The organism is Actinomycetospora sp. CA-053990, assembly GCF_050948445.1.
Taxonomy (GTDB): domain Bacteria; phylum Actinomycetota; class Actinomycetes; order Mycobacteriales; family Pseudonocardiaceae; genus Actinomycetospora; species Actinomycetospora callitridis.
The window spans coordinates 2,630,006-2,739,714 of sequence record NZ_CP192043.1; the positions used below are offsets into that span (position 1 = coordinate 2,630,006).

Genomic DNA, 109,709 nt, shown 5'->3' on the forward strand with positions numbered 1-109,709 from the left:
CTTCGACGACGACGAGCGCGCGATCCTCGCCTACGCCGACGCCATGACCGCGCAGCCGCCGACGGTCACCGACGCCCAGGTCGCCGACCTCGACACCCGGCTCGGCCACGCGGGGCTCGTCGAGCTCACCTACCTGATCGCCGTGGAGAACCAGCGCGCCCGCATGAACCTCGCCCTCGGGCTGCACACCCAGGGCTTCGCGGCCTCCTGCGAGGTGCCGGCCACCTCGCCGGTCAGGGCGGTGTCTTCCGCGGGGCCTTCTCCGGGGTGAGCACCGCGTGCACGGCGAGGGCGCGGCCCCCGTCGACGGTCAGGGCGACGACGATCGGGGCCGGCTCGGCGGGCACGAGCAGGCCCGCCTCGCCGTTGACCAGCACCGGCCGGGCCCCGGCCAGCAGCTCCGGCCCGGCCTCGTGGACCAGCGCGACGAGCAGGCGCGCGACCTTGTCCGCGCCCACCACGATGCGCCGGGCGGCCTTGACGATCCCGCCGCCGTCGGTGCGCAGCGCGGCGTCCGGGTGCAGCACCGCGACCAGCGCCGGCACGTCGCCCGCGGCCAGGGCCGCGACCAGGGCGTCGAGCACGCGGCGCTGCTCGGGCTCCGGGACGGCGTCGGGCAGGTCGCCGGCGTCGGCCGCGGCGCCGACCGCCTTCCGGGCCCGCGAGGCGAGCTGGCGGGCGGTCGGCGTCGTGCAGCCGAGCACGTCGGCGACGTCGTCGAACCCCACGCCGGCGGTGTCGTGCAGGACGAAGGCGACGCGCTGGTCGGGGGAGAGGCGCTCGAGGACGAGCAGCGCCGCGATCCGCACGTCCTCGCGGGCCACGACGGCGTCGAGCACGTCGTCGGGCCCCGTCGTCACCAGCGGCTCCGGGAGCCACGGCCCGACGTAGCGCTCGCGGCGGGCCGGGGCCGAGCGGACCCGGTCCAGGCAGAGCCGCCCGACGGCCGTCGCCAGCCACGCCCGGGTGTCGCGGACCTGCGCGCGGCCGTCGGCACCGAGCCGGTCCCAACGCAGCCACGCGTCCTGCACGGCGTCCTCGGCGTCGGCACGCGAGCCGGTGAGCCTGTAGCCGATCGCGAGCAGGTGGGCGCGGTGCTCCTCGACGGCGAGCGGCTCTGCGGTCACACGCCGCCGCCCGCCCCGTACTCGATCTCCCGGCGACGGCGCTGCTCCTCGGCCATCGCCTCGTTGCCCTGCGTCGGGCTCGGCCCCGAGGGCTGCTCGGTGGTCCACTGCTCGGGCGGGATGCGGTCGTCGATCGGCATGTGCAGACGCCGGCGGGGCGTCGTGCCGTCGTCGTCGCTCATCGTCGTCCCCCTCGTCGAGATCCCTCGTCGGGTCGGGGCCCGACGATAACGCCGGTGTCCGCGCTCAGCCGAGCATCGCGCGGACGACCGCGGAGTAGTCCTCGAACGCCCGCCGTCCGGCGACGGTGAGGGCGACCCACGTGACGGGTGTGCGGCCCTGGTGGGCCTTGGCGACCTCGACGTACCCGGCGTCCTCGAGCTTGCGCAGGTGCGTCGAGAGGTTCCCCGCCGTCATCTCCAGCAGCTGCTGCAGGCGCGGGAAGGTGATCCGGTCGTCGGGGGAGAGGGCCGCGAGCGCGACCATCACCCGCAGCCGGGCCTGGGCGTGGATGACGGGGTCGAGGTCGGGCACCGCCGCTGCCTGCTCCGCGGCCGCGTCGTCCCGCTGCTCGGTGCTCACGCCCCCCGCCGCATCCGCCGCCGCGACACGATCGCCAGGACGATGAAGCCGCCGCCGCCCGCGAGGGCCAGGACCAGGAAGTTCGCCGGGTAGCCGACGACCACGCTCGCGGCCGCGGAGACGAGGATCCACACGCCGAGCGCGTACTGCCCGCTGCCCGGCCACAGGAGTCCGCCCGCGATCGTCAGCAGCCCGACCACGATCAGTGCCGAGCCCGACCAGATCAGCGAGATGACCGGCCCGGGCACGCCGTAGCCCACGAGCTGGCTGTTGGCGACGCCCAGCACCGCGAAGCCGAGCGGCCAGCTCCACCCGTAGAGCGCGCGGACCCGCTGCGAGGGCCCGGCGACGCCCCGGAACGTCCGTCGTGTGGTCAGCACCACGGTGGACAGGGCGAGGACGAACGCGAGGGCGACGACGACCGTCGTGACGAGCGGCGGCAGCACCCCGGGCCCGACCGTCAGCCACACCGCGCCGAACGCGACCAGATACGCGAGACCCCAGGGCAGGAAGATCCCGAGCGGATCGGGGCGCAGGTCCGCCCGGGTCCGTCGTCCCTGCTCCTCCATGAGGTTCAGCGACTCGGCGGGCGACAGGGGGCGGTCGGGCTCGTGGGTGGGTTCGTGCGTCGGTGACGCGGCCATGGCGTGCTCCTCGGTCTGCTCCCCGGATCGGTCTTGCGTGACGACGAGTTTGTCATGCAAAGTTCTCGGCGACAAGACCGGGGAGGTCGGCATGGAGGAGCGGACGCGGGGCGTGCTGCGGTCGGCGGCGCCGGTGCTGGTGGACGTCGGCGGCCCGCTGGCGGTGTTCGGCGTGCTGCGCCTGGGCGGGGTCGCGACGGTGCCGGCGCTGGTCGGGGCCGGGTCGGTGTCGGTGGTGACGCTCGTGGTCACCGTGGTGCGCGAGCGCCGGGTCTCGGCGCAGACGGTGCTCGTCGCGCTGCTGGTCGCGGCCGGTCTCGGGCTCACGCTGGTGACGCACGATCCCCGCCTGCTCCTCGTGAAGGCGTCGGTCGTGTTCGCGGTGGTGGGCTCGGTGATGCTCGCGAGCTGCCGGCGCGGGCGGCCGCTGTTCTACGGCTACCTCGAGCCCCTGGCCGCGGCCCGCCACCCCGAGGGGGCGGCCGGGTTCGCCGCGGGCTGGGCGGAGGTGCCGCGGTTCCGGTTCCTGCTGCGTCGCATGACCGCGGTGTGGGGCGCGACGTGGCTCGTGGAGAGCGTGCTGCGCGTGGTGATCGTGTACGCGTTCCCGCTCGAGCGCGTGGGCGCCGCGCTCGTCGTCGCGACCGTGGCGATCCCGGTCCTGCTCACGCCGGCGACCGTCGTGTCGGCGCGCGACGGCCGGGAGCTGCAGCGCCTGGGCGAGGCGCGAGCGTCTGCGTGGCCCGATCGGCGTGCTCCCCTGATCGGACGCTCAACGTCTGCGGCGCCACGCCGCTGACACCTGCAGGCCTAACGCACGCCCCGCATCGCCCGCCGGATCCACGGCGAGAGGGCGAACAGGATGAGCCCGAGGACGATGGCCGCGGCGCCGGTGATGCCGAAGTAGGCACCCTCGTTCTCGGGGGTGTAGTAGCCCGCGAGCGTGCCGGAGAGCGCCGAGCCCAGCGAGATCGTCAGGTAGAACAGCGCGACGGTGAGGTTGCGGAACGCCGCGGGGCCGACGCGGGTCGAGAGCGACAGCCCGACCGGCGAGAGGTTGAGCTCCGCGAGGGTGAAGACGAAGAGGATCAGCACCAGCGCGAGCACGGGCGTGGTGTTGCCCGTCCCGCCGGCCCAGGGCAGGAAGAGCAGGTAGGCGATGCCCATCCCGGTCGCGCCGAGGGCGAACTTCACCGGCGTCGACGGCGCGCGGTCGCCGAGCTTCGTCCACATCAGCGCGAAGAGCGGGGCGAGCACGATGACCCAGAACGGCTGGATCGAGTTCGGCCAGTTGACCGGGAACTCCCAACCGAAAAGGTTCCGGTCCAGACGTGTGTCGGAATAGAGCGTGACCACGGTGAACTGCTGCTGGAACAGCGACCAGAACACCACGCTGCCCAGCCACATCGGGATGAACGCCCGCACGCGGCTGCGCTCGTCGCCGTCGACCTTCGGGCTGGTCAGCATGATCGCGAAGATCCCGATCGAGATCAGCGCGACGACGATGGCGACGGCCGTCGAGAGGTTCGCCGCGGTCAGGACGCCCGTGGCGAAGCCGGCGACGACGAGTGCGACGACCACCACGACGCCCAGGGCCGGCCGCAGCCAGGCGCCCGCGGGCAGCGGGTCGGGGACGGCGGCGGCGCTCGAGGGCAGGCCGCGCCGGCCGAGGGCGTAGATCGTGAGGCCGACCGCCATGCCGATGGCCGCGAGGCCGAACGCCCAGTGGAAGCCGGCGAGCTCCTGGGTGAGTCCCGTGAGCAGCGGGCCGATGAGGGCGCCGATGTTGATGCCCATGTAGAAGATCGAGAACCCCGCGTCGGCGCGCGGGTCGTCGCGGGCGTAGAGCGAGCCGACGACGGTGGTCGCCGACGTCTTCACCCCACCGCTGCCGAGCGCCACCAGCACGAGGCCGACCACGACGCCGGCGACGCCGGGCAGCACCGCGAGCGCGACGTGCCCGACCATCACCGTGATCGCCGAGACGAACAGCGTGCGCTCGGCGCCGAGCAGCCGGTCGGCCACCCAGGCCCCGACCACGGCCGCGAGGTACACCAGCCCGCCGTAGGCGCCGATGATGCTGGTCGCGGAGGCCTCGGGGAAACCGAGCCCGCCCTCGGTCACGGCGTAGTACAGGTAGTACGCCATGACGGTCTGCATCCCGTAGAACGAGAAGCGTTCCCACAGCTCGACCGAGAACAGGCTGCCCAGCGCGAGCGGGTGGCCGAAGAAGCGACGGTCGGTGGAGGGCCCGGAGTCGGCCGACGGGGTCCCGGTCGCTGGAGTCGGGGTCACGGCGTGCAGGGTCCTCCTTGCGGAGCGCGACCGCCAGATGCGTCGTCCGACCGCAACACCTGCGCCTTTCGGCCTCTCTCCGCGCTTCGTGTCGACAGACGGACACGAAAGGGGCACTCTGCGCCACCACGCTCGGCACGGCGGTCGGGCGGGCGCGGGAGGTGGGCTCGTGTACATCCAGAACGACACCCCGTTGGGCGGCTCGCTCGTCTGGAGCTCGCTGGTCGCGGTGCTCCCGCTGCTGACCCTGTTCGTGCTGCTGGGCGGTCTGCGCGTGCGCGCCTGGCTCGCCTCGCTGATCGGGCTCGCGGTCGCGCTGCTCGTCGCGATCCTCGCCTACGGCATGCCCGTCGGGCAGGCGCTGCTCGCCGGCACCGAGGGCGCGGTCTTCGGCTTCTTCCCGATCCTCTGGATCGTCATCAACGCGCTGTGGATCTACCAGATGACGGTCGTGACCGGACACTTCGACGTGCTGCGGCGCTCGTTCGGCTCGGTCTCGGACGACCAGCGCGTGCAGGCCGTGATCATCGCGTTCTGCTTCGGCGCGCTGCTCGAGGCGCTGGCGGGCTTCGGCACCCCGGTCGCGATCTGCACCGTCATGCTCATCGCCCTGCGCTTCAGCCCGCTCAAGGCCGCGGTGGTGGCGCTCGTCGCCAACACCGCACCCGTCGCCTTCGGGGCCATCGCCGTCCCGATCACCACGCTGGCCCAGGTGACCGGCCTGCCCGAGGACGCCCTCGGCGCCATGGTCGGGCGCCAGACCCCGATCCTCGCCGTGTTCGTGCCCTTCGTGCTCGTGGGGCTCGTCGACGGGTGGAAGGGCATCCGGGAGACGTGGCCGGTGGCGCTGGTCGCGGGCCTCGTCTTCGGGGTCGCCCAGTTCGTGACCTCGAACTACTTCTCGCTCGCGCTCACCGACATCGTCGCGGCGCTGCTCGCCGCGGGCGCGGTGGTGCTGCTCGTGCGCATCCGCCCGCCGCGCCACGTGATGGTCGGCGCCGACGCCTCGTCCGACACCCGCGAGCCCGTGACCGTGGGCTCCGGAGGCGGAGGCACCGGGGACGAGCCCGGGACGCCGCAGGCTCCGGAGGGGGCCGCCCACGACGATCACCATCGGGACAGCCGGCGCGACACGGTCCTCGCCTACGTGCCCTACCTGATCATCATCGCGCTGTTCTCCATCCAGCAGATCCCGGCGGTGGACGACGCGCTCGGCGCCACGACGACGAAGTTCAGCTGGCCGGGGCTCAACGTGGTCACCGAGGCCGGGAAGCCGGTCTCCACGCAGACGTTCAACCTGAACTGGCTCGAGGCCGCGGGCACGATCCTGCTCATCGCCGGCATCCTCACGGCGATCGTGCTGCGGCTGCGGCCCGGCGCCGCGCTCACCGCGTACTGGCGCACCCTGGTGCAGCTGCGCACCGCGATCGTCACCGTCATGGCCGTGCTGGCCCTGGCCTACGTCATGAACACGTCGGGCCAGACGCTGACCCTCGGCGGCCTGCTGGCGGGCACCGGCGGCTTCTTCGCGGTGCTCTCGCCGGTGCTGGGCTGGCTCGGCGTCGCGGTCACGGGTTCGGACACGTCGGCGAACTCGCTGTTCGGCGCGCTCCAGGTCACGGCGGCGCGGGGCGCAGGACTCGATCCGATCCTGCTGGCCGCGGCCAACAGCTCCGGCGGCGTGCTCGGCAAGATGATCTCGCCGCAGAACCTGGCGATCGCGGCGTCGGCGGTGGCCATGAGCGGTCGCGAAGGGGAGATCCTCCGCAAGGTGCTGTTGTGGAGCCTCGTGTTCCTCGCGGGCATGTGCGTCCTCGTGTACCTCCAGTCGACCCCGGTGCTGAGCTGGATGGTCGTGAGCGGCTGATCGCACGGAGTAACGAGGGAGAACCGCTCGGCGACTCGTCACCCGAACGGTGCTCCTCGCCGGGGTCTGCTGGGCACCCGATGGTTTGATCGTCAGCGATACCGAGCTGGCGCACGGAGGGGTGGCATGGATCCGGTCCTGATCATCGTCGGGGTCGCTGTACTGGTGCTGATCCTCGGGATCGTGCTCGTCGTCGTCTCGCGCAGCCGCTCGCGATCGCGCCGCGCGGCGCTGCGCAGTCAGTTCGGCGACGAGTACGACCGTGTGGTGGACGAGTACGGGACGAGCAACGGCGAGCGCGAGCTGCGGGCGCGGCTCAAGCGGCGCCGCGAGATCGAGGTGCGCGAGCTCGGCGGCGACGAGCGCGACCGCTTCGGTCAGGCCTGGGAGGCGGCGCAGTCGACGTTCGTCGAGCACCCGTCGACCGGGCTGCGCGACGCCGACCTGCTCGTCCAGCAGGTGATGCGCGAGCGGGGCTATCCGGTCGAGCGCTTCGAGGAGCGCGCCAAGATGATCTCGGTGGACCACCCCGACCTCGTCGAGCGCTACCGCGCCGCCCACCGCACCTCGACCGAGGTCGAGGAGGGCCGCGCCGACACCGAGGACATGCGCCAGGCGATGGTCGACAACCGCTACCTGTTCGACGCCCTGCTCGGGGGCGGCGACGCGGCACGGACGCGGCGGATGTGAGCGCGGACGTGGGGGAGGACGCGGGCACGGCGCGCGTGCTCGGCAACCGCTACGAGCTGCAGGGCCTGATCGGGCGCGGCGGGATGGCCGAGGTCCACCGCGCGGTCGACCGCGAGCTCGGGCGCACCGTCGCGGTGAAGCTGCTGCCGGCCGAGCTCCGCGGCGACGCCGAGTACGGAGGGCGGCTGCGGGACGAGGCCCGCGCGGCCGCCGTGATCGACCACCCGCACGTCGTCGCCGTGCACGACGTCGGGTTCTCCGGCGGGTCCGAGGTCTTCGTCGTCATGGAGTGCGTCGAGGGACGCACGCTGCGCGACGAGCTCCGCGAACGCGGCCGCTTCGAGCCGGACCAGGCCGCGGCGGTGCTGGTGCCGGTGTGCGAGGCGCTCGCCGCCGCCCACGACCGCGGGATCGTGCACCGCGACGTCAACCCGGGCAACGTCATGCGCTGCAGCGACGGCACCGTGAAGCTGATGGACTTCGGCATCGCGCAGGTCGCGGACGTCGAGGGCTTCACCGGCACCGGCGTCGTCATGGGCACCGCGGCCTACCTCTCGCCCGAGCAGGTGCGCTGCGAGGCGCTCGACGGGCGCTCGGACGTCTACGCCGTCGGCTGCACCCTCTACGAGCTGCTCACCGGCCGGACCCCGTTCCAGGGTCCGAGCTCGGTGGAGGTGGCGTCCCAGCGGCTGCGCGAGTCGCCCGTCCCGCCCCGGCGGTACGTGCGCGACATCTCGCCCGACCTCGACGCCCTCGTGCTGCGCGCCATGGCCCTCGAGCCGACGATGCGCCACCACGACGCCCGCGAGCTCGCCGACGACCTGCGCCGCTTCGCCGCCCCGGACCCCACCGTGCGCACCGACGTGATCACGACGCGGGACCGGGGCTCCGGCTCCGCTCCCGGCGGCGGTCGTGTCCCGGCGACGCGGCCGCAGGACGTCCCCGACGAGGGGCCGAGCGCGGGCGAGCACGAACCGTGGTCGGCCGTGCGGCGGATCGGGATCACCCTCGTCGTGCTCGCGGTGCTCGTCCTCGTCGGCGCGGGGTTCCTGCTGCTCGCGCGGTGATCTCCCCGACCTCCCTGGAGCCGGGATCACGACGCCCGACCGTTGATCACCAGGCTGAGAAGCACTCCACCGACGTCTTCGGAGGTGCGTTTCGACCTGGTGATCACGTGCAGGTCGGCACCTCAGGCCGGCACCTCAGGCCGGCTGCCCGATCCGGCGCAGCGACAGCCGGCCGTCGGCCGGGCCCGACGACGCCCACGCCCCCGACGCGACCGTCCACGTCCGCCCGTCGTAGGTGACGCTCTCGAGCGCGAGACGCTCGCCGTGGGCGACGAGCCAGGTGGCCAGCGCCCACCCGTTCTCCGCGGGCTGCGCGCCGGAGAGCCGCGAGGTCCCGAGCTCGCGGGTGGCCAGCTCCGCGACCGCGCCGGTGCCCGGGTCGGCGGGCGGGGTGGCCGGGAGGTCGACACACGTCCACGCCCCCGGCGCCTGCCCGAGCAGGGCGACGGCCATGAGGCGCGCCTCGGGCTCGTGGTCGGCGTAGGCCTCGGGGAAGCCGCTGCGCTGCACGGTTTGCGCGGCGACGGTGACGTCCATGGTCGTCCAGCCGGGGACCTGCACGAGCGCGGTGTAGAACGCGGTGGCGCTGTAGACGGGGTCGAGGATCTCGTCCTCGGACCCCCAGCCCTGGCTCGGGCGCTGCTGGAACAGGCCGAGGGAGTCGCGGTCGCCGCCGCGCAGGTTCGCGAGCCCCGACTCCTGGATCGCGGTCGCGAGCGCCACGGTCACCGCGCGGTCCGGCACCCCGAGGCTGCGGCCGACGCCGACGATCGTCGCGGCGCTGTCGGCCTGATCCGGGGTGAGCGTCCAGGAGGTGGGCAGGCCGGGGGAGTCGGGCGGCGCCGTGATCGTGCAGCGCGGGTTCGCGGTGATCTCGCTGTCCGAGAGCACGACGACGAGCGTGACGACGAGCGCGAGCACCGCCAGGACGACGACGGCCACCACCCCGAGACGGGCGCGCGCGGCCAGCGGCGAGCTCAGGACGGCCCTCCCTCGGACATGTCGGCGCGGTGCTCGGTGACCGCGGCCACGACCTCTGCGAGGAAACGATGGATCACGGCCAGTTCGTCGGGCGTGTAGCCGGCGAGGACGCCGTCGAGCCGCGACGCGAGCGGACCGAAGAACGCGCGCCCGACGTCGGCGCCGGCTGCGTCGTGGTGCAGCGTCACGCGGCGGCGGTCGACCTCGTCGCGCACGCGGTGCAGGTGGCCGAGGCGCTCGAGGCGGTCGACCGCGGCCGTCGTCGCCCCCGAGGAGAGCCCGACCTCCTCGCCGAGGCGCCCCGGGGTCAGCGCGGCGCCCGCCCGCTCCGCCCGCAGGACGGCGAGCAGGGCCTGGGCGTCGGTGCGGTGCAGCCCCTGGCCGGCCGCGAACGCGTGGCCGAGCCGGCCGGCCTCGTCGGCGTAGTCCTGCAGGAGCTCCACCAGCTCGCGCCGACCGGCCTCCGTCACACCGTGCATGTTAGCGGCGATCCGGGTAATCTCCACCATCGAGAGGTTCGACGATGGAGGGATAGCTCATGACCGCGACCGTGGCCGGCCCGACGACGAGGGCCACCGTGGGTGACCGTGTGCGGGCCGGCGCCCTGCTGCTGGTCGCGCTGCTGCAGATCGTGGCCGGCGGGCTCGGCGGCTCGGGGGCGTTCGGCCTGTCGGTCGGCGTCGTCGCCCGCGAGAACACCACCGTCGTCATGCCGGTGCCCGCGGCCTTCTCGATCTGGGGTGTGATCTACGCGGGCATCCTGCTGCTCGCCGTGCGCCAGGTGCTGCCCGGCCAGCCGTCGCGGCCCGTGCACCGGGCGACGGGCTGGTGGCTCGTGGCCTCGGGGGTCTTCAACACCGGCTGGATCCTCGCCTTCTCCGCGCAGGCGGTCGTGCTCGCCCAGGTGATCATCGTCGCGCTGCTCGTGGTGCTCGCCGTCGCCATGGCCCGCCTCACCGCGCACCCCGCGGCCGACGCCGCCGACCGGCTGATGCTCCACGGCCCCGTCGGCCTGTATGCGGGCTGGGTGAGCGTCGCGACCGTGGTCGGCGCGGCCACCACCGGCACCTTCCTCGGCGCACCGGGCGAGGGCGGCGTCGCGACCGTCCTCGGGGCGCTGATCCTGCTGGTCACCGGCGCGATCGCCGCGGCCGTCGTGGCCCGGGGCGCCGCCGCGCTGCCCTACGCGGTCTCGGTGGTCTGGGCGCTCGGGGCGATCGTGGTCATGGGCCCGCCCCTGGCCGTGGTGGTGGCGGCCCTCGTGGCGCTGGTGGCGGTCGTCGCGGTCCTGGTCCGCCGGGTCCTCACCGCCCCGCCCGGGCGCCGCGTCCCCGCCGCCTTCGGCTGAGCCGTTTGGCGCACGGGGTGTGCCAGCCCTGCGTCCACGCTGGCACTCAACGTCAGTAGATCCCCCTCGATCATGAGTGTCCCGGGCCGTGAGCGAGACCTCAGCCCGCCGACCGATCACCTCAGGACCCCGCGCACGTAGACGCAGCGAACAGGACGCTCGCTGCGACAGGGGACGGCGCGGGTGATGAGGTGATCGAGGTCGGGCGCGGGCGAGGAGGGCACCGGGTGCTGGTGTGGCTGGTGCGCGTGGTCGGCGTGGTCTGGCTCGCCACGGTGCTGTTCGTGGCCGTCGGCAGCTACGCCCCGCGGCTCCCGGTGATCGGGTTCCTCGGGTCGTTCGTCACCGGCCAGTACCCCCTGCACGCCGCGCTGGCGGCGCTCGCCGGCGTCGGGCTCGGCGGGCTGGCCTGGGCGCTGCGCTCTCCACGCACCGGGATCGTCGTCGGCGCGCTCGCCCTCGTCGCGACGGTCGGGCTCGGCGCCGTCCTCGTCGACCAGACCCGCACCGCCCGCGCCGAGGGGGCCGCCATCGACTGGTGGGCCGCGCTCACCGTCACCGGCCAGCCCGACGGGCGCCCGGACCGCACCGAGCAGTACGGGGTCGACGAGCTCGGCCGGCCGCTGCACCTCGACCTCTACCGCCCCGCCGGCCCCGGCCCCCACCCGGTGGTCGTCTGGGTGCACGGCGGCAGCTGGGTGCGCGGCGAGCGCGACGACCGCACCGCGCTCAACCGCTGGCTCGCCGACCGGGGCCACGCCGTCGTCAGCGTCGAGTACCGCCTGCCGCCCCGTCGCCCGTCGGCGAGGGACAGCGGCGCGACGTCGCGGCCGCGGCGGCCTGGGCCGTCGCGCACGCCGCCGAGGAGGACCTCGACCCGGACCGCGTCGTCCTCGCCGGCCAGTCCGCCGGCGCGACGCTCGCGATCAGCACGACTGCGGGGATCCTCGACGGCGACCTCCCGGGAGCGCCGACACCCCGCGCCGTCGTCGCCTACTACCCAGCGACCGACCTGCGCCTGGTCGACCGGTCGCTGCAGGACGCCGTGCTCGGCGGCCGGGCGGCGCAGTACCCCGAGCAGACCCGCGCCTCGTCACCCGTCGACCTCGTCCGCCCCGGCCTCCCGCCGACGCTCGTGGTCCTCGGCTCGGCAGACCACTTCGTCTTCCCCGACCGCGTGCTGGCCTACGACCGCGCCCTGCGCGACGCCGGGGTCCCCGGCCGTCTGGTCGAGGTGCCGCACGCCGACCACGTCTTCGACTACCCCTTCGGCAGCCCGGGCGCCCAGGCCACCCGGCCCGCCGTCGCCGCCTTCCTCGCCGAGCACGTCGGCGTCCGCACCCCGTGATCGTCGAGACCGTCGCCGCGGGCGTGCACCTCGTGCGCGGGTCCGCGGTGAACTGGGTGCTCGTCGTCGACGGGGACGCCGTGACGGTGATCGACGGGGGCTACCCGGGCGACGCCCCGGCGCTCGAGGCGTCCCTCGCCACCGTGGGCCGCGGGCCGGGCGACGTCGTCGCCGCGCTGGTCACCCACGCCCACGTCGACCACGTCGGCGGGCTCGCGCCGCTGGCCGCGCGTGCCGGGTTCCCGGTGCTCACCGGCCCGGCCGAGGTCCGCCACGCCCGGCGCGAGGTCGTCGAGCAGGCGGGTCCCGCCGACGTCGCCCGCCACGCCTGGCGGCCGCGGGTGCTCGCGTGGGCGGTCCACGCCGTGCGGCTCGGGGCACTGCGGACCGTCGCCGTCCCGACCGCGACCGCCCTCGAGGCGCCCCTCGACCTGCCCGGCGCCCCGCTGCCCGTGCCGACCCCGGGGCACACCAGCGGCCACACCGCCTACCTGCTCCCGGAGGCGGGGGTGCTGGTCAGCGGCGACGCCCTGGTCACCGGCCACCCGACGACCGCCCGGACCGGACCGCAGCGCCTGCCGGCGTTCTTCGACCACGACCCGGCCCGGGCCGGGGTCGCCCTCGACGCGCTGGCGCCGCTCGACGCCGGCGTGCTCCTGCCCGGTCACGGGCCCGCCTGGCACGGCACGCCCGAGCAGGCCGTGGCGATCGCACACTCCCGTGACGCGGGAGGGACGTGGTGAACTGCCCCGTATGACCGATCGGGGGACGGACGACACCGACACCACCGCCGCGCAGCAGCCGACCCGCCGCTGGAGCATCGTCGGCCCGGGCATCGTCGTGGCCGCGACCGGCGTCGGGGCGGGCGACCTGGCCGCCACGCTCGTCGCCGGGTCGGAGTTCGGCTACACGCTGCTGTGGGCCGTGGTCCTCGGGGTCGTCGTGAAGATCTCGCTGGCGGAGGCGACGGGACGCTGGCACCTCGCGACGGGCTCGACGATCTTCGCGGGCTGGCGGTCGCTGGGGCCCTGGACGACGGTGTACTTCGTCGTCTACGTCGTCATCTGGGGCTTCGTCTACGGCGCGACGGCGATGACGTCGTCGGCGCTGCCGCTCGCGGCGATGTTCGGCGGCTCGATCCCGGCGTGGGGGATCCCGTGCGGGCTGCTGGGCCTGGTGCTCGTCTGGTTCGGGTCGTACGCGATCTTCGAGAAGATCATGACGGCGCTGGTCGGCGTCATGTTCGTGGTGGTGGTCGGCCTGGCGATCCTGGTGCTCCCGGACGTCCCGGCGATGCTCGCGGGCCTGCTCCCCGTGCTGCCGTCGGGCTCGGCCGTCTACACCCTCGGCCTCGTCGGCGGCGTCGGCGGCACCGTGACGATGGCGGCCTACGGCTACTGGATCAACGCCAAGGGCTGGCGGGACAGCTCGTGGATGCGCGTGATGCGCCTCGACAACCGCGTCGCCTACATCACCACGGGGATCTTCGTGGCGGCGATGCTGGTGGTCGGCGCCGAGCTGCTTTACACCGCGAACATCGCGCTGGTCGAGAGCGACCGCGGCCTGCTCGACCTCGACGAGATCCTCCGGCAGCGCTTCGGCCCGGTGATCGCGACCCTGTTCCTCGTCGGGTTCTTCGCGACGTCGTTCTCGTCCCTGCTCGGGGTGTGGCAGGGCGTGAGCCTCATGGTCACCGACTTCGTCCGCACCCGGCGCGAGGCCGTCGCCCGCACGCCCGAGGAGCTCGCCGCCGCCGGGCAGCTCAGCGAGGACGCGACCCGCAGCGTCCCGTACCGGGCCTACCTGCTGTGGCTGACGTTCCCGCCGATGATCCTGCTGTTCCTCGGCCGCCCGTTCGTCCTGATCGTCGCCTACGGCGCGCTCGGGGCGTTCTTCATGCCGTTCCTGGCGATCACGCTGCTGTGGCTGCTCGGCAGCAAGCGGGCCCCGCGCGAGTGGCGCAACGGCTGGCTGTCGACGACGTTGCTGACCGGCGCCGCGGTGCTCTTCCTCGTCCTCTGCGCCTCGGAGCTGGTGGACACGTTCGGCTGAGTGCTTCGTGCGTGATCAGAACGTCAGGACCAGGCGCCCCCTGACGCCGCCGGCCTCGAGGCGGCGGTGGGCCTCGGGCGCCTGCTCGGCCGGGATCGCATCGGCGACGCGCGGGGTCAGCACGCCCTCCTCGACCTGACGGCGCAGGACGTCCAGCGCGGCGTGGTCGGTCGCGACGTCGCGCACGAGCACCGGGTGCCAGGTGATGCCGCGCTCGTCGGCGCCGCGGTGACCGCGCACGGTGGCGATCTTCCCGCCGTCGCGGACCGCGTCGAGCAGCGCGTCGCCCTGCAGCGACCCGTCGACGAGCGCGTCCACCCCGCCCGGCTGGCTCTCACGGATGCGCGCGGCCACGTCGTCGCCGCGCCGGACGACGACGTCGGCGCCGAGCCCGCGCACCAGCGACTCGTCGCCCTCGGAGGCGTCGGCGACGACGGTGAGCCGGTCGGCCTTCGCGAGCTGCACGACGTAGCCCCCGAGCGCGCCGGCCGCGCCGGTGACGGCGAGCGTCTGCCCGGGCGCCAGCGCGAGGGTGTCGAGCGCGAGGCGCGCGGTCATCGCGTTCATCGGCAGCGTCGCCGCCTCGACGGCCGAGGTCCCCGACGGCGCCCGCACGGCCGACGCGGCCGGCACCACGACGTACTCGGCGTACGCCCCGTGGCTCCCGTCGGGGACGACCACCGCCATCGCGGCGTCGCCGAGGTGGAGCTCGGTGTCGGTGCCCTCGCCGATCTCGTCGACCTCGCCGGCCGCGTCCATGCCGGGCACGTACGGCGGCGGGTCCTTCCGCTGGCGCTCGGCCCGCGTCCCGTCGCGCGCGAGGGTGTCGGTGGGGTTCACCGCCGCCGCCCGCACGCGCAGCCGGACCTCGCCGGGCCCGGCGTGGGGCTCGGGCAGCTCGACGACCTCGAGGGCCTCGGGCCCTCCGTATGAGTTCACTCCGATGGCACGCACGATCAGGACCTACCCGGGTGGGTAGACCAGGACGCGTGACGGCACCCTCGCGACGCTTCCGCGTGATCGAGAGCCCCCTCGGGCCGCTGACCCTGACCTGGGACGACGAGGTCGGCGCCGTGCGCGGCCTGCACGTCCACGACCAGCGCAGCCGCCACCGCCCCGGCCGTGACCCCGACCCGGCCTTCGGCGAGCCCGACGACGGCGCCTGCGGGGCGCTGGACGACCTCGCCGGGGAGCTCGCCGAGTACTTCGCCGGGGAGCGGCGCACGTTCACGCTGCCCGCCGACCCTCCCGGCACCCCGTTCGCCCGGGCCGTCTGGGACGCGTTGCGCGAGGTGCCCTACGGCGCGACGACCACGTACGGGGCGCTCGCGGCGGCGATCGGGAGCCCGCGCGCGGCCCAGGCGGTGGGCACCGCGAACGCCCGGAACCCGGTGAGCCTGCTCGTCCCGTGCCATCGCGTCCTGACCGCGGCGGGGGTTCCCTCGGGTGGGGGACCCGGTATCCAACGCAAGCGTTTGCTCCTGGCCATGGAGCGTGGGACCCCTTGACCGCACCCCTCGCGCGAGTATGTTCAGAGGTGTCGCTGTGGTGCTGATCACACGAGCTGAGGGATGAGCGCACCGCGCACATGACCCAGTTGGATGACCGGGAAGAGGTGATGGATTGGACGCAGGGAATACCCCGCACCGCATCACGAGGACCCGGTCGACCCCGCGCCGTACCGCGCAGGGGAGCTGATCCACACCAGACTCCACGCCGCTGGGCGAGACAAGCGGACGGTGGGACGACCGGGACCGTGCGGGTCCCGAGCTGACACTTCCTCCCAGATACGAGCCGGCGTCCCCCTTCGAGGGGGGCGCCGGTTCGTACGTGTGGGGTCGGTCAGTGCTCGTGATCAACGGGGAGTTCGTCCGCGTAGAAGCAGCGAACCGCCCGTTCGTTGCTGTCTCGGCACCTCAGTAGTGCACGACGCCCCGCTCGCCGCCGCCCGCGCCGATCGCGTCGCCCGTCACCGCGATCGCGCGGGGCGAGGCCAGGAAGACGACGACGTCGGCCACCTCGTCGGCGGTGATGATGCGGCGCAGGCTGGTCCCGGCGGCCAGCTCGGCCCGGACCTCGTCCTCGGAGCGCCCGGTGGCGGCCATCCGGTCGGCCACCATCCCGGTGGTCCTCTCGGTCTCCGTGTAGCCCGGATGGACCACCACGACGCCGATCCCGCGGGGCCCGAGCTCGTCGGCGAGGTTGGCCGTGAGCGCCGCGACGCCCACGTTGCGGACCGTCCCCGCGATCGAGCCGGTGCGCCGCGCGTTGAGCCCCGAGACGTTGACGATCCGGCCCCAGCCCTGCGCGGTCATGTGCGGGGCGACGGCGCGCGCGGTGCGCAGGTAACCGACGACCTTGGTGTCGACGGCGTCGAGCACGGCCTCGTCGGTGAGCTCGGCCAGCGGCGGCACCGGACCCCCGCCGGCAGGCGGAGCGGCGGCGTTGACCAGCACGTCGACCCCGCCGAGCTCGCTCACCGCCCGCTCGACCATCGCCCGGACCGACGCGTCGTCGGTGGTGTCGGCGGTGATCGGCAGCACCGTCGTCGCGGGCCCGGCGGCCCGCACCCGCCCGGCGGCGTGCTCGAGCGCCTCGGCGCCGCGGGCCACGAGCACCACGTGGGCGCCCTCGGTGGCCAGCTGCCGGGCGCAGGCCAGCCCGATGCCGCGCGAGCCGCCGGTGACGATCGCGACGCGGCCGGCGAGTCCGAGATCCATCGGGTCAGCTCCAGTCGTAGAAGCCGCGCCCGGACTTCTGCCCGAGCTCGCCGCGCTCGACCTTGTCGCGCAGCAGCTGCGGCGGGGTGAACCGCGGGCCGAGCTCGCCGGTGAGGTGCTCGGCGATGGCGAGGCGCACGTCCAGCCCGACGACGTCGGTGAGCCGCAGCGGGCCCATCGGCCAGCGGTAGCCGAGCTGCATGCCGGTGTCGATGTCCTCCGGGCTCGCGACGCCCTCCTCGACCATGCGGATGGCCTCGAGCCCCACGGTGAGACCGAGGCGCGAGGTCGCGAAGCCGGGGGCGTCGTTGACGACGATCGCGGTCTTGCCCACCGCCTCGACCCAGCCGCGGGTCTCCGCGGTCGTCTCCTCCGACGTCCCGGGGTGCACCACCAGCTCGACGAGCTTCTGCGCCGGCACCGGGTTGAAGAAGTGCATGCCGATGACGCGGTCGCCGGGCAGGTCGGCGGCGATCGCGCCGATCGACAGCGACGACGTGTTGGACGCCAGGACCGCGGCGGGGCACGCGCGGGCGGCGCCGCCGAGCACGGTCTGCTTGAGGTCGACGCGCTCGGGCACGGCCTCGATCACCAGCGCGGTGTCGTCGGGGAGCTCGTCGACGGACGTGCGCAGCGTCAGGCGGGCGAGCAGGTCGTCGCGCGAGGTGCCCTCGGGGAGCTTGCCGCGCTTCTCCGCGCCGTCGACGCTCGCCTCCACCGCCTGGCGCGCCGCGTCCACGCGGGCCGCGTCGGCCTCCACCAGGACCACCGGGGAGCCGGCGGCGAGCAGGACGTGGGCGATGCCGGCGCCCATCGTCCCGCCGCCGATGACGGCCGTCGTCGGGCGAGAATCCACGGTGCTGTGACCTCCGGAGGTGGTGGGTGCTTGTGGGTGTCTTAGCACGGACACCCGATCACGAGCGCGACAGCGCCGACGCCACGTGGTCGGGCATCAGGACCGCGGCGCGGGCCACGAGGCCCACGAACCGCGTGGTCAGGGCGTCGGGCTCGGCCCCGGTGTAGGCGGCGAGCTCGCGGTCGGCGCTGGGCACCGGTCGCGCGATCGTGCCCGCGAACACCGGCGGGACGATCGCCGCGGGCACCAGGCTGGGCCCGATCCCCGCCGAGGTGAGCAGCGGGGCGACCGCGGTCTGCTCGGTGCGCACCGCGACCCGGGGCCGGTAGCCCGCCCGCTCGCAGGCGTCGATCAGCACGTCGGCCAGCGCGTGGTCCGGCGCGTACTGCACCCACGGCACGTGCTCGAGGCGGCTCAGGGCGATCTCGCCTCCCGCGGGGGACATGACGTCGTCGGCCCCGAGGTTCGGCGGGAGCAGCACCACCATCTCCTCGGTGCCGAGGCTGCGCTGGCGCCCGCGCCACTGCGGCGGCACCGGGCCGACGCCGACGTCGGCCTGCCCCTCCCGCACGGCGGTGGCGAGCGTGTCGCCGTGGCGGTGCTCGAACAGGCGCACGGTGACGTCCGGGTTCTCGGCACGCCAGCGCCGCAGGACGCCGGGCAGCAGGCCGAGGCTCACCGAGTAGACGCACGCGATGCGCAGCTCGCCGCCCTCGGAGCCGGTGACCTGGCGCGCCGCGGCGTTCCCGCGCTCGGCAGCGGTGACCGCGGCGCGGGCGTGGGGGAGGAGCGCCCGCCCGGTCGGGGTGAGAGCCACCGCACGCGGCAGGCGGCTGAAGAGTGACCCACCCAGCTCCTTCTCGAGCGCCGCGATCTGCTGCGAGAGGCCCGGCTGGGTGACGAACAGCCGGTCAGCGGCCCGCGTGAACGATCCCTCGTCGACGACGGCGACGAAGGACTCGAGCTGGCGCAGCGTCGGCATCAGTTCAGCTTATGCGTTGCGGCTCGCATCTTCTTCGACTTATGGCGCCAGCGCACGAACCGTGGACGACGAACGGAAAACCCCACGCACGTCCCCTCGAGGAGCTCCCGTGCCTCTCGCCCTGCTCGCCCTAGCCCTGGGCACCTTCGGCATCGGCACCACCGAGTTCGTGATCATGGGCCTGCTGCCCCAAGTCGCGGGCGACCTCGGCGTCCCGATCAACGACGCCGGCCACCTGATCTCGGCCTACGCCGCCGGCGTCGTCGTCGGCGCGCCCCTGCTCGCCGCCGCGACCGTGAAACTGCCCCGCCGCCCCGTCCTCATCGGCCTCATGAGCGTGTTCGCCGTCGGCAACCTGCTCTCGGCGCTCGCGCCGGGCATGACGTCGCTGCTCGCCGTCCGCTTCCTCACCGGTCTGCCGCACGGTGCGTTCTTCGGCGCCGCCTCGGTGGCCGCCGCCTCCATGGTCGGCCGCGACCGGCGCGCCACCGCGGTCTCCCGGGTGTTCCTCGGGCTCACGATCGCCAACGTCGTCGGCGTCCCGCTGGGCACGCTGCTCGGCCAGGAGGCCGGGTGGCGCGCGACCTTCGCCGTCGTCGGCGTCATCGGCCTGGTCGCCGTCGCCGCCGTCGCCGCGTTCGTCCCCCGCGCCGACCCGAGCGCCACCGGCCCCGGCGCCCTGACCCGCGAGGTCCGGACCCTGCGCCACCCCCAGGTCGTGCTCTCGCTCGCCGCGGTGATCTTCGGCTTCGGCGCGATGTTCGCCTGCTACAGCTACGTCTCCCCGATGCTCACCGAGGTCGGCGGCTTCTCCACCGCCACGGTCACCCTGCTGCTCGCGGTGGTCGGCCTGGGCATGACCGCCGGCTCGGTGCTCGGCGGGCGCGCCGCCGACCGCGCCCCGATGTCCACCCTCTACGTCTGCCTGGTCGCGCTGGCCGGGGTGCTCGTCAGCTTCGTCGTCACCGTGCACCACCCGGTGCTCGCGGTGCTCTCGCTCTTCGGCGCCGGCATGTTCTCGCTGGCCCTGGGCCCGGCGATCCAGACGCGCATCCTCGACCTCGTCGGCGACGCGCCGACCATGGCGTCGGCGGCGATCCAGTCGGCGTCGAACGTCGCGAACTCCCTGGGCGCCTGGCTCGGCGGCATGGTGATCGCCGCGGGCCTGGGCTACCTCGCGCCCGCCCTCGTCGGCGCGGTCCTCGCCGTGGTCGGCCTCGCGGTGCTCGGGCTCTCCGGCGGCCTCGAGGTCCGCGGCCGCCGCCGCGAGTCCCGCGAGCCGGTAGCCGTGCCCGAGCCGGAGCCCTTCATCGAGCCCCAGCCGGAGCCCGCGCCCCAGCCCGCGCCCCAGCCCGCCCTCGCCGCCGCCTGACCCCTCCGTGGGTGAAGTTCCCGGCTATAGCCGGGAACTTCACTCACGGGGCATCAGAGCGCCGCGACCAGCAGCACCGGCACGCTCAGGAACGTCGTGAGCAGCGCGGCGTCGCGCGCCAGGGCCACGCCGGTGTCGAAGCGCACGGCGTAGCCGAAGACGTTCTGCGCGGTCGGCAGGGCGGCGCTCACGACCACCGCGAGCAGCGCCGGGCCGCTCAGCCCGAACGCCGACCCGATGGCCCAGGCCAGCACCGGGTGCACGAGGTTCTTGAGCACGATCACCGCCGACAGGCACACGACGTCGTCGTCACGACCCGGCCGCTGGGCGTGCGCCAGCGACAGCCCGAACGCCAGCAGCATCGCCGGCACCGCCAGGTCGGCCAGCAGTTCGATCGGCGCGAGCAGCCCCTCGGGCGGCCGGAGACCGGCGAGGTTGCAGCCGAGGCCTGCGGCCGTGGCCAGCAGCAACGGGTTGCGCAGCGGGGCCAGCAGCGACCCGGCGACCCCGGGCCGCTCGCCGCGCCGGTGCGTGGCGACGACGTCGAGCAGCGTGGTGTACGTCGGCGTCAGCACGGCGAGCTGGAAGATCAGCGACGGCGCGATCTCGGCGGCGCTGCCCAGCGCGTAGGTGGCGATCGGGAGCCCGAGGTTGCCGGCGTTGAGGTAGCCGCTGGCCATCGACCCGACCACGGTCTCGCCGACCGGCCGGCGTCGCAGCATCCCGACCGGCACGTAGAGCGCGCACACCGTCAGCGCCGCGAGCGCGGTGACCACCAGGCCCGTCGAGAGCACCCGCGCCACGTCGGCGCGCAGGAGCGTGACGTAGAGCAGCGCCGGGGTGGCGACGAAGAACGCCGTGCGCGAGAGCGTCTCGGTGGCCGAGTCGGGCAGCAGCCCGAGCCGCCCGACGAGCAGCCCGACGGCCACGATCACCGCGATGACGAGGAAGCCCTCGAGCACCCCGCTCACCCGGCGATCACCGCCCGAGCCTAGGAGCGCGAGCGGGCGGACGTGCCCTACGGTCCTGTGACCATGGGCATCCTCGATCGCTTCCGACTCGACGACCGCGTCGCCGTGGTCACCGGCGCGTCCTCCGGGCTGGGGGCGGTCTTCGCCACCGCGCTCGCCGAGGCGGGCGCCGACGTCGTGCTCGGCGCCCGGCGCACCGAGAAGCTGCAGGACACGCGCAAGGCCGTCGAGGCGCTCGGTCGCCGCGTGGTCGCCGTGGGCACCGACGTCGCCAAGCCCGAGGACTGCCAGGCGCTCGTGGACGCCGGGATGAGCGAGTTCGGGCGCGTCGACATCCTGGTCAACAACGCCGGCCTCGGCACCGCCTACCCCGCGACGAAGGAGACCCCGGAGCAGTTCCGCGAGGTCATCGACGTCAACCTCAACGGCTGCTACTGGATGGCGCAGGCGGCCGGGAAGGTGATGCAGCCCGGCAGCAGCATCGTCAACGTCTCCAGCATCCTCGCGCTCACCACCGCCGGGCTCCCGCAGGCCGCGTACTCCGCGTCGAAGGCCGGGCTCATCGGCCTCACCCGCGACCTGGCCCAGCAGTGGACCCCGCGCAAGGGCATCCGCGTGAACGCCCTCGCGCCCGGCTTCTTCACCTCGGAGATGACCGACAGCTACGCCGAGGGCTACCTCGAGAAGATGATGCCGCGCGTCCTCGCCGGGCGGATCGGGGATCCGCAGGAGCTCGCCGCGGCCCTGGTCTTCCTCGTCTCCGACGCGGGGTCCTACGTCACGGGCACCACGATCACGGTCGACGGCGGCGTCACGCAGACCTGAGGGGTTCGCCGCGGCTCCCGCGCCGGGTACCTCCGTGGCCATGGACGACACTCTCGACGAGGAGCAGAAGCAGATCGCCCGGGCGGTGCTCGAGCGCGAGGGCCGGGGGTTCGCCGAGGAGATCGGTCTCCGGCGCACGAACAACCCCGCGGGGCTGTTCGACCTGCTGGTCACCGCCGTCCTCGTGGCGCCGCGCGGCGAGACCACGGAGGTGGCCCGGGCCGCGCACGAGGTGACCAACCGGTGGCACACCGCCGCCGACCTCGCGGACGCGGACGAGCAGGACGTGGCCAAGGAGCTGGGTGCGGCCGTCGAGGGCGACGACCGGGCCGACGGCGACGACAGCGCCTCCGGCGACGCCGGGACGCTGCGGGCGCTCGCGGTGGCCGTCCGCGACACCTGGGACGGCGACCTGCGCCGCCTGCGCGAGGAGGCCGGGCAGGACCCCGGCCGGGAGCGCGCGCTGCTCACCGACCTGCCCGGCGTCGACGACGCTGTCGCCGACGTCTTCCTGCGCGAGGTGCAGGTGCTCTGGGACGAGGTCTCCCCGTTCGCCGACGATCGGGCCCTGCGCGCGGCGTCGACCCTCGGGCTGGGGGAGTCCGCCGACGACCTCGCGCGCTACGGCGGCGGCGCCGAGAAGGTCGGCCGCCTCGCCGGGGCGCTCGCGCGCATCGAGATCGAGGGCTCCCACGAGGAGGTCCGCCGGGCGGCGTCCTCGGCCTGACCCACGAGGGCCTGAGGCGGGTCACGGCGCCGCGCCGGCCCCCGTCGTCTCCGCGGCGGCCAGGGCGGCCGGCAGCACCCGCGCGGCCTCGAGCAGACTCGGCCCGTACCAGGTGAGCAACCGCCCGCTGACCAGCGCGGACGGGGCCGCGAACGACTCGGGTCCGTCGTCGGCGGTGAAGCGGTACGGCTCGTCGGGCAGCACGACGAGGTCGTGCGCCGGCAGGTCCGCCGGGTCGAACCGGGGGTAGCGCTCCGGGCTGTCGCCGAGCACGTTCTCGATGCCGAGACGGGCGAGCACGGCGCCGGTGAAGGTGTCCGAGCCGACCGCCATCCACGGCTTGCGCCAGATCGGCACGACGGCGCGGCGCGGGCCGTCGGGCAGCGGCAGGGTGTCCCACGCGGCCCGGGCGCCGTCGATCCACGCGGGCCGCTCGAGGCCGCAGGCGGCGAGCATCCGCTCCAGCGAGCGCAGCGCGCCGTCGACCGTCCGGATGTCGGTGACGTACACGGCGACGCCGGCCTCGCGGAGCTTGTCGAGCTCCTCGGGCTTGTTCTCCTCGGCGTTGGCCAGCACGAGGTCCGGGCGCAGCGCGACGATCGTCTCGATGTCGGGGTTCTTCGTGCCCCGCACGCGCGTGACCCCGTGCTCGTCGAGGTCGTCGGGGTGGGTGCACCAGTCGGTCGCGCCCACGAGGAGGCCCGGGGCGGTCACGGCGAGCGCCTCGGTGAGCGAGGGGACGAGGCTGACCACCCGGTCGACGGAGTCGGGGAGCCCGACGCGGCGGTCTTGATCGTCGACGACGTCCATGCCCCCAGGGTGCCACCCGAAGTCATCCGATACCGTCGGTACCGCCATCTTCCCCGTGACCGGAGGCACCGTGGACCGTTGGGCGTCGGGCATCGACACGGCCTGGCTGCAGCTCGAGCAGCCGACGAACCGCATGGTCGTGCACGGGGTGCTGTTCTGCGACGGACCGGTGGACGTCGCGACGGTGCGCGAGCGGGTGGCGCAGCGGTGGGTCGCGGTCTACCCGGGCTTCCGGCAGCGGCCGACCTGGCCCGCCGGCGGTCTCGGTCCGGTCCGGTGGGTCGACGACGAGCCCGACCTCGCCGCGCACGTCGACACGGTGGACCTCGCCGCGCCGGGCGACGACGCCGCGCTGGCCGCGCACGTCGGCACCCTGATGTCGCGCCCGCTGCCGACCGACCGGCCCTGGTGGGCGATCCACGTGCTCACCGGCTACCGCGGGGCGGAGGGCGCGGGCGAGGACGGCTCCGCGGTGCTCGTGAGCATCCACCACGGGCTCGCCGACGGCGTCGCGCTCAACCACCTCTTCCACGCCCTCGCCGACGACCCGCCCGGCACCGACGAGGGCACCCCGGTGGCCTACGCCGCGCCCCCGAAGCGCCGCCGCGGGGTCCGCGACGTCCGGCTCGTCCGTCGGGAGCTCCCGCAGCGGCTCTCGCGGCTGGGGCGCACGGTCGCCCGCTGGCCGAGTCCGGAGGGCCGCGAGGAGCTCGCCGCGACGGGCAGCGCGATCGGGCACTCGACCGCGCTCATCGTCCGCCCGCCCGCCGAGGCCGAGACCGCGCTGCAGGGCGAGCTGGGCACCGCGAAGTCCGCCCGCTGGACCCGGGCCGTCGACCTCGATGCGGTCAAGGCCGTCGGCAAGGAGCACGGGGCGAGCGTCAACGACGTGCTGTGCGCGGCGATCTCGGGCGCGCTGCGGGAGTACCTGGGCGAGGACAGTCCCCGCCTGCGTGCGGTGATGCCGACCAACCTGCGCCGCCTCGACCGCCCGGTGTCGCACTGGCTGGGCAACGAGTTCGGCCTCGTGCTCCCGACCATCCCCACCGACGAGCCGGACCCGGGCCGCCGCGTGGAGCGGATGCACCGCGTGATGTCCTCGATCAAGCGGACCAACCAGGCCCTGGCGACCTTCATCGGCATCGCCACGGCGGGCCACGGCCGCGCCGCCTGGACCCAGGGCCTCGTGCGTCGCTACGCCGAGGCCGCGAGCCTCATCATCACGAACGTCCCGGGTCCCGTCCGGGAGCTCGAGATCGCCGGGACGCGCGTGCGCGACCTGCTGTTCTGGGTGCCGTGCTCCGGGCAGCTCGCGCTGGGCGTGAGCATCCTGAGCTACGCGGGCCGCGTGCGTCTCGGGATCGCGGCGGACGACGCCGTGCTGGGCGGCGCCGAGGGCGTCGACCGCTTCCTGGCCGCGCTCGACGGGGAGCTCTCAGCACTCCTGGCTTAGATCGCGGGCGACCTCGCAGGCCGACGCGGTGTCCGGGTCCACCTCGGCCACGCGTTGCAGGAGGCCGCGCAGGACGTCCTGCTCCTCGGGCGTCAACGGGGCGAGGACGTGCTGCTCGGCCTCGCGCAGCCGGCGCTCGAGGTCGCACAGGCGCGCGCCGCCGGCCTCGGTGAGCACCACGCGGCGGGCCCGGCGGTCGGCCGGGTCGGGACGGCGCTCGACGAGGCCCGCGGCCTGCAGCTCGTCGATCAGGTAGGTCATCACCGTGCGGTCGACGCCGAGCTTCTGGGCCAGCGCGAGCTGGGTGCTCGACTCCTCGCGCGCCGCCGCGACGAGCACCTGGTAGCCGCGCGGGCCCCCGGGCAGGCCCGCGACCTGCTCCTGCGCCACCCGCAGGTGAGCGCGGGCGACCCGGCCGAGCGCCCAGCCGAGGTCGGACTCGACGCGCTGCGGAGTGGCCACGGTCTCACGATACGCGATCTCACCACCCTTCTGTTGACACGATAGTCTGTCGAGCAGAACATCTAAGCGACAGCACGTCGCGATCCGGAGGTCGTCCCCATGTCCCTGTTCCGCCTGGACAGCAGCATCCGCACCGAGGGCTCGGTGAGCCGCGAGGTCGCCGACACCGTCGAGCAGACGTGGCTCGAGCAGCACCCGGGGAGGACGGTCGTCCGGCGCGACGTCGGCCGCGAACCCCTGCCCGTCGACCTCTGGACGACGGCCATGGGTGCCGGCGCGACGCCGGAGGCCGACCGCACACCCGAGCAGCGCGCGGCGGTCGCCCTGGTGGGCGAGCTGGCCGACGAGGTCGTCGCCGCCGACGCGCTCGTCATCGGCTCGCCCCTCTACAACTTCGGCATCGCCGCCCACCTCAAGGCGTGGGTGGACGTGCTCATCACCGACCCGCGCTTCGCGCCCGGGAACCAGCCGCTCGCCGGGCGCCCCGTCGCACTGGTGGTCTCGCGCGGCGGCGGCTACGGGCCCGGCACCCCGCGCGAGGGCTGGGACCACGGCACCGGCTGGCTGGTCCGGATCCTCGGCGACGTGTGGGGCGGCGACGTCACGGTCATCGAGGCCGAGCTGACCCTCGCCGACACCGTGCCGGCGATGGCCGAGCTGCGCCCCCTGGCCGCCCGCGTGCGCGCCCAGGCCCACGAGACCGCGGGGACGTGGCTCGTGGCGTCCTGAGGTGCGGAGCGCACCTGACTACATCGAGCGGCGGTACTGCCCGCCCACCTCGAAGAACGCGTCGGTGAGCTGGCCCAGGGTGCAGACACGGGCGGCGGAGACGAGCTCGGCGAAGACGTTGCCGCCCGAGGTGGCCGCGTCCTGGAGCCGGCGCAGCGCCTCGGGGGCGGCGTCGGCGTTCCGCGACTGGAAGTCCTCGACGCGCTGCAGCTGCGAGTTCTTCTCCTCCTCGGTGCCGCGGGAGAGCTCGAGCTCCGGCGCCTCCTGCTCGGCGTCCTCGGGGGGCAGGAAGGTGTTGACGCCCACCAGCGGCAGCGTGCCGTCGTGCTTGCGCGACTCGTACAGCATCGACTCGTCCTGGATCTTGCCGCGCTGGTAGCCGGTCTCCATGGCGCCCAGCACGCCGCCGCGCTCGGCGATCGAGTCGAACTCCTTGAGCACGGCCTCCTCGACGAGGTCGGTCAGCTCGTCGATGACGAACGACCCCTGCAGCGGGTTCTCGTTCATCGAGAGGCCCCACTCGCGGTTGATGATCAGCTGGATGGCCAGCGCGCGGCGCACCGACTCCTGCGACGGGGTGGTGACGGCCTCGTCATAGGCGTTGGTGTGCAGGGAGTTCGCGTTGTCGTAGAGCGCGCACAGCGCCTGGAGCGTCGTGCGGATGTCGTTGAAGTTCATCTCCTGCGCGTGCAGCGACCTTCCCGAGGTCTGCACGTGGTACTTCAGCTTCTGGCTGCGCTCGCTGGCGCCGTAGCGCTCCCGCATCGCGACCGCCCAGATGCGTCGGGCCACGCGGCCGATCACGGAGTACTCCGCGTCCATGCCGTTCGAGAAGAAGAACGACAGGTTCGGGGCGAAATCGTCGATGTCCATCCCGCGCGCGAGATAGGACTCGACGTAGGTGAAGCCGTTCGCCAGCGTGAAGGCCAGCTGGCTGATGGGGTTCGCCCCGGCCTCGGCGATGTGGTAGCCGGAGATCGACACCGAGTAGAAGTTGCGGACCTTGTTCTCGATGAACCACTGCTGGATGTCGGCCATCATCCGCAGCGAGAACTCGGTGGAGAAGATGCAGGTGTTCTGGCCCTGGTCCTCCTTGAGGATGTCGGCCTGCACCGTGCCGCGGACGTTCTGGAACGCGTGGGCGGCGAGCTCGGCGCGCTCGTCCTCCGACGGCGCGCGGCCCTCGCGCTCGGTGAACGCGTCGACCTGCTGGTCGACCGCGGTGTTGAGGTAGAAGGCGAGGATCGCCGGCGCCGGCCCGTTGATCGTCATCGAGACCGAGGTGGTCGGCGAGGTCAGGTCGAACCCGGAGTAGAGCACCTTCATGTCGTCCAGCGACGCGATCGACACCCCGGAGGTGCCGACCTTGCCGTAGACGTCGGGCGGGGTCGCCGGGTCGTGGCCGTAGAGCGTCACCGAGTCGAACGCGGTCGACAGGCGCTTGGCCGGCGAGTCCTGCGAGAGGTAGTGGAACCGGCGGTTGGTGCGGAACGCGTCGCCCTCGCCGGCGAACATCCGGGCCGGGTCCTCGCCCTCGCGCTTGAACGCGAACACCCCGGCGGTGAACGGGAAGTACCCCGGCAGGTTCTCCCGCCGCAGGAAGCGCAGGATCTCCTCGTCGGCGGTGTACGGCGGCAGCGAGACGCGGTTGACCTTGTTGCCCGAGAGCGTCTCGCGGGTCAGCTGCGTGCGCAGCTCCTTGTCGCGCACGTGGACGACCATCTCGTCGCCGGCGTAGGCCTCCACCGTCGCGGGCCAGGCGTCCAGCAGCGCCGCAGCCTCGCCCGGCAGGTCGCGCTCCGCCTCGGCGAGCACGTCCGGCAGCACGCCGGCGTCGCGGTCGCCGAGGGCCTCGGTGGCCCGGCGCAGCGCCTGGCGCTTCTGTGCGGCCGCGACCATCGACTCGGTGCCGCGGTGGTAGTCGCGCACCGTGCCGGCGATGTCGGCGAGGTAGCGGGCGCGCTCGGGCGGGATGGAGGCGGCGTAGTCGGTCGACGTCTTCGTGTCGGGGATCGTCAGGCGCCCGTCGCCCACCGAGAGGCCGAGCCCCGCGAGCATCGAGCGCAGGTGCCCGTAGAGCGCGGTGACGCCGTCGTCGTGGAAGGTCGCGGCGCTGGTGCCGTAGACCGGCATGTCCTCCCACGAGGAGATGAACGCGTCGCGGTTGCGGACGAGCTGGCGGGCGACGTCCCGGCGGGCGTCGTCGGCGCCGCGGCGCTCGAACTTGTTGATCGCCACGACGTCGGCGAAGTCCAGCATGTCGATCTTCTCGAGCTGCGAGGCGGCACCGAACTCGGGCGTCATGACGTACAGGGACGCGTCGACGTGGTCGACGATCCCGGCGTCGCCCTGGCCGATGCCGGGGGTCTCCACGATGACGAGGTCGACCCCCGAGGCGCGCAGCAGCGCGATCGCGTCGGCGAGGTGCTCCGGCAGCGTGCCGCCCGAGTTCGACCCCTTCTGGCTGCGCGAGGCCATCGAGCGGAAGTAGACCTGCGGCCCGCCGAGGGAGTTCATGCGGATGCGGTCGCCGAGCAGCGCGCCCCCGCCCTTGCGCCGCGTCGGGTCGACGGCCAGCACCGCGATCCGGAGCTTGTCCTCCTGGTCGAGGCGGAAGCGGCGCACGAGCTCGTCGGTCAGCGACGACTTGCCCGACCCGCCGGTGCCGGTGATGCCGAGCACCGGGACGGGCCGACCCTCGAGCGTCGACGCGGCGCGCGTGCGGATCTCGTCGGGCAGCTGCCCGGCCTCGGCCACCGAGAGGGCGCGGGCGAGCGTGGCCGGCTCGCCGGCGAAGACACCGTCCCAGCTCGACGGGGGCTGCGCGCCGAGGTCGACGTCGCAGGTCCGGATCATCGTGTTGATCATCCCCGGCAGGCCCATGCGCTGGCCGTCGGTGGGGGAGAAGATGTGCTCGACGCCGTGGGCGTGCAGGCGGTCGATCTCGTCCTGGACGATGACGCCCCCGCCGCCGCCGTAGACCTTCACGTGACCCGCGCCGCGTTCGCGCAGCAGGTCCACGAGGTAGCTGAAGTACTCGACGTGCCCGCCCTGGTACGAGCTGATGGCGACGCCGTGCGCGTCCTCCTGGATCGCGGCCGTGACCACCTCGTCGACCGAGCGGTTGTGCCCGAGGTGGATCACCTCGGCGCCCTGCCGCTGCAGGATCCGCCGCATGATGTTGATCGCCGCGTCGTGCCCGTCGAACAGGCTCGCGGCGGTGACGAAGCGGATCGGGTGGGTCGGGACGTACAGCTCGTCCGTCATCGTTCCTCGCAGTACGGGTCGGCGGGCCTCGCCGCAAATAGTAGGACGTCAAAGTGTTTGCCGTCGAGCGACGCGCATCACTCACGGAGTGAAGCTGACATTGCGCCGAACGAGTGAAGGCTGGTCTCAGCAAAGCCGGAGCTGATTACTCTGCGTGCCACGCGCTCCGGGCTCGCCCTCGGGGCGCGACCCCCGCACCCTGCCCTCCCCGGGAGACCGCCATGACCACCACCGTCCCGCCGTTCGGCTCCTCCGCCCCCGAGGGCGACCCCTCGTCGCGTCCGACCCAGGTGGTCGGTCAGCTCCCGGAGTCGGCTCAGGACACCGCCGTCGGACGAGCGCCGGCGTCCCCACCCGGCTACGCGCCGCCGGGTCAGGGGTGGGGCCAGCCTGCTCCCGGCTGGCAGGCCGGCGGCTACCCGCCGCCCGGCTACGGCCCGGCGGGGTTCGGCCAGCCCGGCTACGGCCCACCCGGCCAGTCACCCACGAGCGCGATGCCGGGCGCGGGCTACGGCCCGCCGCCCGCACCCCGCAAGCGCGGCTGGATCGGCTGGCTGCTGGGCGGGATCGCCCTCGTGGTCGTCGCCGGCATCGTGGGCGCCGTCGTGCTGCTCTCCGGCGGCGGCACGATGATCGGGGTGTCGTCGGGCGCGGTCGCGATCCCCGACGCCGACCCGGCGGGCGTCACCAGCGGGATCACCCTCGACGGCTCCGGCGCGGTCCAGAACGTGCACGTCGAGGCGACGATCACGCACCCCTACACCTGCGACCTCACGGTCACCCTGATCTCGCCCCAGGGCACGCCGGTCGAGGTCGCGAACCCGGCGACCTGCACCCGCGCCGACCCGAACCTCGCCGTGGACCTCGACAGCGCGACGCCGGGCAGCCCGCTCGCACCGCTCGTGGGCCAGGCCGCCGGCGGGGAGTGGCGCCTGCAGGTCGTCGACGGGGTCGGCATCGACCAGGGCACGCTCACCGGCTGGGGCCTGACCGTCCAGAGCGACTGAGCTCCGGGCGCCTCGGCTCACGTCGCCGTGCGCTCGGCCTGCAGGGCGAGGACGCCGACGAGCGAGCCGGCGCCGAGCATCTCGCCGGCCAGGGTGAGACGCACGGCCTCGGCGAACGGGATCCACCGCGCCCGGCCCGGCTCGAGGGGGTCGAGCGGGACGTCGCCGCGCACCGCGCCGGTCCAGAGGTGCACCGACATCGGCGCGACCGCGGTGCCGGGCAGGGGCTCGAACGCGAGGAGCGTGCGCCCCGGACCGCTGGGCCGCCACCCGGTCTCCTCGGCGGCTTCCCGCGAGGCCGCGGTCATGGGATCCTCACCCGGATCGACGACGCCGCCGGGGAGCTCCCACCCGTCCTGGTCGACCACGTGACGGTGCGTGCGGAGGACGAGGAGCCGGTCCTCGCCGTCGAGCACGAGCGCAACCGCCGCAGCGGGAACTATTACCCGATCCTGCCGGAATCGGTCCCCGGCCGGCGCAGTAACGTCCTCCACTTGCACACTCAGTGTACGTCCGTCGTAGACGGTGTGACGCGAATGGACGATCCAGGAATGGTCCGGTTGCGGAGTGTCCTCGTTCATGTGGCCGGGTAACTGGCAGTCCCCAAGGCTTGCTCACTGCACCACCAAGGAGAAAAGTTGATCATTCTCGGCGTCATCCTCATCATCATCGGGGCCGTCACCGGCATCTCGATCCTCTACACGATCGGCGCGATCCTCGCGGTCGTCGGTCTCGTGCTGACGATCCTGGGTGCCGTCGGCCGTGGCGTGGGTGGCCGCAAGACCTACTTCTAGTTCGACCCGGATATCCCGGTGGCCCGTCCCCGTACCCAGGGGACGGGCCGCACGTCGTCCCGGCTTCGTCCGAGGTCTCCTCTCAGGCCGCGCGGCGTTCCCGCTCGAGCCGCGCGACGATCTCGCCCGCCGGTTCCTCGGTGATGGCCCGCCAGCCGGTCCCGGCCCACAGGTGCAGTCCGTCGGGGTCCCCGGCCGCCGACGCCGCGGCCCGCAGCGGCCGGGTCAGGTGGTGCAGCTCCGGATAGGCCGGAGGAGCCGCCGCCGAGTGCGCGTCGCTGAAGGCGTTGGCCAGCGCCCGCGCCGGTCGCCCCGTGAAGGCCCGGGTGACGACGGTGTCGCGCGACCAGCTCAGCAGGGCCGCCCGGTGGGTGGCCGACGTGCCGGCTTCGGGGCAGCCCAGGAACGCGGTGCCCAGCGCCGCGGCGACCGCTCCTTCGGCGAGGACCCGCGCCACACCGGCGCCGTCGGTGATCCCGCCCGCGGCGAACAGCGGCAGGTCCGTCGCCGCGCGCACCGCCGGGAGCAGGCGCGCGAGCGGCGCGGCGCCCGCCTCGGGGTCGCCGCCGCCGTCGTGGTGCACGCCCCGGTGCCCGCCGGCCTCGGCGCCCTGCACCCACAGCGCGTCGAAGCCCTGCGCCGCGGCCGCCCGGGCCTCGTCCACCGACGTCACCGTGGCCATCAGCGCCGCGCCCGTGTCCCGCAGCGCCGCGAACCGCGCGGGCGAGGGCAGCGCGAAGGTCACCGACACCACCGCCGGGCGGTGCCGCGCCAGCACCGCGATCTTCGCGTCGACGGCGTCGTCGTCGGTGCGGGGCTCGCCCAGCGCCACGCCCTCCGCTCGGCCTCGCCGCGCAGGTCCTCGGCGTAGGCGGCGACCGCCGCGGCGCGCCCGTCGGGGTCGGGGTCGGGGTCCGCGGGCAGGAAGAGGTTGGCGGCCAGGGGGCGGCCACGACAGGAGGCGAGCTGCTCGTCGAACGCGTCCGCGCTCAGGTAGCCGCCCGCCAGGAACCCCAGCCCGCCGGCGTCGCCGACCGCGGCGACGAGGGCAGGGGTGGACGGGCCGCCTGCCATCGGCGCGGCGACGACGGGGACGTCGAGAGAGGGCAGATCCGGCACGCCCGGCATCGTGCCCGAGAACGGAGGGGAGCGCGGGAAGCTCAGCCCTCGCCGCGGAACGGGAACTCGCGCACCGACTCCCACGGCCCGCCGCGGTAGCGCCAGAGCGCGAGGCCGGTGACCGTCGCCGGGTACGGGGCGTGCGACGCGACGAGCTCGGCGAGCGTCGCCTTCGCGGTCTCCGGGTCGACCTTGTTCTGCACCGTGACGTGGTGGTGCGGGCGCCGGCTGTCCTGGCGGGTGAGGTCGCCGGCGAAGCGCCGGGCGATCGCCGCGTGCACGGCGTCCAGCCCGGGGGCCTCGATCCGGTAGGCGACGCCGCGCCCGAGCGCGAACGGTGCCCGGACCCGGCCGGCGATCGGGGGGCGCGCCGTGAGCTCGTCCAGCGCGGCGACCACCTCATCGGCGCGACCGCCCGGCAGGGCGTGGAACAGCGTCAGGTGCGCGCCGACGACGAGGCGCTTCGACGGGAAGAGGCGCTGGCGTTGCGCGTCGAGCCCGGCCTGCGTCTCGGTGTCGAGCAGGGCCGAGACGATCAGTGGATCGGTGTCGGTCACGGTCCCGTGCGCCACCCCTGCGGGTCGTCCCATGCCTGCAGACTGCGCCGGCTGGTGAAGTGGCGCATCTCGCCGGTGCGCGGGTCGGGGAACGACAGCTCGCGCGCCAGCAGCTGCAGCGGCGCGCGGAAGTCGTCGAGCGGGACGTCGCGGACCTCGGGGTAGAACGGGTCCCCGAGGATCGGCAGGCCGAGCGAGGCCATGTGCACCCGCAGCTGGTGGGTGCGCCCGGTACGGGGTGTGAGGAGGTAGCGCGCCCGCCCCTCCCGGGCGTCGAGCAGCTCGACCAGCGTCTCGGCGTTCGGCTCGCCCGGCACCTCCTGCGCGGTGACGACACCCCGTTCCTTGACGATCCGGCTCCGCACGACGCGCGGCAGGTCGACGTCCGGGTCGAGCGGAGCTACGGCCTCGTAGGCCTTCGCGACCCGCCGGTCGCGGAAGAGGTTCTGGTACGTCCCGCGTCGCGACGGGTCGACGACGAGCAGCAGCAGCCCGGCCGTCACGCGGTCCAGCCGGTGCGCGGGGCTCAGCGCCGGCAGCCCGAGCCGCTCGCGGAGGCGGACGAGCACGGTCTCGCGCACGTGGCGGCCGCGGGGGATCGTGGCGAGGAAGTGCGGCTTGTCGACGACGACGATCTCGTCGTCGCGGTGCACGACGTCGATGTCGAACGGCACCGGCGCCTCGTCGGGGAGATCGCGGTGGAACCACACCACCGACCGCGGCACGAACGGCGTCGCAGGGCCCAGCGGGCCGTCGTGGTCGACGATGCGCCCCTCGGCGAGCATCGCGTCGACCCGGGCGGGCGGCACCGGGAGCCGCTCGACGAGGTGATCGCGCAGCGTCGCCCAGGGCCCCTCGTCGGGCATCCGCACCCGCGCCGGGTCGAGCCCGTGGCGCTGGGGGAGCGGGGGGTCGCGACGGGGCACCTCGCTACCCTACGGACGGGTCAGATGAGCGCCCTCGCGAAGCCCGTCGCGACCTTGTCCAGCGTCGCGAGGGGGACCGCGCGGTAATCGCGCTCGTCCCGGTGGCGCCACATGCGTTCGGCGAAGGTCCAGGCGAGGTCGCGGGTGCCGACCACGAGCAGGTCGCCGAGGACGTTGCCCGCCTTGTCGAAGATCGAGTCGTGGCCGCCGACGTCCGACCACGGCGCGTCGAACTCCTGGCACAGCGAGTCCATGTTGCGCTCGAAGATGGTGTTGATCGCCCGGTAGTCGTCGTACTGCGCGTCGGTGGTGCCGAACGGGGCGTCGGGGAACTTCTCCCAGACGTCGAGCAGGGCGAACGCCAGGTCGAAGTTGACGTGGGCGTTGACGCCGGTGGCCGCGAAGCGCCACGGGTCGATGCCTGCCTCCTGCCGGCGGTCGAACAGGATCTCCCAGCACGCCGGGGCCCTCTCGCCCGCGGTCCCGTGGGCGTGGATCGCGTCCAGGTAGCGCTGGGCGAAGGCGACGTCGAGCTCGATGACGAAGTCGCCGCACCGGAAGAGCGAGCGGTCGTCGTAGGCCTTGAGGACGTCCCTGGTGATCTGGAGGTAGAGGCGCGCGAAGCAGGCCATCCCGTCGTCCTCGCCGAGCGGACCGAGCGCCGCGGCCACCCTCGAGATCCGGTCCAGGCGGGCGACGACGGACGGGACGTCGGTCAGCTTCTGATGCGCGAGGCCGGTCAGGGAGGCGACGTTCCCGGCGAGGGAGTGGTCGTCGTCGGTCATGGTGGACCTCGATCGGAGCCGGAGGGACGGGCACGGACGCGCTGCAGCAGGGCGGCGGCCTGGGTGCGCGAGCGGGTGTCGGTCTTGGCGAGCACCCGGGAGACGTGCACGGCCACGGTGCGCTCGCTGATGTAGAGGCGCTGGGCGATCTGCCGGTTGGACAGGCCCTCGGCGAGGACGGCGAGGACCTCGTGCTCGCGCGAGGTCAGCGACGACAGCTCGGGGGCACGTCGCGACGCCGGCCCGGGTCCGTCGTCGCGCGTGGTGACCACCGCGTCGCCGGCGTGCACGACGTCGAGCCGTGCGCGACGCGCGAGCCCTGCGATCTCGTCGAGGAACGGCGCCGCGCCCATCGCCGTCGCGGTCTCGGCGGCGGTGCGCAGCGCGCGGGCGGCCTCGCTGCGCCGCGCCCCGGTGGCGAGCAGCGCCTCGGCACGGCGCAGCAGGGCGTAGGCCGCGGATAGGGGTGCAGCAGCGCGCTCCACGCCTGCGCGACCTGCGCCCAGGCCACCGGGTCGGAGGCCTCGGCGGCGCGCCCCGCCTCGGCGTGGCACATGTGGACGTAGGCGAGCACCGTGCGGCGCAGCGCGGGCAGGGTGTGCGGGACCCGGCGTTCGAGATGCGCCACGTGGCGGAGGAGGCGGTCGAGGGCCGCGCGGTCGGTGGCCATGCCGTGCGCGACCGCCTCGGCCTCGGCCCGCAGCCCGTGCCACACCAGCGGCGCGACGAGGAAGACGTCGTCCGGGGTGTGCTCGGCGACGTCGAGGCCGCGGGCGACGAGGTCGCGGGCGAGGTCCGGCCGGCCCCGCCACATCTCGACCCCGGAGCGCAGCGTCAGCAGCGGGACGCGGTACCGGGAGGCGACGGTGCCCGGCGCGGCGCGAGCGGGGTGGGTCCGGTGGTGTCGCCGGGGTCGGCGACGGTGTGGGTCGGGTCGTCGGCAGCGGGGTCCTCGGCAGCCGGGTCCTCGGCGGCGGGGTCCTCGCCGGTGCCGTCGAGGGCGAGCAGGTCGACCGCGCGTAGGTCCTCGTCGGCCGCCCCGAACTCGCCGCGCCCGACCTGCAGCCGGCAGCGGGCCAGGCGCACCTCGAGGGCGTCCGCGCCGGTGGGGCTCAGCGCCCAGGCCTCGTCGACGGCGTCGGAGGCCTCCGACCAGCGCCCGAGCCGGAACAGCCCGCTGGCCGTCGTGGCCAGCAGGCGCACCCCGGCCGAGCGGGCCAGGCCCAGGTCGCGCATCCGCGCCACGCCCTGCCGCGCGATCTCGACGCCCTCGTGCAGCTCGCCCAGCGGGCCGGAGAGCAGGTCCGCCCACGCCTGGTAGGCGCGCCCGACGGCGGCGCCGTCGCCGGGGCGCTCGGCGATCATGAGGCCCTCGGCGACGGCGGCGAGGCCCCGGTCGGGGCTCTCGAGGTAGGCCAGGGCGAAGCCCAGCGTGGCGAGCATCGGGGCCTGCTCGGGCTGCTCCCCGCGGCGGCGGGACACGTCCAGCGCCCGCTCGACCTCCCGCTGGGCGCCCCGGACGTCGCCGGTGATCAGCAGGGCCTCGGCGTGCGCGGCGTGGACGCTCGAGAGGGCGGGGTCGTCGCCGATCCGGGTGGCCGCGAGCCCCGCGTCGTGCAGGACGTGCACCGCGTCGCCCGTGCGGCCCGCGTCGAGCAGGGTGCGGCCGAGGCGCACCGCGGACGGGAGCTCCGTGCGCCCCACGGTCGCCGAGTCGGGCACGAGGCGGCGCAGCAGGTCGACGGCGGCGTCGTACTCGCCCGCGAGGTGGGCGGTGTCCGCGGCGTGGCGCAGCAGCGCGCTGGCCTCGTGGTCGGCGGGCGGCAGCGCGCGGGAGCGTGGGCGTGCGCGAGGGTGGTCGGCGCGCGGCGCGCGGCGGAGAGCTCGAGCGCCGCCATCCACTGGCGGTGCGCGGTGCCGAACTCGTGCATCTCCTCGGCGACCTGCGCCGCGTGCACGACGGCCGGCAGCGCGCGCTCGGGGTCGTCGGCGCGGGCCCAGTGGTGGGCGCGGCGCAGGGCGACGGCGGGGTCCGGGGCCGCGTGCTCACGTCCGTCGCCGGAGACCGTCTCGAACGCCAGCGCGTAGCGACGGTGCAGGCTCCGCCGCTCCCCGGGCATCAGCTCGGCGGCGACGACGTCGCGCATGAGGCCGTGCCGCAGGCCGTAGCCCTCGACGTGCGGGTCGACGACCACCATCGCGGCCTCCGCCGACTCGCGCAGCGCCGCGAGCAGCTCGTCCTCGTCGGCGGCGCGCACCACCTCGGCGAGCAGTCCGTGGGACACCGGCTCCTCACCCAGCGACAGCGCGGCCACGACGCGCTGGGCCACCGGGCCGAGCCCGGCGAGGCGCCCGAGCACCAGGCCGCGCAGCCCGGGGAGAGGCCGTCGGCGGCGCCCTCGGCGACGGCGGCGAGGGTCTCGGCGACGATGAACGCGTTGCCTCCCGAGCGGCGCCAGACGAGGCCCGCGAGGTCGGCGTCGCCCCCGTCGTCGCGGACGATCGTCGCGACGGCCTCGTGGGGCAGCGGCGAGAGCTCGATGAGGCGGACGGCGCGGTCGCGCGCGAGCTCGGGCAGCATCCGGCGCAGCGGGTGGGTGACGTCGAGGCCCTCGGAGCGGGCGGTGACGACCACGAGGACGCGCTCGTCGGCGAGGTGGGCGACGAGCGACACCACGAGCTCGCGGGTGGTGCGGTCCGCCCAGTGCAGGTCGTCGATCACGAGGAGGACGGGCGCGCGGGCGGCGAGCCCGACGAGGACCCGGCGCACCAGCTCGAGCAGCTGCCCGCCCGACGGTGCCGGCGTGGTCCCGCCGTCGAGGAGAGGCCGCAGCTCCTCGCGCCACGGCTCGAGGGCGGCGCGGGCGGCGAGCACCCGGTCCGGCGCGTCGTCGGCGGCCCGGGCGAGCCGTCGCAGTCCCGTGGCGACGGGCCAGAGCGGCAGCTGCTCGCCGACGTCGACGGCGGACCCGGAGATGACGATCCCGCCGTCGTCCTCGGCGCGCGCCGCGAGACCCCGCGCCAGCTGGGTCTTGCCGGCGCCCGCGTCGCCGGTGAGCACGACGGTGAGCGCGCTGCCGGCGCGCGCCCGGTCCCAGGAGCGGGCCAGCGCGGCGGCGTCGGTCGCGCGCCAGGGGGCGGCGGCCGCGGCCGTCGTCGTCCCGGCACCGCCGGGAGCACCCCCCTGACCTGGCACGACGACAGACGGTAGGTGGCGGGCAGGACGCCGTCCAGCGGCATGGGCACCCTGCGGGCGGGCTAGTCATTTCTGCTGATGTGCCCGGCGACGGAGTTCGGTGAGCCTGGGCGACGAGGGCGGGACGACGGTCGTCGGGGGTCGCTCTGACGTCCTCGCGGTCGCCCTGTGCTCTCCGGCCGGGCGCGCGACGGGAAGGGGAGGCGGGTCGTTGCCGGGCTCCGGGGGGATGCCCAGCCGACCCGCCTCCCCTTTCCGCGTCGTGCCTACGACCAGAGGCGCGAGGTCGCGATCGCGGCACCCTCGGACAGCGCGCGGAACTTCTCCCACACGACGGTCGGGTGCACCTCGGGTGCGTAGCTCGCGCGCGAGGAGAAGCCGCAGTCGGCGGAGGCGATGACGTTCTCGCGCCCGACGCACGAGGCGTACCAGCCGATCATGTCGGCGATCAGCTCCGGGTGCTCCACGTAGTTCTGGGCGTGGCCGAGCAGGCCGGGGATCAGCACCGCGCCGTCGGGAAGCGCGTTGCGGACCGCGGGGTCCTCCCAGACCTTCCACTCGTGCATGTGCCGCGGGTTCGCGACCTCGAACGAGTAGCCGCCGGCCTGGATGCCGAGCATGTACGGCGCGACCTCGCCCATGGAGATGTCGTGCACCCGCGGGCCGTGGTTGAGGCCGTAGCAGGTGTGCAGACGGATCTTCTCGGTCGGGACGCCGCGCAGGGAGTGGTTGACGATCTCGGCGTGCTCGCGCGCGGTCCGGTCGCGCTCGGCGGGCTCCAAGGTCGGGTCGGAGAGGATCTCGATCAGCCACGGGTCGTCGATCTGCAGGAGGAACCCGGCCTCGATGATCGCCAGGTACTCCTCGCGCAGCGCCTCGCCGACGGCCTCGTAGTACTCGCGGTCGGTCGCGTAGTAGGCGTTGCGGCCGAAACCGCGCGGCGAGGTCGACGGCATGAACGTCTCGACCACGCCGGACACCCCGGCGACCGCCTTGTGCAGGTTGGCGATGTCGGTCTGCAGCTCGTCGTGGCCGATGTAGGAGACCGGGCCCGTGCAGGCGACGCTGACCATCGGCGCCACCGTCTTCGAGTACTTGCCGAGGTAGCCGTCGTAGTACTCCGGGAAGGCGTCGATCTCGAGCTGCCACGACGGCGGCAGCAGCCGCTCGCCGGAGGACGCGGGCTCGAAGCCGCCGAGCCGGCGCTGGATGTAGGTCGCGAAGCTGACCTTGCCCATCTCGCCGTCGGTGACGACGTCGATCCCGACCTCGCGCTGCTTCGCGACGACCTCGGCGACCGCATCGGTCACCTGGCGGGCGAAGAGGTCGGCGTCGTACGGCCGCCCGTGCTCCTTCTCCCGCATGGTGTCCAGCAGGGGTTCGGGCCGGGCGAGGCTGCCGACGTGGGTCGTCAGGACGCGGTCGGTGCTGCGCTGCATGTCCTCGACGCTAGGAGGGCGGCGGGACGGGCGGCATCACGTCGTTCCCGCTACGCGAACGCCCAGCCCCGGTGCAAGCCCTGCGTCCACGCTGGCACTCAACGTCAGGAAATCCGCCTCGATCATGAGCGGGCTCGGCGGGACGGGCACGCTCGGTCATCAGTGGTGGGGATGACCCGGGACGGTCGCGTGCGGCCCGGGGTCCGTCCCGGTCCCGGAGAGCACCCCGGTCCCGACGTCACCGATCGGGGGCGTCGCGGAGGGCCCGCGTCGCCGCCGCAGCACATCGGCGAGCCCGAGGGCGAACGCCGCGAGCACGCACAGGAGGACCACAGCGAGGCCCGCGGCGAGTGCCGTGCCGAACTGCTGGCCCGACGCCGCGAGCACGGTGAAGAAGACCGTCGCGACCACCGCGATCCCGAGCGACGAGCCGATGCGCTGTGCCGTCTGCTGCATCCCACCGGCGGTGCCGCCCTGCTCGGTCGGCACGGCGCTCAGCGTCAGCGCCTGGTTGGGCGTGATCACCAGGCCGCTGCCGATCCCGGAGACGAACAGGGGGAGCGCGGTGAGCAGGCCGGTCGACGGGTCGCTGCGCAGCGACACGATCAGCAGCGTCGCCCCGATCCCGAGAGCCATGACGACGGTGCCGACGACGACGAGCGGGCGCCCGAACCGCCCGACGACCCGCCCGCCCCACGCCGCGGCGACCGCCGACCCGATCGCGTACGGCGTCGTCGCGAGCCCGGCGAGCAGCGCGGAGTAGCCCAGGCCCTGCTGGAGGTAGACGGTGAGCACGAAGAAGATCGCCGTCGAGCCCGCCATGTAGAGCGCGCCCAGACTCGTACCCAGGACGTAGCCGGAGCTGCGCAGCACGCGGGCGGTGACCAGCGGGTCCTTCCCGCGCCGCGCGTACGCCCGTTCCCAGACGACGAAGCCGGCCCCGAGCGCGAGGCCGAGGGCCGCGGTCCACCACGGCGCGCTCGCCGGGTCGCGCTCGGCGAGGACGACCGGGAGCAGGACACCGACGACGGCCAGCCCGAGCAGGACGGCGCCCACGGGGTCGAGCGAGGTGCGGGTGCGCGTCGACCGCGGTGGCGGTGCGGGCAGGAGGCGGGGTGCGAGGACGAGGGCCAGCAGCGCGAACGGCAGGTTGACGAGGAAGACCCAGCGCCAGCCCTCCTGCGGGCCGCCGAGCGCGATCAGCAGGCCGCCCAGCAGCGGCCCGAGCGCCGTCGAGGACGCGTTGACCGCGCCGAACACCCCGAACGCGGTGCCCCGCTCCGCGCTCGGGAACATCTGCTGGATCAGCCCGAGCAGCTGCGGGTTGAGCAGCCCGCCCGCGAGGCCCTGGACCAGGCGGGCGACGACGAGCCACAGCGGCGACGGTGCGAGCCCCGCCGCGAGGCTCGCCAGCGCGAAGAGCACGAGCCCGACGATCACCATGCGCCGGCGTCCGCGCTGGTCGCCGAGCCGCCCGCCCGGCACGAGCGCGAGCCCGAACGTCAGCGTGTAGCCCGCGACGATCCAGGACAGGTCGGCCGGGCCCGCGCCGAGACCGGTCGTGAACGAGGGCAGCGCGACGTTCACGATGCTGACGTCGACGAAGATCATGACGCCGGCGAGCATGCAGACGGCGAGGGCTCTCCACCGTCGCGGGTCGGGGGTCGCCTCGTCGTCCGGGCGCGGCGCGCGCTGGTGGTCCGTCACAGGCACGGACCCGTGGCTACCCAGGGTGTCGCGCGCTCATGTCCTGCGCGAGGCCGCGCTCACGTCTCGGCGTGTCACGCGAGCGACGATGTGGTGATCCTGGCGTTGAGTGCCAGCGTGGACGCAGGGCTTGCACCGGGACGGTGCCACGCGGACTAACTGCGGGCGCGCTCCAGGTCCGCCGAGACGCGGGCGGCGGCGCGGCGGACGCCCTGGACCACCGCCGGCTTGCGGTGTCCGAGGACGCGGGAGGTCGGGGCCACCACGGAGAGCGCCGCCACGGGGTGCGGGCGGCCGCCGCGCATCATCGTGATCGGCGCCGCGATGGAGGACCAGCCGGGCTCGAACTCCTCGCGCGAGGTCGCGTAGCCCTGCTCGCGGGTGGTCGCGAGGATCTGCCGGTAGCGCTGCGGGTCGACCACCGTGAACGGCGTGTACCGGACGAACCCGCGCTCGAGGATCGCCGTCGCCAGCGCGGGGTCGCCCGCGGCCAGCACGCGCCCGGTGCTCGACGAGTGCGCCGGGTTGCGGCGGTGCTCGCTGCGGAAGCGCACGTTCATGCTCGCGGCCTCGGTGCGCTCGACGTAGAGCACGTCGGTGCCGACGACGACGCCGAGCTGGATCGTCTCGCGCAGCAGCTCGCGCAGCTCGCCCATGGCGGGCAGGGCGACGTCGCGGAGCATGAGGCGGTCGACGGCGAGCTGGCCGTACTCGAACAGCCGCAGGCCCAGGCGGTAGCGCCCGGAGCCGGTGCGCTCGAGCAGCCCACCGGTGGCCAGCGCGGCCAGCATCCGGCAGGCAGTGCTCTTGGCGATCCCGAGGCGGGCGGCCACGCGGGTGGCGCCGAGCTCGGCCTCCTCGGCGAAGCAGTCGAGCACCGCCACGGCGGTGGACACCGACCGCAGCGGGGAGTCGTCGTCAGGACCGGAGCCCGGCGCGACGGCGGCGTCGAGGTCGAGCGGGGGCAACGACAGCACCGTCATCGGATCAGGCCTCCCCGGTCTCTTCCCATTGGGGGAACTCGTCGGGCGGTGGGACGTTCACCTCGGTGACGCGGTTGCGGTAGGAGACGAACGCGCTGCGTCCACCCTCGCGCACCTTGACCCGGATCTCCTCGGTGTTCAACGGCTCGCCGGGGTCGTAGCCGTGCGCCCAGGTGGCGAACGCGCGCATCGGGCCCGAGTGGGTCGCGGCGAGGATGCGGCGGTGGGTCAGCGACCCGTCCTCCTGCGTCGACTCGGTGATCAGCCGGTGGAACCCGCGCCAGAACCGGCGCACGCACATCGCCGGCGGCTCGAAGTACATCATCGGGATCGTGAGCCACTCCTGGATCGGGTCCGCCCCGCCCAGCTGGGTCCGGTAGAAGCGGTCGATCTCGACGAGCCAGCGCGGCCGGTCGCCGACGGCGAGGCGCTCGAGCGTCTCGTTGGTGGCCTGGTACTGGCGGAACGCCGAGGTGACGTCGCGCAGCCCGTCGGGGGTCCAGACGCCGAAGTTGCGCAGCTCCGGGATCGGCTCCGGTCGGGTGATCTCGGCGTCGATGCCCCACATCTGGAGCCCGTCGGTGACGCCGTTGTAGAGCTGGTCGGCGGTCTGTCGGGCGCGGTTGGTGTCGGCGCAGACGAGACGCACGCTGTCGCCGGCGTCGAAGCGCCGCGCGAGCTCGTGGCCGCGGCGGTGCGCCTGCCAGCCGCCCATCGGCGTCAGCCCGGCGTCGGTGGAGTAGCCCTGGGTGATGCCGTGCCGGATGATCGAGATCTCGCAGACGATCTTCTCGGAGGCCCGCCGCTCGACGGGGGCCGCGACCTCCTTGCCCCGGCTCGCCTCGGCGAGCGCCGGCGTGAAGGTCTTCCCGTCGTACTCGACCGTCGCCGTGTCCGCGGCCGCCGAGCCCCGCTCCCGGAAGCGGCGCAGGTACAGCGGCGTGTTGTCACCCTCCGGCGGTGCTTCGGGGGAGGCCGGTGCAGCGCTGGCGGACTCCGGCGCCTTGTCCCCACCCCGACGCGAGCGGTAGCGCGACAGGTAGTCCGGGGCCTCGTAGCGGTGGACCGACCGGGCGTCGGGCCGGTCGTCGACGCCGGTCACGAGTGCACCGTGAAGAAGCGCTCGTTGACCTGGCGGTGGTAGTAGAAGATCGCCCGCCCCATCTCCTCCTCGGTCCAGGTGATCGGCTCGAAGTCCGGGTCCACCCAGTAGCCGCCCGTGAAGAGCTCGTTGCGGTTGCCCGCCGGGTCGAAGAAGTAGGTCGTGTACCCGCGGGTGACGCCGTGGCGCGTGGGGGCCACGTCGATGTTCACGCCGTGGTAGGCGAGCGCGTCGGCGGCCTCGCGGATCGCGTTCCAGTCGTCGAGCCAGAACGCGAAGTGGTGCAGCGCCCCGTTCGGGCCCGTGATGACGGCGATGTCGTGCGGGGTGTGCGAGTGCTCGAGGAACGTCGCGAGCTGGTGGCCGTCGTTGGCGAGGATCTGCTCGGTGAGCCGGAACTCGAGCAGCTCGGTGAAGAACGCGGTGAACGCCTCGACGTCCTCGGCCATGACGAACAGGTGGTCCAGGCGCGGCGGCGCGATGCCGATGAGGTCCTGCGGACGCGGCGGCGGGTTCGTCTTCGGCAGCATGTTGCCGATCCGCTCGGTGCCGTGGGTCAGCTCGACGAGGTGTCCCGACGGCGACTCGAAGCGGATGGCCTCGCCCCAGCCCGGCCCGAGCTCGCGGAGCGCGAACCGCTTGACGGGCACGCCGGCCGCCTCGAGCTTCGTGGTGAAGTGGTCGAGGTCGGAGGCCTCGTTGAGCTTGAACGACATGTGGTCGAGGCCGTAGGTGGGGGCCTCGCGCAGGATCACCGAGTGGTGCTCACGCTCGTCCCAGCACTTGAGGAAGACCCGCGGGGCGCCGTCGCGCTCGTCGCGGGCGGTCTCGATGAGGCCCAGGACCTCGGTGTAGTAGGCGGTGGCGAGCTCCAGGTCGGGGACCCGGACCTCGACGTGCTGCAGCCGGATGATCCGGTCCGATGTGGTGGCCACGTCCGTGTCGTCCCCTTTACGTGTGCATCCGCAGGAACCGCTGGCTGATGACGTTCTCGTAGTAGAAGAGGCCCTTGCCGAAGTTGTCCTCGGTCCAGGTGAGGATCTCGGTGTCGGGGTCGACCCAGTAGCCGCCGGTGAAGACCTCGTTGCGGATGCCGAGCGGGTCGAAGAAGTAGATGGTGTTGCCGCGCGTGACGCCGTGGCGCGTCGGACCCTGGTCGATCTGCACCCCGTTGTAGGCGAGCGTGTCGGCCGCCTTGCGGATCTGGTCCCAGTCGTCGAGCCAGTAGGCCCAGTGGTGCAGGGCCCCGTTGGGGCCGTTGACGATCGCGATGTCGTGCGGGGAGCGGGTGTTGCCCGCGAGCCACACGCCGAGCTGGTGGCCGTTGCCGTCGAGCACCTGCTCGGTCATCCGCATGCCGAGCACGTCGATGAAGAACGCCGCCGACTCCGCGACCTCCTCCGCGTTGACCAGCATGTGGTCCATGCGCGGGGGCGCGATGCCCTGCATGTCGGGCGGCGGGACCGGCGAGGGGTTGTGCTTGCCGAGGATGTTGCCGGTCTTCTCGATGTCCCAGACCAGCTCCATGATCTGGCCGGACGGGACCTCGAAACGGATCGACTCGCCCTGCCCGATCGCCCCGCCGCGGCTGACCCGCTGCGTCGGGCAGCCGTAGGCCTCGACCTTCTTCTCGAAGTCGTGGAGGTCGTCCTCCTCCTCGACGCGGAAGGTGAAGGAGTCCAGCCCCGTGCGCGGGTTGTAGCGCATGCGCAGGGAGTGGTGGTCCTCCTCGTCCCAGCACTTGAGGTAGACCGCGTCCTCGGTGCGCTGGACCTGCTGCAGACCCATCACCTCGGTGTAGTACGCGGTGGAGAGATCGAGGTCTGGCGTGCGGACGTCGACGTGGGCCAGGCGGAGGATTCCCATGCGAGATGCCCTTTCCCGGGCGAGCCGGCTTCCTTGACGCCACGACGCTAACCGCCCTAGCGTTCCGGAAGGAAGACAGCGCGTTCCGCTTTGCGGAACGCCGATCGCGGCGAGGGCTTGACGGGAGGGGCCGGCATGGCGGACCCGATGGCGATGCGCAAGGCCGTCGCCGGCTACGTCGAGGGCATCCACCGCGCCTACGTGAAGCAGGCGACGACGTTCCCGCCCGCCGTGCAGGGCCGTCTGCCGCTGCTCGCGGCGGGGCGCCTGACGGTGGCCGCGGTCGGCGCGCGCAACCTGCACATCCTGGCGACGACGGAGGGTCTGGGGCCCCCGCGCGGGCAGGAGGTCGAGCTGCCCGGCGAGTTCGAGGGCCTCGAGTGGACGGTCCGGTTCTACGACCCGGTCGTCGTGCCGGCGCTGGGGCTGATCGACGAGTCCGAGGGGCCGGCGTCGGAGAAGGTCCGCGGCGCGCTGGGGATCGCGACCGTCGTCTACCACGTCGTCACGCAGCCCGGCTCCGGTCTCTCGCCGCACCACGCGGGCCACGTCGGCTCGGGGCTCGCGAGCGCGCACTCCGCGGCCACGCGCGATTTCGAGCGCCTGCGCGACCGTGCCCGCGGGCGCGAGGCGCTGGTCGACGAGATGGAGGGCGCCGCCGTCGCCGGGCTCGCCCGCGCGCAGATCCTGCTGGCCCGGGCCATCCGTCCCCACGACGCGACCGTCGGCGAGGCCGTCGACGCGTCGCTGCGCCCGGGCGCGACCCCGGACCCGGACGGCGTACGCAAGGTGCTGCTGAAGGCGTTCACCGAGGAACCGGTGTGACCGACGCGCCCCTGCAGACCGTCACCAACGCCGCGCGACTGCTCAAGGCGTTCCTGACGCGCGAGGAGTCGCTCGGCGTCTCGGAGCTCGCGCGGCGCCTCGGGCTGGGCAAGAGCGCGGTGCACCGGCTGCTCACCACCCTCGCCACCGAGGGGCTGGTCGAGCAGGACCCCGCCACCGGCGGCTACCGGCTCGGCCTCGTCGTCTTCGAGCTCGGCGAGGCGGTGCGGGTCCACATGGACCTGCACGCCGCCGCCGGCTCGGTGCTCGCCCACCTGCGGGAGGAGACCGGCGAGTCCGCGCAGGTCGGGATGCTCGACGGGCACGACGTCGTCTACGTCGACCGCCTGGAGTCCAGCCACGCGCTGCGGCTGTTCACCGAGACCGGCCGGCGCGTGCCCGTGCACTGCACGAGCTCCGGCAAGGTGCTCATGGCGTTCGCGTCCGAGCCCGTGCGCGAGCGCTTCCTCGCCACGGCGTCCCTGACGCGTCACACCCCGCAGACGATCACCGACCCCGACGAGATGCGCCGGGCGCTCGGCACCGTGCGCGCCCGCGGGTGGGCCGACGCCGTCGACGAGCGCGAGATCGGGATCGCCTCCCTGGCCGCGCCGATCCGCGACCGGCACGGTGCCGTGGTCGCGGCGATCGGGATCGGGGCGCCCGTGAGCCGGTTCCGTGCCATGCCCCGCAAGCGTCTGGCCCGCGTCGTCGTCGAGGCCGGCGAGGCCGTGTCCCGGCGTCTGGGCTGGTCGGAGGACGTCATGTCGTTGCAGAAGGAGAGCTGAGTGCCTGTCACCGACGCGGCCGCCAAGGCGCGCGCGCTCTACGAGGCCCGCCGCACCCGCGTGCCGATCCCGCCGTTCACCGACGCCGAGCCCGGCCTCGGCATGGCCGACGGCTACGCGATCCAGCAGGAGCTGGTGCCGCTCCTGCTCGCCGACGGCGACCGGGTGGTGGGGCACAAGGTCGGCGTCACGTCGGCGGCGATGCAGAAGATGATCGGGATCGACACCCCGGACTACGGTCCGGTGCTCTCGTCCACGGTCTACCGCGACGGCGACGCGATCCCGCTCGACCGCTTCATCGCGCCCAAGGTCGAGGCCGAGATCGTGTTCGTGCTCGGCTCGCGCCTGCAGGGGCCCGGGATCACGCCGACCGATGTCGCGCCCGCGATCGCCGGGGTGGCGGCGGCGATGGAGATCGTCGACTCCCGCATCGCCGACTGGCGGATCAAGCTCGCCGACACCGTCGCCGACCTCGCGTCGAACGGCGCGGTCGCGGTGTCGTCGCGGCTCGTGCCGCTCGCGGGACTGGACACCCGGCTGATCGGGATGACGTTCACCCGCAACGGCGAGCTCGTCGACACGGGTGCCGGTGCCGCCGCGCTGGGCGACCCGCTGGCCGTCGTCGCCTGGCTGGCCAACGTGCTCGGCGAGGCCGGCGTCGCGCTCGAGCCCGGCCACCTGATCATGACCGGCGCGCTGCACGCCGCCGTGCCGCTGAACGCCGGCGACGTGTGCCGGGCGGAGTTCGACCGCCTCGGGCCCGTGACGATCCGCGTGAAGGAGACGACCTGATGGCTTCCGTGGACGTCCACGACCTCGCCGCGCGCCTGACCAAGGCCGTCACCGAGCGCACGGCAATCGAGCCGCTCTCCGACGACGTCAGGGACCTGGACCTGGAGACCGGCTACGCCGTGCAGCGCGTGCTGCGCGAGCAGGCCGGGCCGCGGGTGGGGTGGAAGCTCGGGGTCACGTCGCGGGCCAAGCAGGCCCAGGTCGGGGTGTCCGACCCGGTGTTCGGCTTCCTGCCCGGCGCGGGTGCGCTCGACCTCGGCGAGCCGCTGCGCACCGGCGAGCTCATCCAGCCGCGCGCCGAGCCGGAGATCGTGTTCCAGATGGGGCGCGACCTCGCGGGCGAGCACGTCACCGCCTCCGACGTGCTGGGCGCGACCTCGGGCCTCGCGGTGGGCATCGAGATCCTCGACTCCCGGTTCCGTGACTACCGCTTCACGATGGCCGACGTCGTCGCCGACAACACCTCGGCCGCGCGGTTCGTCGTCGGCAGCCCGGTGCCCGCGGCGGGCGTCGACGTCCGGCTGGTCGGCGTGCTGCTGGAGAAGAACGGCGAGCTCGTGGCCACGGCGTCGGGGGCCGCGTCCCTCGGCCACCCGGCCGCCGCCGTCGCCTGGCTCGTGCGCCGTCTCGCCGCGTCGGGCGAGGGCCTCGCCGCCGGCGAGGTGATCCTCTCCGGCGGACTCACCGCCGCCACGCCCGTCGCCCCCGGCGACGTCGTCACCGTGACCATCGACCGTCTGGGGACGGTGGAGCTCGCCTGTACGTGAGTGAAGTTCCCGGCTATAGCCGGGAACTTCACTCACGGGACCCATGGAGGCCTCGCATGCCGCTCGTACAGATCACCCTCGCCCGGGGTCGGACCCCCGAGCAGCTCGCCGCACTCGGGGAGGAGGTCACCGCCGCCGTGTCGCGCGCGGTCGGGGCGCCCGCGGGGAACGTGCGGGTCGTCGTCACCGAGTGCGAGCCCGAGCACTGGTTCGTCGGAGGGGAGTCGCTCGCCGCGCTGAGGGCGTCAGGTCAGAGATGAGCCTCGTGCGCGTCGACGGGCCGGGCGTCGTCGAGAGTGACGACGGCCGGCGCTTCGTCGCGCTCGAGCTGCCCGACGGGTGGCGGGTGGTCGACGCCCACTGCCCGCACAACCGCGGCCCGCTCGAGCAGGGCTGGGTCCGCGACGGGCGCACGCTCGTCTGCCCGTGGCACTGGTACCGCTTCGACGTCGACACAGGGGAGTGCTCGACCTCGCCGCAGCACGTGCTCGGCACGCACCCCGTCCGCGAGATCGACGGGCACGTCTATGCCGACGTCGGGGACCCGCCTCGGGCGCTGTCCTGGTCCGAACGGCTCCGGGCGCACGCCCAGGAGTGAGGTGTTCGTCCCGGAACGTCCGCTCTCGAGGCGTGATCGACGAACGGCGCCGGGATCGAACGGGAAGCGTCCGACGGGACCGGGTCCGGTACGGGCTGCGACAGGTATGTTGCCGCGCGTGTCCTCCCCCTTCGGCGGGTCCGGCGACCCGAACCGGCCCGAGTCTTTCGGGTCCCAGCCCACCCAGCACGGGCCCCAGGCCGACCCGTCCGCGGCGGGGTACGGGCAGCAGCAGCCGGGGCAGTACGGCCAGTCCGGTCCGCAGCCGTACTACGGCGGGCAGACCGGCGACCCGTCCCAGCAGAGCTACGGCCAGCAGCCCGGGTACGGGCAGCCTTACGGCCAGCAGGGATATGGCCAGCAGGGGTATGGCCAGCCCGGGTACGGACAGCCCTATGGCCAGCAGGGCTACGGGCAGCCCGGCTACGGCCAGCCCTACGGACAGCAGGGGTATGGGCAGCCCGGCTACGGCCAGCAGGGGTACGGGCAGCCCGGCTACGGCTACGGGCCGCCGCCCCAGAAGAAGAACAAGGCCCTGCCCTGGATCCTCGGCGGCGTCGCGCTGCTGGTCGTCCTCGTGGTGGCCATCGTGCTCGTCATCACCCTGGGCGCGGGCGGCACCGTGACGGGCGCGTCGCAGCGCAACCTCGCGATCCCGGACTCCAGCCCCGCCGGTGTCACGGACACGATCGAACTCGACGGCTCGGGCACGGTCTCGGCCATCCAGGTGGGCGTGTCGATCACGCATCCCTACACCTGCGACCTCGTCGTCTCCCTGCGCTCGCCGCAGGGCCAGCAGACGGTCCTCGCCGACAGCAACGACTGCACCCGCGCCAACCCGAACCTCAACCTGCAGCTCGACAGCCGCCAGCCCGGGAGCCCTCTGGCGCCCCTGGTCGGGCAGTCGGTCTCCGGTGCCTGGACGCTGACGGTGTCCGACGGTGTCGCCATCGACCGCGGCAACCTCAACAGCTGGAACATCACCGCCGAGCGGTAGACCGTTCTCCCCGTTCGGGCCCGGGCTGTCGGGGGTCGGTTCTAGGATCGAACACATGAGCGAACGGGTGCTGGGGGTGGTGGAGCGGGAGGCGCTCGATCGTGCCCGTACGCGGATGGTCGCGTTGCGCGCCGAGCAGTACCGCCTGCTCGTGGACATCGCGGAGCTGGAGCGGCTCGGGGTGGCCGAGCAGACCGGGGACCGTAGTGCGGTCCGGTTGCTGCAGGAGTGCGGCACTGTGGATCAGCCCGAGGCGAAGCGGCTGGTGGGTGAGGCCGCCGACCTGACGGCCCGGGTGTCGCTGCGCGGCGAGCCGCTGCCGCCGCGGTTGCCGGTCACCGCGACCGTCGCCGGGGCGGGGGAGATTCACTCCGGGCACATCACCGTGATCCGGGAGACGATGACGCGGCTGGATCGGATCGATGGGTTGTCGGTGGCCGATTGGTTCGGGGCCGAGCGCACGCTCGCCGAGCACGCCCGGGTGTTGCCGCCGCGGATGCTGCGCCGGTATGCGAAGGCGTTGATCGAGCACTTCGATCCCGACGGGGACGTCCCGCCCGAGGGCGAGGACGCCTGCGACGAGTTGCAGGTGGTGCGCCGCCGGGACGGGTCGCTGGCCTTCAAGGGCCGGTTGCATGATCCGGGCGATGCCGAGGCGTTCGTCGAGGTGATCGACGGGCTGGCGGTCCCGTGCGGGCCCGAGGATCCGCGCAGCCTGGAGCGTCGCCGCCTCGACGGGCTCAAGGACCTCGTGCACGACGCGCGGCGCCCCGGCGGCCTCGCCGACGACACCGGCCACGAACACCCCGACACCGGCACTGATGACACCGGCACTGATGACACCGGCACTGATGACACCGGCACTGATGACACCGGCACTGATGACGGGGCCCTGATCCCCGAGCCCCGCCGCCCAGAACCGTCCTCCTCGCGCCCGACCCCGGTGGACCGTCCCGGGCGGGCCTTGCTGACGATCACGATGGACCTGCGGTGGCTGCAGCAGGGCATCGGGCACGCCACCCTGGACTCCGGGGCGCTGGTCGACCCGCACACCGTGCGCCGTCTGGCCTGCGACGCCGAGATCGTCCCGATGGTCCTCGGGTCACGCTCCGAGCCCCTCGATGTGGGCAGGTTGCAGCGCACGGTCACCGATGCCCTGCGCCGGGCGCTGAACCTGCGCGACGGTGGCTGCGCGTTCCCGAGCTGCTCACGCCGCCCGCGGCGTTGCCACGCCCACCACATCCGTTACTGGTTCCACGGTGGGTCGACCCGCCTGGACAACCTGGTGCTGCTCTGCCGCTTCCACCACCAACTCATCCACGCCGGCCACTGGACCGTCGAGATCCAGGACGGGCTGCCGTGGTTCACCCCACCGCCCTGGATCGACCCCGACCAGCAACCCCGCCTCGGCGGACGACCCCGCGTCCCCCTCTGAGCGCAAGCTCAGTGCTCCGGCTCGTGCCCGATCGCCGTCTCGCCGGTGGTGGTGACCTCGCCCGTCCAGTCGCAGGTGGCGCACCAGCAGTAGAACCGGCGCTGGTCGCCCTCCCAGAACTCGTTGGCGAGCCCGAGGTCTCGCGCGCACTGCGGACAGAACCGCGGAGCGTCGCGCCGGTGGGCCTCGACGTCGGCGGCGAATCGCCGGTCGATGCGGGCGCCGGGCGAGCCGTCGGCTGGGGTCACGTCGGCCACGCTCCCACGGGACGGCCTCACCGAGGGATCGTCCCCGAGTCCACCTGCGCGGAGGTCTCCGGAGCGAGCGTCGCCGTCCCGATCCCGCCCACGGGGGTGAACGACGTCCGCCCGGCCTCCTTGTCCGCCTCCACGCGCGCCGCCGCGGTGATGTGCACCTGGCGGATGGCCTCGAGGTCCGGGGAGTAGCGCGTCGACCCCATGTTGCAGAAGTCCAGGGCGAACTCGGCGCCGCCCGCGTGGAACTTGTCCTTCTCGCAGGGCAGGTCGATGCGCTCGTGGGGCTCGCGGATGGTGCCCAGCGGGTCCTCGCCCTTGGCGACGGCCTGCATCGACTGCCGGAACATCTTGCGCAGCAGCGCGACGCCGATGTCCGAGCGGCCGAGGTGCTCCGTGGTCCGGTCGGTGATCCGACCCTGGGTGCACCAGGCCATGATGTCCTGGCCCTCGACGTAGTTCACGACGTGGTGGCCGCGCTCGTCGAACACCGGGATCTCGTAGTCGGGCACCGTCTGCTGCTCGACCGGCTCGTAGCCCTCGGGAGCGTGGACGGTGTAGAGCATGAACCGGGTGGTCGTCCGGTTGATCGGCACGCGGATCTGCATCTGGTGGATGCCGCCACCGCCGACGCGCATGTTGTACGGGAAGACGAGCGGGTGCCCGACCTTCCAGTCGTCGTTGTCCTCCGACGCCCCGGCGAGCACGCGGCGCTTGATGATGCCCCACTCGAACGCGTCGAAGCCGATGCGCTGGTGCTTCTTGCCGAACGACGCCGGCGCGACGAAGCCCTCGTGGTTCCCGATGAACTCGAAGTAGCGGCCGTGCAGGTGCTCGACGTGGTGCGGGTCGACCGCGTTCTCCATGACCTGCACGTAGTTGCACGGGATGTCGGCCCAGCCGATGTCGCGGTAGCCGTCCATGACGTAGACGTCGAAGCGGGGGAGCAGCGGCGCGGGGTCCGGGCCGATGTAGGCCCAGACGAGCCCGCCGAGCTCCTCGACCTTCCCGGCGGTGGCGCGCACCCGCTCGGCGAAGTTGGTGTTCTCCTTCTCCGCCGGCTGGTCGGTGCATGCGCCGTCGGTGTCGAACTTCCAGCCGTGGTACGGGCAGCGCAGGCCGTCACCCTCGACGACGCCGTAGGCCATCGACGCCTTCCGGTGCGGGCAGGGCTCCGGGATGATCCCGTACTTGCCCGACGGCGAGCGCCAGAGCGCGAAGAACTCCCCGAGCAGCTCGACGCGCTTGACGGGGAACTCCTGCAGCTCGCGGGCGAACGCGACCGGGTACCAGTAGCGGCGCAGCACCTCGCCCATCGGTGTACCGGCCTCGACGGCCGTGAGTTCCTCGTTCTGCTCAGCGGTCAGCATGCGGCCCTCCGGGGCGTGTGGCGGTGTCCACGACGCTAGGGAGCCGGCGAGGCCACGAGAAGGGCCGTGTCCCTCTCCGCGGGATGGAGCCCGGTCGGGATGCTCAGGCCGGGGTCGGCACGACGACCACCTTGCCGCGCAGGGTGCCCGCGTCCGCCTCGGCGTGGACGCCCGCGAGCTCCGCCAGCGGCACGCGCCGGGCGACGTCGATCCGCAGGTCGCCGGCCTCGACCAGGGCGACCAGGTGGGCCAGCTGCTCGGCGTCGTTGCGGACGAAGACGTCGATCGCCCGCACGCCGCGCGCCTCGTCGGCGGGGGCCGGCGTCCCGGGCACGGTGTTCACGACGACGCCGCCGTCCCGGACGAGGCCGACGAGCGCGCTCAGCTCCGCCGGTGCGATCGAGGCGAGGTTGAGCACGACGTCGACCGGGTCGGTCACCGCGGCGGTCACCTCGGTCGTGGTGTGGTCGACGACCTCGTCGGCGCCCGCCGCGCGCAGCCCGGCGCTGCTGCGCGGGCTGCCGACCGCGATGACGTGGGCGCCGGCGTGCTTCGCGAGCTGCACGGCGTAGCCGCCCACGGCCCCGCCCGCGCCGTTGATCAGCACGCGCTGCCCGGCCGTCAGCTTCGCGTCGTCGACCAGCGCCTGCCAGGCCGTGAGGCCCACCATCGGCAGGGCGGCGGCGTCGGTGAGCTCGACGCCGGACGGCGCGCGCGTCAGCCCCTCGGCCGGCGCGACCACGTACTCGGCCGCGGCGCCGTCCGCGACCATCGGCAGGAAGCCGACGACCTCCGCGCCGGGGGACAGCCCCTCGACGCCGTCACCCAGCGCGTCGACCGTGCCCGAGACCTCGATGCCCGGCGTGTGCGGCAGGGCCACCGGGAAGGGTCCCTGCAGGTAGCCGCCGCGGATGCCGTCGTCGACGAGGTTGAAGGTCGTGGCCGCGACCCGCACCCGCACCTCCCCGGGTCCGGGGACGGGCTGCTCGACGTCCTCGTACCGGAGCACGTCCGGGCCGCCGTACTCGTGGAACCGCACTGCCTTCACGTCCGGGCCTCGCTTCACGGGATCACTTCATGGGTCGCTGGTTGCTTCGAACTCGAAGCGCCTCCGACGCTAGCTATGCTTCGAACTCGAAGCAAGTAGACTCCCGGCGTGCCCGAGCCGCCGCACTCCGTCGACCCGGTGCAGCTCGGCGCGTACTTCGCGCTGGTCGAGGTGTCCGACCTGCTGCGGTACGCGATCGAGCAGCAGTTGCGCGAGGCGGGCGGCCTGACCTTCGTGCGCTTCCAGATCCTCATGCGCCTGCGGCTGTCCCCGACGGGCAGCCACCGCATGACCGACCTGGCCGACGCCATCGTCCACAGCCGCAGCGGCCTGACCTACCAGGCCGGCCTGCTGGAGAAGGCCGGCCTGGTCGCCCGCGCGCCGTCGGTGGACGACGAGCGCAGTGTCACCCTCACGATCACCGAGGCCGGCCGCGCGCTCGTCGCGACGGTGCTCCCGGGTCACGAGGAGGTCGTCGGGCAGATGCTCTTCGAGCCGCTCTCGCGGGCCGACGCGCAGCGCCTCGCGGACCTGCTGGAGCCGGTGCGCGACCACATGCGCACGGCCCCGCCGCGCTCAGCGGAGGCGCGGCGCCGCCGGACGTGAGCTCCGGCCGGGTGCCGCCCGGGCCCCGAGGGCGGCGAGGTCGGGGAAGCCGCTGGTCGGCAGCGAGCCCGATTGCGTCGTGTCAGGGCCGCCGGAAGCGCCGGCGGTAGGCGAGCGGGGACAGGCCGACGTCGTCGGCGAGATGGGCCCGCAGCGATGCGGCCGTCCCCAGGCCGGCGGCGGTGGCGACGCGGTCGACGGGCAGGTCGCTGCCCTCGAGCAGGCGCCGTGCCCGCGCGACCCGCTGCGCGACGAGCCAGGCGTGCGGTGACGTGCCGGTCTCGGCGCGGAAGCGGCGCGTGAAGGTCCGCACGCTCATCGACGCGCGGGCCGCGAGCCCGGCGACGTCCAGGTCGGCGTCGAGGTGCTCCAGCGCCCACGTCCGCACCGCGCTCGTCGCCCCCTCCGGGGCGGCCGGCAGGGGGTGGTCGATGAACTGGGCCTGCCCGCCGTCGCGCCACGGCGCGATCACGAGGTGGCGCGCCACGGCGTTGGCCACCTCGGTGCCGTGGTCGCGGCGCAGGACGTGCAGGCTGAGGTCCAGCCCCGCGGCGAGACCCGCGGAGGTGGCGACGTCGCCGTCGTCGACGAAGAGCACCGACTCGTCGACGTCGAGGCGGGGGTGCAGGCGGCGCAGGTCGTCCGCCCGGGCCCAGTGCGTCGTGACCTTCCGGCCCTCGAGCCGTCCGGCCGCGGCGAGCACGAAGGCCCCGGTGCAGATCGACATCCAGCGGGCGCCGTCGGGCACCGTGTCGAGGGCGGCGTGCAGTTCCCGTGGCAGGACGCCGTCGCGGCGGGCCGGGACGTAGTGGGTGCCGGGGACGATGACGGTGTCCGCGGCGGCGAGGGCCTCCGGCCCGTGGTCGAGCAGCAGCGAGAAACCCGCCGTCGACCGGACGGGGCCGGGCCCGAGGCCGCACACGCGCACGTCGTAGAGCGGTGCCCCGTCCCTCTGCGCGGAGCCGAAGACCTGCGGCGGGATCTGCAGGTCGAAGCCGACGACCTCGGGCAGGGCGAGGACGGCGACGACGTGACGTCCGTCGGGAGCGGGCATGGCCGGATTCTTGCACGTTGTGGCGTTCGGGCCACTGGTTCGGCGATCGTTCCTCGCGCAGGCTGTCTGCTCGTGACCGAGACGCGGCCCGACTCCCCACCCGCCGTCGACCCACCGGGCCGCCCCTCCGCGTGGCCCTGGGCCGTGGCGGCGACGGCGTTCGTCACCCTGCTCGGGGCGTCGGGGTTCCGGTCGGCGCCCGGGGTGTTCATCGACCCGCTGCACGCCGAGTTCGGCTGGTCGACGGCGACGATCTCGTCGGCGGTGTCGCTGAACCTGCTGCTCTACGGCGTGATGTCGCCCTTCGCGGCGGCGCTGATGGAGCGCTTCGGCATGCGCCGCGTCGTCTCCGTCGCGCTCGTGCTCGTGGCCGCGGGCAGCGGGCTGACGGTGTTCATGTCGGAGGTCTGGCAGCTCGTCCTGCTCTGGGGCGTCCTCGTCGGGGTGGGCACCGGGTCGATGGCGCTCGCGTTCGTCGCCGTCGTCACCGGACGGTGGTTCGTGCGCCGGCGCGGGCTGGTCTCCGGGGTGCTCACCGCGGCGCAGGCGGCCGGTGGCCTCGTGTTCCTGCCGCTCATGGCGTCGCTCGCCGGGTCGGTGGGCTGGCGGGGTGCGTCGCTGCTGATCGCGGCGGGCGCGTTGCTGGTCGTGCCGCTGGTGCTGCTGTTCCTGCGCAACCGGCCCTCGGACGTCGGGACGCTCGCCTACGGTGCCGAGCCCGGCGACGTGCAGCCCGAGGAGGTGGTCGTCGGCGGCGCCGTCCGCCGCACGCTCACCGTGCTGCGCGACGCCTCCCGCACGGGCACGTTCTGGCTGCTCGCGGGCGGGTTCGCGATCTGCGGGGCGACCACCGTCGGCCTGCTCAACACCCACTTCGTGCCCGCCGCCCACGACCACGGCATGCCCGCCACCACCGCCGCGGGCCTGCTCGCCGTCGTCGGCGTGTTCGACGTCCTGGGCACGATCGCGTCGGGCTGGTTCACCGACCGCGTCGACCCGCGCAAGCTGCTCGCCGTCTACTACGTGCTGCGCGGCGTGTCCCTGGCGTTCCTGCCGTTCCTGCTCGCGCCGTCCGCGGCCCCGCCGCTCTGGGCGTTCATCATCTTCTACGGCCTCGACTGGGTCGCCACCGTGCCGCCGACCGTCGCGCTGTGCCGCGAGCGGTTCGGGGCGCGGGCGCCGATCGTCTTCGGCTGGGTGTTCGCCGCGCACCAGGTCGGCTCCGCGATCGCCGCGGTCGGCGCCGGCCTCGTCCGCGACCTCACCGGCGCCTACGACGGCGCGTGGTGGGGCGCCGGCGCGCTCTGCCTCGTGGCCGCCGGGCTCTCGCTCGCGGTCCGGCGGACGGGAGCACTAGCGTCGGCGAGATGACGATCTCCGTGCACCCGGGCGCCGACGACCGGGACTGGGGCGGGCGCCTGCCCCGCAACGAGGCGATCGACCTCGACGACGACCAGCGCGCCGCCCGCGACGAGATCGTCGGGCGCTCCGCGCGCTGGGCCGAGCGCTCCGGGTTCGCCCCGACCGACGACCAGGGCGGGCTCATCGGGCCGTTCAACGCCTTCACCCTGCGCCCGGCGCCCGGGCGCGCGTTCAACCAGTGGGTGCAGACCGACCAGCGCGGATCGTCGCTCTCGAAGACCCTCCGCGAGGTCGTCATCCTCACCGTCGGCGTCGCGTGGCAGGCCGACTACGAGATTTACGCCCACGTCGCCGTGGCCCGGACCGTCGGGCTCTCGGAGACGGTGATCGCCGGCCTGCGCTCGGGGGAGACCGACGGGTTCGCCCCCGACGAGCTCGCCGCCCACCGCTTCACCGACGAGCTCGTCCGCACACACCGGGTGTCCGACGCGACCTACGCCGCCGCGCAGGAGGCCTTCGGCCGCGACGGGGTGCTCGACTTGGTCCACCTGATCGGCATGTACCTCGCGACGTCGGCGCTGCTCAACGCCTTCGAGGTCCCGGCGCCGCCGATCCCCGACTAGCGTCGCCGACGTGCCGGAGCGACCGAGCTGGGAGCTGAGCTCGGTGCGCAACGCGGCGCGGCTGCTCAAGGAGTTCTCGGTCGCCGACCGCGAGCTGGGGGTCGCCGAGCTCGCCCGCCGCCTGGGTCTCGGCACGAGCACCGTGCACCGGCTGCTCGCGACGCTGGCCGACGAACGCCTCCTCGAACGCAGCCCGGAGGGGACCTACCGCCTCGGGCTGGCCGTCCACGAGCTCGGCGCCAGCGTCGCCCCGCACGTCGGTCTGCACGAGGCGGCGATGCCCGCGATGGCCGGGCTGCGCCACGCGACGGGGGAGACCGTGCAGCTCGCGGTGCTCGACGGCATGGACTCGGTGTACGTCGAGCGCCTCGAGAGCCCGTACACCGTCCGGATCTTCGCGCGCGTCGGCACGCGGCTGCCGGCGACGACGACGAGCACGGGCAAGGTGCTGCTCGCCGCGCTCCCCGCCGACGAGCTCGAGGCCCGCCTGGCCTGGTGGACCCCGGAGCGCCCGACGCCGCACTCGATCACCGACGCGGCGACCCTGCGCCGTCGACTGCGCGAGATCGCCGAGCGCGGCTGGGCCGACAACCGCGAGGAGAGCCGCCTCGGCGTCGTCTCGGTGGGAGCGGTGATCCGCGACGGGGCCGGCGAGGGGGTCGCGGCGGTCAGTGTCGCCGTCCCCGTGGACCGTGCGGCCGGGGCGACGATGCGCCGCTACACCACGCTCGTCACCGACACCGCCGACGTGATCACGCGTCGACTGGCTGCTGCCGCAGGAGGCTGACGAAGGCGATCGCGCCGAGCATCGCGACGATGCCGGCGAAGACCGCCCCCGAGACCACGAGCCCGAACGCCGCCGACGCGAGGCCCTCGCCGATCACCGGCAGCGAGATCCCGACGTAGAGGACGAGGAAGAAGCTGGACGCCACCTCGCTGCGGCGCTCCGGCGGGGTGCCGGCGTTCACCGCGCCGAGCCCGGCACGGAAGCTCATGCCCTGGCCGACGCCCGCGACGGTGGCGCCGACGACGAGCAGCGGCAGCGAGGTCAGCACGATCGCGGCGCCGACCCCGAGGACGCCGACGACGAGGGCGGCGCAGCCGAGGAGCAGCGCAGGCCGCAGGCCCAGGCGGGACGACGCGATCTGCCCGACCGTCGAGGCGCCGAGCAGGGTGAAGACGACCAGGCCGCCGACGAGATGGTTCTCGACGTGCAGGACCTGCGTCAGGAAGGTCGGCGACACCGCGGTGAACAGGCCGAGGACCGCGAACCCCGCGAAGCCGGCGATCGCGGCCCGCACGAACACGCCCCGCACCTCCGGTGGCACCGAGACGGTCTGCAGGCGCCAGCTGACGGGGCCCTCGGGTATCTCGATCGGCTCGGCCACCGACCAGGTGAGCGCGCCCACGAGCAGCACCATCACGATGTGCACCGCGTAGGGCAGGTACAGCGGCGCCGGGGCGTACTGGGCGAGGGCGCCGGCGATCACCGGGCCCAGGCCCAGGCCCAGCATGTTCACGCAGGCCGCGAGCAGGCTGTAGCGGGCCTGGCGGCCCTCCGGGGCCAGGTCGACCAGTGCCGCGGTGGCCGCCGCCGTGAAGATGCCGGCCGAGAGACCCGACAGCACGCGGCCGACGAACAGCGTCGGGATGGTGTCGGGGATGAGGAACACGGCGCTGGAGATCGCCGAGAGCGCGAGCCCGGGCAGCAGGACCGCGCGCCGGCCGACCTGGTCGGAGAGCCGTCCGAAGAGCAGCAGCGCCGCGATCACGCCGACCGCGTACGCCGCGAAGATCAGCGTCACCATCACCCCGCCGAACCCGAGCTCCTGTTCATAGATCGGGTAGAGCGGCGTCGGCAGGGTGGCGCCGAGCATCGTGATGAGGAAGGCGAGGGCGACGACGGCGGCCGCGGTCGGTCCGCGGAGGCCTCGCGCGGCTCGGGTGGTGGTCTCGGCCGACGAGCTGATGACGATCCTCCGTCCGGTCGTGCACGACGGACGGCGTGTTCCCCGGCCGGGGGAGGCGCAAGCGCACGTGAGCGATCCGGGTCGCCAGGGCGACCCGGATCACTCACGTGGCGCGTCAGCGCCCTGGGATCGGCTTCCCGGAGAACAGGTACTTCTGGGCCAGCGCCACGGGGTCGTACGTGGCCGGCGTGGCCTCCTCCGGCGCCGCGGTCACCGTCACCGGCCGGGTCTGCACGATGCACACCGGGTCGCCGGCACGACGGTGGCGCCCGATGACCCACTCGACGTCGACGGGGTAGCCGTAGTGCTCCTCGATCGAGCGCACCGCCGAGGCGATCGCCGTGACCTGCTCCTCGTCGAGCACCCGCCGGTCGGCCAGCTTGGCCGGCATGTCGATCTCGGTGACCGCGCCGACCGCGAAGTCGAACGCCGAGACGATCCGCTTGTGCGCGACGTCGTACTTGAGCACCCGCCCGTCGGCCTTGCCGATCTCGACGTGGTCGGGGTCCACGAGGCCCTGCACGATCGCCTCGCCCCAGCCCCAGCTGGTCTCGACGACGATGCGGTCGGTCTTGCCGGTCACGGGGTGCACCGAGAACGCCACCCCCGACGCGCGGGCGTGGATGAGCTCGATGACCCCGACGGCGATCGGCATCGCGTGGTGGCTGATGCCCTTGCGCAGCCGGTAGGCGAGCGCGCGCCCGGTGAACAGCGAGCCCCAGCAGTTGCGGACGGCGTCGAGCACCCGCTCGATGCCCGAGACCCCGAGGTAGGTGTCGAAGATCCCCGCGAACGAGGCGTCGGCGGCGTCCTCGCCCGTCGCCGAGGAGCGCACCGCCACCGGCACGTTGACGTCGACACAGCGCAGGCACAGCTCCTCGTAGGCCTCGGTGAGACGACCCGTCAGGTCGGCGCCCACCGGGGTCTCCCGGAACATCTGGCGGATCTCCGCCGACGCCGACCCCACCTCGGCGTCGGTCGGCGACGACCCGAGCCGGTCGATCACCGCGTCGATGCGCTCGTCGAGACCCGACTCCCGGCAGTGCCGGGAGTAGGCGTCGACGGTGACGGCGAAGCCCTGGGGGACCTGCACGCCCGACTGCATCAGCTCGGCGAGCCTGCCCATCTTCGAGCCGCCGGCCGCGATCGCCTGCTGCGGGTCCACCTCGTCGATCCAGACGACGGCGTCGCAGCTGTGGGTGGTGGCCTCGCTGGTGCCGTCGGGCTCGCCGACGTCGGCCGCGGTCATGGGTACCTCCGGGGCGGCGGTCACCCGGCGACTCCCGCGGGGGCGTCGGCGGTGGGTGCCGGTGTGGTGGTGGCTGCGGATGTGGTGGTGGCGGTGGTGCCTGCCTTGTTCAGGATGGTGACCGTGCCCGTGGTGCCGTCCACCTCGATCTCGTCGCCGTCGGCGATCGAGATCGTGGCGACGCCCAGCGCGGTGACGGTGGGGACGCCGTACTCGCGGCCGACGATCGCGGCGTGCGAGAGCATGCCGCCGCCGTCGCAGGCCGCGCCGGCGATCTTGCCGAAGACCGGCGTCCAGCTCGGCGACGTCGACTCGCAGACCAGGATCGAGCCGGGCTCGAGGCGGTGCATCTCGTCGGAGGACTGCAGGACGCGGGCGATGCCGCGCGCGGTGCCCTTGGCCGCGGGGACGCCCTTCATCACGGTCTGCTTGGCGGCGTCGGGGTTCTGCACGGCCTTGATCGACCCCGGGTTCAGTCCGAAGATCTCGATGAGGATCGGGTCCTCGACGGCCTCGGGGATCGTCCCCAGCACCTTCGGCATCTCGCTGCGCCGGGCGTGCCAGTGGTCGAAGTACTGACGGCGCTCGCCGACCAGGCTCTTGAGCTCACCCTGGTAGGGCTTGCGGCCGCTGACGACGTCCATGAGCTCCGGCCAGAACAGGTAGAGCATGTCGTCCTTGTGGTCGGCGTTCTCCCGCCGCGCCAGCTCCTGGCACCCCCACCGCAGGGGCAGCATGACCTTGAGGTCGATGTAGTAGTTGTGGTCGTCCTGCCACCAGGGGAAGTTCGCCTCCTGGTTGGACTGCAGGCCCGCGTCGAAGACGGCCTGCTCCTCGCGGGTGAGGCCGGTGCGCGCGTTCTCGATGGCCTCCTCGCGCTCGGCCATCGCGTTGCGGGCCGCGGCCTCGAAGTCGTGCTCGTCGTCCTTCTTGAGGAAGGTCTTGATCAGCCCGAGGGGGATCGTGTTGTCCTCGATCCAGCTCGGGACCCCGACGTCGCAGGTGGCCTCGGCGCGCCAGCCGTAGACCTGCAGGAAGTCGTCGAACTCGGTGAGCCAGGGCCCGGCGCCGGGCTCGCGACCGATGGCGGCGCGCAGCTCGTGCGGCTCGTGGGTGTCGAAGACGTCCGACAGCCCGGCCGCCCGGGCCCGCATGGCGAGCCGGTAGACCTCGCGGTCGGTCTCCATGATCTTGGTGTCCTCGCCCTGGAGGAACTTGCCGATCTCGTTGGGGTTGATCCCCATGTCGGCGCAGGCGCCGTAGAAGCCCAGGAAGTTGGCCAGCATCGGGTACATGACGCCGAAGTGGATCTCCATGGCCCGCTTGTGGTAGCGGCGGCCCTTGGTCAGCAGGTCGGTCAGGTCGGGCGTGCCGGCGAAGTCGACGCCGCGGAAGTACTGCCAGGTGCTCTCGAGCTCGTCGCGGCCGCCCTCCCAGATGCTGCGGTAGTTCTGCAGGAAGTGGGGGAGGTTCGTCGCGATGCGGTTGGCCCGCGCGCCGATCTCGTTGGGGTCGGTCTCGGGCAGCGCCGAGCCGTAGAGGTGGGTGCCGGCGAAGCGCGCCGAGACGCCGCGCCCGGGGGGCAGCGGCAGGGACTCGGCCGCGTGCTGGGTGCCCCAGCAGTAGCCGTCGCCGCTCCACAGGGTGGCGGCGAGCGGGGTGAGGCCTCGCGACCAGTGGAAGTCGAGGAACCAGAAGCCCTGCTCGTCGCCCGGCTTGAACGGGCTCGCGGGGTCCACGATCCAGGGCATGTCGAAGTGTTCCGGCTTGTACCCCGGGTACCACTCGCCCGTGGCGAAGTCGTCCACCGGCACCACGTTGGCCATCTGTTCCTCCTCGACGATGAGCGCGAGGTCACCGTTCATCCCAGCGGCACTGTGAGGCAAGCAACACGTTCCACCCCCGGGAACGTTGCCCGCCGCCGAACGGCGGCGTGGGTGCGCTTCCCGGGTGACGCCTAGGGTCGCGCCCCGTGAACAGCGAACCCCTCGCCGTCGTCGTCGGCGCCACCGGCGCCCTCGGGGGCGCGATCGTGCGCCGCCTGCGCTCCCGCGGCGTCCCGGTGCTGGCCGTGGCCCGCTCGGCGGCGTCGCTCGAGGCCCTGAGCGCCGACGACGAGGGTGTCGTGGGGTGCGCGGCGGACATCGGCGACGACGGCGCCCGGCAGGCGATCGCCGACGGCCTGGCCGCGTGGGACGCGCCCGTCGGCATGGTCGTGCAGGCGGCCGGCCTGCCGGCGGTGGGCGGCCTGGACGTCGTCGAGCCCGCGGCGCTCGGGGCGGCGGTGGCCCTGAAGGTCGGCGGGATGCTGCGTCTCGTGCGCGCCGCCGACCCGTGGCTGGCGGAGGGCTCGCGGCTCGTGGCGCTCGGCGGGCACTACGGCGCCGAGCCGTCGCCGCACGTGCCGGGCGCGGGCGTCACGAACGCCGCGCTCGCCAACCTCGTGCGCCAGCTCGCCGACGCCTACGGACCGAGGGGATCACCGCGCACCTCGTCGCCCCCGGCCCGGCCGACACCGACCGCCTGCGCCGGCTCTCCGCCGACCGGGCCGCGGCGCGCGGGGTCGACGTGGAGGACATCCTCGCCGAGCGCCGCGCCGAGTCGCCCCTGGGCGCGCTGGTGACCCCCGAGCAGGTCGGCTGGGCCGTCGCGACCCTCCTCGACCCCGAGGCCGCGGCGCTGACCGGGTCCACCCTGGCCCTGGACATGGGGGCCCGGCGGGGCCTCTGAGGAACGATCAGCAGGTCAGCGCCGTCGCGCGGTCGACGACCGCGTCGACGACCGCCGGGCCGTGGCTCAGCGCCGCGTCGTTGTGGTCGGCCCCCGGGACGGCGACGACCGGCGCGCCGGCGGCGTCGGCCACCGCCCGGCTCTGGGCGGGCGGGACGAGGCTGTCGGCCTCGCCGAGCACGACCGTCGTCGGCACCCCGGCCCGGGCGACGGGCTCGGCGACCGGGAAGCGGTCGGTCAGCAGGGCGCGCACCGGGAGGTAGGGGTAGATCCGCTCGCCGACGGCGGGGAGGTCGACCGACGGCGAGCGCAGGACCATGCCGCCGACCGGTGACTCGGTCGCGAGCCGGGCGACGACCGCCGAGCCCAGGCTCTCGCCGAGGTAGAGCATCCGCTGCGGCGGGACGCCGCGGTCGCGCACGAGGTGGTCGCGTGCGGCGCGCGCGTCGGCGTACAGGCCCTCCTCGCTCGGGCTCCCCGGGTTGCCGCCGAAGCCGCGGTAGTCGAAGAGCAGCACGTCGAGGCCCCGCGCGCTCAGGGCCGCGGCCAGGGGTGCCCGCATCGAGCGGTCGCCGGCGTTGCCGTTCGCCACCAGCACCGTCACGTCCCGTCGCGGGCCGCTCGCGGGCACGAACCAGGCGCCCAGTCGCACGTCGTCGGCCGTGGTCAGCACGACGTCCTGACCGCGGGCCACGACCGTCGCCGCCGCAGGCACCGGACCGGGGGAGGGGACGTAGACCAGCGCGCGCTGGAACAGCCACAGGCCCCCGACCAGCAGAACGACGATGATCAGGACCACGCCGACGGCGACGGCGACGCCTCGGATCACCCGCGCAGTGTGCCGCAGCCCGTCGTCCTGGGTCCTTCGTGCCGGGAGCCGTCCTGCGGCGCGGCGACCGCCCGGCCGGCCCGACCCCCCCGGGACTCAGACCACCTGGAGGCCCAGCGCCCGGCAGACGTCGGCGGCCTGCTCGGTCGAGACGATCGCGCCGCGCAGGACCGCGGGCGTCTCCGGGGTGATCTCGCCGAGGTCGGCGCCGCGCAGGTCGGCCCCGGTGAGCCGGGCGTGGGTCAGGTCCGTGCCGCGCAGCTTCGAGTCGGTGAGGACGACGTCGCGCAGGTCGGCGCCCGAGAGGTCGGCGTCGGAGAGGTCGACGCGGTCGAGGCGCCAGCCGCGCAGGTGCGAGTCGGCGAGCCGGGCCAGGGCGAGCGAGCAGCCGTCGACGGTGAAGGTGACCGCGAGGTCACGCAGGCCCGAGAGGTCGACGCCGACCATGCGGCAATCGCGGAAGACCGTGTCGGTGAGGTGGGCGCCGACCAGCTGGGCGCGGGAGAGGTCGACGCCGGTGAGGACGGCGTCGGTGAGGTCGGCGTCGAGCATCTGGGCGGCGGCCAGGGACCCGCCGTCGACCCGCACCCCGTCGAGCACCGCACCGCGCAGCCGCACCCCGGTGGCCCGGACGCGGTCGAACGTCGCCCCGGTGAGGTCGACCCCGGAGAGGTCGAGCTCGTCGAGGACGCAGCGCCGCAGCACCCACGGGGTGCCGTGCCTGCGCTCGAGGCGGTCGCGGACGCGCTCGGGGTCGGCGCCGGTGAGGTCGGCGTCCGCCACCTCGGGGCCGGCGTCGAGGGCGTCGAGGGGATCGGTCACGGGTCGCGAGTCTGCCCGCCGGGGCGGACGGCGCAGGTCCCCGCCCGTCGGATCCGCCGCCGACGAGGGGCACGTTCAACATGATCGACTCGTGGGTCCGCCTGCGGAACGTGCCCGTCGCCGCGGGCCCTCAGCCGGGGATCGCCGCACCCGAGGGCACGCCGGCGGCGACGTAGCCCTCGTAGAGCGCCTCCCACTCCGGGCTGCGGCCGCCCGGCGGGGAAGCCGGCGTCCCGTCGATCGCGGCCGCGAGGGCCTCGAGGCAGACGTCCCACCCGGCGGCGTTGCGCGACGCCGCGTCCCGCTCGTCCATGAGGTGGGTGAACGTCAGCCGCGACCGGCCGTCGCGCAGCGACTCGAGGGTGAACCACAGCTCCTCGCCCTCCCACGAGAACGCGATCCGGTGTGGTGGCTCGTGGGCGAGGACCGTGCCGGTCCCGCCGTCCCCGTCGGCCTCGAACGAGAACGTCACCGTCGCGCCCGTCGACCAGGTCGGCGCCGCGACCCGCGCCGGGAACCAGTGCGCGAGCTCGGCGGGATCGGTCAGCAGGACGAACACGCGCTCGGCGGGGTGCTGGTACTCGCGGACGAAGCGCAGGGCGGGCCGTCCGTCGATCTCGAGGTAGCTGCCGGTGGGGTTCACGGGGTGTCCTTCCAGACGCCGGGCAGGGGTGAGGTCTCGTCGAGGCGCCGCTCGAGGGCGTCGAGGCTGTCGGACCACATCCGCCGGTAGGGCGCGAGCCAGACGTCGAGCGCGGCCAGCGGCGCCGGGTCGATCTCGTAGACCCGGCGCTGGGCGTCGGCACGCGCGCGCACCAGCCCCGCCTCGCGCAGCACCCGCAGGTGCTTCGACGTGCTGGGCTGGCTGAGCGCCAGGGCGTCGACGAGCTCGCCGACCGCCCGGGGCCGCTCACGCAGCAGCCCCAGCATCGCCCGCCGGTGCGGGTCGGCGAGCGCCGCCCACGTCCCGGTGTCCGGCTCGGTGGTCACGACGCCGAGCATGCCTCACCCGGCATATTCCACACAAGGCATGGAGTTCAGCTCGGTCGACGGGGGCCGACGTTGCGGTTGGACCGGAACACGTTGTCCGGATCGTAGATCTCCTTGATCCGTAGCAGGCGGTCGTACCGGGAGCCGTAGGTCGCCCGCACCCTCTCGTCGCCCTCGTCGGCGGTCTGGAAGTTGACGTAGTTCCCGCCGGTGGAGAACGGCCGGACCCGTTCCCACCCCGCCCTCACCCAGGCGGGGAACCCCTCCGCGCCCGGGTGGCCCGGTTCCCACATGCCGGTGATCGCGAAGACGAAGCGGGCGTCACGGTTGCCGACCGCGCCGTCGTCGTCCGTGTGGTCGCCGATCGCTCCTCCGAGGTGGAGGAAGCCGATCTCGGCCTCGGGGATCGGGCATTGCGCGAACAGCTCTCGCGTCGTCGCGAGCAGCTCGTCGGACAGCTCGGCCACGAACTCGTTCTTCCAGTAGTAGTGGTGGCCCTTGGGCTCGCCGTCGTCGAGGTAGGACTGCACCTCGGTGTAGGGCATCGGCCCGACCAGGTCGACGACCGGGTCGGGTATCGCCCGGAGGGGTGCGAGTGCTGCGTCCGCGTCCTCGGGGGCACCGCTGAAGCAGACGACCATGGCGCAGACCCGGCGGCCGTGCCACGGCTCGGGGACGAACGGCGCCGGCGGGGCGTGCAGCATCAGCATCCAGACGCTGAGCTCCCGGGGAGCCTCGGCGGCGATCGTGCGGTACGCGCGGAGGACGTCGTCGGCCCGGTCGAACGGCCACAGGATCAGCCCGCCGTGGACGATCGGCCCGACCTCGTGCAGCCGGAACGTGAACGAGGTGACCACGCCGAGGTTGGCACCGGCCCCGCGGACCGCCCAGAACAGGTCGGGGGACTCGTCCCGGCTCGCTCGCCGGATGCGGCCGTCGGCGGTGACGATCTCGACCTCGAGGAGGTTGTCCACCGTCCACCCGAACCGTCGGCTCAGGTAGCCCATCCCGCCGCCGAGCGTCAGCCCCGCCACCCCGACCTCCGAGATGAACCCGAGCGGCGTCGCGAGTCCGTGCACCTGGGTCTCGCGGTCGACGTCCCCCAGTACGCAGCCCGCCTGGACCGTCGCCGTCCGGGCGACCGGGTCGACGTCCACGCCGCGCAGCGCGGACATGTCGAGGGTGAGCCCGCCGTCCACGAGCGCGGTGCCCGCGATGTGGTGGCCTCCGCCCCGGACGGAGAGCGCGAGGGCGTGCTCGCGGGCGGCGTCGACCGCGGCGACGACGTCGGCGGTCCCGGTCGGGCGCACCACCAGGGCGGGCGTCTTGGCGATCAGCCCGTTCCAGAGCAACGTCGCGTCCCCGAAACCGTCGTCTCCCGGACGGAGCAGCGCGCCGCGCAACTGTGTGCGGAGCTCGTCGTGGGCGGCGGTGGCCCGGGTGGTGGTGGTGGTGGTGGTGGACATCGGGACCTCACCTCGCGGCGGCGACTCGGACCTCGACGACGCTAGGAACACCGGGCACCGTGCCGCATCGGGCGGGATGTGCAGGTCACGGGCTCCGGCGTGGGTGGTTCTGTGCAGCTCGGTGAGGCGGGCTACACGAGCCCGTGCTCGTAGGCGTAGGCCGTGGCCGCCGCGCGGGAGGACACGCCGACCTTGGCGAAGATGTTGGCGAGGTGCCGGGCGACGGTCTTCTCGCTGAGGACCAGGTCCGCGGCGATGACGCGGTTGGTGCGGCCGGTGGCCACGAGGCGGAGGACCTGCACCTCGCGCTCGGTCAGGCCGCCCGCCGGGTCGGCCGCGCGGGTCAGCACGGCCACCCGGGCGAGGTCGGGCGCGGCGCCGAGCGCAGCGAAGACCCGTCGGGCGGCGTCGAGCTCCATCTCCGCGGCGTCGTCGTCACCGAGGTCCCGGCAGGTCATCGCGAGGAGCACCCGGACGCGGGCCGCGTGGTGGGGGACGTCGAGCTGGTGCCACTCTCGCCAGGCCGCACGCAGGGTGGCCAGCGCGTCCACCGGCCGACCCTCCGCGCGCAGGACGGCGCCCGCCGCCTGAGCCGCCATCCCCTGCAGCAGCGCGACGTCCGACCGTGCGGCGAGCACGGCCAGCTCGTCCGCCGCGGCGCGGGCCGGCGGCGTGTCGCCGGCCGTCAGGAGGACCTCGACGTGCGCGGCCAGCAGCGCGGGCCGATCGGGTGCGGTCGCCTCCGCGAGCGCACGCCGCAGCGCCGCGGCCGCCACCTCGCCCCGGCCCTGGGCGAGTCGCAGCAGCCCCAGCCCGGGCTGGGGCTGGTGGCCCCAGCGGGAGCACTCGCGATAGGCCGCCTCCGCCTCGGCGACCCGTCCGTGCAGCCGGTGCAGCTCGGCGACCTGGTAGAACGCTGCGCCCGCCGCCGGGTGGCCGGAGGCCTCGGTCTCCGGTCGATCCGACGGGGTGGCGAGGCGCTCGCAGGCCTCGCCGGCCGCCTCGGCGGCCTCGGGCCACGCACCCTGCAGCAGCAGGATCTCGGCTCGGTGGACCAGGCACTGGCCCCGGAAGGGGACGAGGTCCGGCTGGGCGGCGCACCACCGCGTCAGCGCCGAGGTCCATGTCCGGGCCCGTCGGAGGTCGGAGATCTCCTGGCAGGCCTGGATCACCGCGCAGTAGGCGATGCCGGCGACGGTCGGCGACAGCTCGCCCGCCGTGGCCGCGACCATCACCTCGTCGAACAGCGCCGCGGCGTCGGTGCTCCTCCCGGCCGCGGCGAGCGCCTCGCCCCGGCCGAGCCGTCCGAACGCCATCAGGTCCGGGTCGGCGAAGCGCTCGGCGATCGCGCCCACCTGCTCGTACGTGGCGAGCGCCGCCGCGGGGTCGCCCGCGCCCAGCTGGGCGATGGCGACCGGCACCAGGAGGTAGCCCCGTTCGGGACAGTCGTGCCGGCCCTCGTCCAGCAGCCGGTGCGCGCGACCCAGCCACCCGCCGGCCCGGATCTCCTCGCCGCGGAGGAGTAGACCGAAGCCGAGCCAGAACGCGTACCGGGCGGCCGCGACCTCCTCGCCGCGGCCCAGGCACTCCCGGTGACCGCGCTCCCGGAGTGCGTCGCACTCGCCGTCCCGCCCGGTCAGGTACGCGACGACGGCGAGCCGTTCGAGATCGGCGGTCCCGAGTCCGGCCTCGTCGTCGGCGCGCGACAGCTCGGCGTAGGCCTCCTGCCACCGCCTCCGGCCGAAGGACGCGCGACCTCGCTCGAGCGCGCGGGACGTCGGGACGCCGCGCGCACCGCCGGTCATCTCCGACGGGCCGCGATCTCGTCCCGGCGGGCCCCCGAGGCCGGCACGCCGCCGATGGCCCAGTCGTCGGGCGGCACCTGGATGATCCGGCCGCGCACCCGGGACCGCGTCGCGCCGAGGACCTCCACGATCAGGTCGGTGAACTCGGCGAGCAGCCGGTGGCGCTGCTCGACCGGCCGGCCCTCGAGGACGATCGCGGTGAAGTAGGGCGCAGGCTCACTGTCCGGATTCGCGGCCGTCTCGCCGCCCGTCGCCCAGTGCTCCCGCGCGTGGACCGTCACGTAGGCACGGATGCGCTCGAGCGGGGACTCGAGCACCTCGGCGTAGCGGCGGCTCAGGAGCTCGAGCAGGCGGGCGTGCTCGCCGGGGGAGTGGTCGCCCTCGACCACGTGCACCTCGAGGATCGGCACGTCAGGTCACCGACCCTGCTCACGCTCGCGTGCCAGCTCGAGGGCGATGTCGATGATCATGTCCTCTTGCCCGCCGACGAGGCCCAGCTCGCCGCAGCGGCGCAGGATGTCCGGCACCGGGACCTTGTAGCGCTCGCCGGCGTGCTCGGCGTGGAGCAGGAAGCTGGAGTAGACCCCGGCCCACCCCTGGGTGATGGCGTTGCGGTCCATCTTGGGCCAGCGGTGCAGGTAGGGGCGGACGACGTCCTCGGCGGCGTCGAGCAGCGCGGTGACGTCGAGCCCGGTCTCGATGCCCATCCGGTCGAACACGGCGGCGATCACCTCGGTGGGCGAGTTGCCCGATCCGGCACCCAGGGCGCACAGCGAGCCGTCGATCTCCTTGACCCCGACCTCGGCGGCGATCACCGAGTTCGCGACGCCCAGGGAGAGGTTCTGGTGGCCGTGGTAGCCGACCCACGCCTCGTCGCCCACCTCGGCGAGCAACGCCTCGAAGCGGGCGCGGGCGTCGTGCATGAGCAGTGCGCCGGCGGAGTCGGTGACGTACGGGCACTGGCAGCCGGCGTCGACCATGATCCGGGCCTGCTTCGCGAGGTCCTCCGGCGACGTCCGGTGGGCCATCATGAGGAACCCGACGGTCTCCATGCCCAGGTCGCGGGCGACCCCGAAGTGCTGCGGGCTGACGTCGGCCTCGGTGCAGTGGGTGGCGACGCGCACGATCTCGGCGCCGGCGTCGTGGGCACGGCGCAGGTCGTCGACCGTGCCGATGCCGGGCACGAGGAGCACCGCGATCCGGGCCTGGGTGGCCTCCTCGCGGGCGGCCGCGATCAGCTTCAGCTCGTCGGTGTGCGAGAAGCCGTAGTTGAAGCTCGACCCGCCCAGCCCGTCGCCGTGGGTCACCTCGATGACCTCGACCCCGGCCCGGTCCAGCGCGCGGACGGTGTCGCGCACCTGCTCCTCGGTGAACTGGTGGGCCTGGGCGTGGCTGCCGTCGCGCAGCGTCGTGTCGGTGATCCGCACGTCGTGCCGGATCTCGGGCCGTGCTCCCGCGCGCTCGCTCATGCCGCTGCCTCCGTCATCTCCGCCGCCACCAGCTCGCCGACCTGCGCCGCGGCGGCCGTCATGATGTCGAGGTTGCCGGCGTACTCCGGCAGGAAGTCACCGTTGCCCTTGACCTCGAGGAACACCGCCACGCGACCGCGCCCACCCCACTTGTCGGTGGGTGGGTCGAACTGCGGCTCGGCGCGCATCGCGTAGCCCGGGACGTACTGCTGGACGCGGGCGACCATCGCGTGCACCGAGGCCGCGACCGCGTCGGTGTCGGCGTCGGCCGGCAGCGAGCAGAACACCGTGTCGCGCATGATCATCGGCGGCTCGACGGGGTTCAGGATGATGATCGCCTTGCCCTTCGTGGCGCCCCCGACCTCCTCGACGGCCTTCGCCGTGGTCTCGGTGAACTCGTCGATGTTGGCGCGCGTGCCCGGGCCCGCCGAGCGCGAGGCCGCCGACGCGACGATCTCGGCGTAGTCCACCGTCGCCACCTGCGAGACCGCGGCGACGATCGGGATCGTCGCCTGGCCGCCGCAGGTGATCATGTTGACGTTCGGGGCGTCGAGGTGGTCGGGCATGTTCACCGCCGGACACACCATCGGCCCGAGGTGCGCCGGGGTCAGGTCGATCGCGCGGATGCCGGCCTCGGCGTAGCGGGGCGCGTTCGCGGCGTGCGCCTTGGCCGAGGTGGCCTCGAAGACGATGCGGGGCAGCGGGTCCTGGCGCAGGAGCCAGTCGACACCTTCGGACGAGGCGGCCACGCCCATCGCGCGGGCCCGCTCCAGCCCCTCGGACTCGACGACGCCGACCATCGCGGTGACCTCGATGCGCGCGCTGCGCGCGAGCTTGGCCAGGAGGTCGGTGCCGATGTTGCCCGGGCCGACGATCGCGGCGGGGACCTTCGCGGGCGCACTCATGCCTGCACTCTGGCACCGCTCAGCGCCGGGGTGGAACCACCGCGTTCCGCTGTGTGGGACCGGCTGTGGGACCGGTGATGGGACTGCGCCGTGGTGCGGGTACCGCGACGGACCTCGCCCCCGGCGTGCAGACCGTGAGGCGGGCCCGGCCCGCGGCGGCGACCACGTCCTCCACGGTGCGGCCCAGCACGGCCCGGGTGAACAGCCTGGTCGGGCCCGCCACCGAGAGCCCACCGAGCGGGCGGGCGTCGCCGTCGACGACCGCGGCGGCCACCGATGTCCGCCCTGCCTGGAACGACGACGACACGAGGTAGCCCGCCTCCGCGCGGCCGCGAGCTCATCGGCGAGCAGCGCCGCGTCCGGCGGGTCCAGGCGCTCGTCCCGGCAGAGCCGCGCGATCCGCTCGTCGACCTCGGCGGGCGCGAGCCGCGCCAGCGCCGCCTTGCCGCAGCCGCCCCGCCAGGCCGGCGCCCGCAGGCCGACGCGGTTGTCCATCGTCGCCCGGCCCATCGAGTCCGGCCCGGCCTCGCGGTGCAGGTAGACGACCCAGCCGCCGACGAGCTGCCCGACGTGGACCTCCTGGCCGGCGTGGCGCAGGAGCCCGCCCAGGGCGCCCTCGACGGCGGCGACGAGCCCGGTGCGCTCGATGATCTGGCCGGCCAGGCCCACGAGCAGCGGGCCCAGGCGCCAACCGCGACCGGGCACCGTCTCGAGCAGCCCCTCGGTCGCGAGCGTCGTGGCGAGCACGTGCACCGTCGAGCGGGGGATACCGGTGCGGGCGGCCAGCGCGCGGGTGGAGAGCACGTCCACGCCCGGGTCGAAGGCGCGCAACAGAGCCGCCGCCTTGCCGACCGCGGAGACCATCGGCCGAGTTTCCGCAGCGCAGTCAGCCATGTCCAGTCCCCACCGTGTCCAGCCCTGCGGGACACGACGCTGGGTCCGGGTCGCCCGCCCGCCCTAGCGTCCGCCGGCATGGCGCGCGTCTTCCAGGTCCCGGCCGGCAGCAGCCGGTCCGGTGCGCGGCGCGCGGCGGGGACGCCGGCCGTCCCGGCCCCGGCGCCGATCCGCGCGTCGGGAGAGCAGAAGGCCGGCATCGTCGCGGGCTACCTCGCGCCCCACCCGCCGCACCTCGTGTACGCGGAGAACCCGCCGCAGAACGAGCCCCGCTCGACGGGCGGCTGGGAGGTCCTGCGCTGGGGCTACGAGGAGCTGCGCCGCCGGCTGCGGGCCCACCGCCCCGACGTGCTCGTGGTGCACGCGCCGCACTGGATCACGATGGTCGGCCACCACGTCAACTGCGTCCCGAACCCGCGCGGGATCTCCGTCGAGCCGATCTTCCCGCACCTGTTCCGGTACCACTACGACTTCCGCACCGACGTCGACCTCGCCGAGGCGATCGTCGAGGAGGGTGAGCGCGCGGGCCTGGTGACCAGCGCGCTGCGCGAGGACGGCGTCCGCGTCGACTACGCGACGATCGGCGCGCTGCACCTGGCGAACCCCGAGTGGGACCTGCCGGTCGTGTCGCTCTCGGCCAACAACAACCCGTACTACTACTCCGACGCCTCCCTCGCCGAGATGGAGACGCTGGGCGCCGCCACCCGCCGCGCGATCGAGCGCACCGGCCGTCGCGCGGTGCTGCTGGGATCGAACTCGCTCTCGCACCTGCACTGGGACACCGAGCCGGAGCTCCCCGAGGACATGAGCGCCGAGCGACCGTTCAACCATGCGCAGTACGCGGGCGACATGGAGCTGCTCCAGACCATCCGCGAGGGCCCGACGTCGCGGCTCAAGGACGCCGTCCCGAAGCACATCGAGGCGACCTCGTCGGAGACCAAGGCCGGCAGCCTCACCTGGCTGCTCGCCGCCATGGGCTGGCCCGACATCGCCGGCGACGTGCTGGCCTACGGCACCGTGATCGCGACCGGCAACGCCGTCGTGGAGTGGGTCGCCCCATGACGTCAGGCCGAGTGCCCGCGGCGCTCATCCCCGCCATGCCCCACCTGCTGGCCGGCGATCCCGCCCCCAGCTGGGCCGAGCTCGCCGCGGCCACGCGGACCGTCGGCGACCGCCTGCGTGCTGCCGGCGTCGACACCGTCCTGCTGCTCTCGACGCAGTGGTTCACGGTGCTCGGGCACCAGGTGCAGTGCGACGCCCGGCTGCGGGGACGGCGGACCGACGAGAACTGGTACCGCTACGACTACGGCCACCTCGACCACGACCTGGCGATCGACACCGACCTCGCCCACCGCTGGGCCGACGCGATCGACGCCGCCGGGATGCAGGCCCGTCGCACGCTCTACGAGGGCTTCCCCGTCGACACCGGCACGATCGTCGCGTCGCGGCTGCTGGACCCGCACGGACAGGGTCGCTGGGCGCTGGTCTCGTGCAACCTCTACGCCGAGCCGTCGGCGATGGCGGAGGTCGCCGCGGCCGGGGTGCGGGCCGCGCGCGACCTGGGCCGCACGCTCGGCGTCGTCGCCGTGAGCGGGCTGTCGTCGGGTCTCACGGGACGCTGGATCACCCCCGCCGAGGACCGCGTCTCCGACGCCCACGACCGCTGGAACCGCAAGGTCCTCGACGCGATCCGCGCCGGCGACCGCGAGGAGGTCCTCGCCATGAGTCCGCAGTACGCCGCGGCGGCGCAGGCCGACAGCCAGTTCCGCGCGTTCGCGTTCCTCGACGGTGCCGGCGTGGTCGACGGCCCGGGCGAGGTCCTGGCCTACGGCCCGGTGTGGGGCACGGGGGCGGCGGTCGTGTGGTGGGGCGAGCAAACCGAGAAGGAGTCCTGATGGCACGGGCAGTGGGGTTCATCGAGGCCGAGGGGTTCGTGCCGGTGTTCGACGCCGTCGACGCCATGGTCAAGGCGACCGAGGTCGAGGTCCGCGGGGCCGTGCGCCTGGGCGGCGGGCTGGTGGCGGTGGCCGTCACCGGCGACCTCGCGACGGTCGAGGAGGCCGTCGAGGTCGGCGAGGAGGTCGCCCGCGCGGTGTCCGGGCGGGCCGTGAAGTCGATCGTCTTCGCGAGCCCGTGCCTGCCGGTGCAGGCGCTCGCGGGTGACATGGCGATGGTGGGGAGCTGATCGTGGCCGAACGGGGAAGTGGTGCCATCGGCATCCTCGAGACGCGCGGCGTGGTGGCGCTCGCGGCGGGGATCGAGGCGATGATGAAGACCGCCGACGTCGAGACCGTGACCGTCGACCGGGTCTCGAGCGGCTACCTCGCGGTCGCCGTCCGAGGCTCGCTCGCCGCGGTGCGCCAGGCCGTGAACGCCGGGTCCGCTGCCGTCGAGCAGTACGGCGAGCTGCGCGCGGCCCAGGTGTACCCGAAGCCCCACGGGGTCTCGGTCGGGCTGCTGGAGAACGGGAGCGCCGACCGGCTCACGCGGGCGATCGAGTCCTCATGATCCTCGGGGAGGTCGTCGGACGGGTCTGGTCCGAGCGTTCGGTGGACGGGCTCGGCGGCGTGCGCATGGTGCTGGTGCGCGAGCCCGAGTCCGGGGAGCGGCGGGTCGCGGTGGACCTGCTCGACGCCGGGACGGGCTCGACGGTGCTGATCGCGACCGACGAGGCCGCCGCCGCCGTGACCGGACGCAGCTGTGTGGACGCGGCCGTGATCGCGCTCGTCGCCGGCTGGGACCAGCCGTGAGCCCACCCGCCGTGGGCACGTCCTGGATCGTCGGCCTCGACGACCCGGCCGCCGCGGACGCGGCCCTGGTCGGCGGGAAGGGCGCGGGGCTGCGTCGCCTCGTGGCCCTGGACGCACGCGTCCCGACGGGCTTCGTCGTGTCGACCGTCGCGTTCGCCGCGGCGATGGAGGGCGCCGAGGACCTCGAGACCTCGCTGCGCGACGTGGGCCCGGACACCCCGCTCGACGCCCTCGAGCAGGCCGCCGGCCGGGCGCGGGAGGCGCTGCTCGCCGCGTCGCGGTCCGGTCCCGTCCTCGAGGCCGTGCGGGAGGCCTACACCACGCTCGTCGGCACGGACACCCGCGTCGCGGTGCGCTCCTCGGCCGTCGGCGAGGACGCGGCGGGCGCGTCGTTCGCCGGCGAGCACGACACCTACCTGGAGATCCGGGGTGCCGACGCCGTCGCCGACGCGGTGGCGCGCTGCTGGGCGAGCCTCTACACCGCGCGGGCGATCTCCTACCGCCAGCGCGCGGGCGGGGACGCGGGCGCCATGGCCGTCGTCGTCCAGGAGATGGTGACCGCGCGCGCGGCCGGCGTGTTCATGACGCTCAACCCCGCCAACGGCGACCGCTCGACCGTCGTCTGCGAGGCCGTCTGGGGTCTCGGCGAGCCGCTGGTCTCCGGCGAGGTGACCCCCGACCGCTTCGTCCTCGACAAGATCAGCGGGGAGATCCTGCGCCGGGAGATCGCCGTCAAGCCGACGCGGATGACGCGCACCGACGAGCGGCCGGGCACGGTCGTCGCCGACGTCCCGCCCGAGGACCGCGACCGTCCCTGCCTCGACGACGCCGAGCTCGCCGAGCTCCTCGCCGTCGCGCGACGCGTCGAACGCGACGCCGGGACGCCCCAGGACGGCGAGTTCGCCGTCGCCGACCCGGGCGGACCGTCGCACATCCACCTGCTCCAGACCCGACCCGAGACGGTGTGGAGCGCCCGCGCGCCCCGCTCGGCGACCGGCGGGACGGGCGCCGGATCGGCGCTGTCCGCCGTCCTCGCCACCCTCACCCGCACCACCCGGCAGGAAGGCTCCGACCATGGCGGCTGACCGTTTCCCCAGCCCGTTCGAGGTCCCGACGCCGGACGGCGCCGAGGGCTGGGAGTCGATGTACGACTGGTACCACCTCTTCGGTCCCGAGCGCCGCGAGCTCGACGAGCAGCGGTTCTGGTTCGCCGATCGCCTGCACCACCCCGACGTCCTGCACCCCTACGACGAGATCCAGTGCGAGTGCTGGTGGCAGGCCCTCGGCGCGTTCAACACGCGCGTCTTCGCGATGCCGCCGGCGTTCGGCGTCGACCAGCGCATCGTCAACGGGCGCCTCTACGTGACCCCGGTGCCGGCGCCGCCGGAGGACATCGCGGCGCGCGCCGAGGAGTTCGGGAAGCGCGCCGGGCACTACTACGAGCGCTGGGACGCGATCTACGACGAGTGGCGCGCCAAGGTCATGGCGAAGCTCGAGGAGATCCGCGCGCTGCGCTTCGACCCGCTGCCCGACCTCGAGCCCGAGGAGACCGTCTACCAGCACACGGGGCACTCCGCGGGGTTCCGCATGATCCGGGACTTCGACCGGCTCGTGCTCACGATGTACGAGACGTACCAGTACCACTTCGAGCTGCTCAACATCGGCTATGCGGCCTACCTGACGTTCTTCGGGATGTGCCGCGCGGCGTTCCCCGACATCTCCGACCAGTCGATCTCGCGGATGGTCGGCGGCCTGCGGGTGGATCTCTACCGGCCCGACGACGAGCTCAAGCGCCTCGCGAAGGAGGCGGTGCGCCTCGGGCTGGCCAACCGCATCAACGCCACCGAGGATGCGGCGTCGCTGTTCGCCGACCTGCGCTCCGACGCGGCGGGCACCGAGTGGGTGGCCGACTGGGAGCGCACGGCCGACCCCTGGTTCCTCATCAACACCGACCCCGGCCACCCCGGCGGGTACCACACCTACCCCACCTGGGCCGACGACCCGAACATCCCGCTGGCCTCGGTGCGCGAGTACCTGCGCCGGCTCGCCGACGGGACGACGATCGACCGGCCGACCGAGGAGGTCCTCTCCGAGCGCGACCGGATCACCGCGGGCTACCGCGAGCTGCTCCCCGAGGCCGAGCGGGCGACCTTCGACGACACCCTCGCGCTGGCGCGCCAGGTGTTCGTCTACATCGAGGAGCACGTGCTCTACATCGAGCACTGGATGTGGGCGACGTTCTGGGCGAAGTCCCACGAGCTCTCGCGGGCGCTGGCCGCGATGGGCGAGTTCGACGAGCCCGAGGACATGTTCTTCCTGCGCCGCTACGAGGTCGCCGAGGCGATCTACGACTGCGTCGCCGGCTGGTCGGTCGGCTCCCGGCCCCGCGGCGCGGACTACTGGCGCCCGATCATCGCCCGGCGCCGCGAGATCTACACGGCGCTGCGGGCGTGGGAGCCGCCGCCGGCGCTCGGCCCGCCGCCGACGACCATCGACGAGCCGTTCACGGTGATGCTCTGGGGGATCACGACGTCGACGGTGGCGGAGTGGCTGCGCTCCGACTCCGAGGAGGGCGTGCTGCGGGGGACCGCGGGCTCGCCCGGCGTCGTCGAGGGCCCGGTCCGCGTCGTCACGCACCCCTCGGAGCTGCCGTCGATCGAGCCCGGGGACATCCTCGTCTGCCCGGCCACGTCGCCGTCCTGGGCGCCGGTGTTCGGTCGCGTCGCGGCCACGGTCTCCGACGTCGGCGGGATCATGAGCCACACCGCGATCGTCTGCCGCGAGTACGGCCTGCCGGCCGTCGTCGGCACCGGGAACGCGGTCTCCACGCTGCGCACGGGGCAGCGGGTGCGGGTGGACGGGAGCGCCGGAGTGGTGACGGTGCTGGAGCCGGCGTGACGTCCTGTGCGCCACCGCCGGGCGACCGGCCGGGCCCGCCCCCGCCCGTCGACGCCGTCCGGTCGCGACGTCGCCAGGCGCTGCGCCGCACGCGCGGGGCGAGCGGGACCCTGCTGCTGGACATGGGCGGCGTCGTGATCCCGACGCTGTTCGAGTCGACGGCGGTGCCCGGGTTCCCGGCCGGCCCGATCGGCGTGGACGCCGAGTACCGCGCCGTCGAGCGGGGCGAGCTCCAGGAGCGCGACTACTGGGCGAAGCTCGCCGCGCGCCGCCCGGACATCGACATCGGGTCGCTGTGGCGCGACTGCTCCTACGTGCGGTCCGAGGTGCTGCGGCTGATCGCGCGGGTGGCCGGGCGCGTGCGCGTCGTCGCCTTCACCAACGACATGGCGCACTGGTTCGGCGACGACTGGCCGCAGCGGTTCCCCGCGGTCGCCGAGTTCGACGGCGTGCTCGAGGCGGCGAAGCTCGGGGTGCTCAAGCCCTCGCCGGACGCCTTCCTCGCGGCGGCCTCGGCGCTCGGCGAGGACCCGCGGCGCTGCCTGTTCGTCGACGACCTCGCCGCCAACCTCGACGGCGCCCGCCGGGCCGGGATGGCCGCCGAGCTGTTCGAGGTGACCGACCCGGCAGCATCGACGGCCCGGGTCGCGCGGGCGCTCGGGCTGCCGGCGGACGAGCCGGCGCGACGGAGGGTGTGGTCGCCGTGAGCACTCCGGAGGAGAAGCTGGGCGAGCTGGGGCTGGAGCTGCCGCCCCTGCGTCGCCCGGCGGGGCGCTACCGCGGCTGGACGATGGCCGGGGACACGCTGCACCTCGCCGGCCAGGGTGCCGACGGGCACGTCGGACGCCTGGGCGCGGACCTCGGGGTCGCCGAGGGCTACGCCGCGGCCCGGGGTGCGCGCTGAACCTGCTGGCCCAGGCGCGCGACGCGCTGGGCTCGCTCGACCGCGTCGCCCAGGTGCTCGTCCTGCGCGGCTACGTCACGTGCACCGACGACTTCACCGACCAGCCGGGCGTCGTCGACGGGGCGTCGGACCTGGTCGCCGAGGTGTTCGGAGCGCGCGGGGAGCACGCGCGCACCGCGATCGGGGTGCGGGCGCTGCCGCGGGGGTTCGCGGTCGAGCTGGACGCGATGCTGCGTGTGCGCTGAGCGCGTGACGTACGGGGACGACCCGTCGCAGTTCGTCGAGGTCCGCCGGGGCTCGGGTGCCGGGACCGTGGTGCTGCTGCACGGCGGGTTCTGGCGTGCCCGGGTCGGGCTCGACCACATCGCGCCGGTCGCCGCGGACCTGCACGCCCGCGGCCACACGGTCTGGAACGTCGAGTACCGGCGCGTCGGGCAGGCGCCGTGGCCGGCCACGCTGGACGACGTCGCGGCGGCGGTGGGCCTGGTCGAGGCGCCGTGCGTGGTCGTCGGCCATTCCGCGGGCGGGCACCTCGCGACGTGGGTGGCGTCCCGGGTCCCGGTGGCGGGCGTGGTGTCGCTGGCGGGGGTGCTGACGCTGGCCGACGCCGCGCGCGACGGCGTCGGCGACACGGCCGTGCCCGATCTCGTGGGCGGGATGCCCGACGAGGTGCCCGAGCGCTACGCCGAGGCCGACCCCGTCGCGCACCTGCCGCTCGGTGTGCCGGTGCGCGCCGTGCACGCCCCCGACGACGACCGTGTGCCGATCGCCGTCAGCCGCCGCTACGTCGCCGCCGCCCGCGCGGCCGGCGACGACGCGGTGTTCGTGGAGGTCCCGGGCGACCACTTCACCCTCGTGGACCCGACCCACCCGACGTGGCCCGTGGTGCTCGGGCACATCACCGCGCTCCTGGGCTGAGTGCCAGCCCTGCGTCCTTGCTGGCACTCAACGTCAGGAAATCCGCGTCGATCATGAACTACGCGTACGGATAGCCCCGGCCCGCGTAGTCGAAGCCGCCGAGCTCGAGGCGGGTGTGGTCGGGCGCCTGGGGCGAGGCGTAGTAGGCGCGGATCTCGGTGATGAGGCCGTCGTCGTCGAACTCGTACCACTCGGCACCGCGCAGGATCACGCCGAGCGAGCCCTTGTGGTGGGTCCACTCGCAGACCGCCTGCCGTCGGGGCTCGTCGACGACGATCGCGTCGACGGTCCACGACGACCCCCGCTCGCGCACCGCGGTGGCCCAGCGCTGCGCGATCACGCGGGCCCCCTTCCAGGGCCCGTCGTACATGTCCGGCGGGAAGTAGTGACGCGCGTTGCCCGAGAGGTAGCCGGCGATCCCGTCGGCGTCGCCGGCCGTGCAGGCGTCCATGTAGCCCCGCACCGTCGCCTCCAGCGCCGCCGCCGTGGTGCCGCCGACCGAACCTGCTGCTGCGCTCACCGCGCTCCTTCCGTGGACCCGTGTGGGGCGAGGATGCGGATTTCCTCGCGTTCAGTGCAAGCGTGGACGCAGGGCTTGCACCAGGATGCCCGCGTGGCGGCGAGCGGGCGGGTGCGGCAGGACGAGGTCTACCGGGGCGGGATCGCGGGGCGGCGGCCCGCGGTGCCGACCGCGTTCCCGGCGCTGGAGCGTCGCGCGCGGTGGTCGATGTCGCGGCGCGCGTACGCCTACGTCGCGGGCGGGGCCGGCAGCGAGGAGACCGTCCGCGCCAACCGCGCCGCGTTCGAGCGCCTGCGCGTCGTGCCGCGGATGCTGCGCGGGGTGGGGGAGCGGGACACCTCCGTCGACCTGTTCGGGCAGCGCCGCGCGCACCCGCTGCTGCTCGCGCCGATCGGCGCGCTCGACCTCGTGCACCGCCGCGCCGACCTCGCCGTCGCCAAGGGGGCCGCGAACGCGGGCGTCCCGATGATCGTCTCGAACCAGGCGGGCTTCCCGATGGAGGAGATCGGGCCGCGCGCCCGGGCCGGTGCGGGCTGGTGGTTCCAGCTCTACTGGTCGACGTCCGACGACCTCGTCGACAGCTTCCTCGCCCGTGCCGAGGCCGCCGGGGCGGGCGCGGTCGTCGTCACCCTCGACACGACCGTGCTCGGCTGGCGCCCCCGCGACCTCGACCTCGGGCACCTGCCGTTCGCCCGCGGCCTGGGCATCGCGCAGTACACGTCGGACCCGGTGTTCGCGCGCCTCACCCGCGAGACCGCCGCCGGTCCGCGGCGCCCGACCCCGCCCCCCACCCCGGCCGCGGTGCGGACCCTGGTGGAGATCAGCCGCCACCACCCCGGGCGCTTCGCCGACAACCTGCGCTCGCCCCTGCCGCGCGCCGCGGTGGAGACGTTCCTGCGGGTCTACTCGCGTCCCACGCTGAGCTGGGACGACATCGCGACGCTGCGCTCCCGCACGCGGCTGCCGATCGTGCTCAAGGGCGTCCTGCACCCCGACGACGCCCGTCGAGCGCTCGACGCCGGCGTCGACGGGGTGCTCGTCAGCAACCACGGCGGGCGCCAGGTCGACGGGTCGGTGGCCAGCCTCGACGCCCTGCCCGGTGTCGTCGAGGCCGTCGACGGGCGCGCGCCGGTGCTGCTCGACTCGGGGGTGCGCAGCGGGTCCGACGTCGCCCGCGCGCTCGCCCTCGGCGCGACGGCGGCGTGCCTGGGACGCCCGTTCGCCTACGGCCTGGCGGTGGCCGGGGCCGCGGGGGTCGCGCAGGTGACCCGCGACGTGCTCGCCGAGCTCGACCTCACGCTCGCGCTCGCCGGCGCGCGGACCCCGGCGGATCTCGAGCTCGCCCCGTTCGCGACCACGGAACCCGGGGTGCCGACGCCGAGGTGATCGCGACAGGGTGGAGCACATGAGTCGGGTGCTGCTGATCCGCCACGGCGAGACCCACGGCTACTTCGACGACGTCGGGCTCACCGACCACGGCGAGGCGCAGGCGCGGGCCAAGGGCAAGGAGCTCGCCGCCGTCCTGCCCGCCGGGGCCCGGGTGACGATGCCGCACGCGCCGACCGCCCGCGGCACGGCGACGGCGGTGACGCTGCGCGAGGTGCTGCTCGCCGAGCTCGGCCCGGACTCCGACGTCGCCGTCGGCGAGCTGGTGCCCGACGCCCGGTTCGACAGCCTCCAGTTCCTCTACGGGGGCGAGGCGCGGGAGTCCTCCGGGGTCGCCAAGCACCGGCTCGGGCTCGAGGGCGAGCTCCCCGACTGGGCCCGCGCCTTCGACCGCTTCGACACCGACTTCGGCGCGGGCTCCAAGCTCGGCGGGCCGATCGACCGCTGGATGGTGTCGACCGACCTGCACTTCGAGCCGCCCCAGGTGATCGCCTACCGCGCCTGGGCGGGGATCCGCGCGCAGGCGCCGGGCACCGTGGCGCTCGCCAGCTCGCACTCGGCGCTCCTGCGGGCCTTCGCCAGCGCGGCCCTCGGTCACGACGTCGGCGAGCCGGCCAACCTCGAGCACGTCGACGTCGAGGTCCACGGGCACCGCGCGACCGTCACCTACCGCGACGAGCAGGCCGAGGTCGATGTCCCGGCCGAGGTGCCGCCGTGGCTGGACCCGGCGTACCTCGACCGGGGGGAGCGCGCCGCGCACCGCTGGTGAGCGCCGTAGCGCGGGTGAGGGTCTCCGCCCGGCGCCGTGAGGTGCGCCCCGCGACCCGAGCGTGACGTTTCGGCGCCCCGTGCCGCGCCTATGCCCGGGGGTCCGGACCCCTCGTCCCCGGGAGCACCCGTCATGTCCGTCGCCGACACCCTCGCCCGCTGGCGGGCACGCCTGACCGGGGAGCGCGGACCCGTCGGGCCGTCCCCGGTGTCCGATCCCTCGGAGACCGACGCCGGGCACGACCCGCGCACCGCCGCCTCGCGGGTCGCGGGGGGCGAGCACACCGAGCACCAGGGCGACCAGGGCGCGGTCACGGGCACCGGCGAGACCGACGAGTTCGTCGGGCGCGCCGCGGGCCGCGACCTCGGGTACGCGGGCGAGACCGGCGCCGAGGCCCGGCGCGAGGCCGAGCGGGGCCGGCGATGAGCGCCGACCAGGACGAGCGCGGCACCCGGGCCCGCGTCGCCGACGCGGTCACCCCGGACCACGGCGTCCTCTGGGTGCACCGGGTCGGTGCGGTCGTCGTCGCGCTCGTCATCGCGACGATCGGCGTGCTCGGCTTCGTCGGCGGCCTCGGCTTCTTCGACACCGAGGGCGCCACGATGGCCGGCGGGCTCTCGACCAACGGGGCGCTCTCCACCGTCTCCGTGGTCACCGCCGTGATCCTGCTGGCCGCCGCCGTCCGCGGTGGCAAGCTCGCGTCGACGGTCATGATCGTGATCGGGACGCTGTTCCTGGTCTCCGCGTTCGGCAACCTCGCGCTGATCGGCACCCCGTACAACCTGCTGGCCTTCCGTCTCCCCAACGTCTTCTTCTCGATCGGCGCGGGGCTCGTCCTGCTCCTGCTCGGGGCCTACGGACGCGTCTCGTCGAAGCTGCCGCCGGACAACCCCTACCGCCGGGAGCGCGGGGAGGACGACGACGAGCCCGAGGATGCCCACCGGCAGTCCTACCCCGCCTCGCCCGCTCAAGCCGCGGCCGACGCCGCGATGGCCGACGCCGCGCGGGCGATCGCGCAGGGGACCGCCGACGACGAGCAGCGCCGCCGCATGAGGGCGGCCGACGAGGCCCGCAACCACGAGGACCGGCGGACGATCTGGATGGGGTTCGACGGCCGGGATCCCGACGGCGAGGACCGCCGCGGCTCCGGGGGGTCGGCGCACGGCTCGGCGATGGCCTGAGCCCGGGGTGCCAGTTCCGGTCCCGGCCCCTGCCCGGTCGGACGGGCGGGTGGCCCGGACCCTGGCCCCGTCGCCGGGCGACTGATAGACGTGGACGCATGAGCGTGACTGCGTCCCGGGCCGAGGCCGCGACGGCCGACTCCGCCGTGCGGATCGAGGTCGACGGGCCGACGGCCGTGCTGACGCTCGACAACCCGCGTCGCCGCAACGCCCTGTCGGTCGCCACCATGCGCGAGCTGCTCGCCGCGATCACCGACGTCTCCGGGCGCGACGGTGTGCGCGTCATCGTCCTGCGCGCCGAGGGACCGGCGTTCTCCGCCGGTCACGACCTCTCCGAGATGATCGCCCGGACGCTCGAGGAGGAGCGCGAGGTCTTCGCCGTGTGCACCGACCTCATGAGCGCACTGCACACCGTGCCCCAGCCCGTGATCGCCGCCGTGCAGGGCGTGGCGGTCGCCGCCGGCTGCCAGCTCGTCGCCGCGTGCGACCTCGCCGTCGCCGCCGACAACGCCGTCTTCGGCACCCCCGGCGTGAAGATCGGGCTGTTCTGCTCGACGCCCATGGTCGCGGTCACCCGCGCGATCGGGCGCAAGCGGGCGATGCAGCTGCTGCTCACGGGCGAGGTCATCGACGCCGCCACGGCCGCCGAGTGGGGGCTGGTGAACCAGGTCGTCGCCCCGGGCGAACTCGACGGGGCGGTCGCCCGGATGGCGGCGAAGGTCGCCGACGCCAGCGCGGTCACCCTGCGCATCGGGAAGGAGGCGTTCTACCGGCAGGTCGACCTGCCCGAGGACGCCGCCTACGAGCAGATGCGCGAGACGATGGCGACCAACGCCATGACCTGCGACGCGCAGGAGGGCATGTCCGCCTTCCTGGCGAAGCGGGACCCGGTCTGGCAGCACCACGACTGACCGTCCACCCCGCGAGGCACCACTCCCGCGAAGCAAAGGAGCTTCATCCCATGGCCTTCCCCGGCCTGCAGCACGTCGCGATCACCGTCTCCGACCTCGACGCCAGCACCCAGTGGTACACCCGGCTCTTCGGCGCCGACCCGGTGCTCGACGAGGACGAGGAGGGCGGCGAGTTCCACCACGTCGTCTACGCCCTCGACGGCGGCCTGCTCTTCGGCCTGCACACCCACATGGGCCGGGAGGCCAAGGACCGCGCCGACGAGCGCCGCACCGGCCTCGACCACATCAGCTTCGGCCTCTCGGGTACCGCCGAGCTCGAGAAGTGGCGCGACCGCCTCGACGAGCTGGGCATCCAGCACGGCGGGATCAAGAAGGCGCACTACGGCTCGGGCGTCTCGTTCCGCGACCCCGACAACATCGCCCTCGAGTTCTTCATCGCCCCCGGCACCTGATCCCACACGCGCGTGTAGAAGCAGCGAACGCGCTGTTCGCTGCTTCTATGCGCGCAAAGTCCCCGTCGATCAGGCGGCGGCGAGCTCCTCGCGGCGGACGCGGGCCGAGGCGCGCCGGATCAGCCGGACGCCGACGACGATCATCGGCGCCGAGCTGACGAACATCCCCACCAGGATCGCGGCGGGCAGCGGCACGAAGAAGCCGGCGAAGCCGATCACCGGCGCGGCCAGCAGCCACCAGCTGACGACGCCCGCCCGGGCCAGGGCGGCGATCACGAGCGGGATGCCGACGAAGCCGACGACCTGGCCGCTGAGCTGCCAGGTGGTCACCCACGGGTCGCCCCAGACGCCCTCGGTCAGGGCGCCGGCCGCCTCGAGCGGCACGGCCCGGGCGACGGCGCCGGTGAACCAGTCGGAGAGCAGCAGGCCCGAGAGCTGGATCGCCGAGAACGACGCGAGGATCGCGGCGACCGGCACGACGACCCGGCCGCGGGGCCCACGGACCAACCCGATGGTCGCGAGGACGCCGAGCGCGAACGCCACCCACGAGTAGTGCAGGAGCCCCGCCGACAGCGCGGTCAGCGACGGGTCGGCGCCGAGGCTCGCGACGTAGTCCGCCGTCGAGTCCGATGCCTGCGGTGGAGACGTCGCGATGCCCGCGGTGAACAGCAGCGGGAACGCGACCAGGGCGAGGCCGGCGGCGATGCGGACGAAGGCAGGGGCCCCGGCGGCCTCGTCAGCGCTGCGGTGCGCGCCGGTGGCGAGGACGGTGGTCGGGTCGGTCGTGAGGCTCATGGTGGCTCCCTGGTGATGACGGACGGTCTCGTTGCTCTCATCGAGCGATACGAGAACCGTAGGAAGCCGCTTACGATCACGAATCGTGTCCGCGGTCGGTGTTGATCCTCCGCCGGTCCACCCGGGGTCCTCCCGCAGGAGGACCCGTGACGGGGCCGCGCGGCCTAGAGTCCGCGCGATGGGGGACCGCGTGATGCGCCCGTTCGTCACCCGTCTCCTCGTGGCCCTCGCGGCCGCCGGACTGGTGACGGCCTGCTGCCTCGTCGAGGCGCTGACCTACCGCGCGACGCCGATCGGCACCGTGCTGCTGCCGATGGCGGTCCTGATCGTCGGGGCGGGTGTCGCGCCGTTCGTGCCCGCCCTCGGAGTGCTCGCCGCCGTGCTGAGCTTCCCGGTGCAGGTCTTCCTCGTCCCCGACTCCCCGGGCATCGGCGGCACCGCGCTCGTCACGATGATGGTGCTGATCGCGTACGGCGGCCTGCGCCTGCCGCCGCGGTGGAGCGCCCTCGGGGCCGTGCTCGCGGCGCTCAGCGCCGCGGCGTCGATCGTCGTCGATGGCGAATCGGTCTTCGAGTTCGTGTTCTTCGCGGCGACGATGGGCGGCGCGTGGACGCTGGGCTGGCTGCTGCGCCGCGAACGGCGGCGCGGACGCGAGCTGCGCGAGCTCGCCGCCGCCCTGGCGGCCGAGCGCGAGCGTTCCGGGCGCCTCGCGGTCGTCGAGGAGCGCGCCCGCATCTCCCGCGAGCTCCACGACGCCGTGGCCCACACGGTGAGCGTCATGACCCTGCAGGTCGGGGTCGTGCGTCGCCGTCTCGACCAGACGCCCGAGGGGGACGTACTGCGCACCGTGGAGGAGCTGGGACGCCGGTCGGTCGACGAGCTCCGCCGCGTGGTCGGGGGGTTGCGCGAGCGTCCCGACGACGGGGACGCCGTCGGCCCCGCGCCCTCGCTCGCCCGTCTCGACGGGCTCGTGGAGGAGCTGGGTGGTGTCGGTCTGCGGGTCCGGGTGCTCCACGAGGGCGAGTCGGTCGCGCTCGCCCCCGCCATGGACACCTCGGCCTACCGGATCGTCGCCGAGGCCCTCACCAACGTCCTGCGTCACGCCGCCGTCGACGAGGCCGAGGTCGTCATCGCACACCGCCCCGGGCTCGTCACGCTCACCGTCCTCGACCGGGGGCGGGGGGCGAGCCACGACGACGCGGACCCCGACCGCCCGGGCGGGCACGGCCTGCTCCACCTCCACGAGCGCGCCACGCTCTTCGGCGGCACCCTCGACGCCGGCCCTCGGGAGGGCGGCGGGTTCCGCGTGCACGCGGAGCTGCCCCTCGGTCCGGCCCCGGTCGCCGCAGCGGCACGGGCGGCGGCGGTGACGGCAGAGTGAGCCCGATCCGCGTCGTCCTGGCCGACGACGAGCTGCTGGTCCGCGCCGGGCTGCGGATGCTCCTCGAGGGCGAGCAGGACCTCGTCGTCGCGGGCGAGGCGGGCGACGGGCGCGCGGCCGTGCGGGTCGCGCTCGAGGCGCGCGCCGACGTCGTGCTCATGGACGTGCGGATGCCGGGTCTCGACGGGATCGGCGCCGCGCGCGAGCTCGCCCAGGCCGGCTCGCCGGCCCGGGTGCTCGTCCTGACGACCCTCGACGAGGACGAGACCCTCGAGGCCGTCCTGCGCGCCGGGGTCGCGGGCTTCCTGCTCAAGACCGCCCCGCCCGAGCAGATGCTCGACGCCGTGCGCCGCGTCGCCGCCGGTCAGGGGGCGCTCGATCCCTCGGTGGTGCCGCGGGTCGTCGCCGCCGTGGCGCGGGCCCGTCCGCGTCCGACGCCGCCCCGGGAGCTCGCCGCCCTGACCGCACGTGAGACCGAGGTGCTCGCGTCCGTGGCCCGGGGGCTGTCGAACGCCGAGGTCGCCGCGCGGCTGCACCTGGGCGAGACGACCGTGAAGACCCACCTCGGCCGGGTGCTCGACAAGCTCGGCCTGCCGGACCGTCCGCGGCTCATCGCCTGGGCCTGGGAGCACGGAGTGGTGGCGGCCGAGCACGGATCGTGATGGTCCTACAAAGCAACCTCGCAGGTCGGTAGACGTATCCGGTGATAAGGTGGCCATATGGCTGCACGACGGGACTACTTCGACGGATGCGGCGCCGCCCACGCGCTCGACCTGGTCGGGGAGCGGTGGGCGCTGCTGGTGGTGCGCGAGCTGATGCTCGGGCCCAAGCGTTTCACCGACCTGCGCGTCGGCCTCCCGCACGCCAGCCCGAACGTCCTCTCGCAGCGCCTGCGCGAGCTCGAGGACGCGCGGGTGCTCCGCCGCCGGCGGCTGCCACCGCCCGCCGCGTCCGCGGTCTACGAGCTCACCGAGTGGGGCCAGGAGCTCGAGCCGGTGCTGCAGTCGCTCGGCCGCTGGGCCGCGCGCTCGCTCCCGGAGTCCGACAGCATCAAGGTCGACTCGTTCATCCTCTCGCTGCGCACGATGTTCGCCCCCGACCAGGCCGGGGACGACGTGGTGACCATGCAGCTCGTGCTCGACGACCAGCCGTTCCGGGTGCACCTCGGGCGGGGCGCCCTCGAGATCGAGCGCGGCGAGCTGCCCGGCGCCGACGTCACCGTGCGCTGCTCGCCCATCACGCTGGCCGGCATCGTCTACGGCGGCCGGCCGCTCCAGGACGCGCAGGACGACGGCTCGCTGGTCTACACCGGCGACGCGTCGGTGATCGCGCGCCTCGTCGGCGCCGTGCGGATGCCCGAGCCCCTGCCCGCCGAGGCCCAACCTGCCTGACCGACTGCCCGCCTGACCCGGCTCAGGGTCGCTGCGGCCACCGGGGCACGAGATCGGTGTGGTCGCGGGTGCGTCGCAGCGGGAACTCCGGTGCCCGCTTCTCGAGGAACGCCGTGACGCCCTCGGCGGCGTCGCCGTCGCGGCCGAGCTCGACGATCGCCCGCGAGTCCAGGGCGTGCGCCTCCCACGGCGACGACGCGGAGAGCATCGACCACATCATCTGCCGGGTGACTGCCACCGACACCGCCGAGGTGTTCTCGGCGACCTCGCGCGCCAGGCCGTAGGCGGTGTCGAGGAGGTCCTCGTCGGGCACGACCTTCGAGACGAGGCGGCCCTCGAGGGCCTCGCGGGCGCCGAACACCCGGCCGGTCATCGCCCACTCCATCGCCTGCGAGATGCCGACGACGCGCGGGAGGAACCAGCTCGACGCGGCCTCCGGCACGATGCCCCGGCGCGCGAAGACGAATCCGAAGCGCGCCGACGCGCCGGCGATGCGGACGTCCATGGGCAGCGTCATCGTCGCGCCGACCCCGACCGCGGGCCCGTTGATCGCGGCGATCACGGGCACGGTCAGGGCGGCGAAGCGCAGGGCCACCACGCCGCCCCGGTCGCGGCCCACGCCGTTGACCTCGCCGTAGCGTTCGGCCTTCTCGCGGCCCCGGGCGTCGAACGTGCTGCCGCCCCCGCCGAGATCCGCGCCCGCGCAGAAGGCACGTCCCCGTCCGGTGATCACGAGCGCGCGCACGGCGTCGTCGGCGTCGATCGCGTCGCAGGCGCTCACCAGCTCGTCGCACATCTGTCCGGTGAACGCGTTCATGCGCGCCTCGCGGTCGAGCACGATCGTCGCGATCCCGTCGGCGACCGAATACTCGATCTCGGTGAACTCCACGCCCCGCACCCTCCCGGAGGTCGCGGTAACGGTCAACGGTGACCGGTACTGGGCCGGACGAGCGATCACGACGCGACGACCGGGTCCCGCGTGTCGCAGAGCGTGGACACGACACGGACGGGGTACCACAGTCTCCAAGGCCGGGTCGACGCAGCGGTCACCCGATCCCCGCGTCGGCGCCCCAGGCGCCCGAGGAGGACCCGTGACGACCGTGATGCCCGAGAGCCCGACGAACCACGACACCGGCGAGATCGTGATCGCCGTGCCCGCCGGTCCCCGCGCCGCCGCGGTCCTGAGCTGCCGTCTCCACGGCGTCATCGCGGGCGCCGGCCCCGGGGCGTCGCTGACCCTCGTCGTCGAGGCGGGCGACCGGGCCGCCGACCCGGACGTCGCCCGCGTGCTCACCTGCGCCCGCGAGAGCGCCGAGAGCAGGGGCCTCGTCCTCGTCGTGCGGTAGCCACCCGTGCTTTCCTGGACGCATGGCGTTCGTCCGGGGTCACGCGCGGGAGTCGGGGTGGGTGGTCAGCCACTACCGACGGCCCCAGCGCGCCGGGGACGACCAGCTCCCGCTGCCAGAGCAGCGGGAGCCCGCCGAGGCTCAGGTCTGTGACACCACCGGGTCCGCCGAACCCGGCGTCGAGGACCCCGACCCCGACCCCGACCCCGACTCCGGCGTGCGTGCCACGCCGCGCCGCACCGCGTCGACGAGGTAGGGCCGCAGGCGCTCGGGCTCGACGATCCGGTGCACCGAGCCCATCTCCTGGGCGCGGGCCACCGAGTGCTTGGTGTCGAACTCGTCGGCCACCTCGCCGAGCTTCTCCGAGCGCACGACCGGGCGGATCGCGTTCAGCTCCGTCCGCAGCTCGGCGACGTCCTCGCCGCGCTCCAGCCGCTCGCTGATCCGGGCCTCGAGCTCGGCGACGCGCGGGTCGGCGGCGACCCGCTTGGCCACGTCGCCCGCGAAGACGACCGCGGCCGCCGGGGCACCGCCGATCACCGAGGCGTACGAGCCCTCGACCGCGGCCACCTCCATCTGGTCGTTGAGCGTCCCGGAGAACACGACGAAGGCGCCGCCGTGGTAGCGCGAGACCACGCAGAACACGATCGGTCCGTCGAAGTTGACCACCGCCCGGCCGATCTCCGCGCCGTACTCCAGCTGCAGGCCGCGCAGTGACTCCGGCGAGCCGTCGAAGCCCGAGAGGTTGGCCAGCACGACCACCGGACGGTTGCCGCTGGCGGCGTTGATCGCCCGCGCCGTCTTCTTGGACGAGCGGGGGAACAGCGTGCCCGCCGTCCACTGGCCCGGGCCGTCGACCGGCGGCGGACCCCGGCGGGGGATCGGCTTGGACTCGATACCGATGAGCTCCACCGGGTTCCCGCCGAGGTGGGCGTCGAGCACGACGACGGACTCCGCGGCGTGCATGTCGGCCCAGCGCTCGAGCGTGGCGTGGTCGGTGTCCGCGACGCCCTTCATGAGCGAGCGGATGTCGAAGGGCTTCTTGCGCTCCGCGTTGCTCGCGGGGTCGAAGATCTCGCCGAGCGTCGTGAACCCGTCGCCGTGGTGGGACGAGCTCCGGACGTCGCGGTCGACCGGGTCCTCGGTCGGCGCCGGGCGCGGGAAGCGCTCGCCGGGCACGACGTAGGTGTGCGCGTAGTGGCGCAGCAGCACCTCCACCGCGCCGGAGAGATCCGGCGCCCAGTACTGGGCCTGCCCGTTCGGCCCCATGATCCGGTCGTAGCCGCCGATGCCGTAGTTGTCCTCGGCCGAGACGCCGCCGGAGTAGTCCAGCGACTGCTTGCCGGTGAGCACCATGGCGGAGTCCGGTGTCATGACGAGGATGCCGCGGGTGTGCATGAGCATCGTCGCCTCGGCGTTCCAGTACGGCTGGGCGCCCACGTTGATGCCCGTGACGACGACGTTGATCTCGCCGCCGTCCTGGGTGAACGTGATGATCGCCCGGAGCACCCGGGAGATCCAGTCCATGTTCTCGGTGCCGGAGTCCATGGCGATCTTGGCGCCGGCCGAGACGGCGTACCACTCGACGGGTACGCCGTGCTCACGGGCGAGGTCGATCGCGGCGAGGACGCGCCGGCACTCCGGCTCGGCGATGGCCCCGAGCGCGCGCGTGGGGTCGCCGAGCAGAAGCACGCGGGTCAGGCCCTCGGGCTGGCGCCGGGTCGGCGTGGTGACCATGCCGAGCACGATGTTGGCGGTGTTCGCCCCGTAGGGGCGATCGACCGGCACCGGCCGCAGGGTCTCCGGGTCGATGTCGTACTCGGTGAACGTGCCGGCCGGCCCGTCGGGGTCGGGGTTGCGCGTGACCAGCGGGACGAGCTCGTAGGGGTAGAGCGCGCCGCGCCGCTCCGCCTTGATCACCTTCTGCGTGTAGGCGTCGAGCTCGGCCATCGGGTGCGACGGCGGCTCGGTCACCCGCAGCGTCAGGCCGGCGCCGGGCGGGCGGGTCATCCGCAGCACGTAGTCGTGCGTCGGCGCCGAGGGGTCGTCCGGGGCGCCGTCGCGGGCCCGGAACCGCACCATGACCTGCTCGATGCCGAGGGCGTCGGTGCGCGGCGCGAGCGTGCGGACGATGCCGTCGAGCTCGGTGAGGGGGACCTCGACGACGGGCCACACGTAGAGCAGCACGCGGTTCCAGCGCAGGCCGGCCAGGTCGGAGTCGGCGGCGCGGACCGAGCGCAGGCTGTCGAGCGCCGCGTCGAGCACGGCCTCCACCTGCGGCAGCGCCCGCACGTTCCCGTCGTCGTCGCGCAGCACCGTGAGGTCGCGGACGTCGCCGGTGACGATCAGCCGCCGGTCCTCGGGCACGTTGCGGCCCTGCGCGTGGAACAGGTGGACGTCGGTGGCCGACGACAGACGCGTGAGCTCGAAGTCGCGCAGCCGCCACAGACCGAGCCGCTCGGCGACCATGGGGTGCAGGCCACGCAGGGTCCGGTCCTCGATCGGCGTGAGCTGGCCGGCCACGGAGGTCGCGTCGTCGGTGTCGGGACGGAACGTGAACCAGCTCGTCGCGCCGTCCCCCTGGCCGTCGGTGCCCCGGACCCCGACGGTCACCCGGGCGACCGACGCGGGGATCGACGCGATCTTGTCCTGGATGCGCGCGGCACGGTCGTCGGGACCGTCGCTGGCCTCCGGCCCGCGCGGGGAGGCGACGTAGAGGTCGATGAGCACCCGGTCGCCGGCCGGCAGGGCCTCGACGAGCTGGTGGAGGTCGGTGGACACGGTCTCCGGGGCGGTGGCGCCCTCGGGCTCGTCGACCGTCGCGACCGTGGCGACGACGACGTAGGAGACCCCGTCGTGGGTGTAGCGGGCCGTCAGCACCGGGCGGCCGCCGTGCTCGACGACGCGGACGTCGCCCACGTCGCGGATCAGCCCGTAGTACCGCCGGGTCATCACCTCGAGCATCACGGCGTGGTGGCGCTCGGCGAACACCCCGAGGATCGGCTCCCCGGAGGCGACGATGTCGTCGATCTGGGTGGCGCGCTCGTCGGGGTCGTCGGACAGCGCGTCGAGCTCGCTGCGCACCCGGGCCTGGACGCGGGCGCGCTCGGACTCGATCAGCGGCGCGTCGAAGCAGCGGAAGCGCACCTGGCGGGCGAGGTCGCCGATCTGCGGGTGCCGCACCTGGGTGGCGGCCACCAGGTGGTCGAGCACCGTGCGGTAGGCCTCGCCCTCGCGGGCCGCGGACTCCGGGTGCCGGAGCCGGGCCCCGAGCAGCGCCGCGACCACCGGCTGGAGGGCGCCGGCGCGGCGGTGCGCCAGGAACATGCGGTACAGCGCCGGGCCGAGCAGCTCGGGGGCGCTGTCGAGGTCGGTGACGCCGTAGTGGGCCAGCGCGCGTCGCAGCTTGAGGCGGAACGACTCGGGCAGCACCTCGGCGTCCGGGTCGCGGGAGCGCAGGTAGGCGTAGAGGTACTCCTGCGGGTTGCGGGTGGACTCCTCGTCGACGGCGGTGTCGTCGACCTCGCCCCCGCCCTCGAGGCGGCGGTTGCGCGAGAGGGCCGAGAGGTCCGCGACGGTGCGCAGGATGTCGATCTCGTCGTGCAGCACGTCCGGGTCGTCCGCGGGGAGCTCGTCGCGGGCGCGGTCGAGGGCGGCGAGCAGCGGGCGGGCCTCGCGCTCGTCGACGTCGTACCCGAGGACGAGGGCGTGGAGGGCGTCCAGCGCGTCGTGGGCCCGCGTCCGCGCGTCCGCCCGGTCGGCGTCGGCGACCGGCGGGGCGAGCGCGGCGAGGCTCACGCGGTCCGCGCCGGAGCCGCCGCCGGTGTCGTCGGCGTCGGGCTCGAGCCGGACGAGCCGGGTGCCGCCCTCGACCTGGGTGTTGGCGTCGACGATGACCTCGGCGACCCGGCCGGAGACCGGGGCCCGCAGCGCGGTCTCGAGCTTCATGCTCTCGACGACGGCGACGGTGTCGCCCTCGGCGACGGTGTCGCCGGGGGAGACGGGGATCGACACCACCATGGCGGGGGCGGGCGCGCGCACGAGCCCGGCCTCGCCGCCGGAGATGCGGTGGACGGCGCCGTCGACCTCGACGAGGTAGTCCGAGCCCTGGGTGACCGAGAGGACGCCGAAGGTCTGACCGCCGACGGTGAGGCGGCGCTCGAAGCGCCCGGAGCGCTCGACGACCACGTCGACGCCCTCGGCGCCGTCGCCGTCGAGCACCACGCGGTAGTGCGACGGGCGCGTGCGCGCGACGCGCAGCCGGTAGGACTCGCCGACGACCCGCACGTCGACCTGGTGCCACACCTCGTGGCCGACCTCGGGCCGCCCGCGCTCGGCGGAGAGGAAGAGCCGGCCCTGCTGGCGGAACTCGTGGGCGCCGTGCGCCTCGACCGCGGCGGCCAGCAGCGCGATGTCGACGCGGCGCGGCGGCGTGTAGCCCTCGGCCATCATCCTGTCGAGCCACGTGGTGTCCGCGGTGCCCTGCGTGACCTCCGGGCGCGAGAGCAGGTCGAGCAGGAACGCCTTGTTGGTGGTGCCGCCCTCGACGACCACGGCGGTCTGGCGGATCGCGCGCGCCAGCCGGGCCCGGGCCTCGTCGCGGGTGCGCCCCCACGAGATGACCTTCGCGATCATGGAGTCGTACTGCGGCGGGATGACGTCGCCGGTGGCCACGCCCGTGTCCACGCGGATGCCGGGCCCGGCCGGCAGCACGAGGTGCTGGATGGCGCCGGGCGCCGGGGCGAAGCCGTGCTCGGGGTCCTCGGCGGTCAGGCGGGCCTCGATGGCGTGACCCGACGCGGGCGGATGGATCGGATCCGCCATCACCTCGTCGCCCAGCACCTCGGCCAGGGCGCCGCCCATCGCCACGTGCAGCTGGAGCTTGACGATGTCGACGCCGGTGACGGCCTCGGTGACGGGGTGCTCGACCTGGAGCCGGGTGTTGACCTCCATGAACGACAGGACGTCCTGCGCGGGGTCGTAGAGGAACTCCACGGTGCCCGCGTTGAGATAGCCCGCGGCGCGCGCGAGGTCGGCGGCGCTGCGGCGCAGCAGGCGGTCCTGCTCGGCGTCGAGGGCGGTGGAGGAGGACTCCTCGAGCACCTTCTGGTTGCGCCGCTGCACGCTGCAGTCGCGGACCCCGAGGGTGACGACGCCGCCGTACGCGTCGGCGACGACCTGCACCTCGACGTGGCGCCCACCGCTCACCGCGCCCTCGAGGAAGACGGTGCCGTCCCCGGCGGTGCGCTCGCCCTCGGCGGAGGCGCGGGCGAAGGAGTCCTCGAGGTCCTCGGCGCGGGCCACGTACCGGATGCCCCGGCCCCCGCCGCCGGCGGTGGCCTTGACCATGAGCGGGAAGCCGATCTTCTCGGCGGCCTCCTTCGCGGCCTCGGCGTCGGGGACGGGCCCACCGCTCCAGGGGGCCATCGGCACGCCGACGCTCTCGGCGATGCGCTTCGACTCGATCTTGTCCCCGAGCCGCTGCATGGTCTCGGAGCCCGGGCCCACGAACGTGATCCCGAGGCGCTCGCAGAGGGCGGCGAACTCGGCGCGCTCGGAGACGAAGCCCCAGCCGGGCCAGACGGCGTCGGCCCGGCGGGCGACCAGCACGCGCTCGAGCTCGGCGAGGTCGAGGTAGGGCACCGGCCCCATGTCGTCGGGGTCGTCGGGCCCGATGAGGACGGCCTCGTCGGCCTCGCGCACCGCCATCGCGTGGCGGTCCACGGCCGTGTGGACGGCGATCGTCCGGATCGGGGGCAGCGCGCCGTCGTGCTCGGCGTTCCACTCCCGGACCGCGTTGATCAATCGCATCGCGGGCTCGCCACGATTGACGATCGCGAGGCGTTGGAACGGACGAGGTGGCGCGCTCACGGTCCGGACCCTAACCGCGACGGGGGGTGCTGTGCGGCCCTCGCGACGGCCTCTAGGCCGGCAGGCGGAAACTCATCAGGCCCGGGACGTGGCCGACGTACACCGCGGCGGCCGAGCGCCCTGCGTCCGTCCGGGTGTTCTCGGCCTGGCGGCGCAGGAGATCGGTCACCGAGGTACCTCCGTCACGGCCCACCTCGTGCGCGCCCTGAGCCCTCGTGACGGCGCCCGTCGCGGCACTCGGCCCGGTGTCCGTCCCGCGGCGGGCGACCTCGGCGAAGATCGGGGTGTCCATCGCGGGCGACGCTAGTGGCGCGCCGGGTCGGGCGGCCCCGGCTCGCCCACGATCGGGTGGGTGCGTTCACCCGGGGGAGTCGTCCCCGCACATCTCATCCCCGGGGGGTGGGGACCGATGCGGCGCGACTGTCTACGAAGACCCCATGTGCCTGTTCATCATCCTGCTGCTCATCGGGCCGCGAGCGGTCATCCTCGTGTGGGCATTGGTCTCGCCGCTGCAGTGGAGTGCCGTCTTCGGCACGTTCCTGCTCCCGGTCCTGGGCTTCCTCTTCCTGCCCTGGACGACGCTGACCTACTTCCTCGTGGCGTCCGGAGGTGTCGTCGGCCTCGACTTCCTGTTCCTGGCGCTGGCGCTGGTCGTCGACCTCTCGAGCTACGCGGGCGGCGGCGCCTACCGGCGCCGCCGGGCCATGGCGTGAGGGTCGGGGCGTGAGGGGTGCGGCCGGGAACGTGCCGACGTCATCCCGGCGGGGTGATGCCAGGGACCCGGCCGCCGCGCCACGCTCCGGTGGCCCCGATTCGTCACGGCCCGCCCGGAGGACATCCCATGGTCCAGCAGCGTTCCGGAGCCACCGCGGAGGGTTCCGGCGGAGCCCGGCTCGGGGCCGGGGCGATCGCCTCGCTCGTCGGGGTGGGTCTGCTCGTCATCTTCATGATCCAGAACACCGACCGCATCACGCTGACGTTCCTGTTCTGGAGCTTCACCTGGCCGCTGTGGCTCTTCACCGTGGTGACGGCGCTCGTCGGGGCGCTGATCTGGTTCGGGGTCGGTGTGATGCGCCGTCACCGGCGCCGCACGGACCGCCGGGCCGATCGGCGGGACTGAGGTGGACGGGCACCGGTACGAGCTGAGGGTGGCGGGCCGGCTCTCGGAGCGGGCGCGCGACGCGTTCCCCGACACGACCATCGACGTCGTCCCCGCCGAGACCGTCATCTCCACCGAGGTGGTCGACGAGTCCGCGCTGCACGGGCTCCTCGCGCTGTGCCGCTCCCTCGGGCTCGAGGTGACGTCGTTCCACCGCGTGGTGCCGTAGGACCTCCCCCGTCGTCCTCAGTAGTCCTCAGTCGTCCTCGGTCGACTCGGCCGTCCTCCTCGCGCGGGCCGTCGCGTTGCCGAAGTTGGACACGAGCCGCGCCACGAGGGTGACCAGGAAGACCTGGCCGAGGAGGGCCTCGAGCACGGCGACGGCCCGTCCGGCGTTGCGGGCGGCGGTGAAGTCGCCGTACCCGAGCGTGGTCAGGGTCGTGAAGCTGAAGTACTGCACCGTGGCGGAGTCGGGGGCCTGGCCGTTCGCGAAGAACGGCGCCGTCCCGAGCCGCGACATGCCCGTGTAGATCTCCGCGAACATCAGGCCGATGAGCAGGTAGGCGCTCAGGGCACCCGCGATCGTCTGGAGGGTGACCACCCGGTGCCGCAGGATGTGCCGGACGATGAGCACGACGGTGGCGCCGAGGACGAGGGCGAGCCACAGCGCGGCCGCCCCGCGGAACCCGTCCCCGGGGTTCGAGAGCAGCACGGCCAGCGACCCCGCCGAGCCCACCGTCGCCCCGATCCGCAGCCCCCACACCACGGGCCGGCCCAGCCGGGACGACCGGATGGCCAGGACCAGGGCGCCGAGGTAGAGCACCACCGTCAGGAGGCTCACCCAGGTGTCGGTCGCCAGCGCGCCCACCAGGTACCCGGCCACGAGCAGCGCGAGGACGAGCCCGTAGTGGCCCCCGTCGGCCGCGGCGGGCCCCGGGACGTCCCCGGTCACCCGAACCCGCCGACGACCATCCGGAAGCCCACCCCCACCCACGAGGGGCACCCTCTCACCCGGAGGCCAGGTCGACGACGCCGACGACCACGAGGTACACCCCGACGAGGACGAACACCGTGACGATCAGGTGCTTCTTGTGGGCCTGGACCCAGGCGGTCAGGCGCGCCGCGCTGTCGCGGGTGGTCTCCGGGCGCCACGTCCAGGACGCCAGGGCGGCCAGGGGCACCGCGTACCAGAGCAGGTTGTACACACCGACCTGGAGCAGGCCGCTGACGAGGCCGGGCCGGTCGGCCACGATCGCGGCGAGTGCCCCGAGGTAGAACACGCCCGGCAGGTGGGTGGCCACCCCGGCCACCGCGGCGTTCGGGACGGTCGGCTGGGCGAGGCGCCGCCGCAACGCCCCGGCGGGCGGGCCGGGCGCTCCACCGCCGGGCGGTCGGGCGGGTCCCGGAACGCGTAGTACAGCGCCATCCCCACCGAGGCCGCGCCGAGCACGAGGTAGGCGACGGAGCGGCCCGTGCTGGTCACCGCGGGGGGCGGCGGGCTGACGTGGACGATCGTCACCGCGGCGACGCCGACGGACAGGCTGAGCGCGAGGCCCGCGAGGATGTAGGCGAGCAGCAGGGGCGTGGGGGACCGGGCCGCGAGGAACGCGTACACCGCGGCCACGGACGTCGGGCGGACCACGCTCGCCAGGCCCAGCACGATGACGTCGGCGCTCACCGGGCGACGCTCGCACCCCCCGCGTCCGCCGGCATCACCCCGGGAGGAGGGTGGGCGCCACGGAACGGACCACGGACCGAGACCGTCCCGACACCGTCCGGGACCATTTCTCGTGTCCGCGGACATTTCCTGCGCCGGGCAGCGGCGCGTGGTGTCCGAGAAGACTTCGTTCAATGGTGCACGACATTCTTTTTTCGCCGAGTCACCCCGTGAGAATGATACCGTCACGCGCAGGATGAGAGGCGTTCCGAGGCCGGGGGTGACGATGCCCGCCGAGGAAGTCGACACGCCCTCCGACGTGAAGTACGCGGTTCCCGTCGCGCTGCACATCGTCGACCGCCCTCGCCTGTACGACCTCCTCGATCTCGGCGCGGAATCGCCCGTCACGCTCCTGTCCGCCTCCGCGGGGTGGGGCAAGACGGTGCTCGTCGGCTCCTGGCTCGCCGCGCGGCCCGTGGAGCGTCCCGCCTGGCTGACGGTCGGCCCCGGCGACGACACCCCGCAGACCTTCTGGCGGTCCGTCGCGACGGCCCTGGCGGCGGTCGTCGGCACGCCGGCGGACGTGCTCCTGCGCCGCGCCGCCGACGACCGTGGGTCCGGCTCGGACCCGGCCGACCGCGTCGCCGACGCCGTGCGTCACGTCGTCGGACCGACCGTCCTCGTGCTCGACGACGTCCACCGGGTCACCTCCCCCGAGGTGTGGGCCGGGTTGCAACGACTGATCACGGCTCCGCGCGCGGGGCTGCGCCTGGTGGTGCTCACCCGCCGCGACCCGCCGTGGCCGCTGCACCGGCTGCGGCTCGCCGGGCTGGTCGCCGAGGTGCGCGCCGCCGACCTGGCGTTCGTGCCGCCCGAGGCCCGGGAGCTGTTCGCCCTCGTCGGTGTCGAGCTCACCACCGACCAGCTCGACCTCCTCGTGCAGCGGACCGACGGCTGGGCGGCCGGTCTTCGGCTGGCCGCGCTGCCGCTCCGGGCCGCCGGCGTGGACGTCGCGCGCTTCCTCGCGTCCTTCTCCGGTGACGACCACACGGTGACGGCCTACCTGCAGAGCGAGGTCCTCGCACCGCAGTCGGAGCGCGCGCTGCGGTTCCTCGAGAAGATCTGCATCCTCGACCTGGTCTGTGCCGAGCTCGCCGACGCGGTGACCGGCGAGGACGACGGGGCCGAGATGCTGGCCGAGCTGGCGTCGTCGAACCTGTTCGTGCAGTCCGTCGGGGAAGGCGGACGGTGGTTCCGCCTGCAGGGGTTCGTGACCGACGTCCTGCGCAGCCGGATGGTCGAGCCGCGGGCGCGCCGCGACCTGCACCGACGGGCCGCGGAGTGGTACCGGCGCCGGTCCCTGCCCGAGGCGGCGATCAGGCTCGCGCTCGCCGGCGGCCTGCTCCCGCTGGCCGCCGAGCTCGTCGGTGTCCACGTCGTCGGGCTCGTGCTGCGGGGCCGGGGCCGGGAGCTCGACACGATGCTCGCCGCCGTGTCCCGCGACGCGTTGCTCGCCCACCCCGAGCTCGCGGCGGGGCTCGCCGGCGCCCGGATGGTGTACGGGCACGACGAGGAGCTCGCGGACCTGATCGGCGCGGCCGAGGCACGACTCGAGGCGCTCCCGGCGCCCGCGCGCGCCGGGTGCGCCTGGTGCTGGACCTGATCGCCCTCGCCGACGCCCGGCTGCGCGGCGACCTGGACGGGCTCGCGGCGGCGTGCCGGCGCATCCCCCTCGATCCGGGCGAGCTCGCGGAGCTCGGTCTGGCGGGCTGGGACCTCGTCCGCGTCCTCACCCTCAGCAACCAGGGCACCGCGGAGCTGTGGCTGGGGGAGCTCGAGGCCGCCGAGGTCCACCTGCGGGCCGCGATGGAGGCGGAGCCCGCGGCCGGGATCGTGCTGCCCCGGTTGAACGCCCAGGCGCAGCTGGCCCTGCTGGAGTGCGCGCGGGGGCACCTGACGGCGGCGCGGACCGAGGCCCGTGAGGTCGTCACCCGGGCGACCACGACCGGCTCGGCGCCGACCGTGCAGGTGGCCTCGGCGTACCTGGCCCTGGCCTGGGCCCACCTCGACGCCGGGGAGCTCTCCGAGGCGGACGGGTGGGTGCGGAGGGCCGAGGAGATCGAGGCCGCGGCACCCGAACCGCACGTCCAGCTGACCGTGGCCGTGCTGCGCGCCCACCGGCGCGCCGAGACCGACCCGGAGGCCGCCCTGCTCGGGCTGCAGACGAGGACGCGGGACCTGGCCCCGTCCGTCGTGCCGGCGAGGCTCCTCGACCGCAGCCTGCTCGCGCAGGCGGAGCTCGCGACGCAGCTCCACGATCCGGTCCGGGGGAGGTCCGCGCTGGCGGGACTGCACTCGCACGACACCACGGAGGCCGTCGTCGCCGTGGCCGGCATGCACCTGCTCGAGGGCGATCCCGACGGTGCCGAGCAGCTCCTCGCCGGCCTCGGCGGCGGGCCGTCGACGGTGCGGATGCAGGTCGCCACCGACCTCCTGTGGGCCCTCGCGGCCGCGGCCCGGGGCGACGACGAGCCGGCCCTGCGCGCGCTCGACCGCGCCCTGCGCGCCGCGGCCCCGCACGACCTGCGCCGGCCGTTCACGGTGCGCGCCGACGGTCTGCGCCGGCTGCTGAGCCGGCGGATCGAGCGCGGCACGGGCGCCGCCGCCTTCGCCGTCGAGCTCATGAGCCGCCTCAGCCGTCAGCTCGATCCCGCGCCGGATCCGTCCCGGCGGACACCCGCCCCCCTCACCCCGCGCGAAACCGTCATCCTGCGTTACCTGTCGAGCACGCTCGGGAACTCCGAAATCGCCGCGGAATTGAGTGTCTCCATCAACACGGTGAAGACGCACCAGCAAACGGTCTACCGAAAGCTCGGCGTCGGTGGACGACGCGAGGCCGTGCGCCGCGCGAGGGAGCTCCGGCTCCTCTGACCCGGCCTGGTCATTCCGGGATCTCATTTCATGCTCCGAGAATGAGTCCTTCTCACCCTCCGCTCCGGACGATCACAGGAGTCTCCTCCACCCACGGGGGAGGCCTCGAGAAACGGGCGTGGAGGTCGGCATGGTCTCCGTCGCCGGTCGGCGCGTCCCTGCGGCGAAGGTCGGCGCGCCGGCGCTGCCGACCGGCTTCGTCCCCCGGGACCACCTGAGCGCCCTGGTGGAGGCGGCGGTCGCGACGGCCCCGGTGACCACGCTGCGCGCCCACGCCGGCGCCGGCAAGACGCTGCTCCTCGCCGACTGGGCCCGGACGTCGCCCGTCGCGACGGCGTGGGTGGCCCTCGACCCGACCGACGACCGGCCCGGACGCCTCCCCGCCGCGGTGGCCCACGCCGTCGCCGCGTGCGTGCCCGACCTCGCCGGCGCCCTCGTCGGTCCTCCGTCGGACGGCCCCGACCGGCCGCCGACCACCGGGCACGTGCTCGCCGTGCTCGACATGCTCCCGGTCGAGGTCCGGCTCGTCCTCGACGACGTCCAGGAGCTCACCGACCCCGCGGTGCTCGACGAGCTCGAGACGATGATCCGCTACCGGCCGGCCCGCCTCCGCCTGGTCCTGTCCGGGCGGACCCCGCCGCCGGTGCCCCTGGCCCGCCTACGCCTGGAGGGTGGCGTCGTCGACCTGCCCGGCGACCGCCTGCGCTTCTCCGTCCCCGAGGTGACGTCGCTCCTCTCGCGGGGCGGGGCGCGGATGTCGTCGGGCCAGGTGGAGAGGGCGCACGCCCTGACCGGCGGATGGGCCGCCGGGATCAGCCTCGTCGCGGCCGCCGCCCGACGATCGGTCGAGGTCAACGGCCTCCTCGCCGGGTTCCCGCGGGGCGAGCGCGCGACCGCGGCCTACCTGCGCGACGAGGTCCTGGGCGGGCTCTCCGAGAGCGACCGGACGGTGCTCGAGGACCTCAGTGTGGCGACCACCGTCGCGCCGTCGCTCGCCGTCGAGCTCACCGGGCGCCACGACGCCGTCCCGACCCTCGAGCGGCTCGAGCGCGAGACCTCGCTGGTGGCCGTCGACCCCGACGGGCACGTCGCGATGCCGGCGCTGCTGCGTGCGTGGTTCCACGGCGAGCTCGACCGGCGGCCGGCCCACCGGGCCCGGCTCCACGTCCGGGCGGCCGAGTGGTCCGCGGCGAACGATCTCCCCGCGCAGGCCCTCGAGCACGCCCGGGCCTCCGGCGACGACGCGCTCCTGGCCCGGTTGGTCCGCGGCTGGGCCGTACCGCTGCTCCTCACCGGCGACCGCGAGCCGCTGCGCCGGTCCTGGGCGGCGCTCGCCCCGGCCACCGTGGACGCCGACCCGGGCTGCGCCTCGTGCCGCCGGCCCTGGGCGGCGGCACGAGGGAGGCGACCGCGGTGGCGCTGCGCGGCTCGCCGACCGAGGACGCGGCCGAGCTGCGTGCGCTGCGCGCCCTCGGCGACCTGGCGGCGGCCACCCTCGAACCCGCCGAGCCCGCCGCAGCGCGGACACCCGGCGACGAGCGGGCACGGCGCGCCCGCGCTGCGGCGTGGGGCGTGCTGGCGGAGGCCCTCGACGGCGCCACCCGGCTCTTCGTCCTCGGCGACGGCTGCGGGGCGGTCGCCACGCTGGAGACGGCGTCCGCCCGGGCCGCCGAGCTCGGGCACCACCGTCTCGCCCAACAGTGCGCTGCGCTGCTCGCCACGGCGGCCGTGCTGGGGGGCGACGCCTCCGGGATGGTCCGGCACGGCCGGGAGGCGATCGCGGCGACGGGCGCCACGGCGGCCGTTGCGACGAGCGACCCGGGCGGACGGGACGGCTCGGTCTGGTCGGTCTCCGGCCGGTCCTCGCTGGCCTACGGGTCGCTCCTGCGCGGACGGCCGGACGAGGCCCGCCACCACGCGGCCGACCTCCTCGCCCGGGCCGGTGACGGCCTGCACCCGGCCGAGACGCTGCTCATGCACGTCGTCCACGGCGCCGCCGACGTGGACGAGGGCCGGTTCGCCCACGGCCTCGAGGAGATGCAGGCGGCGCGCACCGCGTTCGCCGACCGGGAGCTGGTGGCCCCGCAGGCCGCCATGGCGGCGATCCTCGAGCACGAGACCGCGGTCGTGCTCGAGCGGCCCGCGCACGCCCGGGCCGTCCGGCGCTGGCTCGCCGCGCGCCTCGGCCCGACCGGTGAGGTCACCCTCATGGTGGCCCGCGAGCTCGCCGCGGAGCGGGGTCCGGGGAGGGCGGGACGGGGCCTCAGGAGCGCGGGCTCCGGCCGGTGCTCGACGGGTCCGCGCCGACCCTGCTCCCCGAGGCCGCCGTCGAGGCGCTGCTCCTCGCCGCGGGTGACGCGGAGCTGGCGCAGGACCGTGCCCGCGCCCGTCGGCACCTCATCGACGCCCTCGACCGCGCCGCTCCGCTCGAGCTGGTGCGCCCCTTCACCCACGCCTGCGGGACGGTGCGGGAGCTCCTCGCGCACCAGGTCGGGAGCTTCGGCGCCGCCGACGGGTTCGCCCGCCGGGCGTTGGCCGCGGGTGTCCGGGGCCGGTCGACCGGCGGGTCCGCCCTCAGCGACCGGGAGTCGACCATCCTGCGGCTGCTGCCCTCGTTGTCGACCACCACCGAGATCGCCGAGGACCTGCACGTCTCACCGAACACGATCAAGACCCAGGTCGGGGCGATCTACAGCAAGCTCGGCGTGAACGACCGGCGCGCCGCGGTCGTCGCAGCCTACGACGCGGGCCTGCTCGCCGAGGCCGAGGAGCCCGACCGGATCCCGGACGTCCTCCGTACCCCCGACCTCCTCCGGTCCGGGTGATGCTGGGAAGCAGGCATCCCGTGGATCGTCGCCGGTACCACGCACACAGCAGGCTCCAGAGCCTCCGGGAGGACCACGATGACCGACGACGCCAGCGAGATGGGCCCGATCGACTTCCTGGTGATGGAGTTCGACGGGGACCGGCTGACCGGCGAGAGCCTGCCGCTGCTCGTCGACCTGGTCGACCGGGGGATCATCCGCATCCTCGACCTCGTCTTCGTCCGCAAGACCGGCGGTGTCGTCAGCACCCTGACGATCGCCGAGATCGACGCGGACGAGGACCTCGACCTCACGGTGTTCGAGGGCGCGTGGTCGGGGCTGGTCGACCGGGAGGACATCGACGAGGCGGGCGAGGTGCTGGCGGACGGGCGGGTCGCCGTCCTCGTGGTCTACGAGAACTCGTGGGCCGCACCGCTGGTCGGTGCCCTGCGTCGCAGCGGGGCCCAGGTCGTCGCCGGGGGCCGCATCACGGTCGATGCGCTCGTCGGCGCCCTGGACGCGACCGAGTACGTCGCCTGACCGGCGCCACCCCACCAGCGAAAGGACCTCCACCATGCCCGGTCTTCTCCGTGGCCTCGCCCGTACCGCGATGGTCGCGGGCACCGCGACCGCCGTCTCCAACCGCGTCTCCCGACGCCAGGCGGGTCGGTGGGCGGCGCAGGAGTACCCGCAGCAGCAGTACCCCCCGCAGGAGTACCAGCAGCAGTACCCCCCGCAGGAGTACCAGCAGGCGCCGCCTCAGCAGGCCCCCCCGCAGCAGGCTTCGCCGGCGGCCGCCGGTGGCGGCTACGACCAGGTGCTGGCGCAGCTCAAGGACCTCGGCGACCTCAAGGCCCAGGGTGTCCTCAGCGAGGCGGAGTTCGAGACGCAGAAGCGCCGCATCCTGGGCGGGTGACCGCCCGGCCTCTAGCCTCGTCCCAGGCGGACGAGGGGAGCGGGCGGCGTGATCCCTCGGGGCAAGACGACCGTGCCGGGCGTGCCCCCCGACGTCGTGGCCCGCCCGGAGCTCTTCGCGGGCTTCGACGTCCCGGACGCGCCGGGCATCGGGCTCGTGAGCGCGCCCGCCGGGTACGGGAAGACCCTCGCGCTCGCCGGGCGGGCCGCCGGCCACGCCCCGACGGCCTGGGTGTCGCTGGACCGTCACGACGACGCCCGACTGCTCTGGGCGGCGATCCTGGCGGCGCTGGCCCGGGATCCGCGGGCCGGCGCCGAGGTGCGCGATCTCGCCCCGCCGCGGGGCGCGGATGACCGCGACTTCCTCGCCCGGTTCTGCGACGCGCTCGACGTCCCGGATGCGCCGATCACCCTCGTCCTCGACGACGTCCACGAGGTCGTCGACGCCACAGCGATGGGCGAGCTCCGGTCGCTCGTCCTGTACCGGCCCCGGGGTCTGCGGCTGCTCTTGTCGAGCAGGTTCGACCCCCCGCTGTCGCTCCCGCGCCTGCGGCTCGAGGGCCGGTTGTGGGAGCTGCGGGCGGATCGCCTCGCCTTCTCACCCGCCGAGACCGCCGTCCTCACGGAGCGCGCAGGCCTGACCCTGTCCGCCGACGAGACCCGGCGGCTGCAGCGCCGGACGGGCGGGTGGGCCGCCGGCCTCCGGCTCGCGGTGCAGGCGATGCGGAACGCGGAGTCGCCGGAGGCCTTCCTGGCGGCGTTCTCGGGCGACGACCGCTCGGTCGCCGACTACCTCGTGGGCGAGGTGCTCGACACCCTGCCGTCCGACACCCGCGAGTTCCTCACCGTCGCGAGCATCACCGACCCGCTCCCCGGGGCGCTGGCCGTGGAGCTCACCGGACGCGAGGACGCGGTGGAGGTCCTCGAGCGCCTCGAGCGCGAGACGTCGCTGCTGGAGGAGCTCGCCGGGGACCAGCACGAGTACCGCATCCTGGAGCTGCTCCGGACCTACCTGGACGCCGAGCTCCATCGCCGCCGGCCCGTCCTGGCCGCGGAGTTGCACGGTCGCGCCGCGCGGTGGTGGGCCTGCCGGGAGGCTCCCGTCGCCGCCCTCGGGCACGCCGGTCGCGGGGACGACCCCGCCCTGCTCGCGGACCTGCTGGACCGCTTCGCGCTGCGCCTCGCCCTGACCGGGAACCACGCCCGCTGCGGCAGGCCCTGGCCTCGACGCCGGGGGCGGCCCGCCGGGGTGCGCCGAGGACCGCGGCCACCGCCCTGGGAGCCACGCTCGTCCTCGACGCCGAGGACCTGCGGGCGCTGGGCGCGGCCGTCGCCGACGTGATCGCGGCCGGGTCGCCCGACGCCCCGGTCCTCGCCGTGCTGGAGGCGCTCGGCCGAGGGCTCGCCCCTCTCCCCACGACCGACCTGGACGGAGCCCGCGAGGGGCTCGAGGAGGCGCTGGCGATCGCCGATCGCCACGGCTTCGACTTCGCGGCCGTGCAGTGCCGGACGCTGCTCGCGTATGTCGCCGCGGTGCAGGGCGACCACGTCGCGGCGCGGACGTACAGCGGCGAGGCGCTGGGCGAGGACGCCGCCGCGCCGGCTCCCCGGTCACCGTGGGAGCCGTCGGCGTGGGTGACCCTCGCCCACGTCCTGCACGCCTACGCCGCGCTCCAGCAGGGCGACCCGGAGACCGCCCGGTCCTCGACGGAAGGCGCGCTGGGCCGCCCGGAGGCGACCCTGCCGCCGACGCTGCGGTACGCCCTGCGGGTGGTGGGTGGAGCGGCGCGGGCGGACGCGGGCGAGCCCGCGGACGGGCTGGCGGAGATCCGGCGTGCGCGTACCGAGCTCGGCGCGCACCCGCTCCCGGCGCGCCTGGAGGCGATCGGCGCGCTCCTCGAGCACCGGGCGGCCCTGCGGCTCGGGCACCCGGCGGGTGCCCGGAACGGAGCGAGCGGTCTCGCCGCGCGGGACGACGCGTCGGCCGAGGTCGCCCTCCTCGCCGCGTGGACCGAGCTCGACCGCGACCGCGCCGCCGCGGCCTCGGCCCGCGTGTCCGGGATCGTGGCGGGCACCCACGTCCCGCTCCTGCCCCACGTCGTCGTCGAGGCGCAGCTGGTGCAGACGACGGCGGACGTCCGGGCGGGGCAGCCCGACGCCGCCCGTCGTGGCCTCCGGGCCGCGCTGACCCTCGCGGGCCCGCTCGACCTGGTCCGGCCCTTCGTCCAGGCGGGCGAGGAGGTGGGGGAGCTGCTGGCGGAGCACCAGGACCGGGACGAGCCCTTCGCCGCCCGGGTCCGCGCCGTCACCCGTGCCGCGGGCGAACCCGCCGCGAACGCGCGCCTGACCGACCGCGAGCTCGCCGTGCTCGAGCTGCTGCCGTCCCTCATGTCGTCCGACGACATCGCCGCGGCACTGAGCGTGTCGCGCAGCACCGTCAAGACCCACGTCCAGACGATCTACACCAAGCTCGGGGTCCAGAGCAGGCGGTCGGCGGTGCAGACGGCACAGGCCCGGGGACTCCTCTGACCTCCCTGCGACCGGGTGCGGTACCCCTCAGGCGTCCTCCAGCCCCTCGCCGATCCCACGGAGCGCCGGGTGGTCGTGGGCCTGGGCGAGGACGTGGCCGATCGCCAGGGCGGCCGCCACCGGCCAGGCCACGACCTCGAGCGCGGCCAGGCCGCCGATGGCGGCGAGGAAGGCGAGGTTGCCGGTCGGGGGCCACCCGACCGGGCCGATCAGCGGGACGTCGACGTGCCAGCCGGTCTCGGGGGCGGCGGGACCGGGGGCGGTGGTGTCAGCGGCGGCGGGCCCGGGCCCCGTGGGCGGGGCGGTCATTGCCGGGACGTCGCGATCCGCGCGACCTCGGCCGGGTCGATGAGGTGGGCGTGGTCGTCATCGCCCAGGTCGATCTGCACGACGTCGATGCGCCCGTTGAACCGAGAGGCGCCGGAGTAATCGGCACTGACCGGGGTGCCGTAGTCGTCCCCGATGTCGGTGGTCTCGTCCGCGGAGAAGATCATCGGCTGGGTCTGGTCCACGCGGCCGCTCCCGACGCGGCGGCCGTCGTAGTAGAGCGCGACGTCGCCGCCCTTGGCGAGGCCGCCACCGTCGTAGGCGAACTCGACGCGGAGCTGGTGACGGCCCGAAGGAAGGTCCTCCTCCGCCGTGGTCACGAACTCCGTCATCCCGAGGAGGTTGTAGGTGAACCGGGCGCGGCCGTCGACGACGTAGAGCGCCCAGCCGCCGAACCGGCCGCCCTGGGCCAGGATCACGCCGCTGGTGGCGTCCTTCTCCGGCGTCTCGATCGCCGCGGTCACGGCGAACGACCGGTTCTTGACGTCGAGCACGCTGTGCTCGCTCAGGCGCCTCATCCCGGGGAACAGCACCTGGGTGGTGCCCGTGACCAGCTGCGGTCGTCCCGCGATGGTCGGGTTGAGGCGTTCGAAGCGGCGGTCGTCGATCGGGAGGACGTTGTACTTCACCGCCTCGATCAGCCAGAGGCGTTGCAGCGCCGCGAGCTTCTCGGGCATCTCGGCGGCGAGGTCGTGCGCCTGGGTCGAGTCGGTGGTGCCGTCGTAGAGCTCCCACACGTCGTCGTCCAGGGGCGGCAGCACCTCGTGGGGCAGCCAGGGGGTGCTGTGGCGGGTGACCGCGCTCCAGCCCTGGTAGTAGAGGCCCCTGTTCCCGGCCATCTCGAAGTACTGGATGTCGTGCCGCTCGGCGGCGTCGGCCTCGTCGAAGCTGTAGACCATGCTCGTGCCCTCGATCGGCGCCTGCTGGACACCGTTGACGAAGTCGGGCTCCGGGATGCCGGCGGCCTCGAGCACGGTGGGGGCGACGTCGATGACGTGGCAGAACTGCGAGCGCGTCCCGCCCTTGCTGCGGATGCCGGCCGGCCAGTGCACGATCGTCCCGTTGCGCGTGCCTCCCCAGTGCGAGGCGACCTGCTTGGTCCACTGGTACGGCGAGCACATCGCCCACGCCCAGCCGACCGCGTAGTGGTTGTAGGCGTCCTCCGTGCCGAGCTTGTCCTTCGTCGACGCCATGAACTCCGGCGTCTCGATCGCGGCGAGGCCGTTGAAGTTCGCCATCTCGTTGAAGGCGCCGTTGACGGTGCCCTCGGCCGAGGCTCCGTTGTCGCCCAGGATGTAGTAGACGAGCGTGTTCTCCAGCGCCCCCATGCTCTCGAGCGTGTCGACGAGCCGGCCGACGTGGTGGTCGGTGTGCTCGAGGAAGCCCGCGTAGACCTCCATCTGGCGCTCGAGCACCGGCTTGAGCGCGGGGTCCATCTCGTCCCACGCCGGAATCTGGTCCGGCCGGGGGGTCAGGTCGGCATCCGCCGGCACCACGCCGTTCTGCTTCTGCCGCTCGAGGGTCCGTTCCCGCTGGGCGTCCCAGCCGTCGGAGAACTCTCCGGCGTACCGGTCCGACCATTCCGGCGGGACGTGGTGGGGCGCGTGCGTGGCTCCGGGGGCGAAGTACATGAAGAACGGCTTGTCTGGCGCCAGCGCCTTCTGGGCCCG

General features: G+C 74.3%; 117 protein-coding genes and 3 pseudogenes (2 of these 120 running past the window's edge). 63 read left to right on the top strand and 57 right to left on the bottom strand.

Annotated features, from left to right (window positions below; genetic code table 11):
* On the top strand, window positions 1–271 hold the 3' end of the coding sequence (locus tag ACQPYN_RS13420) for a carboxymuconolactone decarboxylase family protein (RefSeq protein WP_433037612.1). Its footprint begins 338 nt before the window's first position; 271 of the gene's 609 nt are visible here — the last part of the coding sequence; its start codon lies off the left edge, out of view; the stop codon is at window positions 269–271.
* On the opposite strand, the gene sigJ is transcribed toward ACQPYN_RS13420, so the two are convergent.
* The 4 genes from sigJ to ACQPYN_RS13440 form a co-directional block, all read right to left on the bottom strand.
* On the bottom strand, window positions 234–1,127 hold the full coding sequence (gene sigJ, locus ACQPYN_RS13425) for an RNA polymerase sigma factor SigJ (RefSeq protein WP_433037614.1): 894 nt from the start codon (window positions 1,125–1,127) through the stop codon (window positions 234–236). The two genes, ACQPYN_RS13420 and sigJ, sit on opposite strands and share 38 nt — an antisense overlap.
* Window positions 1,124–1,309 carry a hypothetical protein gene (locus tag ACQPYN_RS13430; RefSeq protein WP_433037615.1) on the bottom strand — a complete coding sequence of 62 codons (186 nt, stop codon included), beginning with the start codon at window positions 1,307–1,309 and terminating at the stop codon, window positions 1,124–1,126. Before ACQPYN_RS13430 ends, sigJ begins: the two co-directional genes overlap by 4 nt.
* Window positions 1,310–1,373: 64 nt before the next feature.
* Window positions 1,374–1,613 (bottom strand): transcriptional regulator, encoded by a 240-nt coding sequence (locus ACQPYN_RS13435; RefSeq protein WP_433038871.1) that lies wholly within the window; start codon window positions 1,611–1,613, stop codon window positions 1,374–1,376.
* 92 nt (window positions 1,614–1,705) lie between these two features.
* Window positions 1,706–2,353, bottom strand: coding sequence for a hypothetical protein (locus tag ACQPYN_RS13440; protein ID WP_433037617.1), 648 nt, complete (start codon window positions 2,351–2,353; stop codon window positions 1,706–1,708).
* A 91-nt stretch (window positions 2,354–2,444) separates the two neighbouring features.
* On the opposite strand from ACQPYN_RS13440, the gene ACQPYN_RS13445 reads away from it, so the two are divergent.
* On the top strand, window positions 2,445–3,152 hold the full coding sequence (locus ACQPYN_RS13445) for a VC0807 family protein (protein ID WP_433037619.1): 708 nt from the start codon (window positions 2,445–2,447) through the stop codon (window positions 3,150–3,152).
* Between the two features lie 11 nt (window positions 3,153–3,163).
* Here the strand turns inward: ACQPYN_RS13445 and ACQPYN_RS13450 are convergent, their stop codons facing one another.
* Window positions 3,164–4,648, bottom strand: a complete 1,485-nt coding sequence (locus ACQPYN_RS13450; protein WP_433037621.1) for a peptide MFS transporter — start codon at window positions 4,646–4,648, stop codon at window positions 3,164–3,166.
* Between the two features lie 169 nt (window positions 4,649–4,817).
* On the opposite strand from ACQPYN_RS13450, the gene ACQPYN_RS13455 reads away from it, so the two are divergent.
* The 3 genes from ACQPYN_RS13455 to ACQPYN_RS13465 all read left to right on the top strand — a co-directional run bounded on the left by ACQPYN_RS13455 (window position 4,818) and on the right by ACQPYN_RS13465 (window position 8,272).
* A complete protein-coding gene (locus ACQPYN_RS13455; RefSeq protein ID WP_433037623.1) occupies window positions 4,818–6,515 on the top strand; it encodes an L-lactate permease in 1,698 nt (565 codons plus the stop codon).
* Between the two features lie 126 nt (window positions 6,516–6,641).
* Window positions 6,642–7,205 carry a hypothetical protein gene (locus tag ACQPYN_RS13460; protein ID WP_433037625.1) on the top strand — a complete coding sequence of 188 codons (564 nt, stop codon included), beginning with the start codon at window positions 6,642–6,644 and terminating at the stop codon, window positions 7,203–7,205.
* A complete protein-coding gene (locus ACQPYN_RS13465; protein WP_433037627.1) occupies window positions 7,202–8,272 on the top strand; it encodes a protein kinase domain-containing protein in 1,071 nt (356 codons plus the stop codon). Before ACQPYN_RS13460 ends, ACQPYN_RS13465 begins: the two co-directional genes overlap by 4 nt.
* Window positions 8,273–8,407: 135 nt before the next feature.
* Here the strand turns inward: ACQPYN_RS13465 and ACQPYN_RS13470 are convergent, their stop codons facing one another.
* Window positions 8,408–9,217: a hypothetical protein gene (locus ACQPYN_RS13470; RefSeq protein ID WP_433037629.1), complete on the bottom strand. Its 810-nt coding sequence runs from the start codon at window positions 9,215–9,217 to the stop codon at window positions 8,408–8,410.
* Window positions 9,218–9,249: 32 nt separating this feature from the next.
* Window positions 9,250–9,723, bottom strand: coding sequence for a MarR family transcriptional regulator (locus ACQPYN_RS13475; protein WP_433037631.1), 474 nt, complete (start codon window positions 9,721–9,723; stop codon window positions 9,250–9,252).
* A gap of 68 nt (window positions 9,724–9,791) precedes the next feature.
* On the opposite strand from ACQPYN_RS13475, the gene ACQPYN_RS13480 reads away from it, so the two are divergent.
* Complete coding sequence (locus ACQPYN_RS13480; RefSeq protein WP_433037633.1) at window positions 9,792–10,601, top strand: tryptophan-rich sensory protein; 810 nt, start codon at window positions 9,792–9,794, stop codon at window positions 10,599–10,601.
* A gap of 116 nt (window positions 10,602–10,717) precedes the next feature.
* On the opposite strand, the gene ACQPYN_RS13485 is transcribed toward ACQPYN_RS13480, so the two are convergent.
* Window positions 10,718–11,266 carry a hypothetical protein gene (locus ACQPYN_RS13485; RefSeq protein ID WP_433039192.1) on the bottom strand — a complete coding sequence of 183 codons (549 nt, stop codon included), beginning with the start codon at window positions 11,264–11,266 and terminating at the stop codon, window positions 10,718–10,720.
* A gap of 15 nt (window positions 11,267–11,281) precedes the next feature.
* On the opposite strand from ACQPYN_RS13485, the pseudogene ACQPYN_RS13490 reads away from it, so the two are divergent.
* The 4 genes and pseudogenes from ACQPYN_RS13490 to ACQPYN_RS13505 all read left to right on the top strand — a co-directional run.
* Window positions 11,282–11,329 (top strand): annotated as a pseudogene (locus ACQPYN_RS13490) (hypothetical protein); the annotation flags it as partial.
* Window positions 11,330–11,337: 8 nt separating this feature from the next.
* Entirely contained in the window at window positions 11,338–11,949 is a 612-nt protein-coding gene (locus ACQPYN_RS13495; protein ID WP_433038873.1) for an alpha/beta hydrolase, read from the top strand.
* A complete protein-coding gene (locus tag ACQPYN_RS13500; protein ID WP_433037635.1) occupies window positions 11,946–12,692 on the top strand; it encodes an MBL fold metallo-hydrolase in 747 nt (248 codons plus the stop codon). Before ACQPYN_RS13495 ends, ACQPYN_RS13500 begins: the two co-directional genes overlap by 4 nt.
* Window positions 12,693–12,702: 10 nt before the next feature.
* A complete protein-coding gene (locus ACQPYN_RS13505) occupies window positions 12,703–14,001 on the top strand; it encodes an Nramp family divalent metal transporter (RefSeq protein WP_433037637.1) in 1,299 nt (432 codons plus the stop codon).
* A gap of 15 nt (window positions 14,002–14,016) precedes the next feature.
* Here ACQPYN_RS13505 and ACQPYN_RS13510 read toward each other — a convergent pair whose 3' ends face one another.
* A complete protein-coding gene (locus ACQPYN_RS13510; protein WP_433037639.1) occupies window positions 14,017–14,955 on the bottom strand; it encodes an NADP-dependent oxidoreductase in 939 nt (312 codons plus the stop codon).
* A gap of 35 nt (window positions 14,956–14,990) precedes the next feature.
* On the opposite strand from ACQPYN_RS13510, the gene ACQPYN_RS13515 reads away from it, so the two are divergent.
* On the top strand, window positions 14,991–15,509 hold the full coding sequence (locus ACQPYN_RS13515) for a methylated-DNA--[protein]-cysteine S-methyltransferase (RefSeq protein ID WP_433037641.1): 519 nt from the start codon (window positions 14,991–14,993) through the stop codon (window positions 15,507–15,509).
* A 408-nt stretch (window positions 15,510–15,917) separates the two neighbouring features.
* Here the strand turns inward: ACQPYN_RS13515 and ACQPYN_RS13520 are convergent, their stop codons facing one another.
* Genes ACQPYN_RS13520 through ACQPYN_RS13530 form a run of 3 tightly spaced genes read right to left on the bottom strand, consistent with a single transcriptional unit; the run spans window position 15,918 to window position 18,559 of the window.
* Window positions 15,918–16,721, bottom strand: a complete 804-nt coding sequence (locus ACQPYN_RS13520) for an SDR family NAD(P)-dependent oxidoreductase (protein WP_433037643.1) — start codon at window positions 16,719–16,721, stop codon at window positions 15,918–15,920.
* Between the two features lie 4 nt (window positions 16,722–16,725).
* On the bottom strand, window positions 16,726–17,577 hold the full coding sequence (locus ACQPYN_RS13525; RefSeq protein ID WP_433037645.1) for a 3-hydroxyacyl-CoA dehydrogenase family protein: 852 nt from the start codon (window positions 17,575–17,577) through the stop codon (window positions 16,726–16,728).
* Window positions 17,578–17,635: 58 nt separating this feature from the next.
* Window positions 17,636–18,559, bottom strand: coding sequence for a LysR family transcriptional regulator (locus ACQPYN_RS13530; RefSeq protein ID WP_433037647.1), 924 nt, complete (start codon window positions 18,557–18,559; stop codon window positions 17,636–17,638).
* 109 nt (window positions 18,560–18,668) lie between these two features.
* Between ACQPYN_RS13530 and ACQPYN_RS13535 the strand changes: the two genes are divergently transcribed.
* Window positions 18,669–19,931, top strand: a complete 1,263-nt coding sequence (locus tag ACQPYN_RS13535; protein ID WP_433037649.1) for an MFS transporter — start codon at window positions 18,669–18,671, stop codon at window positions 19,929–19,931.
* Window positions 19,932–19,984: 53 nt separating this feature from the next.
* On the opposite strand, the gene ACQPYN_RS13540 is transcribed toward ACQPYN_RS13535, so the two are convergent.
* Window positions 19,985–20,902 (bottom strand): AEC family transporter, encoded by a 918-nt coding sequence (locus tag ACQPYN_RS13540; protein ID WP_433037651.1) that lies wholly within the window; start codon window positions 20,900–20,902, stop codon window positions 19,985–19,987.
* Window positions 20,903–20,965: 63 nt separating this feature from the next.
* On the opposite strand from ACQPYN_RS13540, the gene ACQPYN_RS13545 reads away from it, so the two are divergent.
* Both ACQPYN_RS13545 and ACQPYN_RS13550 read left to right on the top strand, forming a co-directional pair.
* Window positions 20,966–21,727, top strand: coding sequence for an SDR family NAD(P)-dependent oxidoreductase (locus ACQPYN_RS13545; RefSeq protein ID WP_433037653.1), 762 nt, complete (start codon window positions 20,966–20,968; stop codon window positions 21,725–21,727).
* Window positions 21,728–21,767: 40 nt separating this feature from the next.
* On the top strand, window positions 21,768–22,454 hold the full coding sequence (locus tag ACQPYN_RS13550; RefSeq protein ID WP_433037655.1) for a hypothetical protein: 687 nt from the start codon (window positions 21,768–21,770) through the stop codon (window positions 22,452–22,454).
* Window positions 22,455–22,475: 21 nt separating this feature from the next.
* Here ACQPYN_RS13550 and ACQPYN_RS13555 read toward each other — a convergent pair whose 3' ends face one another.
* Complete coding sequence (locus tag ACQPYN_RS13555; protein WP_433037657.1) at window positions 22,476–23,264, bottom strand: helical backbone metal receptor; 789 nt, start codon at window positions 23,262–23,264, stop codon at window positions 22,476–22,478.
* A gap of 55 nt (window positions 23,265–23,319) precedes the next feature.
* Here ACQPYN_RS13555 and ACQPYN_RS13560 point away from each other — a divergent pair, with 55 nt between their 5' ends.
* Window positions 23,320–24,717 carry a wax ester/triacylglycerol synthase domain-containing protein gene (locus ACQPYN_RS13560; RefSeq protein WP_433037659.1) on the top strand — a complete coding sequence of 466 codons (1,398 nt, stop codon included), beginning with the start codon at window positions 23,320–23,322 and terminating at the stop codon, window positions 24,715–24,717.
* Here ACQPYN_RS13560 and ACQPYN_RS13565 read toward each other — a convergent pair.
* Window positions 24,700–25,179: a MarR family winged helix-turn-helix transcriptional regulator gene (locus ACQPYN_RS13565; RefSeq protein WP_433037661.1), complete on the bottom strand. Its 480-nt coding sequence runs from the start codon at window positions 25,177–25,179 to the stop codon at window positions 24,700–24,702. The genes ACQPYN_RS13560 and ACQPYN_RS13565 overlap by 18 nt on opposite strands.
* A 99-nt stretch (window positions 25,180–25,278) precedes the next feature.
* Here ACQPYN_RS13565 and ACQPYN_RS13570 point away from each other — a divergent pair, with 99 nt between their 5' ends.
* Window positions 25,279–25,908, top strand: coding sequence for an FMN-dependent NADH-azoreductase (locus ACQPYN_RS13570; RefSeq protein ID WP_433037663.1), 630 nt, complete (start codon window positions 25,279–25,281; stop codon window positions 25,906–25,908).
* 18 nt (window positions 25,909–25,926) lie between these two features.
* Here the strand turns inward: ACQPYN_RS13570 and icmF are convergent, their stop codons facing one another.
* Window positions 25,927–29,175 (bottom strand): fused isobutyryl-CoA mutase/GTPase IcmF, encoded by a 3,249-nt coding sequence (gene icmF, locus ACQPYN_RS13575; RefSeq protein ID WP_433037665.1) that lies wholly within the window; start codon window positions 29,173–29,175, stop codon window positions 25,927–25,929.
* A gap of 221 nt (window positions 29,176–29,396) precedes the next feature.
* Here icmF and ACQPYN_RS13580 point away from each other — a divergent pair, with 221 nt between their 5' ends.
* Entirely contained in the window at window positions 29,397–30,182 is a 786-nt protein-coding gene (locus tag ACQPYN_RS13580) for a proprotein convertase P-domain-containing protein (protein ID WP_433037667.1), read from the top strand.
* Between the two features lie 17 nt (window positions 30,183–30,199).
* On the opposite strand, the gene ACQPYN_RS13585 is transcribed toward ACQPYN_RS13580, so the two are convergent.
* Entirely contained in the window at window positions 30,200–30,763 is a 564-nt protein-coding gene (locus ACQPYN_RS13585; protein WP_433037669.1) for an NUDIX domain-containing protein, read from the bottom strand.
* Window positions 30,764–30,820: 57 nt separating this feature from the next.
* On the opposite strand from ACQPYN_RS13585, the gene ACQPYN_RS13590 reads away from it, so the two are divergent.
* A complete protein-coding gene (locus tag ACQPYN_RS13590) occupies window positions 30,821–30,976 on the top strand; it encodes a hypothetical protein (protein ID WP_274192176.1) in 156 nt (51 codons plus the stop codon).
* A gap of 82 nt (window positions 30,977–31,058) precedes the next feature.
* Here the strand turns inward: ACQPYN_RS13590 and ACQPYN_RS13595 are convergent, their stop codons facing one another.
* The 14 genes from ACQPYN_RS13595 to ACQPYN_RS13660 form a co-directional block, all read right to left on the bottom strand.
* On the bottom strand, window positions 31,059–31,808 hold the full coding sequence (locus tag ACQPYN_RS13595; RefSeq protein ID WP_433037671.1) for an NAD(P)H-dependent flavin oxidoreductase: 750 nt from the start codon (window positions 31,806–31,808) through the stop codon (window positions 31,059–31,061).
* Entirely contained in the window at window positions 31,718–32,095 is a 378-nt protein-coding gene (locus tag ACQPYN_RS13600; protein WP_433037673.1) for a nitronate monooxygenase, read from the bottom strand. Before ACQPYN_RS13600 ends, ACQPYN_RS13595 begins: the two co-directional genes overlap by 91 nt.
* Before the next feature lie 41 nt (window positions 32,096–32,136).
* The gene (locus ACQPYN_RS13605; protein WP_433037675.1) at window positions 32,137–32,652 is read right to left on the bottom strand and encodes a 2'-5' RNA ligase family protein; all 516 of its coding nucleotides are present in this window, start codon (window positions 32,650–32,652) and stop codon (window positions 32,137–32,139) included.
* A complete protein-coding gene (locus ACQPYN_RS13610; RefSeq protein ID WP_433038875.1) occupies window positions 32,649–33,518 on the bottom strand; it encodes a pseudouridine synthase in 870 nt (289 codons plus the stop codon). The genes ACQPYN_RS13605 and ACQPYN_RS13610 overlap by 4 nt, the downstream gene beginning before the upstream one ends.
* Before the next feature lie 80 nt (window positions 33,519–33,598).
* Complete coding sequence (locus tag ACQPYN_RS13615) at window positions 33,599–34,363, bottom strand: DUF5995 family protein (RefSeq protein ID WP_433037677.1); 765 nt, start codon at window positions 34,361–34,363, stop codon at window positions 33,599–33,601.
* Window positions 34,360–34,848, bottom strand: coding sequence for a helix-turn-helix domain-containing protein (locus ACQPYN_RS13620; protein ID WP_433037679.1), 489 nt, complete (start codon window positions 34,846–34,848; stop codon window positions 34,360–34,362). The genes ACQPYN_RS13615 and ACQPYN_RS13620 overlap by 4 nt, the downstream gene beginning before the upstream one ends.
* A 349-nt stretch (window positions 34,849–35,197) precedes the next feature.
* Window positions 35,198–36,265: a hypothetical protein gene (locus ACQPYN_RS13625; protein ID WP_433037681.1), complete on the bottom strand. Its 1,068-nt coding sequence runs from the start codon at window positions 36,263–36,265 to the stop codon at window positions 35,198–35,200.
* A 217-nt stretch (window positions 36,266–36,482) separates the two neighbouring features.
* On the bottom strand, window positions 36,483–37,559 hold the full coding sequence (locus ACQPYN_RS13630) for an AAA family ATPase (RefSeq protein ID WP_433037683.1): 1,077 nt from the start codon (window positions 37,557–37,559) through the stop codon (window positions 36,483–36,485).
* Between the two features lie 266 nt (window positions 37,560–37,825).
* On the bottom strand, window positions 37,826–38,998 hold the full coding sequence (locus tag ACQPYN_RS13635; protein ID WP_433037685.1) for a cobalamin-independent methionine synthase II family protein: 1,173 nt from the start codon (window positions 38,996–38,998) through the stop codon (window positions 37,826–37,828).
* 159 nt (window positions 38,999–39,157) lie between these two features.
* The gene (locus ACQPYN_RS13640; protein WP_433037687.1) at window positions 39,158–40,711 is read right to left on the bottom strand and encodes an MFS transporter; all 1,554 of its coding nucleotides are present in this window, start codon (window positions 40,709–40,711) and stop codon (window positions 39,158–39,160) included.
* 149 nt (window positions 40,712–40,860) lie between these two features.
* Window positions 40,861–41,688, bottom strand: a complete 828-nt coding sequence (locus ACQPYN_RS13645; protein WP_433037689.1) for an IclR family transcriptional regulator — start codon at window positions 41,686–41,688, stop codon at window positions 40,861–40,863.
* 4 nt (window positions 41,689–41,692) lie between these two features.
* Window positions 41,693–42,790, bottom strand: a complete 1,098-nt coding sequence (locus ACQPYN_RS13650) for a histidine phosphatase family protein (protein ID WP_433037691.1) — start codon at window positions 42,788–42,790, stop codon at window positions 41,693–41,695.
* Entirely contained in the window at window positions 42,787–43,725 is a 939-nt protein-coding gene (locus tag ACQPYN_RS13655) for a catechol 2,3-dioxygenase (protein ID WP_433037693.1), read from the bottom strand. The genes ACQPYN_RS13650 and ACQPYN_RS13655 overlap by 4 nt, the downstream gene beginning before the upstream one ends.
* Window positions 43,726–43,741: 16 nt before the next feature.
* Complete coding sequence (locus ACQPYN_RS13660; protein WP_433037695.1) at window positions 43,742–44,656, bottom strand: catechol 2,3-dioxygenase; 915 nt, start codon at window positions 44,654–44,656, stop codon at window positions 43,742–43,744.
* Between the two features lie 135 nt (window positions 44,657–44,791).
* Here ACQPYN_RS13660 and ACQPYN_RS13665 point away from each other — a divergent pair, with 135 nt between their 5' ends.
* The 8 genes from ACQPYN_RS13665 to ACQPYN_RS13700 all read left to right on the top strand — a co-directional run bounded on the left by ACQPYN_RS13665 (window position 44,792) and on the right by ACQPYN_RS13700 (window position 50,858).
* Entirely contained in the window at window positions 44,792–45,481 is a 690-nt protein-coding gene (locus ACQPYN_RS13665; RefSeq protein WP_433037697.1) for a hypothetical protein, read from the top strand.
* Window positions 45,478–46,269, top strand: a complete 792-nt coding sequence (locus tag ACQPYN_RS13670; protein ID WP_274197987.1) for an IclR family transcriptional regulator — start codon at window positions 45,478–45,480, stop codon at window positions 46,267–46,269. The genes ACQPYN_RS13665 and ACQPYN_RS13670 overlap by 4 nt, the downstream gene beginning before the upstream one ends.
* The gene (locus ACQPYN_RS13675) at window positions 46,270–47,061 is read left to right on the top strand and encodes a 2-keto-4-pentenoate hydratase (RefSeq protein WP_433037699.1); all 792 of its coding nucleotides are present in this window, start codon (window positions 46,270–46,272) and stop codon (window positions 47,059–47,061) included.
* The gene (locus ACQPYN_RS13680) at window positions 47,061–47,828 is read left to right on the top strand and encodes a 2-keto-4-pentenoate hydratase (RefSeq protein WP_433037701.1); all 768 of its coding nucleotides are present in this window, start codon (window positions 47,061–47,063) and stop codon (window positions 47,826–47,828) included. The genes ACQPYN_RS13675 and ACQPYN_RS13680 overlap by 1 nt, the downstream gene beginning before the upstream one ends.
* Window positions 47,829–47,884: 56 nt before the next feature.
* Window positions 47,885–48,088: a 2-hydroxymuconate tautomerase gene (locus ACQPYN_RS13685; protein ID WP_274187135.1), complete on the top strand. Its 204-nt coding sequence runs from the start codon at window positions 47,885–47,887 to the stop codon at window positions 48,086–48,088.
* Complete coding sequence (locus ACQPYN_RS13690) at window positions 48,085–48,426, top strand: Rieske (2Fe-2S) protein (protein ID WP_433037703.1); 342 nt, start codon at window positions 48,085–48,087, stop codon at window positions 48,424–48,426. The genes ACQPYN_RS13685 and ACQPYN_RS13690 overlap by 4 nt, the downstream gene beginning before the upstream one ends.
* Before the next feature lie 118 nt (window positions 48,427–48,544).
* The gene (locus ACQPYN_RS13695; RefSeq protein WP_433037705.1) at window positions 48,545–49,423 is read left to right on the top strand and encodes a proprotein convertase P-domain-containing protein; all 879 of its coding nucleotides are present in this window, start codon (window positions 48,545–48,547) and stop codon (window positions 49,421–49,423) included.
* 55 nt (window positions 49,424–49,478) lie between these two features.
* A complete protein-coding gene (locus ACQPYN_RS13700) occupies window positions 49,479–50,858 on the top strand; it encodes a DUF222 domain-containing protein (protein ID WP_433037707.1) in 1,380 nt (459 codons plus the stop codon).
* Window positions 50,859–50,866: 8 nt separating this feature from the next.
* On the opposite strand, the gene ACQPYN_RS13705 is transcribed toward ACQPYN_RS13700, so the two are convergent.
* The 3 genes from ACQPYN_RS13705 to ACQPYN_RS13715 all read right to left on the bottom strand — a co-directional run bounded on the left by ACQPYN_RS13705 (window position 50,867) and on the right by ACQPYN_RS13715 (window position 53,530).
* The gene (locus ACQPYN_RS13705) at window positions 50,867–51,106 is read right to left on the bottom strand and encodes a hypothetical protein (protein ID WP_378015017.1); all 240 of its coding nucleotides are present in this window, start codon (window positions 51,104–51,106) and stop codon (window positions 50,867–50,869) included.
* 26 nt (window positions 51,107–51,132) lie between these two features.
* Window positions 51,133–52,482, bottom strand: coding sequence for a Rieske 2Fe-2S domain-containing protein (locus ACQPYN_RS13710; RefSeq protein ID WP_433037709.1), 1,350 nt, complete (start codon window positions 52,480–52,482; stop codon window positions 51,133–51,135).
* Between the two features lie 103 nt (window positions 52,483–52,585).
* Window positions 52,586–53,530 carry an NADP-dependent oxidoreductase gene (locus ACQPYN_RS13715; RefSeq protein WP_433037711.1) on the bottom strand — a complete coding sequence of 315 codons (945 nt, stop codon included), beginning with the start codon at window positions 53,528–53,530 and terminating at the stop codon, window positions 52,586–52,588.
* A gap of 108 nt (window positions 53,531–53,638) precedes the next feature.
* Here ACQPYN_RS13715 and ACQPYN_RS13720 point away from each other — a divergent pair, with 108 nt between their 5' ends.
* A complete protein-coding gene (locus ACQPYN_RS13720; RefSeq protein WP_433037713.1) occupies window positions 53,639–54,136 on the top strand; it encodes a MarR family winged helix-turn-helix transcriptional regulator in 498 nt (165 codons plus the stop codon).
* Between the two features lie 82 nt (window positions 54,137–54,218).
* Here ACQPYN_RS13720 and ACQPYN_RS13725 read toward each other — a convergent pair whose 3' ends face one another.
* Window positions 54,219–55,190, bottom strand: a complete 972-nt coding sequence (locus ACQPYN_RS13725) for a GlxA family transcriptional regulator (protein WP_433037715.1) — start codon at window positions 55,188–55,190, stop codon at window positions 54,219–54,221.
* A gap of 144 nt (window positions 55,191–55,334) precedes the next feature.
* On the opposite strand from ACQPYN_RS13725, the gene ACQPYN_RS13730 reads away from it, so the two are divergent.
* From ACQPYN_RS13730 to ACQPYN_RS13740, 3 genes are read left to right on the top strand one after another with little or no spacing between them, the layout of a single operon-like run.
* Window positions 55,335–56,561 (top strand): MFS transporter, encoded by a 1,227-nt coding sequence (locus ACQPYN_RS13730; RefSeq protein WP_433038877.1) that lies wholly within the window; start codon window positions 55,335–55,337, stop codon window positions 56,559–56,561.
* A complete protein-coding gene (locus tag ACQPYN_RS13735; protein WP_433037717.1) occupies window positions 56,558–57,175 on the top strand; it encodes a carboxymuconolactone decarboxylase family protein in 618 nt (205 codons plus the stop codon). Before ACQPYN_RS13730 ends, ACQPYN_RS13735 begins: the two co-directional genes overlap by 4 nt.
* A gap of 10 nt (window positions 57,176–57,185) precedes the next feature.
* Entirely contained in the window at window positions 57,186–57,962 is a 777-nt protein-coding gene (locus tag ACQPYN_RS13740; RefSeq protein WP_433037719.1) for an IclR family transcriptional regulator, read from the top strand.
* Here the strand turns inward: ACQPYN_RS13740 and ACQPYN_RS13745 are convergent.
* The 3 genes from ACQPYN_RS13745 to ACQPYN_RS13755 all read right to left on the bottom strand — a co-directional run bounded on the left by ACQPYN_RS13745 (window position 57,928) and on the right by ACQPYN_RS13755 (window position 62,259).
* Complete coding sequence (locus ACQPYN_RS13745) at window positions 57,928–59,151, bottom strand: MFS transporter (RefSeq protein ID WP_433038879.1); 1,224 nt, start codon at window positions 59,149–59,151, stop codon at window positions 57,928–57,930. The two genes, ACQPYN_RS13740 and ACQPYN_RS13745, sit on opposite strands and share 35 nt — an antisense overlap.
* A gap of 109 nt (window positions 59,152–59,260) precedes the next feature.
* Entirely contained in the window at window positions 59,261–60,394 is a 1,134-nt protein-coding gene (locus tag ACQPYN_RS13750; RefSeq protein WP_433037721.1) for a PEP/pyruvate-binding domain-containing protein, read from the bottom strand.
* Window positions 60,395–60,414: 20 nt separating this feature from the next.
* Window positions 60,415–62,259: a PEP-utilizing enzyme gene (locus ACQPYN_RS13755; protein ID WP_433037723.1), complete on the bottom strand. Its 1,845-nt coding sequence runs from the start codon at window positions 62,257–62,259 to the stop codon at window positions 60,415–60,417.
* A gap of 167 nt (window positions 62,260–62,426) precedes the next feature.
* On the opposite strand from ACQPYN_RS13755, the pseudogene ACQPYN_RS13760 reads away from it, so the two are divergent.
* Window positions 62,427–63,124 (top strand): annotated as a pseudogene (locus ACQPYN_RS13760) (SDR family oxidoreductase).
* A 7-nt stretch (window positions 63,125–63,131) separates the two neighbouring features.
* On the opposite strand, the gene ACQPYN_RS13765 reads toward ACQPYN_RS13760, so the two are convergent.
* From ACQPYN_RS13765 to ACQPYN_RS13810, 10 genes and pseudogenes are all read right to left on the bottom strand, one after another.
* Window positions 63,132–63,953, bottom strand: coding sequence for an alpha/beta hydrolase (locus tag ACQPYN_RS13765; RefSeq protein ID WP_433037725.1), 822 nt, complete (start codon window positions 63,951–63,953; stop codon window positions 63,132–63,134).
* Window positions 63,954–64,049: 96 nt separating this feature from the next.
* The gene (locus ACQPYN_RS13770; protein ID WP_433037727.1) at window positions 64,050–64,775 is read right to left on the bottom strand and encodes a pentapeptide repeat-containing protein; all 726 of its coding nucleotides are present in this window, start codon (window positions 64,773–64,775) and stop codon (window positions 64,050–64,052) included.
* Window positions 64,776–64,905: 130 nt separating this feature from the next.
* The gene (locus ACQPYN_RS13775; protein WP_433037729.1) at window positions 64,906–65,418 is read right to left on the bottom strand and encodes an SRPBCC family protein; all 513 of its coding nucleotides are present in this window, start codon (window positions 65,416–65,418) and stop codon (window positions 64,906–64,908) included.
* Window positions 65,415–65,765 carry an ArsR/SmtB family transcription factor gene (locus ACQPYN_RS13780; RefSeq protein WP_433037731.1) on the bottom strand — a complete coding sequence of 117 codons (351 nt, stop codon included), beginning with the start codon at window positions 65,763–65,765 and terminating at the stop codon, window positions 65,415–65,417. The genes ACQPYN_RS13775 and ACQPYN_RS13780 overlap by 4 nt, the downstream gene beginning before the upstream one ends.
* Before the next feature lie 47 nt (window positions 65,766–65,812).
* Window positions 65,813–67,231 (bottom strand): FAD-binding oxidoreductase, encoded by a 1,419-nt coding sequence (locus tag ACQPYN_RS13785; protein WP_433037733.1) that lies wholly within the window; start codon window positions 67,229–67,231, stop codon window positions 65,813–65,815.
* Between the two features lie 131 nt (window positions 67,232–67,362).
* Complete coding sequence (locus tag ACQPYN_RS13790; protein ID WP_433037735.1) at window positions 67,363–69,036, bottom strand: LuxR C-terminal-related transcriptional regulator; 1,674 nt, start codon at window positions 69,034–69,036, stop codon at window positions 67,363–67,365.
* A complete protein-coding gene (locus tag ACQPYN_RS13795) occupies window positions 69,033–69,446 on the bottom strand; it encodes a tautomerase family protein (RefSeq protein ID WP_433037737.1) in 414 nt (137 codons plus the stop codon). Before ACQPYN_RS13795 ends, ACQPYN_RS13790 begins: the two co-directional genes overlap by 4 nt.
* 6 nt (window positions 69,447–69,452) lie before the next feature.
* Entirely contained in the window at window positions 69,453–70,505 is a 1,053-nt protein-coding gene (gene dmpG, locus ACQPYN_RS13800; RefSeq protein WP_433037739.1) for a 4-hydroxy-2-oxovalerate aldolase, read from the bottom strand.
* Complete coding sequence (locus tag ACQPYN_RS13805; protein ID WP_433038881.1) at window positions 70,502–71,410, bottom strand: acetaldehyde dehydrogenase (acetylating); 909 nt, start codon at window positions 71,408–71,410, stop codon at window positions 70,502–70,504. The genes dmpG and ACQPYN_RS13805 overlap by 4 nt, the downstream gene beginning before the upstream one ends.
* Before the next feature lie 315 nt (window positions 71,411–71,725).
* A pseudogene (locus ACQPYN_RS13810) lies at window positions 71,726–72,304 on the bottom strand (IclR family transcriptional regulator); the annotation flags it as partial.
* Window positions 72,305–72,382: 78 nt separating this feature from the next.
* Between ACQPYN_RS13810 and ACQPYN_RS13815 the strand changes: the two are divergent.
* From ACQPYN_RS13815 to ACQPYN_RS13865, 11 genes are read left to right on the top strand one after another with little or no spacing between them, the layout of a single operon-like run.
* A complete protein-coding gene (locus ACQPYN_RS13815; protein ID WP_433037741.1) occupies window positions 72,383–73,366 on the top strand; it encodes a hypothetical protein in 984 nt (327 codons plus the stop codon).
* Window positions 73,363–74,199, top strand: a complete 837-nt coding sequence (locus ACQPYN_RS13820; protein WP_433037743.1) for a hypothetical protein — start codon at window positions 73,363–73,365, stop codon at window positions 74,197–74,199. The genes ACQPYN_RS13815 and ACQPYN_RS13820 overlap by 4 nt, the downstream gene beginning before the upstream one ends.
* Window positions 74,199–74,489: a BMC domain-containing protein gene (locus tag ACQPYN_RS13825; protein WP_274187107.1), complete on the top strand. Its 291-nt coding sequence runs from the start codon at window positions 74,199–74,201 to the stop codon at window positions 74,487–74,489. The genes ACQPYN_RS13820 and ACQPYN_RS13825 overlap by 1 nt, the downstream gene beginning before the upstream one ends.
* A 2-nt stretch (window positions 74,490–74,491) precedes the next feature.
* Window positions 74,492–74,812 (top strand): BMC domain-containing protein, encoded by a 321-nt coding sequence (locus ACQPYN_RS13830; RefSeq protein WP_274187106.1) that lies wholly within the window; start codon window positions 74,492–74,494, stop codon window positions 74,810–74,812.
* Window positions 74,809–75,054 carry a EutN/CcmL family microcompartment protein gene (locus ACQPYN_RS13835; RefSeq protein WP_433037746.1) on the top strand — a complete coding sequence of 82 codons (246 nt, stop codon included), beginning with the start codon at window positions 74,809–74,811 and terminating at the stop codon, window positions 75,052–75,054. Before ACQPYN_RS13830 ends, ACQPYN_RS13835 begins: the two co-directional genes overlap by 4 nt.
* Window positions 75,051–76,139 (top strand): PEP/pyruvate-binding domain-containing protein, encoded by a 1,089-nt coding sequence (locus tag ACQPYN_RS13840; protein ID WP_433037748.1) that lies wholly within the window; start codon window positions 75,051–75,053, stop codon window positions 76,137–76,139. The genes ACQPYN_RS13835 and ACQPYN_RS13840 overlap by 4 nt, the downstream gene beginning before the upstream one ends.
* Window positions 76,129–77,952 carry a PEP-utilizing enzyme gene (locus ACQPYN_RS13845; RefSeq protein WP_433037749.1) on the top strand — a complete coding sequence of 608 codons (1,824 nt, stop codon included), beginning with the start codon at window positions 76,129–76,131 and terminating at the stop codon, window positions 77,950–77,952. The genes ACQPYN_RS13840 and ACQPYN_RS13845 overlap by 11 nt, the downstream gene beginning before the upstream one ends.
* Window positions 77,949–78,659 carry an HAD-IA family hydrolase gene (locus ACQPYN_RS13850; protein ID WP_433037751.1) on the top strand — a complete coding sequence of 237 codons (711 nt, stop codon included), beginning with the start codon at window positions 77,949–77,951 and terminating at the stop codon, window positions 78,657–78,659. Before ACQPYN_RS13845 ends, ACQPYN_RS13850 begins: the two co-directional genes overlap by 4 nt.
* Window positions 78,656–78,856: a hypothetical protein gene (locus ACQPYN_RS13855; RefSeq protein WP_433037753.1), complete on the top strand. Its 201-nt coding sequence runs from the start codon at window positions 78,656–78,658 to the stop codon at window positions 78,854–78,856. The genes ACQPYN_RS13850 and ACQPYN_RS13855 overlap by 4 nt, the downstream gene beginning before the upstream one ends.
* A 53-nt stretch (window positions 78,857–78,909) precedes the next feature.
* Complete coding sequence (locus ACQPYN_RS13860) at window positions 78,910–79,101, top strand: RidA family protein (protein WP_433037755.1); 192 nt, start codon at window positions 78,910–78,912, stop codon at window positions 79,099–79,101.
* A gap of 4 nt (window positions 79,102–79,105) precedes the next feature.
* The gene (locus tag ACQPYN_RS13865) at window positions 79,106–79,774 is read left to right on the top strand and encodes an alpha/beta hydrolase (RefSeq protein WP_433037757.1); all 669 of its coding nucleotides are present in this window, start codon (window positions 79,106–79,108) and stop codon (window positions 79,772–79,774) included.
* A gap of 58 nt (window positions 79,775–79,832) precedes the next feature.
* On the opposite strand, the gene ACQPYN_RS13870 is transcribed toward ACQPYN_RS13865, so the two are convergent.
* On the bottom strand, window positions 79,833–80,294 hold the full coding sequence (locus tag ACQPYN_RS13870; RefSeq protein ID WP_433037759.1) for a nuclear transport factor 2 family protein: 462 nt from the start codon (window positions 80,292–80,294) through the stop codon (window positions 79,833–79,835).
* Window positions 80,295–80,387: 93 nt separating this feature from the next.
* On the opposite strand from ACQPYN_RS13870, the gene ACQPYN_RS13875 reads away from it, so the two are divergent.
* The 6 genes from ACQPYN_RS13875 (at window position 80,388) to ACQPYN_RS13900 (ending at window position 84,993) form a co-directional block, all read left to right on the top strand.
* Window positions 80,388–81,680: an alpha-hydroxy-acid oxidizing protein gene (locus tag ACQPYN_RS13875; RefSeq protein ID WP_433037761.1), complete on the top strand. Its 1,293-nt coding sequence runs from the start codon at window positions 80,388–80,390 to the stop codon at window positions 81,678–81,680.
* 19 nt (window positions 81,681–81,699) lie between these two features.
* A complete protein-coding gene (locus tag ACQPYN_RS13880; protein WP_433037763.1) occupies window positions 81,700–82,449 on the top strand; it encodes a histidine phosphatase family protein in 750 nt (249 codons plus the stop codon).
* Between the two features lie 132 nt (window positions 82,450–82,581).
* Window positions 82,582–82,875 (top strand): hypothetical protein, encoded by a 294-nt coding sequence (locus ACQPYN_RS13885; RefSeq protein ID WP_433037765.1) that lies wholly within the window; start codon window positions 82,582–82,584, stop codon window positions 82,873–82,875.
* On the top strand, window positions 82,872–83,630 hold the full coding sequence (locus ACQPYN_RS13890) for a DUF4383 domain-containing protein (RefSeq protein ID WP_433037767.1): 759 nt from the start codon (window positions 82,872–82,874) through the stop codon (window positions 83,628–83,630). The genes ACQPYN_RS13885 and ACQPYN_RS13890 overlap by 4 nt, the downstream gene beginning before the upstream one ends.
* Window positions 83,631–83,728: 98 nt before the next feature.
* Window positions 83,729–84,541, top strand: a complete 813-nt coding sequence (locus ACQPYN_RS13895; protein ID WP_433037769.1) for an enoyl-CoA hydratase — start codon at window positions 83,729–83,731, stop codon at window positions 84,539–84,541.
* Window positions 84,542–84,591: 50 nt separating this feature from the next.
* Window positions 84,592–84,993: a VOC family protein gene (locus ACQPYN_RS13900; protein WP_433037771.1), complete on the top strand. Its 402-nt coding sequence runs from the start codon at window positions 84,592–84,594 to the stop codon at window positions 84,991–84,993.
* A gap of 69 nt (window positions 84,994–85,062) precedes the next feature.
* On the opposite strand, the gene ACQPYN_RS13905 is transcribed toward ACQPYN_RS13900, so the two are convergent.
* Window positions 85,063–85,788, bottom strand: coding sequence for a hypothetical protein (locus ACQPYN_RS13905; RefSeq protein ID WP_433037773.1), 726 nt, complete (start codon window positions 85,786–85,788; stop codon window positions 85,063–85,065).
* A gap of 178 nt (window positions 85,789–85,966) precedes the next feature.
* Between ACQPYN_RS13905 and ACQPYN_RS13910 the strand changes: the two genes are divergently transcribed.
* Genes ACQPYN_RS13910 through ACQPYN_RS13920 form a run of 3 tightly spaced genes read left to right on the top strand, consistent with a single transcriptional unit; the run spans window position 85,967 to window position 88,560 of the window.
* A complete protein-coding gene (locus ACQPYN_RS13910; protein WP_433037775.1) occupies window positions 85,967–87,169 on the top strand; it encodes a sensor histidine kinase in 1,203 nt (400 codons plus the stop codon).
* Window positions 87,166–87,831 (top strand): response regulator, encoded by a 666-nt coding sequence (locus ACQPYN_RS13915; protein WP_433037777.1) that lies wholly within the window; start codon window positions 87,166–87,168, stop codon window positions 87,829–87,831. The genes ACQPYN_RS13910 and ACQPYN_RS13915 overlap by 4 nt, the downstream gene beginning before the upstream one ends.
* A gap of 57 nt (window positions 87,832–87,888) precedes the next feature.
* Complete coding sequence (locus ACQPYN_RS13920; protein WP_433037779.1) at window positions 87,889–88,560, top strand: winged helix-turn-helix transcriptional regulator; 672 nt, start codon at window positions 87,889–87,891, stop codon at window positions 88,558–88,560.
* A gap of 22 nt (window positions 88,561–88,582) precedes the next feature.
* Here ACQPYN_RS13920 and ACQPYN_RS13925 read toward each other — a convergent pair whose 3' ends face one another.
* A complete protein-coding gene (locus ACQPYN_RS13925) occupies window positions 88,583–89,449 on the bottom strand; it encodes an enoyl-CoA hydratase-related protein (RefSeq protein WP_433037781.1) in 867 nt (288 codons plus the stop codon).
* 202 nt (window positions 89,450–89,651) lie between these two features.
* Here ACQPYN_RS13925 and ACQPYN_RS13930 point away from each other — a divergent pair, with 202 nt between their 5' ends.
* Complete coding sequence (locus ACQPYN_RS13930; RefSeq protein WP_433037783.1) at window positions 89,652–89,906, top strand: hypothetical protein; 255 nt, start codon at window positions 89,652–89,654, stop codon at window positions 89,904–89,906.
* 141 nt (window positions 89,907–90,047) lie between these two features.
* Here ACQPYN_RS13930 and ACQPYN_RS13935 read toward each other — a convergent pair whose 3' ends face one another.
* On the bottom strand, window positions 90,048–95,777 hold the full coding sequence (locus ACQPYN_RS13935; protein ID WP_433037785.1) for a carboxyl transferase domain-containing protein: 5,730 nt from the start codon (window positions 95,775–95,777) through the stop codon (window positions 90,048–90,050).
* 52 nt (window positions 95,778–95,829) lie between these two features.
* Window positions 95,830–96,069 (bottom strand): hypothetical protein, encoded by a 240-nt coding sequence (locus tag ACQPYN_RS13940; protein WP_433037787.1) that lies wholly within the window; start codon window positions 96,067–96,069, stop codon window positions 95,830–95,832.
* Between the two features lie 145 nt (window positions 96,070–96,214).
* Here ACQPYN_RS13940 and ACQPYN_RS13945 point away from each other — a divergent pair, with 145 nt between their 5' ends.
* From ACQPYN_RS13945 to ACQPYN_RS13955, 3 genes are all read left to right on the top strand, one after another.
* The gene (locus ACQPYN_RS13945) at window positions 96,215–96,490 is read left to right on the top strand and encodes a hypothetical protein (RefSeq protein ID WP_433037789.1); all 276 of its coding nucleotides are present in this window, start codon (window positions 96,215–96,217) and stop codon (window positions 96,488–96,490) included.
* Window positions 96,491–96,618: 128 nt separating this feature from the next.
* Complete coding sequence (locus ACQPYN_RS13950; protein WP_433037791.1) at window positions 96,619–96,897, top strand: lipopolysaccharide assembly protein LapA domain-containing protein; 279 nt, start codon at window positions 96,619–96,621, stop codon at window positions 96,895–96,897.
* 1 nt (window position 96,898) lies between these two features.
* Window positions 96,899–97,105 carry a hypothetical protein gene (locus ACQPYN_RS13955; protein ID WP_433037793.1) on the top strand — a complete coding sequence of 69 codons (207 nt, stop codon included), beginning with the start codon at window positions 96,899–96,901 and terminating at the stop codon, window positions 97,103–97,105.
* Window positions 97,106–97,132: 27 nt separating this feature from the next.
* Here ACQPYN_RS13955 and ACQPYN_RS13960 read toward each other — a convergent pair whose 3' ends face one another.
* Together ACQPYN_RS13960 and ACQPYN_RS13965 are read right to left on the bottom strand one after the other, a co-directional pair.
* On the bottom strand, window positions 97,133–97,828 hold the full coding sequence (locus ACQPYN_RS13960; protein ID WP_433037795.1) for a potassium channel family protein: 696 nt from the start codon (window positions 97,826–97,828) through the stop codon (window positions 97,133–97,135).
* Between the two features lie 55 nt (window positions 97,829–97,883).
* Entirely contained in the window at window positions 97,884–98,570 is a 687-nt protein-coding gene (locus ACQPYN_RS13965) for a GAP family protein (protein WP_433037797.1), read from the bottom strand.
* A gap of 249 nt (window positions 98,571–98,819) precedes the next feature.
* On the opposite strand from ACQPYN_RS13965, the gene ACQPYN_RS13970 reads away from it, so the two are divergent.
* The 8 genes from ACQPYN_RS13970 to ACQPYN_RS14005 all read left to right on the top strand — a co-directional run bounded on the left by ACQPYN_RS13970 (window position 98,820) and on the right by ACQPYN_RS14005 (window position 107,712).
* Window positions 98,820–100,196: a hypothetical protein gene (locus ACQPYN_RS13970; protein ID WP_433037799.1), complete on the top strand. Its 1,377-nt coding sequence runs from the start codon at window positions 98,820–98,822 to the stop codon at window positions 100,194–100,196.
* On the top strand, window positions 100,184–101,464 hold the full coding sequence (locus ACQPYN_RS13975) for a LuxR C-terminal-related transcriptional regulator (protein ID WP_433037801.1): 1,281 nt from the start codon (window positions 100,184–100,186) through the stop codon (window positions 101,462–101,464). Before ACQPYN_RS13970 ends, ACQPYN_RS13975 begins: the two co-directional genes overlap by 13 nt.
* A gap of 130 nt (window positions 101,465–101,594) precedes the next feature.
* The gene (locus ACQPYN_RS13980; RefSeq protein ID WP_433037803.1) at window positions 101,595–103,820 is read left to right on the top strand and encodes a hypothetical protein; all 2,226 of its coding nucleotides are present in this window, start codon (window positions 101,595–101,597) and stop codon (window positions 103,818–103,820) included.
* Window positions 103,750–104,289: a response regulator transcription factor gene (locus ACQPYN_RS13985; protein ID WP_433037805.1), complete on the top strand. Its 540-nt coding sequence runs from the start codon at window positions 103,750–103,752 to the stop codon at window positions 104,287–104,289. The genes ACQPYN_RS13980 and ACQPYN_RS13985 overlap by 71 nt, the downstream gene beginning before the upstream one ends.
* Before the next feature lie 78 nt (window positions 104,290–104,367).
* Entirely contained in the window at window positions 104,368–104,808 is a 441-nt protein-coding gene (locus ACQPYN_RS13990; protein WP_433037807.1) for a DUF6325 family protein, read from the top strand.
* Between the two features lie 34 nt (window positions 104,809–104,842).
* Window positions 104,843–105,184 carry an SHOCT domain-containing protein gene (locus ACQPYN_RS13995; protein WP_433037809.1) on the top strand — a complete coding sequence of 114 codons (342 nt, stop codon included), beginning with the start codon at window positions 104,843–104,845 and terminating at the stop codon, window positions 105,182–105,184.
* Window positions 105,185–105,265: 81 nt separating this feature from the next.
* On the top strand, window positions 105,266–106,525 hold the full coding sequence (locus tag ACQPYN_RS14000) for a hypothetical protein (protein ID WP_433037811.1): 1,260 nt from the start codon (window positions 105,266–105,268) through the stop codon (window positions 106,523–106,525).
* Window positions 106,522–107,712 carry a response regulator transcription factor gene (locus tag ACQPYN_RS14005; protein WP_433037813.1) on the top strand — a complete coding sequence of 397 codons (1,191 nt, stop codon included), beginning with the start codon at window positions 106,522–106,524 and terminating at the stop codon, window positions 107,710–107,712. The genes ACQPYN_RS14000 and ACQPYN_RS14005 overlap by 4 nt, the downstream gene beginning before the upstream one ends.
* 27 nt (window positions 107,713–107,739) lie before the next feature.
* On the opposite strand, the gene ACQPYN_RS14010 is transcribed toward ACQPYN_RS14005, so the two are convergent.
* Window positions 107,740–108,021, bottom strand: coding sequence for a hypothetical protein (locus ACQPYN_RS14010; protein ID WP_433037815.1), 282 nt, complete (start codon window positions 108,019–108,021; stop codon window positions 107,740–107,742).
* On the bottom strand, window positions 108,018–109,709 hold the 3' portion of the coding sequence (locus tag ACQPYN_RS14015; RefSeq protein ID WP_433037817.1) for a sulfatase-like hydrolase/transferase. The gene runs 675 nt beyond the window's last position; only the last 1,692 of its 2,367 coding nucleotides appear in the window; the start codon falls outside the window, past its right edge; the stop codon is at window positions 108,018–108,020. Before ACQPYN_RS14015 ends, ACQPYN_RS14010 begins: the two co-directional genes overlap by 4 nt.

What these genes read in the sequence shown, in the direction of transcription:
- ACQPYN_RS13430 (WP_433037615.1), bottom strand. Translation starts at nt 1,309, where the DNA reads ATGAGCGACGACGACGGCACGACGCCCCGCCGGCGTCTGCACATGCCG.
- ACQPYN_RS13435 (WP_433038871.1), bottom strand. Translation starts at nt 1,613, where the DNA reads ATGGTCGCGCTCGCGGCCCTCTCCCCCGACGACCGGATCACCTTCCCG.
- ACQPYN_RS13440 (WP_433037617.1), bottom strand. Translation starts at nt 2,353, where the DNA reads ATGGCCGCGTCACCGACGCACGAACCCACCCACGAGCCCGACCGCCCC.
- ACQPYN_RS13445 (WP_433037619.1), top strand. Translation starts at nt 2,445, where the DNA reads ATGGAGGAGCGGACGCGGGGCGTGCTGCGGTCGGCGGCGCCGGTGCTG.
- ACQPYN_RS13460 (WP_433037625.1), top strand. Translation starts at nt 6,642, where the DNA reads ATGGATCCGGTCCTGATCATCGTCGGGGTCGCTGTACTGGTGCTGATC.
- ACQPYN_RS13480 (WP_433037633.1), top strand. Translation starts at nt 9,792, where the DNA reads ATGACCGCGACCGTGGCCGGCCCGACGACGAGGGCCACCGTGGGTGAC.
- ACQPYN_RS13505 (WP_433037637.1), top strand. Translation starts at nt 12,703, where the DNA reads ATGACCGATCGGGGGACGGACGACACCGACACCACCGCCGCGCAGCAG.
- ACQPYN_RS13520 (WP_433037643.1), bottom strand. Translation starts at nt 16,721, where the DNA reads ATGGATCTCGGACTCGCCGGCCGCGTCGCGATCGTCACCGGCGGCTCG.
- ACQPYN_RS13530 (WP_433037647.1), bottom strand. Translation starts at nt 18,559, where the DNA reads ATGCCGACGCTGCGCCAGCTCGAGTCCTTCGTCGCCGTCGTCGACGAG.
- ACQPYN_RS13545 (WP_433037653.1), top strand. Translation starts at nt 20,966, where the DNA reads ATGGGCATCCTCGATCGCTTCCGACTCGACGACCGCGTCGCCGTGGTC.
- ACQPYN_RS13550 (WP_433037655.1), top strand. Translation starts at nt 21,768, where the DNA reads ATGGACGACACTCTCGACGAGGAGCAGAAGCAGATCGCCCGGGCGGTG.
- ACQPYN_RS13555 (WP_433037657.1), bottom strand. Translation starts at nt 23,264, where the DNA reads ATGGACGTCGTCGACGATCAAGACCGCCGCGTCGGGCTCCCCGACTCC.
- ACQPYN_RS13570 (WP_433037663.1), top strand. Translation starts at nt 25,279, where the DNA reads ATGTCCCTGTTCCGCCTGGACAGCAGCATCCGCACCGAGGGCTCGGTG.
- icmF (WP_433037665.1), bottom strand. Translation starts at nt 29,175, where the DNA reads ATGACGGACGAGCTGTACGTCCCGACCCACCCGATCCGCTTCGTCACC.
- ACQPYN_RS13580 (WP_433037667.1), top strand. Translation starts at nt 29,397, where the DNA reads ATGACCACCACCGTCCCGCCGTTCGGCTCCTCCGCCCCCGAGGGCGAC.
- ACQPYN_RS13585 (WP_433037669.1), bottom strand. Translation starts at nt 30,763, where the DNA reads ATGAACGAGGACACTCCGCAACCGGACCATTCCTGGATCGTCCATTCG.
- ACQPYN_RS13610 (WP_433038875.1), bottom strand. Translation starts at nt 33,518, where the DNA reads ATGCCCGACGAGGGGCCCTGGGCGACGCTGCGCGATCACCTCGTCGAG.
- ACQPYN_RS13615 (WP_433037677.1), bottom strand. Translation starts at nt 34,363, where the DNA reads ATGACCGACGACGACCACTCCCTCGCCGGGAACGTCGCCTCCCTGACC.
- ACQPYN_RS13635 (WP_433037685.1), bottom strand. Translation starts at nt 38,998, where the DNA reads ATGCAGCGCAGCACCGACCGCGTCCTGACGACCCACGTCGGCAGCCTC.
- ACQPYN_RS13645 (WP_433037689.1), bottom strand. Translation starts at nt 41,688, where the DNA reads ATGACGGTGCTGTCGTTGCCCCCGCTCGACCTCGACGCCGCCGTCGCG.
- ACQPYN_RS13660 (WP_433037695.1), bottom strand. Translation starts at nt 44,656, where the DNA reads ATGGGAATCCTCCGCCTGGCCCACGTCGACGTCCGCACGCCAGACCTC.
- ACQPYN_RS13665 (WP_433037697.1), top strand. Translation starts at nt 44,792, where the DNA reads ATGGCGGACCCGATGGCGATGCGCAAGGCCGTCGCCGGCTACGTCGAG.
- ACQPYN_RS13680 (WP_433037701.1), top strand. Translation starts at nt 47,061, where the DNA reads ATGGCTTCCGTGGACGTCCACGACCTCGCCGCGCGCCTGACCAAGGCC.
- ACQPYN_RS13685 (WP_274187135.1), top strand. Translation starts at nt 47,885, where the DNA reads ATGCCGCTCGTACAGATCACCCTCGCCCGGGGTCGGACCCCCGAGCAG.
- ACQPYN_RS13690 (WP_433037703.1), top strand. Translation starts at nt 48,085, where the DNA reads ATGAGCCTCGTGCGCGTCGACGGGCCGGGCGTCGTCGAGAGTGACGAC.
- ACQPYN_RS13700 (WP_433037707.1), top strand. Translation starts at nt 49,479, where the DNA reads ATGAGCGAACGGGTGCTGGGGGTGGTGGAGCGGGAGGCGCTCGATCGT.
- ACQPYN_RS13710 (WP_433037709.1), bottom strand. Translation starts at nt 52,482, where the DNA reads ATGCTGACCGCTGAGCAGAACGAGGAACTCACGGCCGTCGAGGCCGGT.
- ACQPYN_RS13725 (WP_433037715.1), bottom strand. Translation starts at nt 55,190, where the DNA reads ATGCCCGCTCCCGACGGACGTCACGTCGTCGCCGTCCTCGCCCTGCCC.
- ACQPYN_RS13735 (WP_433037717.1), top strand. Translation starts at nt 56,558, where the DNA reads ATGACGATCTCCGTGCACCCGGGCGCCGACGACCGGGACTGGGGCGGG.
- ACQPYN_RS13750 (WP_433037721.1), bottom strand. Translation starts at nt 60,394, where the DNA reads ATGACCGCGGCCGACGTCGGCGAGCCCGACGGCACCAGCGAGGCCACC.
- ACQPYN_RS13755 (WP_433037723.1), bottom strand. Translation starts at nt 62,259, where the DNA reads ATGAACGGTGACCTCGCGCTCATCGTCGAGGAGGAACAGATGGCCAAC.
- ACQPYN_RS13785 (WP_433037733.1), bottom strand. Translation starts at nt 67,231, where the DNA reads ATGTCCACCACCACCACCACCACCACCCGGGCCACCGCCGCCCACGAC.
- ACQPYN_RS13790 (WP_433037735.1), bottom strand. Translation starts at nt 69,036, where the DNA reads ATGACCGGCGGTGCGCGCGGCGTCCCGACGTCCCGCGCGCTCGAGCGA.
- dmpG (WP_433037739.1), bottom strand. Translation starts at nt 70,505, where the DNA reads ATGAGCGAGCGCGCGGGAGCACGGCCCGAGATCCGGCACGACGTGCGG.
- ACQPYN_RS13805 (WP_433038881.1), bottom strand. Translation starts at nt 71,410, where the DNA reads ATGAGTGCGCCCGCGAAGGTCCCCGCCGCGATCGTCGGCCCGGGCAAC.
- ACQPYN_RS13815 (WP_433037741.1), top strand. Translation starts at nt 72,383, where the DNA reads ATGGCGCGCGTCTTCCAGGTCCCGGCCGGCAGCAGCCGGTCCGGTGCG.
- ACQPYN_RS13820 (WP_433037743.1), top strand. Translation starts at nt 73,363, where the DNA reads ATGACGTCAGGCCGAGTGCCCGCGGCGCTCATCCCCGCCATGCCCCAC.
- ACQPYN_RS13825 (WP_274187107.1), top strand. Translation starts at nt 74,199, where the DNA reads ATGGCACGGGCAGTGGGGTTCATCGAGGCCGAGGGGTTCGTGCCGGTG.
- ACQPYN_RS13835 (WP_433037746.1), top strand. Translation starts at nt 74,809, where the DNA reads ATGATCCTCGGGGAGGTCGTCGGACGGGTCTGGTCCGAGCGTTCGGTG.
- ACQPYN_RS13845 (WP_433037749.1), top strand. Translation starts at nt 76,129, where the DNA reads ATGGCGGCTGACCGTTTCCCCAGCCCGTTCGAGGTCCCGACGCCGGAC.
- ACQPYN_RS13880 (WP_433037763.1), top strand. Translation starts at nt 81,700, where the DNA reads ATGAGTCGGGTGCTGCTGATCCGCCACGGCGAGACCCACGGCTACTTC.
- ACQPYN_RS13885 (WP_433037765.1), top strand. Translation starts at nt 82,582, where the DNA reads ATGTCCGTCGCCGACACCCTCGCCCGCTGGCGGGCACGCCTGACCGGG.
- ACQPYN_RS13890 (WP_433037767.1), top strand. Translation starts at nt 82,872, where the DNA reads ATGAGCGCCGACCAGGACGAGCGCGGCACCCGGGCCCGCGTCGCCGAC.
- ACQPYN_RS13895 (WP_433037769.1), top strand. Translation starts at nt 83,729, where the DNA reads ATGAGCGTGACTGCGTCCCGGGCCGAGGCCGCGACGGCCGACTCCGCC.
- ACQPYN_RS13900 (WP_433037771.1), top strand. Translation starts at nt 84,592, where the DNA reads ATGGCCTTCCCCGGCCTGCAGCACGTCGCGATCACCGTCTCCGACCTC.
- ACQPYN_RS13905 (WP_433037773.1), bottom strand. Translation starts at nt 85,788, where the DNA reads ATGAGCCTCACGACCGACCCGACCACCGTCCTCGCCACCGGCGCGCAC.
- ACQPYN_RS13910 (WP_433037775.1), top strand. Translation starts at nt 85,967, where the DNA reads ATGGGGGACCGCGTGATGCGCCCGTTCGTCACCCGTCTCCTCGTGGCC.
- ACQPYN_RS13920 (WP_433037779.1), top strand. Translation starts at nt 87,889, where the DNA reads ATGGCTGCACGACGGGACTACTTCGACGGATGCGGCGCCGCCCACGCG.
- ACQPYN_RS13940 (WP_433037787.1), bottom strand. Translation starts at nt 96,069, where the DNA reads ATGGACACCCCGATCTTCGCCGAGGTCGCCCGCCGCGGGACGGACACC.
- ACQPYN_RS13945 (WP_433037789.1), top strand. Translation starts at nt 96,215, where the DNA reads ATGTGCCTGTTCATCATCCTGCTGCTCATCGGGCCGCGAGCGGTCATC.
- ACQPYN_RS13950 (WP_433037791.1), top strand. Translation starts at nt 96,619, where the DNA reads ATGGTCCAGCAGCGTTCCGGAGCCACCGCGGAGGGTTCCGGCGGAGCC.
- ACQPYN_RS13970 (WP_433037799.1), top strand. Translation starts at nt 98,820, where the DNA reads ATGCCCGCCGAGGAAGTCGACACGCCCTCCGACGTGAAGTACGCGGTT.
- ACQPYN_RS13980 (WP_433037803.1), top strand. Translation starts at nt 101,595, where the DNA reads ATGGTCTCCGTCGCCGGTCGGCGCGTCCCTGCGGCGAAGGTCGGCGCG.
- ACQPYN_RS13990 (WP_433037807.1), top strand. Translation starts at nt 104,368, where the DNA reads ATGACCGACGACGCCAGCGAGATGGGCCCGATCGACTTCCTGGTGATG.
- ACQPYN_RS13995 (WP_433037809.1), top strand. Translation starts at nt 104,843, where the DNA reads ATGCCCGGTCTTCTCCGTGGCCTCGCCCGTACCGCGATGGTCGCGGGC.
- ACQPYN_RS14010 (WP_433037815.1), bottom strand. Translation starts at nt 108,021, where the DNA reads ATGACCGCCCCGCCCACGGGGCCCGGGCCCGCCGCCGCTGACACCACC.